The sequence below is a fragment of the Streptomyces sp. NPDC002619 genome, assembly GCF_042889305.1.
GTDB lineage: Bacteria > Actinomycetota > Actinomycetes > Streptomycetales > Streptomycetaceae > Streptomyces.
In genome coordinates this window covers 1-115343 of the sequence record NZ_JBIAQV010000017.1, presented here as the reverse complement: position 1 = coordinate 115343, position 115343 = coordinate 1, and the positions used below count along the sequence as shown (strand labels likewise).

At 70.4% G+C, this 115343-nt stretch carries 85 protein-coding genes, 1 rRNA gene, 1 other RNA gene and 1 pseudogene (1 of these 88 running past the window's edge); 32 read left to right on the top strand and 56 right to left on the bottom strand.

The annotated features are described in order from the left end of the window. Window positions 1-3142: the 5' portion of a S8 family serine peptidase gene (locus tag ACFYXB_RS25370; RefSeq protein WP_389586256.1), read on the bottom strand. Its footprint begins 782 nt before the window's first position; only the first 3142 of its 3924 coding nucleotides appear in the window; its start codon is at window positions 3140-3142; its stop codon lies off the left edge, out of view. A gap of 500 nt (window positions 3143-3642) precedes the next feature. Between ACFYXB_RS25370 and ACFYXB_RS25365 the strand changes: the two genes are divergently transcribed. Continuing rightward, window positions 3643-4641, top strand: coding sequence for a TrmB family transcriptional regulator (locus tag ACFYXB_RS25365; RefSeq protein WP_389586253.1), 999 nt, complete (start codon window positions 3643-3645; stop codon window positions 4639-4641). A gap of 160 nt (window positions 4642-4801) precedes the next feature. Here the strand turns inward: ACFYXB_RS25365 and ACFYXB_RS25360 are convergent, their stop codons facing one another. The 9 genes from ACFYXB_RS25360 to ACFYXB_RS25320 all read right to left on the bottom strand — a co-directional run bounded on the left by ACFYXB_RS25360 (window position 4802) and on the right by ACFYXB_RS25320 (window position 15265). Further along, complete coding sequence (locus ACFYXB_RS25360; protein ID WP_389586250.1) at window positions 4802-5476, bottom strand: HAD family hydrolase; 675 nt, start codon at window positions 5474-5476, stop codon at window positions 4802-4804. A 223-nt stretch (window positions 5477-5699) separates the two neighbouring features. Beyond that, on the bottom strand, window positions 5700-6860 hold the full coding sequence (locus ACFYXB_RS25355; RefSeq protein ID WP_389586247.1) for an SUKH-4 family immunity protein: 1161 nt from the start codon (window positions 6858-6860) through the stop codon (window positions 5700-5702). A 242-nt stretch (window positions 6861-7102) separates the two neighbouring features. Beyond that, window positions 7103-7237 (bottom strand): hypothetical protein, encoded by a 135-nt coding sequence (locus ACFYXB_RS25350; protein WP_351347868.1) that lies wholly within the window; start codon window positions 7235-7237, stop codon window positions 7103-7105. After that, on the bottom strand, window positions 7234-9546 hold the full coding sequence (locus ACFYXB_RS25345; RefSeq protein WP_389586244.1) for a xanthine dehydrogenase family protein molybdopterin-binding subunit: 2313 nt from the start codon (window positions 9544-9546) through the stop codon (window positions 7234-7236). The genes ACFYXB_RS25350 and ACFYXB_RS25345 overlap by 4 nt, the downstream gene beginning before the upstream one ends. Then, a complete protein-coding gene (locus tag ACFYXB_RS25340) occupies window positions 9543-11165 on the bottom strand; it encodes a 2Fe-2S iron-sulfur cluster-binding protein (RefSeq protein ID WP_389586241.1) in 1623 nt (540 codons plus the stop codon). Before ACFYXB_RS25340 ends, ACFYXB_RS25345 begins: the two co-directional genes overlap by 4 nt. Next, complete coding sequence (locus tag ACFYXB_RS25335) at window positions 11162-12055, bottom strand: FAD binding domain-containing protein (RefSeq protein WP_389586239.1); 894 nt, start codon at window positions 12053-12055, stop codon at window positions 11162-11164. Before ACFYXB_RS25335 ends, ACFYXB_RS25340 begins: the two co-directional genes overlap by 4 nt. 276 nt (window positions 12056-12331) lie before the next feature. Next, the gene (locus tag ACFYXB_RS25330) at window positions 12332-13948 is read right to left on the bottom strand and encodes a beta-N-acetylhexosaminidase (protein WP_389586237.1); all 1617 of its coding nucleotides are present in this window, start codon (window positions 13946-13948) and stop codon (window positions 12332-12334) included. Between the two features lie 430 nt (window positions 13949-14378). After that, complete coding sequence (locus tag ACFYXB_RS25325; protein WP_351347878.1) at window positions 14379-14663, bottom strand: DUF3039 domain-containing protein; 285 nt, start codon at window positions 14661-14663, stop codon at window positions 14379-14381. Between the two features lie 29 nt (window positions 14664-14692). Then, window positions 14693-15265, bottom strand: coding sequence for a YqgE/AlgH family protein (locus tag ACFYXB_RS25320; RefSeq protein ID WP_351347880.1), 573 nt, complete (start codon window positions 15263-15265; stop codon window positions 14693-14695). 307 nt (window positions 15266-15572) lie between these two features. Here ACFYXB_RS25320 and murA point away from each other — a divergent pair, with 307 nt between their 5' ends. After that, window positions 15573-16919, top strand: coding sequence for a UDP-N-acetylglucosamine 1-carboxyvinyltransferase (gene murA, locus ACFYXB_RS25315; RefSeq protein ID WP_351347882.1), 1347 nt, complete (start codon window positions 15573-15575; stop codon window positions 16917-16919). Between the two features lie 208 nt (window positions 16920-17127). Here murA and ACFYXB_RS25310 read toward each other — a convergent pair whose 3' ends face one another. The 10 genes from ACFYXB_RS25310 to ACFYXB_RS25265 form a co-directional block, all read right to left on the bottom strand. After that, a complete protein-coding gene (locus ACFYXB_RS25310) occupies window positions 17128-17409 on the bottom strand; it encodes an HU family DNA-binding protein (RefSeq protein WP_121893988.1) in 282 nt (93 codons plus the stop codon). Window positions 17410-17743: 334 nt separating this feature from the next. Further along, on the bottom strand, window positions 17744-19159 hold the full coding sequence (locus ACFYXB_RS25305) for an NAD-dependent malic enzyme (protein ID WP_389586232.1): 1416 nt from the start codon (window positions 19157-19159) through the stop codon (window positions 17744-17746). Between the two features lie 365 nt (window positions 19160-19524). After that, window positions 19525-21903: a HelD family protein gene (locus ACFYXB_RS25300; protein ID WP_389586230.1), complete on the bottom strand. Its 2379-nt coding sequence runs from the start codon at window positions 21901-21903 to the stop codon at window positions 19525-19527. Between the two features lie 93 nt (window positions 21904-21996). Next, on the bottom strand, window positions 21997-22818 hold the full coding sequence (locus tag ACFYXB_RS25295; RefSeq protein WP_389586227.1) for an anti-sigma factor family protein: 822 nt from the start codon (window positions 22816-22818) through the stop codon (window positions 21997-21999). Then, window positions 22818-23339 (bottom strand): sigma-70 family RNA polymerase sigma factor, encoded by a 522-nt coding sequence (locus ACFYXB_RS25290; RefSeq protein ID WP_010039908.1) that lies wholly within the window; start codon window positions 23337-23339, stop codon window positions 22818-22820. Before ACFYXB_RS25290 ends, ACFYXB_RS25295 begins: the two co-directional genes overlap by 1 nt. Window positions 23340-23698: 359 nt before the next feature. Next, window positions 23699-24292 (bottom strand): CGNR zinc finger domain-containing protein, encoded by a 594-nt coding sequence (locus ACFYXB_RS25285; protein ID WP_389586224.1) that lies wholly within the window; start codon window positions 24290-24292, stop codon window positions 23699-23701. A gap of 100 nt (window positions 24293-24392) precedes the next feature. After that, complete coding sequence (locus ACFYXB_RS25280) at window positions 24393-24623, bottom strand: hypothetical protein (protein WP_389586221.1); 231 nt, start codon at window positions 24621-24623, stop codon at window positions 24393-24395. A gap of 168 nt (window positions 24624-24791) precedes the next feature. After that, window positions 24792-25943, bottom strand: a complete 1152-nt coding sequence (locus ACFYXB_RS25275) for a uroporphyrinogen-III synthase (protein ID WP_389586219.1) — start codon at window positions 25941-25943, stop codon at window positions 24792-24794. A gap of 85 nt (window positions 25944-26028) precedes the next feature. Continuing rightward, a complete protein-coding gene (locus ACFYXB_RS25270; protein WP_389586217.1) occupies window positions 26029-27426 on the bottom strand; it encodes a nitrate/nitrite transporter in 1398 nt (465 codons plus the stop codon). Window positions 27427-27836: 410 nt separating this feature from the next. Continuing rightward, window positions 27837-28307: an ATP-binding protein gene (locus tag ACFYXB_RS25265; RefSeq protein ID WP_389586214.1), complete on the bottom strand. Its 471-nt coding sequence runs from the start codon at window positions 28305-28307 to the stop codon at window positions 27837-27839. A 221-nt stretch (window positions 28308-28528) separates the two neighbouring features. Between ACFYXB_RS25265 and ACFYXB_RS25260 the strand changes: the two genes are divergently transcribed. Next, window positions 28529-29380 carry a helix-turn-helix domain-containing protein gene (locus tag ACFYXB_RS25260; protein WP_389586212.1) on the top strand — a complete coding sequence of 284 codons (852 nt, stop codon included), beginning with the start codon at window positions 28529-28531 and terminating at the stop codon, window positions 29378-29380. Between the two features lie 12 nt (window positions 29381-29392). Next, window positions 29393-29587 (top strand): DUF397 domain-containing protein, encoded by a 195-nt coding sequence (locus ACFYXB_RS25255; protein ID WP_389586209.1) that lies wholly within the window; start codon window positions 29393-29395, stop codon window positions 29585-29587. Window positions 29588-29819: 232 nt separating this feature from the next. Here the strand turns inward: ACFYXB_RS25255 and ACFYXB_RS25250 are convergent, their stop codons facing one another. From ACFYXB_RS25250 to ACFYXB_RS25225, 6 genes are all read right to left on the bottom strand, one after another. After that, the gene (locus ACFYXB_RS25250) at window positions 29820-30851 is read right to left on the bottom strand and encodes a hypothetical protein (RefSeq protein ID WP_389586205.1); all 1032 of its coding nucleotides are present in this window, start codon (window positions 30849-30851) and stop codon (window positions 29820-29822) included. Continuing rightward, complete coding sequence (locus tag ACFYXB_RS25245) at window positions 30839-31495, bottom strand: hypothetical protein (protein WP_389586202.1); 657 nt, start codon at window positions 31493-31495, stop codon at window positions 30839-30841. Before ACFYXB_RS25245 ends, ACFYXB_RS25250 begins: the two co-directional genes overlap by 13 nt. Window positions 31496-31716: 221 nt before the next feature. Next, the gene (locus ACFYXB_RS25240) at window positions 31717-32958 is read right to left on the bottom strand and encodes an acyltransferase (protein ID WP_389586199.1); all 1242 of its coding nucleotides are present in this window, start codon (window positions 32956-32958) and stop codon (window positions 31717-31719) included. Then, on the bottom strand, window positions 32955-35153 hold the full coding sequence (locus ACFYXB_RS25235) for a glycosyltransferase (protein WP_389586197.1): 2199 nt from the start codon (window positions 35151-35153) through the stop codon (window positions 32955-32957). The genes ACFYXB_RS25240 and ACFYXB_RS25235 overlap by 4 nt, the downstream gene beginning before the upstream one ends. Continuing rightward, the gene (locus tag ACFYXB_RS25230; RefSeq protein ID WP_389586195.1) at window positions 35153-36205 is read right to left on the bottom strand and encodes a hypothetical protein; all 1053 of its coding nucleotides are present in this window, start codon (window positions 36203-36205) and stop codon (window positions 35153-35155) included. The genes ACFYXB_RS25235 and ACFYXB_RS25230 overlap by 1 nt, the downstream gene beginning before the upstream one ends. Before the next feature lie 225 nt (window positions 36206-36430). Further along, window positions 36431-37396 (bottom strand): LysR family transcriptional regulator, encoded by a 966-nt coding sequence (locus tag ACFYXB_RS25225; RefSeq protein ID WP_389586194.1) that lies wholly within the window; start codon window positions 37394-37396, stop codon window positions 36431-36433. Between the two features lie 104 nt (window positions 37397-37500). Between ACFYXB_RS25225 and ACFYXB_RS25220 the strand changes: the two genes are divergently transcribed. Then, window positions 37501-38733, top strand: a complete 1233-nt coding sequence (locus ACFYXB_RS25220) for an MFS transporter (RefSeq protein WP_389586191.1) — start codon at window positions 37501-37503, stop codon at window positions 38731-38733. Here ACFYXB_RS25220 and ACFYXB_RS25215 read toward each other — a convergent pair. The 7 genes from ACFYXB_RS25215 to ftsE all read right to left on the bottom strand — a co-directional run bounded on the left by ACFYXB_RS25215 (window position 38700) and on the right by ftsE (window position 44954). Next, a complete protein-coding gene (locus ACFYXB_RS25215; protein WP_351347919.1) occupies window positions 38700-39683 on the bottom strand; it encodes a PHB depolymerase family esterase in 984 nt (327 codons plus the stop codon). The genes ACFYXB_RS25220 and ACFYXB_RS25215 overlap by 34 nt on opposite strands. A gap of 95 nt (window positions 39684-39778) precedes the next feature. After that, complete coding sequence (locus ACFYXB_RS25210) at window positions 39779-40870, bottom strand: hypothetical protein (RefSeq protein WP_351347921.1); 1092 nt, start codon at window positions 40868-40870, stop codon at window positions 39779-39781. Between the two features lie 153 nt (window positions 40871-41023). Continuing rightward, window positions 41024-41392, bottom strand: a transfer-messenger RNA (tmRNA) gene (gene ssrA / locus ACFYXB_RS25205). A gap of 110 nt (window positions 41393-41502) precedes the next feature. Further along, a complete protein-coding gene (gene smpB, locus ACFYXB_RS25200) occupies window positions 41503-41982 on the bottom strand; it encodes an SsrA-binding protein SmpB (protein ID WP_351347923.1) in 480 nt (159 codons plus the stop codon). A 78-nt stretch (window positions 41983-42060) separates the two neighbouring features. Then, window positions 42061-43230 carry a S41 family peptidase gene (locus ACFYXB_RS25195; RefSeq protein WP_389586188.1) on the bottom strand — a complete coding sequence of 390 codons (1170 nt, stop codon included), beginning with the start codon at window positions 43228-43230 and terminating at the stop codon, window positions 42061-42063. Window positions 43231-43297: 67 nt separating this feature from the next. Beyond that, entirely contained in the window at window positions 43298-44215 is a 918-nt protein-coding gene (gene ftsX, locus ACFYXB_RS25190; RefSeq protein WP_351347927.1) for a permease-like cell division protein FtsX, read from the bottom strand. A gap of 49 nt (window positions 44216-44264) precedes the next feature. After that, window positions 44265-44954, bottom strand: coding sequence for a cell division ATP-binding protein FtsE (gene ftsE / locus ACFYXB_RS25185; protein ID WP_351347929.1), 690 nt, complete (start codon window positions 44952-44954; stop codon window positions 44265-44267). Between the two features lie 225 nt (window positions 44955-45179). Between ftsE and ACFYXB_RS25180 the strand changes: the two genes are divergently transcribed. Beyond that, window positions 45180-45371, top strand: a complete 192-nt coding sequence (locus ACFYXB_RS25180; RefSeq protein WP_189311818.1) for a hypothetical protein — start codon at window positions 45180-45182, stop codon at window positions 45369-45371. A gap of 102 nt (window positions 45372-45473) precedes the next feature. On the opposite strand, the gene ACFYXB_RS25175 is transcribed toward ACFYXB_RS25180, so the two are convergent. The 4 genes from ACFYXB_RS25175 to ACFYXB_RS25160 all read right to left on the bottom strand — a co-directional run bounded on the left by ACFYXB_RS25175 (window position 45474) and on the right by ACFYXB_RS25160 (window position 50642). Further along, window positions 45474-46103 carry a hypothetical protein gene (locus ACFYXB_RS25175; protein ID WP_389586184.1) on the bottom strand — a complete coding sequence of 210 codons (630 nt, stop codon included), beginning with the start codon at window positions 46101-46103 and terminating at the stop codon, window positions 45474-45476. Between the two features lie 294 nt (window positions 46104-46397). Continuing rightward, window positions 46398-47504: a peptide chain release factor 2 gene (prfB, locus tag ACFYXB_RS25170; RefSeq protein ID WP_351347932.1), complete on the bottom strand. Its 1107-nt coding sequence runs from the start codon at window positions 47502-47504 to the stop codon at window positions 46398-46400. A 67-nt stretch (window positions 47505-47571) separates the two neighbouring features. Further along, window positions 47572-48813, bottom strand: coding sequence for a serine/threonine-protein kinase (locus ACFYXB_RS25165; protein ID WP_389586182.1), 1242 nt, complete (start codon window positions 48811-48813; stop codon window positions 47572-47574). 185 nt (window positions 48814-48998) lie between these two features. Continuing rightward, a complete protein-coding gene (locus ACFYXB_RS25160; protein ID WP_389586180.1) occupies window positions 48999-50642 on the bottom strand; it encodes a serine/threonine-protein kinase in 1644 nt (547 codons plus the stop codon). Between the two features lie 328 nt (window positions 50643-50970). On the opposite strand from ACFYXB_RS25160, the gene ACFYXB_RS25155 reads away from it, so the two are divergent. The 8 genes from ACFYXB_RS25155 to ACFYXB_RS25120 all read left to right on the top strand — a co-directional run bounded on the left by ACFYXB_RS25155 (window position 50971) and on the right by ACFYXB_RS25120 (window position 66602). Next, window positions 50971-54417, top strand: coding sequence for an FHA domain-containing protein (locus ACFYXB_RS25155; protein WP_389586178.1), 3447 nt, complete (start codon window positions 50971-50973; stop codon window positions 54415-54417). 163 nt (window positions 54418-54580) lie between these two features. Next, on the top strand, window positions 54581-55963 hold the full coding sequence (locus ACFYXB_RS25150) for an ABC transporter substrate-binding protein (protein ID WP_389586175.1): 1383 nt from the start codon (window positions 54581-54583) through the stop codon (window positions 55961-55963). Between the two features lie 51 nt (window positions 55964-56014). Further along, window positions 56015-57358 (top strand): carbohydrate ABC transporter permease, encoded by a 1344-nt coding sequence (locus tag ACFYXB_RS25145; protein WP_389586172.1) that lies wholly within the window; start codon window positions 56015-56017, stop codon window positions 57356-57358. Beyond that, window positions 57355-58263, top strand: coding sequence for a carbohydrate ABC transporter permease (locus ACFYXB_RS25140; RefSeq protein ID WP_351347944.1), 909 nt, complete (start codon window positions 57355-57357; stop codon window positions 58261-58263). Before ACFYXB_RS25145 ends, ACFYXB_RS25140 begins: the two co-directional genes overlap by 4 nt. A 154-nt stretch (window positions 58264-58417) precedes the next feature. Further along, the gene (locus ACFYXB_RS25135) at window positions 58418-60688 is read left to right on the top strand and encodes a CDP-glycerol glycerophosphotransferase family protein (protein ID WP_389586170.1); all 2271 of its coding nucleotides are present in this window, start codon (window positions 58418-58420) and stop codon (window positions 60686-60688) included. Between the two features lie 205 nt (window positions 60689-60893). Next, window positions 60894-63098, top strand: a complete 2205-nt coding sequence (locus ACFYXB_RS25130; RefSeq protein ID WP_389586168.1) for a CDP-glycerol glycerophosphotransferase family protein — start codon at window positions 60894-60896, stop codon at window positions 63096-63098. Between the two features lie 7 nt (window positions 63099-63105). After that, a complete protein-coding gene (locus tag ACFYXB_RS25125; protein ID WP_389586166.1) occupies window positions 63106-65331 on the top strand; it encodes a CDP-glycerol glycerophosphotransferase family protein in 2226 nt (741 codons plus the stop codon). Beyond that, complete coding sequence (locus ACFYXB_RS25120; RefSeq protein ID WP_389586163.1) at window positions 65328-66602, top strand: hypothetical protein; 1275 nt, start codon at window positions 65328-65330, stop codon at window positions 66600-66602. Before ACFYXB_RS25125 ends, ACFYXB_RS25120 begins: the two co-directional genes overlap by 4 nt. 13 nt (window positions 66603-66615) lie before the next feature. Here ACFYXB_RS25120 and ACFYXB_RS25115 read toward each other — a convergent pair whose 3' ends face one another. Continuing rightward, window positions 66616-67029, bottom strand: coding sequence for an organic hydroperoxide resistance protein (locus ACFYXB_RS25115; protein WP_351347954.1), 414 nt, complete (start codon window positions 67027-67029; stop codon window positions 66616-66618). A 131-nt stretch (window positions 67030-67160) separates the two neighbouring features. On the opposite strand from ACFYXB_RS25115, the gene ACFYXB_RS25110 reads away from it, so the two are divergent. Beyond that, the gene (locus ACFYXB_RS25110; protein ID WP_389586161.1) at window positions 67161-67691 is read left to right on the top strand and encodes a MarR family winged helix-turn-helix transcriptional regulator; all 531 of its coding nucleotides are present in this window, start codon (window positions 67161-67163) and stop codon (window positions 67689-67691) included. On the opposite strand, the gene ACFYXB_RS25105 is transcribed toward ACFYXB_RS25110, so the two are convergent. Beyond that, window positions 67639-69249: a hypothetical protein gene (locus ACFYXB_RS25105; RefSeq protein ID WP_389586159.1), complete on the bottom strand. Its 1611-nt coding sequence runs from the start codon at window positions 69247-69249 to the stop codon at window positions 67639-67641. The two genes, ACFYXB_RS25110 and ACFYXB_RS25105, sit on opposite strands and share 53 nt — an antisense overlap. Before the next feature lie 189 nt (window positions 69250-69438). Between ACFYXB_RS25105 and ACFYXB_RS25100 the strand changes: the two genes are divergently transcribed. After that, window positions 69439-70704: a glycosyltransferase 87 family protein gene (locus tag ACFYXB_RS25100; protein ID WP_389586156.1), complete on the top strand. Its 1266-nt coding sequence runs from the start codon at window positions 69439-69441 to the stop codon at window positions 70702-70704. A gap of 196 nt (window positions 70705-70900) precedes the next feature. Continuing rightward, entirely contained in the window at window positions 70901-71881 is a 981-nt protein-coding gene (gene galE, locus ACFYXB_RS25095) for a UDP-glucose 4-epimerase GalE (RefSeq protein ID WP_351347959.1), read from the top strand. 16 nt (window positions 71882-71897) lie between these two features. Here the strand turns inward: galE and ACFYXB_RS25090 are convergent, their stop codons facing one another. Beyond that, window positions 71898-72524: a TetR/AcrR family transcriptional regulator gene (locus tag ACFYXB_RS25090; RefSeq protein ID WP_351347961.1), complete on the bottom strand. Its 627-nt coding sequence runs from the start codon at window positions 72522-72524 to the stop codon at window positions 71898-71900. A gap of 301 nt (window positions 72525-72825) precedes the next feature. Here ACFYXB_RS25090 and ACFYXB_RS25085 point away from each other — a divergent pair, with 301 nt between their 5' ends. The 4 genes from ACFYXB_RS25085 to ACFYXB_RS25070 all read left to right on the top strand — a co-directional run bounded on the left by ACFYXB_RS25085 (window position 72826) and on the right by ACFYXB_RS25070 (window position 78618). After that, complete coding sequence (locus tag ACFYXB_RS25085; protein WP_351347963.1) at window positions 72826-73740, top strand: ABC transporter permease; 915 nt, start codon at window positions 72826-72828, stop codon at window positions 73738-73740. Then, window positions 73733-74623, top strand: a complete 891-nt coding sequence (locus ACFYXB_RS25080) for an ABC transporter ATP-binding protein (RefSeq protein ID WP_389586151.1) — start codon at window positions 73733-73735, stop codon at window positions 74621-74623. The genes ACFYXB_RS25085 and ACFYXB_RS25080 overlap by 8 nt, the downstream gene beginning before the upstream one ends. A 126-nt stretch (window positions 74624-74749) precedes the next feature. Next, a complete protein-coding gene (locus ACFYXB_RS25075; RefSeq protein WP_389586149.1) occupies window positions 74750-76945 on the top strand; it encodes a CDP-glycerol glycerophosphotransferase family protein in 2196 nt (731 codons plus the stop codon). Next, on the top strand, window positions 76942-78618 hold the full coding sequence (locus ACFYXB_RS25070; protein ID WP_389586147.1) for a glycosyltransferase family 2 protein: 1677 nt from the start codon (window positions 76942-76944) through the stop codon (window positions 78616-78618). Before ACFYXB_RS25075 ends, ACFYXB_RS25070 begins: the two co-directional genes overlap by 4 nt. Window positions 78619-78718: 100 nt before the next feature. Here ACFYXB_RS25070 and ACFYXB_RS25065 read toward each other — a convergent pair whose 3' ends face one another. From ACFYXB_RS25065 to ACFYXB_RS25055, 3 genes are all read right to left on the bottom strand, one after another. Next, window positions 78719-80197 (bottom strand): hypothetical protein, encoded by a 1479-nt coding sequence (locus ACFYXB_RS25065; protein WP_389586144.1) that lies wholly within the window; start codon window positions 80195-80197, stop codon window positions 78719-78721. After that, on the bottom strand, window positions 80178-80645 hold the full coding sequence (locus ACFYXB_RS25060; RefSeq protein WP_389586142.1) for a GtrA family protein: 468 nt from the start codon (window positions 80643-80645) through the stop codon (window positions 80178-80180). The genes ACFYXB_RS25065 and ACFYXB_RS25060 overlap by 20 nt, the downstream gene beginning before the upstream one ends. A 193-nt stretch (window positions 80646-80838) precedes the next feature. Then, on the bottom strand, window positions 80839-85791 hold the full coding sequence (locus ACFYXB_RS25055; protein ID WP_389586140.1) for an NAD-glutamate dehydrogenase: 4953 nt from the start codon (window positions 85789-85791) through the stop codon (window positions 80839-80841). Window positions 85792-86417: 626 nt separating this feature from the next. On the opposite strand from ACFYXB_RS25055, the gene ACFYXB_RS25050 reads away from it, so the two are divergent. Next, window positions 86418-86984: a DJ-1/PfpI family protein gene (locus ACFYXB_RS25050; protein WP_351347976.1), complete on the top strand. Its 567-nt coding sequence runs from the start codon at window positions 86418-86420 to the stop codon at window positions 86982-86984. A 27-nt stretch (window positions 86985-87011) separates the two neighbouring features. Here ACFYXB_RS25050 and ACFYXB_RS25045 read toward each other — a convergent pair whose 3' ends face one another. Together ACFYXB_RS25045 and ACFYXB_RS25040 are read right to left on the bottom strand one after the other, a co-directional pair. Beyond that, a complete protein-coding gene (locus tag ACFYXB_RS25045) occupies window positions 87012-87677 on the bottom strand; it encodes an HAD family hydrolase (protein WP_389586137.1) in 666 nt (221 codons plus the stop codon). A gap of 99 nt (window positions 87678-87776) precedes the next feature. After that, complete coding sequence (locus tag ACFYXB_RS25040) at window positions 87777-88289, bottom strand: DUF6912 family protein (RefSeq protein WP_389586134.1); 513 nt, start codon at window positions 88287-88289, stop codon at window positions 87777-87779. A 330-nt stretch (window positions 88290-88619) separates the two neighbouring features. Between ACFYXB_RS25040 and ACFYXB_RS25035 the strand changes: the two genes are divergently transcribed. Continuing rightward, on the top strand, window positions 88620-89141 hold the full coding sequence (locus tag ACFYXB_RS25035; RefSeq protein ID WP_389586131.1) for an Rv3235 family protein: 522 nt from the start codon (window positions 88620-88622) through the stop codon (window positions 89139-89141). 335 nt (window positions 89142-89476) lie between these two features. Here the strand turns inward: ACFYXB_RS25035 and secA are convergent, their stop codons facing one another. After that, window positions 89477-92293: a preprotein translocase subunit SecA gene (gene secA, locus ACFYXB_RS25030; RefSeq protein WP_389586128.1), complete on the bottom strand. Its 2817-nt coding sequence runs from the start codon at window positions 92291-92293 to the stop codon at window positions 89477-89479. 327 nt (window positions 92294-92620) lie between these two features. On the opposite strand from secA, the gene ACFYXB_RS25025 reads away from it, so the two are divergent. Further along, window positions 92621-93202, top strand: coding sequence for a GNAT family N-acetyltransferase (locus ACFYXB_RS25025; protein ID WP_389586125.1), 582 nt, complete (start codon window positions 92621-92623; stop codon window positions 93200-93202). A gap of 225 nt (window positions 93203-93427) precedes the next feature. After that, window positions 93428-94600 carry a winged helix-turn-helix domain-containing protein gene (locus ACFYXB_RS25020; RefSeq protein ID WP_389586122.1) on the top strand — a complete coding sequence of 391 codons (1173 nt, stop codon included), beginning with the start codon at window positions 93428-93430 and terminating at the stop codon, window positions 94598-94600. Window positions 94601-94603: 3 nt separating this feature from the next. Here ACFYXB_RS25020 and ACFYXB_RS25015 read toward each other — a convergent pair whose 3' ends face one another. The 6 genes from ACFYXB_RS25015 to mtrA form a co-directional block, all read right to left on the bottom strand. Then, window positions 94604-95350, bottom strand: a complete 747-nt coding sequence (locus ACFYXB_RS25015) for a response regulator transcription factor (RefSeq protein WP_351347990.1) — start codon at window positions 95348-95350, stop codon at window positions 94604-94606. A gap of 204 nt (window positions 95351-95554) precedes the next feature. Next, window positions 95555-96247, bottom strand: coding sequence for a ribosome hibernation-promoting factor, HPF/YfiA family (hpf, locus tag ACFYXB_RS25010; RefSeq protein WP_388500973.1), 693 nt, complete (start codon window positions 96245-96247; stop codon window positions 95555-95557). Window positions 96248-96561: 314 nt separating this feature from the next. Beyond that, window positions 96562-97713, bottom strand: a complete 1152-nt coding sequence (locus ACFYXB_RS25005; protein ID WP_389586119.1) for a ComF family protein — start codon at window positions 97711-97713, stop codon at window positions 96562-96564. Window positions 97714-97863: 150 nt separating this feature from the next. After that, a complete protein-coding gene (locus ACFYXB_RS25000) occupies window positions 97864-99696 on the bottom strand; it encodes an LpqB family beta-propeller domain-containing protein (RefSeq protein ID WP_389586116.1) in 1833 nt (610 codons plus the stop codon). Beyond that, complete coding sequence (gene mtrB / locus ACFYXB_RS24995) at window positions 99686-101755, bottom strand: MtrAB system histidine kinase MtrB (protein ID WP_389586112.1); 2070 nt, start codon at window positions 101753-101755, stop codon at window positions 99686-99688. Before mtrB ends, ACFYXB_RS25000 begins: the two co-directional genes overlap by 11 nt. A gap of 1 nt (window position 101756) precedes the next feature. Beyond that, entirely contained in the window at window positions 101757-102446 is a 690-nt protein-coding gene (mtrA, locus tag ACFYXB_RS24990) for a two-component system response regulator MtrA (protein WP_015659998.1), read from the bottom strand. A 504-nt stretch (window positions 102447-102950) separates the two neighbouring features. Between mtrA and ACFYXB_RS24985 the strand changes: the two genes are divergently transcribed. Then, on the top strand, window positions 102951-104912 hold the full coding sequence (locus ACFYXB_RS24985; protein WP_389586109.1) for a SpoIIE family protein phosphatase: 1962 nt from the start codon (window positions 102951-102953) through the stop codon (window positions 104910-104912). A gap of 903 nt (window positions 104913-105815) precedes the next feature. On the opposite strand, the gene ACFYXB_RS24980 is transcribed toward ACFYXB_RS24985, so the two are convergent. After that, the gene (locus ACFYXB_RS24980; protein ID WP_389586105.1) at window positions 105816-106472 is read right to left on the bottom strand and encodes a class I SAM-dependent methyltransferase; all 657 of its coding nucleotides are present in this window, start codon (window positions 106470-106472) and stop codon (window positions 105816-105818) included. Between the two features lie 600 nt (window positions 106473-107072). Further along, entirely contained in the window at window positions 107073-107381 is a 309-nt protein-coding gene (locus ACFYXB_RS24975) for a hypothetical protein (RefSeq protein WP_389586102.1), read from the bottom strand. Between the two features lie 209 nt (window positions 107382-107590). On the opposite strand from ACFYXB_RS24975, the pseudogene ACFYXB_RS24970 reads away from it, so the two are divergent. Further along, a pseudogene (locus ACFYXB_RS24970) lies at window positions 107591-107848 on the top strand (transposase family protein); the annotation flags it as partial. 368 nt (window positions 107849-108216) lie between these two features. On the opposite strand, the gene mtnA reads toward ACFYXB_RS24970, so the two are convergent. Then, window positions 108217-109359: an S-methyl-5-thioribose-1-phosphate isomerase gene (gene mtnA / locus ACFYXB_RS24965; protein WP_389586099.1), complete on the bottom strand. Its 1143-nt coding sequence runs from the start codon at window positions 109357-109359 to the stop codon at window positions 108217-108219. A gap of 140 nt (window positions 109360-109499) precedes the next feature. Between mtnA and ACFYXB_RS24960 the strand changes: the two genes are divergently transcribed. Genes ACFYXB_RS24960 through ACFYXB_RS24940 form a run of 5 tightly spaced genes read left to right on the top strand, consistent with a single transcriptional unit; the run spans window position 109500 to window position 115137 of the window. Continuing rightward, on the top strand, window positions 109500-110858 hold the full coding sequence (locus tag ACFYXB_RS24960; protein ID WP_389586096.1) for a hypothetical protein: 1359 nt from the start codon (window positions 109500-109502) through the stop codon (window positions 110856-110858). A 4-nt stretch (window positions 110859-110862) separates the two neighbouring features. Continuing rightward, the gene (locus tag ACFYXB_RS24955; RefSeq protein ID WP_389586093.1) at window positions 110863-111645 is read left to right on the top strand and encodes a DUF4129 domain-containing protein; all 783 of its coding nucleotides are present in this window, start codon (window positions 110863-110865) and stop codon (window positions 111643-111645) included. Further along, entirely contained in the window at window positions 111642-112838 is a 1197-nt protein-coding gene (locus ACFYXB_RS24950) for a DUF4350 domain-containing protein (RefSeq protein ID WP_389586090.1), read from the top strand. Before ACFYXB_RS24955 ends, ACFYXB_RS24950 begins: the two co-directional genes overlap by 4 nt. Continuing rightward, complete coding sequence (locus ACFYXB_RS24945) at window positions 112838-113827, top strand: MoxR family ATPase (RefSeq protein ID WP_351348007.1); 990 nt, start codon at window positions 112838-112840, stop codon at window positions 113825-113827. The genes ACFYXB_RS24950 and ACFYXB_RS24945 overlap by 1 nt, the downstream gene beginning before the upstream one ends. After that, complete coding sequence (locus tag ACFYXB_RS24940) at window positions 113827-115137, top strand: DUF58 domain-containing protein (protein WP_389586086.1); 1311 nt, start codon at window positions 113827-113829, stop codon at window positions 115135-115137. Before ACFYXB_RS24945 ends, ACFYXB_RS24940 begins: the two co-directional genes overlap by 1 nt. Window positions 115138-115251: 114 nt before the next feature. Here the strand turns inward: ACFYXB_RS24940 and rrf are convergent. Next, a 5S ribosomal RNA gene (gene rrf / locus ACFYXB_RS24935) occupies window positions 115252-115343 on the bottom strand; the annotation flags it as partial.

The following is a 115343-nucleotide window of genomic DNA, read 5'->3' as shown; positions in this document are numbered from 1 at the left end:
GGACGGGGCTGCCGACCTCGTTGCCGGTGCTCGTGTCGTAGGTCTCGAGCCACTGTTCGCCGGTGGTGGTCTGCTTGTGCAGGACCAGCGTGTGGTTGGCGGAGTCGACGCCGAACACCTCGTAGATGGAGCCGTACGCGGGGTCGCTCGTCAACTTGCGCCCATAGGTTCCGGTGGTGGCGTTGTAGTCGTACACCGAGCCTTCACCGGTGGGGCTCTCGACCGCCGCGACGGACGTGCCGCCGGGGACGATCGCGAAGTTGGTCAGGTTGGTGCCGTCGGGGGCCAGTCCGTCGTCGTACGCCAGCAGCGACGTCGGCGAGGCCTGCCCCACTATCTTGCCTTGCCCGTCGACGGCGAACACCCGCAGGTCGTAGGCGGTCGATGCGAGCAACTTGAGTGCGGCGGCGTCGAGTTCCACCGTGCCTCGCGTGCCCTTCAGCGAGCGGTCGAGCGTGGCCGGGTTGTCCACCCCGTTGTGGTCGCGGGTGGTGCCGTTCTGGTTGCTGACCAGGTTGTACGAGCCGTACATGTTCGGCCCGGGCGCGGAGAACTCCAGCAGCGTGCCGGTGGCGCCCTTGACCCCCGATACGTCGTAGTGCACCGAGAACTTCGGTGCGGCTCGGTTGATCTCCAGCAGGTGACCGAACTCTCCGGATGCCTTCGCGGCCAGGGTCGGCGCTGCCGGGCGTTGCGAGGGGTTACCGCCGTTGACCCGGATCGAGGCGAACTCGCCGTACAGCGGGCCACCCTTGCGGTTGCCTGTGGGGTTCTCGAGGATGCCGATCCCGTAGATGCCGCCGCCGGCGGAGAAGGCGCTGGCCGGGACGGTGACCGTGCCGCGAAGTCCGGTCAGCGGGGCGGTGTAGGAGGCGGAGAAGATGGGTGCCAACGCGGGGTTCCAGTGGCCGACTCCCGACACGACCAACTTCGGCGAGCTGACGTTCCGCACTCCGGTGAGGTCGTAGCTGACCTGAACGGAGTGTCCCGTGCTGACGACGGGCTGGACCACCGGGGCGAGCGACTCGACGTAGCCGCCGTCGGTGGGGCCGAAGGTCAGCTCGTGGGCGGCCGAGGCCAGCACCTGCCGGCCGTGGCGCACCTCGAAGGTGAGCGCGACCTGACGGTCCGTCGTGGAGACGACCGGCAGTCCGGCCGCGGTCAGCATCTGCGTGGGGGTCAGCCGGATCGCCGGCACATCGGAGGTGAACTGGTGATGCCCGATGCGCAGCGCGTAGCTGACGCCTTGCCGGTCGGGCAGGCCGGTCACGTCGGCGCCGATGGTCACCGGTCCCACCAGGCCCTCCCCGGTGTCGCCGGGTCCGGCCAGGTCGATGCGTCCGGGGTCGGTGGCCTCCAGGTACGAGCTCCCGAGTCCGCCCTCGGTCTGGCGATGCGCCACGGAGAGCCGGACGATGCGGGGCGTGCCCGTGTCGGCCTGGCTGCCTTGCGCCTTGGCCAGGACCGCTTGCAGCGCGGCGGTGACGTCGAGTTGCGGGCCCACGTGCAGCGGCTGGTCGATCTGCGGCGGCGTGGGCACGGCCCGGCCGGTGCGCTCCAGCAGCGAACGGACGTCATCGGGCGACGGGTGCTGCCCGGTCAGCCGCGAGGCCTGCAGCACGACCGCGGCAGCGGCCGCGATCTCGGGCGCCGACGCCGACGTGCCTCCGCTGAGCACCTCCGCCACCGACTGCGCGGTCCCGCCCCTGGGGTCGTGCTCGAAGGCGGGGATGCCGTCACTGGGCGCCGAGACGTCCACGCGCGTGCCGAATCCCGAGGAGAAGACCCCGGAACCGTTGAGCCTGGTGGTCGCCCAGGTCCCGTTGGCCGACGCGGCTCCGCCGTTCTGCGGCGGCACGGACAGCGTGTCGTCGGTCGTGGTACCGCCCGCGGCGATCGCGCCGGAGTCCAGCACCTTGCTGGGCGTGGTCGACAGCTGGTCGTCGTCGATCCGGGTGGTGTCGGCGGCCTTGCGGGTCACGTTGGTCGCGGTGCTGCCGCCGTCGGGCCCGACGGCCGCGTTGGTGTACAGCCTGGTCCCGTCGTTCGACGAGACCACCACGGTGATGCCGTACTGCTGCACGATCGACGCGATCACGGCCTGCTGGACCGGGTCGTCCTCCAGGTAACGGCCGGGGATCCCCGCAGCGTCGGTGCCGTAACCGAGGCTGGCGGTGATTACGTCGGGCCGCGGCGTCTGCCGGGCCGCGGCCAGCAGCGCCACCGCGATCTGGCTGAACGTCGGCTGCTGCGGGACGACGAGCCGGTAGTTCGCGCCCGGGGCGATGCCCAGCAGGTCGGAGTACCCACTGCCCTGCATGCCCGGACGCTGCAGTTCGTGCGGAAGCGGCGCCATCACGGAGAAGTCCAGCAGGACCTCACCCAGATTGGGGTCCTGCCCCTGGGTCGACCCGGTCGGGTCGAGAGCGCCGGTCGCATCCGCGGTGTAGGTGGGGATCAAGGGCATCGTGGGGATGTCCAGGTACCGCTGGCCGTTCTGGACGACGGTCGTCGCCTTGCTGGCCGGGAGGTCGGGTTGCCCCGCGTCGACGAGGTCGCCGATCGAGACGTTGGTGATGGTCTCGCCCGTGCCGGGCAATTGGTCGAACTTCTGCTTCAACAGGCTGTAGGCGCCCGTCGCGTTCACGCCGCCCGCGTTGAGGAAGCTCTGCAGCGAGGTGCCGAGAGCCGCGTTGCCGGGCACTCCGTCGGAGCCGGTCGCAGCGCTGCCCCGCCCCTTCGCCGACGAGCCGGCCTTCCCCGCCGTGGCGCTCACCGAGGAGGGCATCGGCACGGAGCCGGTGTTCATGGGGGAGACGGTCTGGTCGGGCTCGGCGTAGACGACACCGGGTGTGGCGGCCAGCGCCCGGGCCGCCGCCGTGGCGTCGCCGCCGGCGAGTTGGACGACCTGGACCTTGGACAGGTCGATCGCCCCGGAGCCCAGCTTGGCCTGGGCGGCGGCGTGCAACTGCTTGGCCTGGGCGCCCGCGAGACCCGGCATCAGAGGCCGCATGGAGACCGCGCCGGCCCGGTGGAGTGCCGTGTTGACCACGGTGTTCGAGGTCAGCGGGGTACGGACCTGCAGATTGCGCTGCTTGCCCAGCGACGTGCCCGTCACCTGGGTGGCCGAGCCGAGTACCACAAGGACCTGGTGAGGACTGTTCTTCGCCGACTGCGCGGGCGTGGGCTTCAGGAACGAGCGCCACCGACCGAGCGCCGAGGATCCGGGTGTGGAGGGCAGCGCGGCCCCCGCCCCGGGCTGTGACGCTGATGAGCTGCTGCCAAGCGGGGTCCTGACGGCCGGCGACTGGCCGGAATCAGTGGCCGCAGAGCCGGACCCGGGGGAGCTTGAGGGAATCGCTGCCGCGGGTATCGTTACGGCCGCGGTGATGGCCACGAGCGCGACACCGACGGCACCAAGCCGTCTGCCGCGCGTGTGGGCATACGTCATGGGACACCTTTCTCAGGGAGCGAATCCGCGAGCACGGATCCGCACCGGAAGGCTCTGCCCGCTCGAACGTGCTCAGGACAGCGCCAACTTCAGCGTGAAAGATGTCAACCGCGACCAACGAAACACAAGATTACGAGGCTGGCGGATCTCTGCCAGGTGGCGGAAGCCGCCACAGAAATTGGCGGGGCGGTATGGAATTTGACGTGCTCGGGCTTGCGGAAGAAACAGAACACGTCTACGTGGCACTGGTCCGGCAGCCTCGCTGCACCTCTTCGGAGTTGGCCGACGTTTGCGGCATGCCCGCGACCACTGTGGGAAGACTGCTGTCCAAACTGGTCAAGATCGGGCTCGCCGTGCAGGACGCCGGACGCCCGCCACGCTTCACCGCCACTCCCCCGGATGTCGCCGTCACCGCGCTGATAGACCAGCGCGAGCACCAGCTCAAGGAAGCACGGGCCCTGGTACAGCGGTTGACCGAGACCCACCGGGAGGCGGCCCGGATCAGCCAACGCGACATGGCCGTCGAACTGCTCACCAGCCGTGAGCACATCAACGCCACCGTACTCCGACTGACTGTCGACGCCCGCCACGAGGTGCGTGTGTGCGACCGGCCGCCCTATTTCGACGGCCCCGGCAGCAACTTCGACAGCCAGCTCCAGCAGCAGCGGCGCGGCGTGATCTACCGGGTGATCTACGACCGCGAAGCGGTGGCCTGGCCCGGCAGGCTGAACAACGACATCGTGCCCAGCATGAAGGCAGGCGAGCAGGCACGGGTACACCCTGAGTTGCCCCTCAAACTCGTCATCAGCGACGACCGGGCGGCCATCATCCCCTTCAGCCTCGGACCTGGTGGCCAGTCAGTCGCCTACCTGGTCCACCGCTCCCCCGTGCTCGTAGCCCTGGAATCGCTCTTCGAGGCCCAATGGGAGCGCGCAGTGCCGCTGTCGGACGCCCCACTGCCACCCGGCGACGCCACCACCGCGGCGGAATCCGAGGACGCAGAGCCTGATGAGGAGACTCGGTCCCTGCTTGCTCTGCTCGCCTCCGGCCTCACCGACACGGCCATCGCGCGCGCCCAAGGCTGGAGCGAGCGGACTACCCAGCGTCGCGTCCACCAACTCATGTGCCAACTCGGCGCCTCCACCCGCTTCCAGGCCGGCCTCAATGCCACCCGACGCGGCTGGCTATGAAACGAGCACCAGCAAGCCTGACCCCAGTACTACAGCCTCACTTCCTGAGCGGCCGATCGCGTCCGGTCGGAAGCGGTCGCTGCCTCGGAGGCGTGATGCGGAACAGCGGCCTGCGGAGCATGCCTGACGCTGCCACCAAGCGCGAAACGATCAGGTTCTGTCACCAACTCGAAGATCTGCGGCTGCAGTACTGGGCTGCCGCCGCTCGCATTGCCTCGATGGCTTCTGTGACGCCCCATACCACGATGTCGGGACCACGGAGGCCATCGGTCCACGTCCGGCCGTTGGCCACCCAAGCCGTACGCAGTCCCGCCGCGCGACCCCCTTCGATATCCGTCTCAGAGCCGTCCCCCACCATCCACCCATCCGTGCTCAGCCGGGTGCCGCACAGTGAGGCGGCGACCTCGAAGTGGTCGTACGCCGGTTTCCGGGCGCCGGTCTCCTCTGAGACGCAGATCCCGTCAAAGAGTGACGTGAGTCCGGTCGCGGCGAGCTTGGCCCGTTGGATGTCCCCCGCGCCGTTCGTCGCGACACCGAGATTCCACCCTGCACCGCGCAACGCTTCGAGGCTCTCCCGAACCCCCGGGAAGCAACGGACCGACCAGGCGATACCTTCGACGTACCCACGCCAGAGGTCGTCTGGATCGTCGCTGAGCCCGAGTGTCTCCCGCAGGTGTACGAACTCTGCGGGGTAAGCCCGCGACCGGAGCCGATCGCAGAGGGCGGACTCCGCCTCACGGGGCAGGCGCCGCTGGCGCACAAAGCCGCGGGCCCAGTCCTCAAGGCCCCCACGGCGGTCGATCAAGGTGCTGTCCAGGTCGAGAAGTGCCAGCACACAGCGAAGCTACGCGACGGGCCGCCCGTCTCAGCTTCCGTCTCATTCACCGCCGTACGCGGCCGTCCGGAGCCGTTCCAGCTGCCCCATTGATCACAACGTCCGTACGAGATTGAACGCGCGCGAACGCCCTTGGATCATGCCCTGACCAGCCCGGACGAACCTGCAAAGCAAGTTACGTGGGTTCGATTCCCGCCACGGCCTCTTTCGCGGGCGGTGTGCTTCAGAGCACGCCGCCCGCCTCGTCCTGGAACAGTTCCGTCCAGTAGTGCCAGGGTGCGTCGGACGTGGTGGCCGTCGGGTCGATCGTGGTCAGGACCTCGATCATCGTGGCGGCCAGCTGGTCGTAGGCCTCCGTCGTGAGTTCGTGGCCCAGGTGCTCGTCGATCCTGCGTTCGTGGTGGAGGAGCCAGAGCGTGAAGGCGAGTGTGGAGACGTCCGTGTTGAGGGGCTCCAGTGTTGCCTCGGGCTCGCTGAAGTTGAGGACCGTGCCCGTCGTGCCGTCGACCACCAGGCTGTTGTCCTCGACCAGATAGCCGAGGCGTATCAGACGGTCCGCGTGGGCGGGGAGCACGTCCAGGGGATACTCACCGGCCCGCTCGTCCGTGTAGTACTCCGTCAGCGTCGGCAGCGGCACGTCCGTGTCGGTGTGGAACAGCCCCGCGTTCTCCGGTAGCCCCGTCTCCCGCAGGAAGCGCCGCGTCGGCTCGTGCGTGAGCCCGGCCGGAAAGTCGACGTCCTCGAAGCGGGCCACCCGACCGGAGCCGAACTCCTGGTCCAGGAGACGTGCAGGCAGGTCCAGGGTGAGGCCGGAGTCCGTGCCAGGGCCGGCGATCAGGGTCAGCGGACGGATCAGCGCGGCCGCCTTCCAGAACGGCGGGACCTGCCCACCCGTGCCCTCCTCGAACAGCGCGAGGAGCTGCCGGGACACCTCGGCCACCGTCTTCGCGCCGTACCGCCCCGCGAAGGAGGCGAACCGGCCGCGCAGACCGGCCAGTTCCTCCGTCACCGCGGCGAAGCGCAGCAGCACCTCCAGCGACGGCGCGAGCGGGCGACTGTGCGTCGGGAACAGGAGTGAGGTCGTTCTGATCTCGCCCGTGCTGCCGTCGAGCAGGATGGACTCGGCCCGCATGCCGGCGGGCGCCAGCAACTGCCCTATCACCAGCCGGTCCCGCAGCTCCTCCGCGAGGCGGGCGGGTCCCTCGGTGACGTCCGCGAGCGTGCGCAGTCCCGACGTGCGCAGCGGCGCGAACGTCAACAGGCCGCTGTCGCCGGGCAGTCCGGGCCCGGTCAGCAGTCCGCGCGTGGGCCCGTGCGTGACGTACGGACCGAGCTCGTCCTCGGTCAGCGTGATCGCCGCGACTGCGGCGTCGGTCGTGCTCATCGCTTCCCCCGCGATTTCAGTGGTACAGCAGTGCGTCGGTGAGTTCCGGGCAGTGATCGGTGCAGCAAACGGTCCCTGGAGGGCGTCGCTCCGACCCGTGTCGCGTCGGCAACGGCCGGTTCCCCCACTGACCGGAACACTACGCCGCCCCACTGACAACGCCCCGTGCCTGAAGACGCCGAGAACCCCGCAGCCGTTGCGCCGCGGCCAGAATCGCGTCTCCGTGACTCAGGAGACGTACCTCACGTGAAGTAGATGCCGCCCAGCACCACGACGACCGCGGCGAGCACGAACAGCAGGATCCACAGCAGCAACTTGCCTACGCCGGGCGCGGGTTCGTAGCGGTCCGGGTGGTCCGGCTCCTGCGGCGTGCTCACCAGTCCGTCACCACCGCCGCCTGCGGCCGGATCGGGAGCCGGTTGACCGGGCGGCCCGTCGCGGCCCGTACGGCCGAGGCGACGGCCGCCGGTGAGGTCACCACCGGTACCGCGCTGACCGACTTGGCGCCGAAGGGGGCGACCACGTCCCGTTCCTCGACCAGCTTCACGATCCGGATGTCCGGCGCGTCCAGGGCCGTCGGGAGCGAGTAACCCGTGAGGTCGGGGTGCCGGATCAGGCCGCGCGGGGTGCGCAGGTTCTCCGTGAGCGCGATGCCGACGCCCTGGGTGACGCCCGCCTCGATCCGGGCGGCGAGCTGGTCCGGGTTGAGGACCCGGCCGACGTCCTGGGCGACGGCCAGTTCCACGACCCGTACCGAACCCAGTTCGATGTCCACGTCCACGACCGCGCGGACCGCGCAGAACGCGAGGCCGACGAACGCGTCGCCCTGGCCGGAGTCGTCGAGCGGCTCGGTCGGATGCGGGCGGCACTGGGCCGTGGCCCACAGTTCCTTGCCGTCCATCGCCTCGGTCACGGTCGTCGACAGCACACCGTCGTACGACGTGATCTTGCCGTCGGTGATCTGCAGCAGCTCGGTGGACATGCCGAACTTGTGCGCCAGGGGCTGCAGGAGCTGTGTGCGGACCATCTTCGCCGCCCGCTCCACCGCACCGCCGGACACCCAGGTGTGGCGGCCACGGCAGCCCGCGCCGGCCGGCGGCTGGTCGGTGTCGACCGGGGCCACGTGGACCTCGTCGATACCGAGGGTCTCCTGGACGATCTGCCGGGCGAGCGTGGTGAAGCCCTGGCCGGTCTCCACGGCCGCGCACAGCACGGTCGCGACGCCGTCGTGGACCTTGACCGTCGCCGTCGAGACCTCGTCCGCGCCCTCCGCACCGAGCATGTGCACCATGCCCAGGCCGTAGCCCACACCCCGGCGCACCGCGCCCGGTTCGCCCGCTCCCTCGGGGCCGCCGGGCAGCAGCCACTCGTCCTCGGGGGTGTCCTTGGGCAGCGCCGGGAGCGGGAAGTCCCGTACGGCCGTCAGGAGTTCGGCGACCGGCGCCGGGCAGGTCACCGTCTGGCCGATCGGCAGGACGTCACCGGTGGCGAGCGCGTTGCGCAGGCGCAGTTCCGCCGGGTCGAGGCCTAGCTTCTTGGCGAGCTTGTCCATCTGCGCCTCGTAGGCGGCGCACACCTGCATGGCGCCCTCGCCGCGCACATGGCCGGAGGGCGGGTTGTTGGTGCGTACGGCCCAGCCCTCGATGAAGGCGTTCGGGACGACGTACGGCCCGCAGGCGAAGGAGACCGCGGCGGCCAGGGACTCGGCGGAGGTGTCGGCGTACGGGCCCGCGTCGAGGAGGATCTGCGCCTCGACCTTGACGAGCCTGCCCTCGGCGTCGGCGTGGTGACGGTAGCGCAGGAGGGTGGGGTGCCGGTGGGCGTGGCCGAGGAAGGACTCCTCGCGCGTGGCCGTCAGTTTCACCGGGCAACCGGTCTTGAGGGCGAGCAGTCCGAGCGGGAGCTGGAAGCCCTGGTCCTCACGGTCGGCCGTGGCGCCGGGCACACCGGTGACGACGATCTTCACCTGATCGGAGGACAGGCCGAAGCAGGCCGCGGCGGTGTTGCGGTCGGTGTGCGGGTCGGTGGACGCCGTGTAGAGCTCGACGCCGCCGTCGGGTCGCGGCACCGCAAGGCCCGCCTCGGCGCCGATGGGGGCGGGGTCCTGGCGGCCGATGCGGTACTGGCCCTCGACGACGATGTCACCGGCCGCGTCCGGGTCGCCGTGGCGCAGCGGGATGTGCCGGATCAGATTGCCGTCGGGGTGCAGGGGCTCGGCCTCGAAGGACTGCTCCGGGTCGGTCACCGGGTCGAGTACTTCGTACTCGACGATGACGGCGGCGGCGGCCATCCGCGCGGTGTCCGGGTGATCGGCGGCGACGGCGGCGATGGGCTCGCCGTGGTGGCGCACGACCTCGGACGCGAACACCGGCCGGTCGGGCGTGCCGCGGCCGTGGCGCGGGGTGCCGGGCACGTCCTCGTGCGTGACGACGGCCCGTACGCCGGGCATCTCGCGCGCGTGGGTGGTGTCGATGGAGACGATGCGCGCGTGCGGGTGCGGTGAGCGCAGGACGGCCGCCCACAGCAGGCCCTCGGCCCACAGGTCGGCCGCGTAGGGGAACGTGCCCTCGGTCTTGGCGCGGGCGTCGGCCGGCGGCAGGGAGGCGCCGAGGCCGTGCGGCAGCTGTTCGGGGGCGGGGGCGGCCTCCGGCGCGGTGGTGGTCGCGGTGGCGGTCTCGTTGCTCACGCCTGGCCTCCGTCCTGGCCGTAGGACTGGTCGTACGGCTGCTCGTGCGGGACCTGGTCGTGCCGCACCGGCGGGCCGGACGCCTCGAACGCCGAGGGGTTGACGCCGCCGGTGCCCGGGCCCGCCTGGTGAGGAATACGTGCCGCGTCCGCGTCCGACTCGACGTCGGCGGAGGCGTGTGCCTCACGTTCGGCGACGACCTCCTGGACGGCGTTCAGGACGCCCCGGTAGCCGGAGCAGCGGCACAGGTTGCCGCACAGGGCCTGGCGGGCCTCCAGTTCGGTCGGTGCCGGGTTGCCCTCCAGCAGGTCGTGCATGGTCATCGCCATGCCGGGCACGCAGAAACCGCACTGCACCGCCCCGCACTTGGCGAGGGCCCGCTGCACGTCCGAGGGCTGTCCGTCGACGGCGAGGCCCTCGACCGTACGGACCTCGCTGCCGGCCGCGGTGACCGCGGGCACCAGGCAGGAGGCGACGAGCCGGCCGTCGACCTGGATGTTGCAGGCGCCGCACTCGCCCTGCGAGCAGCCGTCCTTGGCCCCCGCGAGGCCGAGCCGCTCGCGCAGGACGTAGAGCAGCGACTCGCCGATCCACGCGTCGGAGACGGGGCGGTCGGCACCGTTGACGCGCAGGACGTAGGAGGCGAGGGGGTGGTCTTCGTGCAGGGCGGCGGCCGGTTGGGGTGAAGTCCCGGAGTCGTCACCCGTGGTGGCCGTCTCGGCGCCTTCCGGACCGCCGTCGGCATCAGTGGTCGCCTCGGGACCGGCGGGGGGGTCAGCGAGGCCCTCAGGGGCCTCAGCGGCACCATGCGCGGTCTCGGCGGCCTCCGCCGGACCAGCCGCCTCGGCCGGCGCGGAGGTCCCGTCCGCCTTGTGCGCGTACCGCGGTGCGGGGGCTTCCGGCGCGTCCGGCCGGGCGCCGTGCGCGACGCGCGGGTCCTGGCCGCCCGCGCCGGGGACCCCCGCGCCGTACGACTGCGGGCTGTCCGGATACGCCCCGGTCCGCGCGAAGTTCTCCCGTACGGCGTCCCGCGCGGGGCCCGCCGGGTGCTCCTCGGCGGGCGCGGGCGCCGTCGGCTGCCCGCCCCAGGACTGTCCCGCGGGCTCCGTCGCCCAGGGCGCGGCGGCGCCGCCGGGGAGGGTCGCCGGCGGGGTGCCGCCCCACTGCTCGACGAGGGACGACGTCGTGAACTCGCCCGATTCGTCCGGAAGGTCGCCGCCCGCCACAGGGATGGACCACTGACCGGTCACGTCGTGGCCGGGCGCCGGTACCGGCGGCTCCTCGTAGGCCCACTGCTGGGTGGCGGCCGGGTTGTACGTGAACCGGTCGTCCGCGCCCGCGTCCTGGGGCACACCGTTCGGGTCGGGCCACCGGGTGTTGCCGGTCGGCGGCATCGTCCAGCTGCCCGTGGCCGCCGGGTCCGTGCCGGCGGCGGTCGCGGGAGACACCGTTATCGGCGGCGGCACGTATCCGTGGCCGGGCGCGGCGAGGAGGGCGTCGATACCCCCTTCGGGGAGTTTCACGAACGCGGTCGCGCCGTCGTCGTAGTCGCCGTGGGGCAGCGGATCCCAGCGGCCGCCGCCCTGGGGCGCGCCCTCTCCGTGCTGGTCGTCGGTCACGACAGCGCCCTCCCCAGTGCTCGTCGGGCCAGCGCGGCGACGGTGCGCCGCAGGTGCAGTACGGCGGGCGGCAGCTGTGGCACCGAGCCGTCCGGCTCCGGGGCCAGGTCGGGGATGCAGGCCGCGGCGACGTACTCACCGAAGGCGTTCAGCGCCTCGGGGACGATCGCGCGGTCGTTGTCCCAGTCGATGAGCTGGGCGACCCACTGCTCGGCGTCCAGTGGCCTGAGCGGCATCGGCGCTATGGCTCCGACGGCGCACCGCACTCCGCGCCGGGCGGGGTCGAGGACGAGCGCCACGGAGGCGATCGAGCGGCCGGGACCGGTGCGTCCGGTGGCCTTCAGGAAGACCTGCGGGGCGTGCAGCAGCGGCACGCGCACGAAGCCGATGAGTTCGCCGCCGCGCAGCATGTCCACGCCCGCGAGCAGGTGCGACACCGGGATCTCCCGGCGGGCGTCGTCGGAGCCCGCGATGATCAGCGTCGCCTCCAGTGCGGCCAGCACGGGGAGCGCGTCGCCGGCGGGCGCGGCCGAGGCGATGTTGCCGCCCAGGGTGCCCGCGTTGCGGATGTGCGGCGGTCCCGCGGCGCGGGCGGCGGCGGCAAGCGCCGGGATCAGGGCCGCGAAGTCGGGGCGCCCCATGCGCGCGTGCGTGAGACCGGCACCGAGGAGCGCGTGCCCGTCCTGGTACTGCCAGCCGCGGATCTCGCTGATGCGCCCGAGGCCCACCAGGGCGGCGGGCCTGAGCTGTCCGGAGTTGACCGAGGCCATCAGGTCGGTGCCGCCCGCCACGGGGACAGCGGCGGGCATGGCGATGAGTGCCGCCACGGCCTCGTCCAGTGTCGTGGGCAGCGTGACGGCCTGCGCCGCCTGCGGTGCGTGCGTGGTCAAAACCGGCTGCCCCTTCCCGCTGCCCCACCTGGTCCCACCTGTTGCTGCCGTACGGTACGTGCTGACAGGGCGGACGTGGCAACTCTGGCACATCTTCGCAAGGGCTGAACGCGGGGGTCCGCTAGGAGGCATTCGCCCGCCTCACCAGGGAGATGGTCCGATTTCGTACGCCTTCACCGATGTGTACCGATTGACACTCGTCGGTGACGTTCGGAGCCTTTTTCCGGTACGTGCTCGGTCGGCACGCGCGCGAGGGGGGCAGCGGCTCGCGAGCGGTCAGCGGTTCGGGGGCGGCCCGTCGAGCGGGCGGCCGGGCACTCCCGGGCGGCGCTGCCAGGGCCGGGGCCCGGCGGGCGGGCGGTAGGCCACGCCCAGGGCGTCAAGTCGCCGGTAATGGACGGCCATCCTCGCCTCGAACTCCGCGAAGTCCCGTTCGGCGGGGGCGGGCAGGCGGCTCCAGGCCACCTCGGCGAACGCGGCCAGCCTGGGGAACGTCTGGTAGTCCACGCGCGCGTGATCCTCCATCACCTCGGTCCACACGTTGGCCTGCGCGCCCAGCACATGACGGGCCTGCGCCTCGTCCAGCTCGGACGGAACCGGTTCGAACCGGTACACGTCCTCCAGGGTGCGTACGAAAGCGATCGGTACGGGTTCGTCCTCGCCGGCGGCCTGCCGGTAGTCCAGGTAGACGTACTGCTCGGGGCACATGACGACGTCGTGCCCGGCCCGTGCGGCGGCGACCCCGCCCCCGTAGCCACGCCAGGACGACACAGCGGCGCCCTTGGCCAGCCCGCCCTCCAGGATCTCGTCCCAGCCGATGAGCCTGCGCCCGCGCGCGGTGAGCCACTGGTCGAAGTGCGCGATGAACCAGGACTGCAACTCGTCCTCGTCGGCCAGGCCGAGTTCGCGGATACGGGCCTGTGCCGTGGGCGACTGCTTCCACTGGTCCTTGAGGCATTCGTCACCGCCGACGTGAACGAACTCCGAGGGGAACAGGTCCAGTAGTTCCTCGAAGACCCCTTCGTAGAAGCGCAGGGTGTTGTCAGTGGGGGCGAGTACGTTCGGAGAGATCCCCCAGTTGTCCCAGACGGAGAGGGCGGTTGTGTCGATGACGTCGGTGTTGCCGAGTTCCGGATACGCGGCGATGGCGGCCTGCGAGTGTCCCGGTACGTCGATTTCGGGGACGACGGTGATATGCCGCTCGGCGGCGTAGGCGACGATCTCCCGGATGTCGTCCTGGGTGTAGAAGCCCCCGTGCGGCTTCTCCTCCCACAGCGGCGAGGCCCGGTGACCGAATTTCGTCCGCGCCCGCCAGGATCCGGTCTCGGTGAGCTTCGGGTACCGCTTGATCTCGACGCGCCAGCCCTGGTCGTCCGTCAGATGGAAGTGGAAGACGTTGAGTTTGTGCGCGGCCATCAGGTCCAGGTAACGCAGGACGCCGTCCTTGGGCATGAAGTGCCGCGCGACGTCGAGCATGAGGCCGCGCCAGCGGAAGCGGGGGCTGTCTTCGACGGTGATCTCGGGCAGGTCCCAGTCCTGCCCCTCGCGTACGGGAGCCCGCCGGAACGCGTCGGGTCCGAGCAGCTGCCGGAAGGTCTGCGCGCCCCAGAAGACGCCGGCCGCGCTGCCGCCCCGAATCAGGACGCCGGAGCCGTCGATGACGACGCGGTAGCCCTCCGAGGACAGTTCAGGCTCGATGCCCAGCACGATACGGAAGGGGGAGTCGCCGCTCTCCGGAAGCGGGAAACCGGTCGCCGCACCGACCGCCGCTCGCAGCCAGTGCGCGACGCCCTCGGTGCCGGGCCCCGTCTCCAATCGCGTCTTCTCGTCCAAGCGCCCGTAACCGGGCTGGTTCCAGTGGATGCGCTCGGGCGCGGGAATCAGTTCCACCACGTCAGTCCTTAACCGCTCCGCCCGGTCCGAAGACCAGTCGTCGCTGTACGAGTACGAAGAAGACTTGCCCGGGAAGACGAGCGAGAAAAGCGTCTGAACACCCGCGACATCGGGATCGTGAAGGGCAGCGAGAAGGCGATCCGGGGCCACCAGGAACGTGATCAGGAACGTGATCCGGGCCGTGAAAAGCCGCGCACAAGATTCACGAGGCGCACAGCTCCTCCCCCTCCCTCTGCCGACGCAGCAGGCCGTGCGTTGCAACATACGCAATGGTGATTTCGCTCTGCACAACACCATGGAGGCTATGGACCACAGGAACATGCTGACAAGAGGTCTCCACCACTCTGTGACCGGCGGACACACAAAGGCCCCCGGAACACGCCAAAGCGTGCTCGGGGGCCCTGCGAGTCTCGGCCGGGAAGGGAGGGGGTTACTTCTTGCCCTTGTCCTTGCCCTCGTCGCCACCGCTGCCCATGGACTCGTAGATCTCCTTGCACATGGGGCACACGGGGTACTTCTTCGGGTCGCGGCCGGGCACCCACACCTTGCCGCACAGCGCCACGACGGGGGTCCCGTCGAGGGCGCTCGCCATGATCTTGTCCTTCTGGACGTAGTGGGCGAAGCGCTCGTGATCGCCGTCGCCGTGGGACACCTGTGGCGCCGGCTCTACGAGGGTTCCCGTACCAGTCCCGCGCTCGGGCTCGAGAGTGCTCATACCGCCAAGGGTACTGAAGCTCACCGGTATCAGTTGAGCGAAGGGTCGTCCGGATACGTGGCCACCATCGCGAGCTCGTTGCGCTGACGGCGCAGCACCTCCCGCCACAACCGCTCCGGGGACGGCGACGAAACGTCCCCGGGCTCGGACTCGACGACATACCAGGCGCCGTCCACCAGCTCGTCCTCCAGCTGGCCGGGGCCCCAGCCGGCGTATCCGGCGAAGATTCTCAGGGAGCCGAGGGCCGAGGCGAGCAGTTCGGGCGGGGCCTCCAGGTCCACGAGGCCGATCGCGCCGTGCACCCGGCGCCAGCCGAGCGGGGCCCGGTCGCCGGACGTCCCGCCGGGGATGACCGCGACACCGAGCGCCGAGTCCAGTGACACCGGGCCGCCCTGGAAGACGACGCCGGGCTCGCCTGCGAGGTCGGCCCAGGCCTCCAGGATGTCGCTCACGTCCACCGGGGTCGGACGGTTGAGGACGACACCGAGGGAGCCCTCCTCGTCGTGGTCGAGAAGGAGCACCACCGCACGGTCGAAGTTCGGGTCCGCCAGGGCGGGCGTTGCCACGAGCAACCGCCCTGTGAGCGAGGACACCTCGGTCATGCCAGACATGATCCCGCATCTTCCCGCGGATGGGGGAGCCAATACGGGTACGCGAGTGAATGCAGCTTGATTTGAAGGGGCGGCCTGGTAAGGCCACGTATGAGAGTGGTGGCGGGAGACGGGAGGGCCCAAGAATGCGGTACCGGCGCACGGCGCGGGCAGTGACCCCATGTGCCCGAAACGGAACGGTTCGTGTTGTGACACAGCTATGACGTAGCTGGACCGCACTTGGGCTTACGGCAGGGGGGTCGGCGGCGATTACTCTGTCTCTCTCTGGTCCTGCCCCACTCCACGGAACGCGAGATTCATGACCGTCAACGGCTCTGACGACGTACTGCTTGTCCACGGCGGAACCCCGCTGGAGGGCGAGATCCGGGTCCGCGGTGCGAAGAACCTCGTACCGAAGGCCATGGTCGCCGCGCTGCTGGGCAGTGGGCCGAGCCGACTGCGCAACGTTCCGGACATTCGTGACGTCCGTGTCGTACGCGGCCTGCTGCAGCTGCACGGGGTGACGGTCCGTCCGGGCGAGGAGCCGGGCGAACTGGTCCTGGATCCCACGCACGTGGAGAGCGCGAACGTCGCTGACATCGATGCCCACGCGGGTTCGAGCCGGATCCCGATCCTGTTCTGCGGCCCTCTTCTGCACCGTCTCGGGCACGCGTTCATCCCGGGTCTGGGCGGCTGCGACATCGGCGGCCGGCCGATCGACTTCCACTTCGACGTGCTGCGGCAGTTCGGCGCGACCATCGAGAAGCGGGCCGACGGGCAGTACCTGGAGGCGCCGAAGGGCCTGCGGGGCACGAAGATCCGACTGCCGTACCCGTCCGTGGGCGCGACCGAGCAGGTGCTGCTGACGGCCGTACTGGCCGAGGGCGTCACGGAGTTGTCCAACGCGGCCGTCGAGCCGGAGATCGAGGACCTCATCTGCGTTCTGCAGAAGATGGGCGCGATCATCGCGATGGACACCGACCGCACGATCCGCATCACCGGCGTGGACAAGCTCGGCGGCTATGCCCACCGTGCCCTGCCGGACCGGTTGGAGGCCGCGTCCTGGGCGTCGGCGGCGCTGGCGACCGAGGGCAACATCTACGTCCGCGGCGCCCAGCAGCGCTCGATGATGACGTTCCTCAACACCTACCGGAAGGTGGGCGGCGCCTTCGAGATCGACGACGAGGGCATCCGCTTCTGGCACCCCGGCGGCCAGCTGAAGTCCATCGCGCTGGAGACGGACGTGCACCCCGGCTTCCAGACCGACTGGCAGCAGCCGCTGGTGGTCGCCCTGACCCAGGCGACGGGCCTGTCGATCATCCACGAGACGGTGTACGAGTCCCGTCTCGGCTTCACCTCCGCGCTCAACCAGATGGGCGCGCACATCCAGCTCTACCGCGAGTGCCTCGGCGGCTCCGACTGCCGCTTCGGCCAGCGCAACTTCCTGCACTCGGCGGTCGTCTCGGGCCCCACCCGCCTGCAGGGCGCCGACCTGGTCATCCCGGACCTCCGCGGCGGCTTCTCGTACCTCATCGCTGCCCTGGCGGCCCAGGGCACGTCCCGCGTCCACGGCATCGAACTGATCAACCGCGGCTACGAGAACTTCATGGAGAAGCTCGTGGAGCTGGGCGCGAAGGTGGAACTGCCGGGCAAGGCGCTCGGGTAGGTCGTCGGTACGCCGATGGGGCGGCCACCCGGACCCGGGTGACCGCCCCATCGGCTTTTCTTCACGCCCCTCGACGGCGGTACTTCTTCACGCCCTCGCTGGGCAGCGCCCCAAGGGGCACGGGGCAGTGTCAATCTGCGGCTCCGCCGCGTGGGCGCGACCAGCCACAAGGGACTGGCAGCTGCCCTCGACGCCCGAAGCGGAGCGCTTACTTACCCTTGGCCGATTCCTTCAGCTTCGAGCCCGCGGAGACCTTCACGCTGTAGCCGGCCGGGATGTTGATCGGCTCGCCGGTCTGCGGGTTGCGCGCGGTGCGAGCGGCACGGTGGGTGCGCTCGAAGGTCAGGAAGCCGGGGATGGTGACCTTCTCGTCGCCCTTGGAGACGATGTCGCCGACGACCTCGGCGAACGCGGCCAGCACGGCGTCGGCGTCCTTGCGGGTCACCTCGGCGCGGTCGGCCAGCGCGGCCACCAGCTCACTGCGGTTCATTTTGTTACTCCCGTGTTCTTCTTGCCGTTGAGGCGTGCCACGCGGCGGAGCCGCATGATGGGCACGGCCAAGCCGATGCTGCCAGGGTCCTCGGACAGTTCCCGGACCCGGGTCCCTCGTAGGACCTTTGCGCCCTGTCACGCATCCTGCCCCTACCTGCGGCGGGAAAGCCAATCCGGCACCCGCAGCAGTCGTGAGAACACCCTTGGGAGTCACACGAAAGGCCTGAGCCTGGCCGTCACCATAGAGGGTGCCCGGCGGCGCGCGGTTCCACGACGCGCCGGTGCGGGGGCTGCCGTGTCGATCCTCACAGCCCCTGCACAGTCCGTGACGGCTAGGACGCCGCCCCGGCCGCCTTGGCGGCCTCGCGCACCGCACCCGCGACCGCTCCGGCGACCTTGTCGTTGAAGACGCTCGGCACGATGTAGTTCGGGTTCAGCTCGTCCTCGCTCACCACGTCGGCCAGGGCCTGCGCGGCGGCGAGCATCATCTCCGTGTTGACCGTACGGGACTGGGCGTCGAGAAGGCCGCGGAAGACGCCCGGGAACACCAGTACGTTATTGATCTGGTTGGGGAAGTCGGAGCGGCCGGTGGCCACAACCGCCGCCGTCTGACGGGCGATTGCCGGGTCGACCTCGGGGTCCGGGTTCGCGAGCGCGAACACGATGGCGTCCTCGGCCATGGCGGCCACGTCGTCGCCGTCGAGGACGTTCGGCGCCGAGACGCCGATGAAGACGTCCGCTCCGCGCACGGCTTCCTTGAGCGTGCCGGTCAGGCCCTCGTGGTTGGTGTTGCCGGCGATCCAGCGCAGCGGCGAGTCGGCGGCGGCGCCCACCAGGTCCTCGCGGCCGGCGTGCACGACGCCGTGGATGTCGGCGACGACGGCGTTCTTGACGCCCGCGGCGAGCAGCAGCCTGAGGATGGCCGTACCGGCCGCGCCGGCGCCGGACATCACGACCCGGATGTTCTCAATTGCCTTGCCCGTGACGCGAAGTGCGTTCTTCAGGGCGGCGAGGACGACGATCGCGGTGCCGTGCTGGTCGTCGTGGAAGACGGGGATGTCGAGGGCCTCGCGCAGCCGCGCCTCGATCTCGAAGCAGCGGGGCGCGGAGATGTCCTCGAGGTTGATACCGGCGAACCCGGGGGCGATCGCCTTGACGATCTCGACGATCGCGTCGGTGTCCTGGGTGTCGAGGCAGAGCGGCCAGGCGTCGATGCCGGCGAACCGCTTGAAGAGGGCCGCCTTGCCCTCCATGACGGGCAGCGCGGCCTTGGGGCCGATGTTGCCGAGGCCCAGAACCGCGGAGCCGTCCGTCACGACCGCAACGGAGTTGCGCTTGATCGTGAGGCGGCGGGCGTCCTCGGGGTTCTCGGCGATCGCCATGCAGACGCGGGCCACACCCGGCGTGTAGACCATGGACAGGTCGTCACGGTTGCGGATGGGATGCTTGGATTGCATCTCGATCTTGCCGCCGAGGTGCATGAGGAACGTACGGTCGGAGACCTTGCCGAGGGTGACGCCCTCGATGCCGCGGAGCTTGCTCACGATCTCGTCGGCGTGGGCGGTCGAGGTGGCCGCGATCGTGACGTCGATTCGGAGCTTCTCGTGACCGGACGCGGTGACGTCGAGGCCGGTCACCGAGCCTCCGGAGGACTCCACGGCGGTGGTGAGCTGCGAGACGGCGGTTCCGCTCGCGGGCACCTCCAGCCGGATGGTCATCGAGTAGGAGACGCTGGGCGCCGTTGCCATGGCCGACTTCCTCTGCTTTCACCGTGTCGCGAGTTGTGCCGTCCGATCGTCGCACCTACCCCCGAGTACGTGGTAGCCGCCCCGGATTGCGGACGTTTTGTTCACGAACAGGTACGCACAGGTACAGTTTTCGGAAAACTGTTTCCACCATACGAGAGTGGATCAGGCAAGGAAAGAGGCCCACATCACACATGACGTGGGCCTCTCCCCTGTGTTCAAGACACCGACCCGCCATGCTCGCCTCGCGGCAAGTGGTCGCTCGCAGCGACTAAGGTTGGGCCCGGGGGCTTGGATCGAGCCGGTGTCACAGCCAGGCTAACAAACGGATCCCGTAAGGCCATTCCCGTACGGCCGGTTCACTTGAATCAATCCCTCAGCAGATCCGGCACTCCGGCGGCGTCCGGCTCGTCCCGCTCGCCCGACACGACCGTCAGCTGCTGCGTCGCCCGGGTCAGCGCGACGTACAGCACCCGCAGGCCGGCCGGTGACTCGTCGGCGATCTCCGCGGGCGAGACGACGACCGTCGCGTCGTACTCCAGACCCTTCGCCTCCAGGCTGCCGAGCGCCACCACCCGGTCGCCGAGCCCGGCGAGCCAGCGGGCGGCCTCCGCGCGCCGGTTCATGGCGACGACCACGCCGACCGTGCCGTCGACCAGGTCGAGCAGTCGCTCGGCCTCCGCGCGCACGGTCTTCTCCAGCGACTCCCGAACGGCGCTGAAGTGCGGCTCGACCCCGGTGGAGCGTACGGCCGACGGGGACTTCGAGCCGGGCATGGCGAGGGCGAGCACCTTGGCGGCCAGCTCGGCGATCTCGGCCGGGTTGCGGTAGTTCACGGTGAGCTGGAAGCGGCGGCGCGGTCGCGTGCCCAGGGCCTCGTCCCTCGCCTCGGCCGCCTCGTCCGGGTCGGACCAGGAGGACTGGGCCGGGTCGCCGACGACCGTCCATGTGGCGTGCCGGCCGCGACGGCCGACCATGCGCCACTGCATCGGCGTGAGGTCCTGCGCCTCGTCGACGATGACGTGCGCGTACTCGGTGCGTTCCTGCGCGAGCCGCTCGGCCCGCTCGCGCTGCGACTCCTCGCGGACCGGCATCAGCTCCTCGAGGCCGGTGAGCTGGTCCAGCGGGTCCAGCTCGCGCTTCTTCTTCGGGCGGGCCGGGGAGCCGAGGATCGCCTCGAGTTCGTCCAGCATGGCGATGTCGTGCACGGAGTGTCCGTCCCGGCGAAGCGACCGCGCGACCCTGCGCACCTCGCCGGGGTTCAGGATCCGGCGGGCCCAGCGGCCGAGGCGGCGTTCGTCGGCCATCGCCGAGAGCACGGCCTTCGGGGTCAGCTCGGGCCACCAGGCGTCGAGGAACTCGATGAAGGAGTCCTCCAAGGTGATGTCCTCGTCGAACGACGACCTGAGCTCGGCGGCCAGCTCCGGGTCCGAGTGCCGGCCGGCCGCGCCGGACTGCGCCCACAGGGCGTCCAGGAGCAGCTTGCGGGCCCGGGGACGCAGCAGATTGACGGGCGCGGTGCCGCCGAGGGCGCTGCGCCGGATGCGCTCCAGCTCGGCCGACTCCAGCTCGATACGGCGCCCGAAGGCGACGACGCGGAGACGGGTGGGCGGGCCGGCGGGGGCCTGCGGCGTCGCGTCGGTGCCGCCGAGGGCGAGCTGCCCGGCACCGGACGCGCCCCGACGACCGGACGGGCCGAGTTCCAGCGCGCCCCGGGCCGCCTTCCGCAGCACCTTGAGCATGCGGTACGACCCCTTGGCGCGGGCCACCGACGGGGAGTCGTACAACCTGGCCTCGACGCCGTCGACGAGCGAGCCGATCGCCCGGATGGCGACCTGGCCCTCCTCGCCGAGGGAGGGCAGCACGCCCTCGGTGTACGCCACGAGCAGCGGGGTCGGCGAGACGATCAGGATGCCGCCCGAGTACCGCCGCCGGTCCTGGTAGAGGAGGTAGGCGGCCCGGTGCAGCGCCACGGCCGTCTTGCCCGTGCCCGGCCCGCCCTCGACGTACGTCACGGAGGCGGCGGGGGCGCGGATGACCAGGTCCTGCTCGGCCTGGATGGAGGCGACGATGTCCCGCATGGTGTGCGTGCGGGCCTGGCCGAGGGCGGCCATCAGGGCGCCGTCGCCGATGACGGGCAACTCGTCGCCGTCGAGGCGGGCGGTCAGCTCGGGGCGCATCAGGTCGTCCTCGACACCGAGGACGCGGCGCCCCTTGGAGCGGATGACCCGGCGGCGTACGACCCGGCCCGGATCGACCGGAGTGGACCGGTAGAACGGCGCGGCGGCGGGCGCCCGCCAGTCGATGACCAGCGGTGCGTAGTCCTCGTCGAGGACACCGATGCGGCCGATGTGCAGGGTCTCGGCGATGTCGGCGGTGTTGTCGGCGCGCACGGCACCGTCCGCGGGCTCTACGGCCGTGTAGGCGCCGTCGGGCCCCTTCTTCCCGTCCTTGCCGAGGAGCAGGTCGATCCGCCCGAAGAGGAAGTCCTCGAACTCGTTGTTGAGCCGGTTGAGGTGGACACCGGCCCGGAAGACCTGCGCGTCCCGCTCGGCGAGCGCACCGGGCGTGCCGACGTGGCCGCGCTGGGCCGCGTCGTTCATGAGGAACTCGGCCTCGTGGATCTTCTCCTCGAGCCGCCGGTACACCCGGTCCAGGTGTTCCTGTTCGACGCTGATCTCTCGGTCCCGTACGGAATCGTGGACGTGAACCGAGCCGACCGCAGATTGTTGAGCCTGAGCGGCCACCGGGCCCCCTTCTGACGTGCTGGGCAGCCGTCAACCGTACGCGAAGGGGGGCCACGGAGGCTACGGGCCTGCCCGAGGGACAGGCCCGTTTGTCTACGCGTCGACGTCCACGAGCTTCTTGCCGTCGAAGGTCATGACCTCGAAGTGGTCGATCTGGTTGGGGGTGAAGGCGGCGCCGCCGTGGACGTAGAGAGGGTTCTTGGCCTCGTCCGACTTGGCGTTCGCGATGCCGTAGCCCCAGTCCGGGACGGACCAGGAGGTCACCGTCTCGCGTTCGCCGTTCTTGCCGACGGCGATGAGCGAACACTTCTTCGGGCCGGTGACGTTCTTGAGCTGGAGGACCGCGTGGGTGCCCCAGGCCTTCTTCTCCACGGCGACCGTGGCGGTGACATGGGTCGCCGGGTCCGTCGCCGTCGTCTTGTCCGTCATGGTCTGGAAGGCCGCCTGCGCGGGTCCCGTCGCCATGGTGTCGTTGCCGTTGTCCGAGCCTCCGGTGGCCGCGACGACGGCGAGCGGACCGGCGATGATCAGCGCGGCCGCGGCGGCGATCATGTAGAAGCTGCGGCGGCGCTTGAGCGCGCGGCGCTCCGAGACCTCGTCGACCAGCTTCTCCACCAGCCGCGGACTGGGCTTCGCGGACAGCGACTCCCCGATCGCGGGCGTACTGCCGGCACCCGGCAGGTCCGCGAGCGCGGCCAGCATCGGCTCCATCCCGGCGAGCTCGTCGAGCTGCTGGGCGCACCACTCGCAGCCGGCGAGATGGGCCTCGAATGCGGTCGCCTCGGCGTCGTCGAGAATGCCGAGCGCGTAGGCGCCGACGGTCTCGTGCTCGTTCGCGCCAGGAGATCCCTGCATGGGTCCAGTGTCACCCGGACCACCCGCACCAAATCCTCGCATTCCCCCGTACACACTCATCACGCCGTCACCCCCCGCTCCTCCAGTGCCAGCTTCATCGATCGAAGGGCGTAGAACACCCGGGAACGGACAGTGCCGCTGGGTATTCCGAGCGTCTCGGCCGCCTCATTGACGGTACGCCCCTTGAAATACGTCTCGACGAGCACCTCCCGGTGGGCCGGGGTCAGGTCGTCGAGCGCGTCAGACAGCGTCATCAGCCACAGCGCCTTGTCGATCTCGTCCTCCGCGGGGATGACCTCCAGCGGCGACGGATCGACCTCCTGCGGCCGGGCCTGCCGGCTGCGGTGGCCGTCGATGACGATGCGCCGTGCGACCGTCACCAGCCAGGGGCGTACCGATCCGGTCGCCCGATTGAGCTGACCGGCGTTCTTCCAGGCACGGATGAGCGTCTCCTGCACAACGTCCTCTGCTCGCTGGCGATCACCGGCGACCAGCCGCAGGACATACGCGAGGAGGGGTCCGGCGTGCTCGCGGTACAGGGCACGCATCAGCTCCTCGTCAGGCTCCGAGGGCTGGGACATGCGATGCCGGGCCCTCGATCCACGTTCATTGGCCACGACGGAATCCTTGCGCACGCCCACCTCCGATGTCCGGGGGTTCCCCCAGTCGGTCGCTCGTCCACGGGTACGGGCGCAGGGCGCATCGTGTTCAAACCTGGGTGACAGTTTTCTCTTGCGTGCCATGGCGAGAGGGACATGGCAGCACATTCCCACCGTGCGATCTTTGCATTTCCGACACATCGCCGGAGGCGCCTGGGTGCCCGTGTGACGCCAGAGACAAACACGGTGTTGCCGAAATCACTTCGAGCGGGCTTCAGAAATCACGGAACGGAAGGTGCGCACCGGACACTAGCAGGCCCTTCAGGGTCCTTCATGGCCGTTCAGGCTCGGGCGAGGGCGGCCCGTCGGCGATGCCGGGCGACCCGCTCCCGGTTGCCGCAGACCTCACTGGAGCACCAGCGCCTCCGGCGTCCCCGGGACGTGTCCAGGTACACGATCGGGCAGGAGTCACCCTCGCACTGCCGGATGGCGGCCCGCGCGACGGGATCGGTCAGCAGTTCCACCGCGTCCCGGGCGACGGCCGCTAGCAGCGCCTCGCACGCGGGCGGACCGGCCAGCTCCCGTACGAGGGTGCCGTCCTCGCCGCATACGGCGCGCGGGGCGGGCGGCGGGGTACGGGCGATCTCGTTGACGCGGGCGAGCGCCAGGTCGTACGGCCGTCCGTCCGCCGCGAACCCGACCCTCACCAACTGCCCGATCTGGCCCCGCAGTTCACGAAAGTCCACCAGCCAGGCGGCGTCGGCGTGGGCCAGCGGGGTGCCCGCCGGGACGAGCCCGCAGCCCACGATCCAGGCGCGCAGCGGCTCCAGGGAGTCGAGCCGTTCCTCGGGGTGGGTGGTGGCCAGGAGATCCAGACAGATCCGCCCGGCGTCGAACCGCAGCTCGTAGGGGGCCGTGGCCGTACCCAGTGCCATGTGCCTGTCACCGCCTAGGACAGGGGAACCGTTCCCTCTCCCACAGTGCCTGCCCGCTCGCGCGGCCGGAACCCCTCGTACCGCCGTTGTGCTCAGCGGCTCAGTCGGGGCAGCCGGCCTCCATCCAGGCGTGGAATCCCTGCACCTGTTCGGCCGGCCAGGCTCCGTCGCAGGGCATCTCGCCCTCCGAGAGCGCCTGGTAGATCTTGTCGGCGTTGGCGCGCACGTCCTGATAGGAGGACAGATCGAAAGCCGCCGACATCGATTCGATGTCCTTCGGCCGGAACAGGGGTCGGATGTCGCGTTCGAAACTCGGCTGCTGCTGGCTCACGGTTCGCTCTCCTTCGGCTGCCGCCCCCGGTGGGACACAGTCGCCAACGATCGTGTCCTCCTGGCCCGCCCGCGGCCGGAGCCACGACCACGGCACCGGCATGAAAGACCACTGCTTCCCACCAATGGAGCACGACCGTCGCTGAAGCTGCCGCGAACTCCGTGACCGTCACGCGTCGGCATACTTGGCGTCGGCCGCCGGATCCAGCGCCAGGCGGTACCCCCGCTTGACCACGGTCTGGATCAACTTCGGCGCCCCGAGCGCCGTACGCAACCGGGCCATCGCAGTCTCCACAGCGTGCTCATCACGCCCGGCACCCGGCAACGCCCGCAGCAGTTCGGCCCGCGCCACCACCCACCCCGGCCGCCGCGACAGCGCCCGCAGCAGCGACATGCCCGCCGGCGGCACCGGCTTCAGGTCCCCGTCCACCAGCACCGCATGCCCCCGGATCTCCACCCGGTGCCCGGCGATCGGCAACGCCCGGGCCCGCCCCGGCAGTTCCTGGCACAGCAGCTGTACGAGCGGCCCGAGCCGGAAGCGCTCGGGCTGCACCGTGTCGACGCCCTGCGCCTGCAACGGCAGCGCGGTGACCGGCCCGACGCACGCGGGCAGCACGTCATGATGGAGCGCGGCGAGCAACTCGCCCAGCAACCCCCGCACTTCGGCCCGCGACAGCAGCGACGCCGCGGCGGGCGCGCTGGTGAAGGTGAGCGCGTCAAGCCCGCGCGAGACGGTCGCGTCGAGCAGCCGGTCCACGGGCCCGATGTCCTCCGGTGGCATCCACCGGTACACCGGCACCGGAACCACCTCGGCTCCCCCGGCCCGCAACGACTCCACGAACCCTGGCAGCGGCTCCCCGTGCAGCTGTACGGCGATACGGCGCCCGTCGACACCTTCCTCCAGCAACCGGTCGAGCACCTCGGCCATGGACTCGCTCGACGGCGACCACTCCTCGGTCAGCCCCGCGGCCCGGATCGCCCCCTTGACCTTGGGCCCACGAGCGAGCAGTTCCACCCCACGCAACCGCCCGAGCAACTGCTCCCCGACCCCCCACCCGTCGGCGGCCTCGACCCACCCCCGGAACCCGATGGCGGTCGTGGCCACGACCACGTCGGGCACCTGGCCGATGATCTCCTTGGTGGCGGCGAGCAGTTCACCGTCGTCGGCCAGCGGCACGATGCGCAGAGCGGGCGCGTGGAGCACGGTGGCGCCGCGCCGCTGAAGGAGAGCCCCGAGTTCGTCGGCGCGGCGCGCGGCCGTGACACCCACGGTGAATCCCGCCAGGGGTCCGTGTTCCGGTCGCTGCTGTTCGTCGTACATGGCTCTCCTAGCTGGGCCGCATGACGAACGAGCCTGTCAACGGTGCGTGACAGGCTCGGTTCGGCTTGATGTCGCCGGTGTTACGTCACACCTCGGCATAGCTGAGCTGCGGCTTCGCCTCTGTGGCAACCTTCGCGGGGGCCTGTGTGGCCGACCGGCGAAGGTATACGGCCCAGGTGACCACGAAGCAGGCGGCGTAGAAGGCGAGGAAGGCGACGAACGCGCCCGTGCCGGAGCCGTAGGAGAGGAAGGACTGCCGGAAGGCGAGGTTGATGCCGACGCCACCGAGCGCGCCGACCGCCCCGATGAGCCCCATGGAGGCGCCGGAAAGCCGCCGCCCGTAGCTCGCGGCCTCGTCCCCCGCCATCCCCTTGGCCAGGGCCTTCGCCTGGAAGATCCCGGGGATCATCTTGTACGTCGACCCGTTGCCGAGCCCGGTGAGCACGAACAGCACGACGAAGACGGAGACGAACAGCGGCAGCGACTTCTGCATGCTGGCGACGACGAGGACGGCGGTGGCCACGGCCATGCCGATGTAGTTGTAGAGGGTGATCTTCGCGCCGCCGTACCGGTCGGCGAGCCAGCCGCCGACGGGCCGGATGAGGGAGCCGAGCAGCGGCCCGATGAAGGTGAGGTAGGCGGCCTGGAGCGGCGTACGCCCGAACTGGTTGGTCAGCACCTGCCCGAAGGCGAAGCTGTACCCGATGAACGACCCGAAGGTGCCGACGTAGAGGAAGGACATGATCCAGGTGTGGGCGTCCTTCGCGGCGTCCTTGGCGGCGCCGGTGTCGTTGCGGACGGAGGCGATGTTGTCCATGAACAGAGCGGCGAGTACGGCGGCGACGACGATCAGCGGAATGTAGACGCCGAGCAGCACACGCGGCCCGCCACCGGCCCCGATGATCGCGAGGGCGACGAGCTGGATGACGGGCACGCCGATGTTGCCACCGCCGGCGTTGAGCCCGAGGGCCCACCCCTTCTTCCTGAGCGGAAAGAAGGCGTTGATGTTGGTCATGCTCGACGCGAAGTTCCCGCCACCGATGCCGGCGAGCAGCCCGACCCACAGGAAGGTTTCGAAGGACGTCCCCGGCTCCATGACGAGGAAGGCGGCGACGGTGGGGATGAGCAGGAGGCCCGCCGAGATGATCGTCCAGTTCCGCCCGCCGAACACGGCGACGGCGAAGGTGTACGGCACCCGGACGACGGCCCCGACGAGCGTGACCATCGACGTCAGCAGGAACTTGTCGGCGGGGGTGAGCCCGTACTCCGGCCCCATGAAGAGAACGAGCACGGACCACAGGGTCCACACGGAGAACCCGATGTGCTCGGACAGCACGGAGAAGAGCAGATTCCGCCGGGCGATCTTCTCCCCGGTCTCCTTCCAGAAGGTCTCGTCCTCGGGTTCCCACTGCTGGATCCAACGTCCACCCCGGGGAGGGGGCGCGGGGACTGCGGCGGCCGTACTGGGACTAGGGGCTGTCATGACGCCTCCACGGACTCCGGGCTCGGGCGGTTCGGGGGGATGAGCGGTGATGAGTCCCGAAGGTAGGGAGGACGCGTTTCCGGTCTGTGGCTGTGGGTGACTGGAAGGGAACGTTGCTCTCACCCTGAGGTGTGGGGGCTTGAGAGGTGGTGCGGCGGCCGTTGCCGGGGGACCCCGAACCTCGAGCGCGGCAAAACGGCCTGGACGTCGGCAATCAGCCCCTCCCCCCTTGGCCTGACGAGGGACCAGGAGTCCTTCGCCTGCCTCTTCGGAGTCCGCGACTTCAGCGGCCTGTGGCGTCCGGTGACGGCGTTCCGGGGCCTTCCCCCGGACGCGTCGGCGACACGCTCAACTTGATCCACCGCTCGTCCTGGACCACAGCCTTCGCCCGAGCGAGCGGCATAGAACAGTCAACCCGCCGACGCCGTGCCAGCGGACGCTCCACCCACTTCGAACCACAACAACTTTCCCGCCCCTCGCCCGAGCAGATCGTCCCCGAGCGGCCAGCCGCCCCACGAATCGGCGTACTGCTGTACGAGGCACAGCCCGCGTCCGCTGCCGGCGTCGACCGGGGCAGGCGGAAGGCGCTCACCGGGAGGCCTGTCGAAGGGAGCGGGAATGTGGGGGTGAGAATCCCACACCCCGACTCGCAGCCGCCCTCCCTCGAGCGCGGTCAAGCGCAGTGAGGCCGGCCCTTTGGCGTGCAGGTAGGCATTGGTGACGAGCTCGGAGGTCAACAACTCGACCACGTCGAGCACTTCATGCCGCCCATGCCCACCGAGAGCGGCCCGCACGGTCATACGTGCGACACGTGCGGCGCGGGGGTCATGGGGCAGTCGGAGGGCGTACACCCAGGTGTCGGGCAGGGTTACGGTGACCATGAACGGCTCCTACGAGGGGGGACTTGAATTCGCGCAACGACTCCGTCCAGCGGTGGCAGTGCCTGGGCTGGTGCGCTTCCGGCTTAGGGACGAGGCCAGTTGGGCGACGAGGAACCATCATAGGCAAAGCGATGTAATAATTGACATTGATCGAGAGAAAGTCTTGCCAGTTCCCTCGTGTGGGTGACCCACGGGAAACGCCGCTGACGAGAGAGGCCTCAGTGCCACCCAGCACCACCCCCACGCTGCGCCAGCAACGCCTCGGTGCCGAGTTGCGCAAGCTCCGGGAGCATTCAGGACTGACATCTACTGTGGCCGCCGAGCAACTCGGCCTCAAGCAGGCGCAGATCAGCAACATCGAGTCGGGCCGCTACGCCGTGAGTGCTGATCGCGTACGCACCTTCGCCCGCACGTACAGCTGCGCCGACACCGCGCTGATCGACGCTTTGGCCGCGATGACGGGCGGGCGTACACGCGGCTGGTGGGACGAATACCGGGAGCACCTGCCAGCAGGGCTGATCGATCTGGCCGAACTGGAACACTACGCGGCCGAGTTGCGCGTAGCCCTGGTCATCCACATCCCAGCCCTGCTTCAGACCACCGACCACGCCCGTGCCCTCTTCCGTACGGTCTTCCCACCACTCCAGCAATACGAGATCGAGCACCGCCTTACCCATCGCATCAAGCGACAAGGCATCCTTCACCGGGACAATCCCACTCCCTACACGGCGACCATTCACGAGGCGGCGCTCAGAATGGGATTCGGCGGCCGAGACGTCGCAGCCGCGCAGCTAAAGCACCTCGTCGACATGAGTGAACTCGCCAATGTCACGGTCCGGGCCATCCCTTTTGGTAACGCGAGCTTCCACGGCACCGGGCAAGGAATCGACTACGTCAGGGGAGCGGTTCCACAACTTGACACTGTGCAGCTGGACACCCATCACGGCTGCGAATTCCTGGACGGTGAAGCGCAGTTGAGCAAATACCGATCAGTGGTCGACCGCATGGAGGCAAGCGCCCTGAGCCCCGAAGCATCCCGCGACCTCATCCACCGCATCGCGCACCATCTCTGAGAGGTACAGGAAATGTCCATGCACCACTGGCAGAAGTCCTCGTACAGCGGCGACGCCTCCAACTGCGTCGAGATAGCCGCGGCCCCGACCACCATCCAAATCCGGGACTCGAAGAACACCACCGGCCCCCACCTCACCGTCGCACCCTCCACCTGGGCGAGCTTCGTCTCGTACGCAGGCGCTCTTCGGTCTTCACCGTGTCGCTGACCTCGCGCAGGTGATCGAGCGGCTGCATCTGCGTGCCCACGCAGCCGTGCCCACGGGAGCGGCGCACGGTGGCCGCCTCAGACAGGCGATTCTGAGGGTGTGACACCACGGATGCCCGTTCCCCTCTCCCACGTGCATGGATACGGAACGAAGCTATCCGCTTATGGCCGGACCTGGCCAGTCGCATCCGCGTCACATGGCCAGGTCCGCCTAGCGCCGTATCAGGCCCATCTCACCGGTTGACGGCCTGAATCTCCTGCACCACCACATCCTGGTTGGCCCCGAACATGCCGTCGTCCAGGCGTCCGCCCGCGCCACCCGTGCCGGTCCAGGTGATCTTCCAGGTGACCGTGGCCTTGAGCGGGTACGAGCCGTTCCCGGACGAACGCAGGTATTTCACCCCACAGGGTGGCGTCCGGTCCGCCTTGCCCTTGGCGTACGGCTCGCCGATGCTGCTGCCGTTGAGCCCGCAGACGCCCGACGCCGGATAGGTCACCGCATCCGAGGTACCCGGGTCAATCTTGAGCGAGATCGGTTCCGCCGTCGCGGTCGCCGAGATGCCGATGGCCGGCACGGACGCGGTGACCGACACCGGCTTGAAGTCCGCGGCGTCCAGCCAGGCCCAGGTCGGGAGGTTGACCTTGGTGGTGTTGGCGGGAGCCAGAGTCACCTTGGTACCAGGTACGCGAATCTCGTTGTACGCGAGTTCGGCCAGGATCTCTGGCGTGACGGCATTCTTGATGTTCGCCGGCGGCGGGTCACCCTTGTCCACCCAGAAGATGGGCTTGTCGCACTTGTCCCAACCGGGCGGGAAGCTCTCGTCGACGTACGAGTCCCACCAGTAGCCGTCGTCGGCCTTGTCCTTGTTGAAGTCCTTGTAGGGCTGCCCGTTGACGTACCTGTTGCGCTGCTCCAGGTCCCACTGGTCGCCGGTCGAGCCGGCCTGCCAGATCGGTTCCAGGTAGTTCTTCAGCTGATCGGGGGTGTATTTCGGCGCATACCAACAGGCGGGCGGTGTCCAGGACGTGGTCGGCGTCAGTGCGCCCGTGGAGTTTCCGCTGCCATTCTTGGAGCGGTCGAAGACGACACCCCCGACCGTCACGGAGACGGTGCCGTCGTCGCTGCTGTTCGCGTTCTGTTCTGTCTCACCGCGGCTTCCGTCCTCACCGCGTCCGCCCGCGTAGGCCGGCTGAAGTACGAACAAGGGAACACAAACTATCGATACAACCGCTGCGATCCGCGCCAACTTTCCTACGGCTGGCATTCCTTGGCCCCCCGGTTAGACACAACATTGGTGGTCTGCCAGACGCCGGCGGCGTTCTGGGCAAGCGTGGTGTGGTAAAGCACGTAGCTGTCCGCGGTCGTCGGCGTGTTCTTGACCTTGCCGGTCTTCTTCACCTTGATGAAGGACTTGCTCTCGTCAGAGCAGTAGGTGACGTATGCCTCTTTGGCTCCGGAGAGCGTGACCTTGCGGTCGAAGTAGCGGGTCTCACCGACCCAGGTGTCACCGTCGTCGATGTACCCCTGCACATAGGTGATCGACGAGCTCAGAGCCTTACCGGCGTTGTAGAAGCCGAGCGCCTCTGTGCTGGTGCTCCCCTTGAAAATCGCCTCGTCCACGGAGTTGACGCTCAGAGCACTGTCCGCGAGAACCGCGTCCTTCGTCGCGTCTCCGGACTTCGTGTCCTCGAAGACGTTCTTGACCCCGGATGGGAAGGTGATCTTCGGGCGACCGCTGGACGAGGACGCCGAAGCACTCGGCGAAGCCGACGCCGTCTCCCCCGTGTCCGCCCCCGCAATCTTGTCCTTGGCCTTGGAATCACCGTCACCCCCGCCACATCCGGCAAGCAGAAGTGCGGCCGTCGCGCCGGCGGCGGCTGTCGTGAGCAGGCGGGAACGGCGGGTCACGGTGGGCTCCTGGTGGGGCGGTTGGGGGGCCGAGAAACAGCCGATACGGTATCCGGATCCGGCATGGGCACACCAGGGCGATAAGCGACGCCCCGCCATGCCGGAGTGCGCATAGCGGGGCGATTCGGTGCCTATCCCTGGGTCAGAGCGCGGCGGTAGTTGTCATTCCGTGACAATGCAACAGCCGTGCGTTGCCGGGGTGTTGCGGGGAGCAGGTGCGCTCAGACCCTCCTCCGGCCCCCGCCCCGCTTCACCCCGTTCGGCCAAAGCCTCGGGCTGCGCTTCGCCGCGATGTCCTCGATCCAGCCGAACGCCACGATCGTGAGGCCTATCAGGGGCCAGACCAGGAAGAACATCCAGAGCATGTAGGTGGAGTCGAGGGCCGCCGTCGCTCGGTCGTTCTCCATGAACGGGAGGTTGTACGCCTGGTCGATGATCGGGACCGTGGCCATGATCAGGAGGTTGTGCCAGAGGTAGATCGTCACCGCTCGGTTGTTGGAGAGCGTCACCAACTTGTCCCAGCGGGCCAGTCTGCCCGGGAGTTCCTGCCACGACGGGGAGTACTGCAACAGGATGACCACAAAACCGAAGGACCACATCGCCTGCGCCAGCGGGATGTCGTTCAGGTCCCAGCCGTCGGGGCCCAGATGGCCCGACGCCCACCACAGGGCGAACGCCATCACCAGCGCCGAGCAGGACACCGCGACATAGCGGGGGACGCGGGCCAGTACGCCCTCGTGGTGGGCGAAGCCCAGGACCCAGCAGCCGCCGTACACCGCGAAGTCCGTGATCGCGTTGCCCGTCTCGCCGGGGATCGACACCAGACCCGTGCCTACGATCGCCGTCAGGCCCAGCGGGGCCAGCAGCGTCGGCCACGGGGCCTTGCGGAACGCCCACAGCAAAAGCGGAGACGCGACCACAAACCAGAGGTACGCCCGCAGGTACCACAGCGGGCCCGCCGCCTGTACCGCCCAAGTGTCCTCCAGCAGGCCCGACTTGGAGCCGACGTGCCAGGGGAACGGCGGGGCGCCGATCGGGATGATGTAGTCGATCAGCTTGACGAGGCCCCAGGTGCCGCCGTTGTCCGGGTCCTTCACCGGGTTCCAGCCGCCGGCGAACATCAGCGCCAGCGCCACCGCGCTGAACGCCCAGAGCGGAGGCAGCAGCCTTCGCACCCTGCTCTTGATCACGCTCAGGGGCGGTCGGCTCAGAGACCGTGCCATCAGGGAGCCCGCCAGCGCGAACATCACGCCCATGGAGGGGAACAGCACCGTCAGCCACGCCCAGCCGAAGAGGTGGTAGACCACGACCCGGACCAGGGCTATCGAGCGGAGGAGGTCCAAGTAGCGGTCTCGGCCCGAGGGTTTGACAGGAGTGGGGGTCGAGAGGCTCGGTCCAGCGTCAGCGACCGGCGCCATATGTTCTAGCGGGCCCACAGGCCCCGTCGTGTATCCCTGCGTCATCCCACCGGCCTCCGATCACCACTGTCATGCGTCCGCCGGCGCGGCACCGGGCCGCCCGGCGCCTCGACCACACCCGTGCGGCGCAGTTTCTGCCAGCGCAGGCGGCCGCCGGTCAGGGCCGTGATCCAGGACTGGAGCAGGACGACGTACATGAGTTGGCGGTAGAGGATCTGTTGCAGGGGGAGCGAGATCAGGTGGGTCATGCGTTCGCGGTCCAGGCGGAAGGCGTACGCCGCGCAGATCGCCTGGATGGCCAGCACGCCGAGCCAGGCCACGATCGTCTTCTGCGTCGGGCCGAACACCACGCCGTACAGGAGGAATACGTCGATCAGTGGGGCCAGTAGCGGGGCCACCACCATGAAGAGTGATACCAGCGGCAGGCCTACACGGCCGAAGCGGCCCGACGGGCCCTTGTCCACCAAGGCGCGGCGGTGTTTCCAGATCGCCTGCATGGTGCCGTACGACCAGCGGTAGCGCTGGGACCAGAGCTGCTGGACCGTCTCGGGGGCCTCCGTCCAGGCCCGTGCGTTCTCGGCGTAGACCACACGCCAGCCGTCGCGGTGCAGGGCCATCGTGATGTCCGTGTCCTCGGCCAGCGTGTCGTCGCTCATGCCGCCGACCCGTTCCAGGGCGGAGCGGCGGAATGCGCCCACCGCGCCGGGGATCGTGGGCATGCAGCGCAGGATGTCGTACATGCGGCGGTCGAGGTTGAAGCCCATCACGTACTCGATGTGCTGCCAGGCGCCGATGAGGGAATCGCGGTTGCCGACCTTGGCGTTGCCCGCGACCGCGCCCACGCGCGGGTCGCCGAAGGGCTGCACCAGTTCGCGGACCGTGGGCGGTTCGAAGACCGTGTCGCCGTCCATCATCACGATCAGGTCGTGACTCGCGTTCGCCAGGCCCCGGTTGAGGGCCGCCGGTTTGCCCGCGTTCATCTGTCGTACGACCCGGACGTTCGGCAGGGCCATCGCCTCTACGATCCGTGCCGTGCCGTCCGTCGAACCGTCGTCGACGACGATGATCTCGATGGGGTGTTCGCTCGCCATCAGCGAACGGACCGTGTTCTCGATGCACTTGGCCTCGTTGTACGCCGGGACGAGCACCGACACCGGCTCGGTGATCGGCGGTCCCCAGCTGAAGCCCTTGCGGCGCACCCGGCGTGCGTGGATGCCCGAGAGCAGGAGCATCAGGACGAAGCGGGAGATGACCAGGGCGCCGACCACCGCGAGGCAGACGACCAGCACGCCCGTGATGTCGTCGGAGGCCTGGACCAGGAAGATCCACGCCTTGCCCTTCCACAGGTCGACACCGGTGACCGGGGTGAGCGCGCTGGGTGCGCCGAGTGCCTCGGTCAGGTTCTGGAACTGGTAGCCCTGCGCCTGGAGTTCGGGCAGGAATTTGTCCAGGGCCTGCACGGTCTGGTGGCGGTCGCCGCCGGAGTCGTGCATCAGGACGATCGCGCCCTTGCCGTCGTGCGGGGTGGCCCGGCGGATGATCTCGTCGACTCCGGGCTTCTTCCAGTCCTCGCTGTCCGTGTTGTTGACGACGGTGATGTAGCCGCGGGTGCCGATGTACTCGGTCACCGGCCAGGACTTGTCGTCCATGGCGTCGGCGAAGGAGGAGTACGGGGGGCGGAAGAGGGAGGTACGGATACCGGCCGCGCCGGTGATCGCCAGCTGGTTCTGGGACAGCTCCCAGTCGATGCGGCCCTTGGACTGGTAGGACAGGTCGGGGTGGTTGAAGGTGTGCAGGCCGACCTCGTGCCCCTCATCCACCATGCGCTTGACCAGGTCCGGGTAGCGGGAGGTCATGGTGCCGGTGACGAAGAAGACCGCGTGCGCGTGGTGCTTCTTCAGCACGTCCAGGACCTTCGGGGTCCAGGTCGGGTCGGGGCCGTCGTCGAAGGTGAGGACGAGTCGGCGGTCGGGGACGCCCATGCTGGTCGTACGGCCGCTGCGGGTGTCGATGACCGGGCCGCCGTCGAGGATCTTCTCCGGCACCTTGTCGGTGGCGGCCTCGGGCTGGATGCGGTGGTCGGCGAGGATCTCGCTGTGGACGTAGCCGCGCAGCATCAGCATCGCCATCAGGGCGGTGAGGACGAGCAGCGGCAGCGTCAGGCGCATGGGCAGGCGGCGGCGCCGGGAGCCGTCGGGGGCTGCGGTCGCGGCCCCTTGACGGCGGGTGCGGGTTGCCATCAGAGGGTGTGCTCCGGGGACAGGTAGGTCGCGGACGAGGCCGGGGCGCCGGGCTCCTCGGCGATGGGCATCGGGGTGGACGGGCCGTGGGCCAGGGAGCCGTTTCCGCTGACGGCGCCGGCGCCGCCTGTGGCCGAGGACTCGGACGGGTCGGGCGAGGGGTCGGTGTCCACGGGCGGGCTCGGGTCGGGCGAGGCCGGGGAGGACGGGTCCGAGGAGGGCGGCTTGGGCTTCGTGGACGTACCGCCGCCCCCGGTGGTGCTCGACGCGGTCTTCGTCGCCGTCGGCTCGGGGTCGCCGGCGGTGCCGGGCTTGCCGGAGCTGCTGCCGGTGCCGGGTGTGGTCCCGCCGACGCCAGGCGACGGGGGCGCGCCGTCGCTCGCGGTCGGGGAGACCCCGGGCGAGGCGCTGCCGCTGCCGGAGGGCTGCATGGACTCGGCGGGGAGCGGGGGGGTGTCGACCTGGCCGGCGGGCTTGTCCACGTTCTGGCCCGGTACGGGCAGCCAGGGCGCGTCGGAGCTGCCGGACATCAGGGTGGCGACGATGACGACGGCGTAGACGGCGCAGGCCACGCCGACGAGCATGCCGAGCCGGCGGAACCGGCGACTGCGCCGCCCCGACGCGTCCACGAACACCGGGCCGTCGGAACCGTCCTGGCCGCCGCCGACCGGTGAGCCGGTGGCCGGGCGCAGGCGCGTGTCGCCCAGTTGTACGGCGTCGAGCTGGATCGTGACCTCGTGCGGGTCGTGGGTCGCGTCGTCGCCGCCGGGGACGGTGGCCGCGAGGGAGTCGCCCCAAGGGTCACGGAGAGAGCCGGACGGCCCGGCTGTACCCGAGGCACTCAGCACCGCGGTCGGATCGGCAGCGGTACCGGTACGGCCGTCCCGCGCCTCCCGCGCTCTCGACAGTACGGCGGTCTCGTCGGCGCCGGCCGGCGTCCTGCCGGCCTTCCCGGAACCCGGCGGCACTGCGCCGCCTCGTTCCTCCCGGCCGCCCCCGAAGACGCCCGTCCTTCCGGTCTCCGGGAACGCCTGGGTGTCGCCCCCCGTCATCGGTATGTCCCGGGTCGCCGATGCAACTTCGGGCCATTCCGGTTGGGCGTCTTCTCGCCACTCTTTCACGTGCGCACATCCCCCCACGGGACAGTTCCGGGTGCGCCTACGACGCCGAGCACCCGTCGATCGAACCAGTCCCCCACCCGGTCCGAGCGCCCCCTTTACCACACCGTGCTCAGGCCATGAATGTAGCGCACGCGGAGGAGCCGTGGACGCCGCGTCTCAGTTGTGGACACTCATCACATTTACATCACTAGCTGGAATCCACCCCTCAGCAGGCCTGTGCAGCCACTTCTCGGCCACGGCGACCTCGGTGGCCGCCCGGCGCAGCGCGCCAAGTCCGGGATGGACCAGCCCCTTTCGCCACACGAGCGACACCGACGAGAGAGGGACGGGATCGACCAGGGGGCGCAGAACCGTGCGCGGCATGGCCGGAAAGTCCACCACGGCGAGGATCGGGTGCCGCGTCTTCGCCATGATCCGCTCGAACTCCTCGTCCCCGACGGCCAGCGGAAGGGGTGGCGCGATCCGGATCCCGCGCCCCTCGAACAGCTGACGCGCGAGGCCGGTCCACTCGGGGGTGCGCGGATTCCCGGCCCCGGCGTACACCGTCTCCCCCGCCAGCGAAGACAGCGGCACCGTCTTCCGCGCGGCGAGCGGGTGGTCGTCGGGGAGGACGACGGCCATGGGCTCGTAGCGCACGGGCTGTTGTTCGAGGCCGGTCCGCAGCGCCGGGTCCAGGCCCGCGAAGCGGCCGAACGACGCGTCCAGGCGGCCCGCGAGCAGTTCGGCCGCCGCTCCGGTCAGCCCGCTCTCGTAGCGGGCCATCAGCTCGCAGTCGGGGGCGAGTTCACGGGCCCGGTGCAGCACCCGGCGACCGGTGACCAGGCCCGGAGAGTTGAGGTCGACCAGCAGGGGCCGGGCCTGTCCGAAGGCGGCGAGGAGGTCGTCCTGGGCGGCGAGGACCCTGCGGGCGAACGGCACCAGGCGCTCACCGTCCGCGGTCAGGGTCACCTGGCGGGTGGTCCGTACGAACAGCTCGCTGCCCAGCTCGCGCTCCAGGCGCCGTACGTCCCGGCTCAGCGCCTGCTGCGCGACGTACAGCCGGGCCGCGGCGCGGGTGAAGTGCAGTTCCTCGGCGACGGTGACGAAGGCGCTGAGCAGACGGGGGTCCAGGTGGGCGGGCATCCGGCGAACCTACGTGGGCCCAAGCCCCATTCACAACGTCGATGCGTCAATCGGCACCGAGAAGGTGTTGGACCCCTTGATCCACTCCGAGTGACGGTGGAGCCATGCCTCAGTCCCCGACCGGCGCGTACCGCCGGCTGTTCCGCCTGCCCGGTGCCCGGGCCTTCACCGCCGGCAACCTGATCGCCCGGCTCCCCATAGGCATGTTCAGCGTGAGCGCGGTCGTCATGATCGCGGGGTCCAGGGGCTCGTACGCCCTCGCCGGCGCCGTCACCGCGACCGGCCTCGCGGCGACCGCCGTCGCCGGGCCGTGGCTCGCGCGGCTCGTCGACCGGCGCGGGCAGGCCCGGGTCGCCGTACCTGCCACGGTCGCCGCGGTGCTGGGCAGCCTCGCATTGTTGCTGTGCGTCCGCTACGACGCCCCGGACTGGACCCTCTTCGCCGCGTACGCCGCGACCGCGTCCACCCCCAACATCGGCGGCCTCTCCCGCGCCCGCTGGGCCCATCTGCTGCGGGACGACCCCGGCGCCCTGCACACCGCGAACGCGTTCGAGCAGGCTGCGGACGAGCTGTGCTTCATGCTCGGGCCGGTCCTCGCGTCCTTCCTGACCGGGACGTTCTTCCCGGAGGCGGGCACGCTCGTCGGCGCGTGCCTGCTGCTCGCCGGGATGCTGCTGTTCACCGCCCAGCGCGCGACCGAGCCTCCGCCGCGGGCGCTCACCCGGGCCGCGTCACCGATCCGCACCCCCGGCTTTCCTCCGCTCCTGGCCTGTTTCGTCGCCACGGGTGCGGTGTTCGGGTCGATGGAAGTCGTCACGATCGCGTACGCGGACGGGCAGGGGCACCGCTCGGCGGCCGGGCTTGTGCTGGCGCTCCAGGCGGCCGGGTCGTGCGCGGCGGGCCTGCTGTACGGCGCCCGGAAACCGGCGGCGCCGCACCTGACCCGCTGCCTGGGCGCGATGACCGTGCTGATGTCCCTGCCGCTGCTCGCCGCCACCACGGCGGGATCCCTCTGGGCCCTTGCACCGGCGCTGTTGGCGGCGGGCATGGCAACCGCCCCGACCATGGTGACCGCGATGACGCTGGTCCAGCGGCGCACCCCTGAGGACCGTCTGAACGAGGGCATGAGCCTCGTCGTCACAGGCCTGCTCACTGGCATAGCCTGCGGCTCGGCACTCGGCGGCTGGGCCACGGAACACACCTCGGCCGCCGCCTTCGCCGTACCGGTCGTGGCGGCGGCCGGTGCCCTGCTGATCAACTCATCGGCGGGTGCGCTGAGTTCGAGACGCCGAATCTCAGCCCCTCAGCCCAGACCCCACGCCCGGCCGAGCCGGTAGGCGGCGCACAGGTTCACGTCCAGGATGTAGGCCCCGGCCGTCCCGCACTGCTCGCTGCCGGTACCGGGGTCGACGGGCTGACCATGTCCCATGCCGGTGATGCTGTACGTCTCCACGACCGCGTTCCCGGCCGGGTTCCGGAAGACCTGGTGCGGGTACCCGGCGACGGTGTCGCTGACGTCGGCGGTCTGGTCGGCGCCCTGCACATCGGTCCACTGCTTCATCAGGTCGGTCATGTTGACGGGCTTCACGGTGTAGTCGGCGCTGCCCTGGAAGACGGTGAGCACCGGCCAGGGCCCGGTGTACCCGGGGCGGGCGGCGCGCACCCGGTCGCCCCACTGCTTCGCGGTCTGCGTGGCGCCGACGTACATGCACACGTACGGCGATCCGGCCGCCTGCGCACAGCCGTACGGCAGCCCGGCGACGACGCCTCCGCCGGCGAACTTCTCGGGGTACGTGGCCATCATGACGGAGGTCATCCCGCCGCCGGCGGACAGCCCGGTGACGTACACCCGTGAGGCGTCCCCGGAGACGTCGGCGAGTTGCCGGTCCACCATCTGCGCGACGCTGGCGGCCTCGCCCTGGCCGCGTTCGATGTCGCCGGTCTGGAACCAGTTGAAGCAGGAGGAGAGGTTGTTGGCGGAGGTCTGCTGGGGCAGGACGACGGAGAAGCCCCAGCGGTCGGCGAGTTGGAGCCAGCCGCTGCCGGTGCCGTACCCGGAGGCGTTCTGGGTGCAGCCGTGCAGGGCGACGACGACGGGCCGTCCGGCGGGCAGGCCGTCCGGGACGTACCGGAACATGCGCAGGGCCCCGGGGTTGGTTCCGAAGCCGGTGACCTCCTGGAGGGAGGCGGCGGAGGCGCGGCCCGGGGTGAGGAGGGCGGCGAGCAGGGCGACGAGGAGGGTCGCGAGGACGGTGAGGTGGTGACGTGCGGCTCTGGTCTGTGTCATGGGGAGGGACCGTAGGAGCGCGTACCGCCTCCCGATATGGCCCGGGACACCACAACTGGGCGTCCCGGGCTGGGTGTTGGCGCTGTGCGACGGGCTCAGCCCTGGCGCAGGGCGGGCATCGGCAGCGGGATGTTGTACGCGGTCGCGCCCGCGCCGACGCCGCCCTCGCAGGTGTTCGGCGGTGCGGTGCCGGTGCCGCGCGTGGAGGGGCGTTCGGCAGCCCAGAACATGTAGCCGAGCAGACCGGAGCTGGTGCCGGCCCCGTTCGGCGCGACGGTCTGGGTGAACGAACCCGTGGAGTTCTGCAGCGAGTTGGCGAAGTCGGTGCACTCGGGCAGGGACTTGGACTGGTCGCTGATGTAGACGGCGCCGGTGAACTTGGCGGGCGCGAGCGGCGGGACCTTCGGCGAGTACGTCGGCTTGCCGTCCACATGCTCCTGCCAGTTGGCGATCGCCGAACTGGTGGAGGGCTGCCGGGCGGGCACCATGGCGTTGGCGTAGTCGAGGACGGGGGTGTCGGTGCGCAGCCAGTCGGCGGTGGCCTTGCGGTTGATGTCGATGAGCCAGCGGTCGCCGGCGGCGGTGTCGAGGGTGAGCCGGGCGGCCGGGTCGGATCCCGAGGCGTCGTACGGGTGCGCGGCCCGGTAGGCGTCGATGAAGGCCTGGAGTCCGGTGAGGTCCGGGTTGGTGTTCTGCTCGTAGTCGATCTCGATGCCGACGCCGAGGTCGCTCGCGAGGGCCGCGGCCCGCTGGCCGAGGAGGGTCGCGTTCTCGGCGAGCGCGGAGTCCCAGGCGTCGGTGTAGGTGATCCCGCCGATGGAGAGCATCACGCGGATCCCGTGTGCCGTGAAGTACTGCACGATGTCGCGGGTCATGCCCTTGGGCACGCCGTTCACGGTTGTCGCGTCGTTCGTGCCGTGCAGCAGCTTGAGCGGTTCGACGAAGCTGAGCACGACGAGGTTGACAGAGGGGCGGCCGTCGCCGCGGTCGATCAGCCAGTGGTTCTGCGAGTCGAACTCGGCGACGGTGCGGACGGTGCCCCAGGTGCAGGCGTCGTTCGAGCAGTGCCAGGCGCCGTAGATCTGCGGTGGGGTGCCGGTGGCGGCCGAGGCGGTGGAGACGGACGGGGCGTACGGGACGAGCAGGGCGGTGAGCAGCCCGAGCACGGCGAGCAGTCTGCGGCGCATACGTACCTTCCGGGGAGGGAGCGGCTACGGGATGCGGGAGGTGGCGCGGGCAGCGTGGCAGGTCCAGACCAATCCGGCAAGGGTGTGCGAGGCAGAGGGCAGACACGACGAAGGCCCGGTGGTCTATGACCACCGGGCCCTCAACATGGGAAATCGTGGAGATGGCGGGAATCGAACCCGCGTCCAACGGTGCGGAATCAGGGCTTCTCCGTGTGCAGTTCGCTTCGCTTTTCTCGGCCCCGGAGATCACGCGAACAAGTCTCCGACGGGCTCAGTCACTGTTTGGTTTCCCTCTTCACCCCGTGACCGGGATCAAGGTTTAGTTCCCTAGCTGATGCCAGGATCCGGGTCGGGAACAGCCCCGGGCTGACACTTCGCAAGTCGCTACTTAGGCAGCGAGGGCGAAGGAATCGCGCTTGGTATTGGCGATTATTTTTTTCGGCCTGTGGTTTACGAGATCATGGCCGCTTCCTCGACACGCTTCCCCTGCTTCGACAGCCGCTGTCGAAACCGATCATCCCCATGTTGTTTTTTCAAACCCTCCGGAGAGGGTCACGCGCACCCGCTGTGGAGTGCAGATCCATCCTACGTGACCAACGCGGGTGGGTGCCAGCGTATTCCTGGCGACACATCTACCCACGCTGCTTGCGCCGCACCGCCGACATCGCACGGTCCGCCTCACGCCGGTCCTGCTGCTCACGCAGGGTCTGCCGCTTGTCGTACTCCTTCTTGCCCTTCGCCAGCGCGATCTCGACCTTGGCACGGCCGTCCTTGAAGTACAGGGCGAGGGGCACGATCGTGTGACCCGTCTCCTGCGACTTGGACTCCAGCTTGTCGATCTCGTCGCGGTGCAGCAGCAGCTTCCGCTTGCGGCGGGCGCTGTGGTTGGTCCAGGTGCCCTGGCTGTACTCGGGCACGTGCACGTTGTGCAGCCACGCCTCGTGGCCGTCCAGCTGGACGAAGCCGTCCACGAGCGAGGCCCTTCCCTGGCGCAGCGACTTCACCTCGGTGCCCATGAGGACCAGTCCGGCCTCGTAGGTGTCGAGGATGTGGTAGTCGTGCCGCGCCTTCTTGTTCTGCGCGATCAGCTTGCGCCCTTTTTCCTTAGCCATAGTGCCGACCATTTTCGCACCACACAGGGGGTGCGCGGGAAGTGCATTAACGGAGGTGGCTCGCGGCGGTCGTAGCGCCTACGACGGATCGCCCAGGCCGCTGAGGACGGTTTCCGCCCGCTCCAGCGCCCGCTGCTCGACCTCCAGGTCGGGCGTGATGCCCCGGCCGTCGACGGTGTGTCCGGAGGGAGTGCGGTAGTGGCCGACGGTCAGCTCGGCGACGGAGCCGTCGGGCAGCCGGCTGGGCATCTGCACCGAGCCCTTGCCGAAGGTGCGCGTGCCGACGACGACCGCGCGGCCGCGGTCCTGGAGGGCGCCGGTGAGCATCTCGGCCGCGCTCATCGTGCCGCCGTCGACGAGCGCGACCAGCGGGCGGGTGGTGTCACCGCCCGCCGCGGCGTGCAGGACACGCTGGGCGCCGTCGACGTCGTACGTCGCGACGAGGCCGCCGTCGAGGAAGGCGGAGGCGGCGGTGACGGCCTCGGTGACCAGGCCGCCGGAGTTGCCGCGCAGGTCGAGGATGATCCCGGCGCCGGCCGGGGCCTGCCTGACGGCCGTGCGGACGACGTCGCCCGAGCCCTTGGTGAAGGCACCGATCTTGATGACGGTCGCATCGGCGGGGAGCCTGCGGACGGTCACGGAGTCGGTGGACAGCCGGGCCCGGCGCAGTGTCTCGCTCCACGCTCGTGTGCCGCGCTCCAGGCCGAGGCGGACGCTGGTGCCCGCGGGGGCGTCGTCGGCGTCGCCGCGCAGGAGGGCGACGACCTCGGTGACGGGGCGGCCGTCGACCTTGGTGCTGTCGATGCTGCGCAGCCGGTCGCCAGGGTGGATGCCGGCGGCGGCCGCGGGCGACCCGGACTGCACCTTGGTCACCTCGATCCGGCCGTCGCGCTCGCGCCGCGTCCACAGGCCGACGCCGGTGTACTCGCCGTCGAGGGCCTCCTCGAACTCCTGGTACTCGCCCTCGGAGTAGACCGCGCTCCAGCGGTCCCCGCTGCGACTGACCGCCCGTTCGGCCGCCTCCATGGGGGACTTGCCGTCGGCCAGGGCCTCGGCGGCGGCCTTCTGGACGTCGTCGTGGCGGATGTCGGCACCGACCGCGCCCTGTGCGGCCCGGCGGCCGGAGGCGTCGGAGAAGGAGAAGGAGCCGGTCGCGGCGCCGGTGACGAGGACGCCGGCGAAGACCAAAGTCAGGGCCGCCCCGCGGCGGATGCGGCGGGGCTGACAGAACGGGTCGCGGCCTGACATGCCGGTGAGTCTAGGACAAGCCGGAGGGCCGTACGGCCGGTTGACCGTACGGCCCTCTTGGCATGCGTCACACCTTCAGGTACTTGCGCAGCGCGAAGAAAGCGGCCAACGCGGGCATGAGAAGGCTCGTCGCCAGGATGAGCGGCAGCTTGGTCAACACCGCGTCCCAGCCGATGAAGTTGATCAGATTGAGCTTCTGGGACAGGGCCAGACCGTGGTCGATGATGAAGTACCGTGCCACGACGAGGAATCCACAGGCGACGGTGCCGCCGATGAGCCCGGCGACCGCGGCCTCGGCGATGAACGGCGCCTGGATGTAGAAGCCGGAGGCACCGACCAGCCGCATGATCCCGGTCTCACGGCGACGGCTGAACGCGGACACGCGCACGGTGTTGACGATCAGCATCAGCGCGACGACCAGCATCAGCGCCATGACCATCCGTGCGGCCCAGTTCATGCCGTTCAGCAGCCCGAACAAGTTATCCAGAATGCCCTTTTGGTCCTGAACCGACTGCACGCCGTCCCGCCCGTCGAAGGCGGTCGCGATGACCTGGTATTTCTCCGGGTCCTTCAGCTTGATGCGGTACGACTCCTGCATCTGGTCCGGCGTGAGGGAGCTTGCCAGCGGGGAGTCCCCGAACTGCTCCTTGTAGTGCTTGTAGGCCTGGTCCTGCGACTCGTAGCTGACCTTCTCGACCACGGACATCTTGCCGAGGTCGGACATGATCTGCTTCTTCTGGTCGTCCGTGACCGCGCCCTTGGCGCAGTTGGGGTCCGACTCGGCGTCGCTCTTGTTGCAGAGGAAGACCGAGACGTTGACCTTGTCGTACCAGTAGCCCTTCATGGTGGTGACCTGGTCGCTCATCAGCAGCGAACCGCCGAAGAGGGCCAGGGACAGGGCGACGGAGACGATCACCGCGAAGGTCATCGTCAGATTGCGGCGGAGACCGACTCCGATCTCCGACAGTACGAACTGGGCGCGCATGACGTCGGGTTAAGCCTTTCCGTGGAACTGCTGCGGATCGGTCGCGGTCTCAGTGCTGGTAGCCGTACACACCGCGTGCCTGGTCGCGGACGAGGCGGCCCTTCTCCAGCTCGATGACGCGCTTACGCATCTGGTCCACGATGTTCTGGTCGTGCGTCGCCATCACGACAGTCGTACCGGTCCTGTTGATCCGGTCGAGCAACTTCATGATGCCGACGGAGGTCTGCGGGTCGAGGTTGCCGGTGGGCTCGTCGGCGATCAGCAGCTTGGGCCGGTTCACGAAGGCCCGCGCGATGGCGACGCGCTGCTGCTCACCACCGGACAGCTCGCCCGGCATCCGGTCGTCCTTGCCGCCGAGCCCGACAAGGTCGAGCACCTGCGGCACGGACTTGCGGATCTCGCCGCGTGACTTGCCGATGACCTCCTGCGCGAAGGCCACGTTCTCGGCGACCGTCTTGTTGGGTAGGAGACGGAAGTCCTGGAACACCGTCCCCAGCTGGCGGCGCATCTGCGGCACCTTCCAGTTGGAGAGGCGCGCGAGGTCCTTGCCCAGAACGTGCACCTGGCCGTGACTGCACCGCTCCTCGCGGAGGATCAGCCGCAGGAAGGTGGACTTTCCGGAGCCGGAGGACCCCACGAGGAACACGAACTCGCCCTTCTCGACCTCGAGGGTGACATCCCTGAGGGCGGGGCGGGTCTGCTTGGGGTAGACCTTGGAGACATTGTCGAATCGGATCACGGATGCACCACGGGTCGCCGGGGGTAGATGAGCGTGACCATACGCGAACCGGGTGGGCGAGCGCAGTCGCCGGTCACGGTTGGGTGGGCTTGTCTGTATTTGTGCGGGGCGGGGCTTTCCGAGCGACCGCGCTCTTTCCAGGGGAACCTGGCACAGTGGAGGGGGGAACGTTCTCGTTCCCGGATGCGTTGTATGTGTGATGGCCGGTGCAAGGAGGGCGAGCGCATGACGTACGACCGGTTGGTGTGCGCGAACTGCGCGGCGCCCGTGAGCGAGGGCCGGTGCCCGGTGTGCCGTGCCAACCGCGAGCGGCTGCAGCAGGAGAGCTTCTTCGCGGGACTGAACCCGGTGGCACTCATCGCGCTGCTGGCGGTGCTCATCGCCACGGTGGCGCTGCTGGCGCACCAGACCGCGTAGACGGCGTCCAGAGCGACCGAAGGGCCCGGAGCGACAAGCTCCGGGCCCTTCGCCGTACGACGTGCGCACAGTCCGTGCGCGTACGACTACCGAGGGCTGACCTCAGGCGGCCGCGCCACCCCGGCCGCCCATGAGGCGCGGCAGGATACGGAAGCCGATGCCACCGGCGATCATGGTGGCGGCACCGATGACGAGGAACGTGGTCTGCGCGGCACCGGTCTCGGCGAGCTGGTCGCCGTTGCCCTGGGCCTGGGCGGCCGAGTCGGAACCGGTGTCGGTGAGGGCCGAGGAGCCCTCCTCCTGGGCGGAGGTGCCGGAGCCGCCGTCGGGGTCGGTGTTGTTGTTGCCGCCACCGCTGTCGTTGTTGCCGCCACCGCTGTCGTTGTTGCCACCGCCGTTGCCGTTCCCGTCGGTCGGGTCCTCGGTGGGCTCGTCGGTGGGCTCGGTGGGCTCCTCCGTGGGCTCGGTCGGGTCCAGGGTGCTCGGCGGCTCCTCGGTCGGGGTGGCCGGCGGCGTGCTCGCCGGGTCGGTCGGGATCCCGGTGTCGGTCGGGCCCGGCGCCGGAGTGGTCTCCTCGTCGCCGAGGTTGACGTGTGCGGAGACACCGCTGTCGTCCGCGCTCACGCCGATGTCGAGGGCGGAAGCCGCACCCGCGGCGGTGAGCGAGGCGCCCGCGGCGATCACGGTGCCGGCCGCTATCCGCGCGATCCGGATCCGCGTCTTCTTGGTCATGTGGTTGCTACCCCCAGTAGCTGATGGTCAACGTGCGGCGCATGGGGCTGGCCGTGCTCGACGGAGGGCAGCTGACGTCTTGCAAAGTCCCCCGGTTCACATGCGCCCCAGAAATTCGCATGCCACGCTTCACCCTTCCCATTTTTCAAAGCATCGTCAAGGCCGTTGCGCGCGCATTGTCCGCTTGCGGGACGTATGACGGGAGTTGAAGCGTGTGAGTGTGATGTAAAACCCAGACAAATGCCAACTGCCGCCTCGGGGGCGGCAGTTGGCGAGTCGATGAATCTACTGCGGTTACTTCTCCTGCTGCTTGCGCCAGCGAATGCCGGCCTCCAGGAAGCCGTCGATCTCCCCGTTGAACACGGCCTCGGGGTTGCCGACCTCGTAGTCCGTGCGCAGGTCCTTGACCATCTGATAGGGGTGCAGCACGTACGAACGCATCTGGTTGCCCCAGGAGTTGCCGCCGTCGCCCTTGAGGGCGTCCATCTTGGCCTGCTCCTCCTGCCGGCGGCGCTCCAGCAGCTTGGCCTGGAGCACGTTCATCGCGCTGGCCCGGTTCTGGATCTGCGATCGCTCGTTCTGGCAGGAGACCACGATGCCGGTGGGCAGGTGTGTGATGCGCACGGCGGAGTCGGTGGTGTTGACGCCCTGGCCGCCGGGCCCGGAGGACCGGTAGACGTCGACCCTCAGCTCGGACTCGTCGATCTCGACGTGGTCGGACTTCTCGACGACCGGGAGCACCTCGACGCCCGCGAAGGAGGTCTGGCGCCGCCCCTGGTTGTCGAAGGGCGAGATGCGCACCAGCCGGTGCGTGCCCTGCTCGACGGAGAGCGTGCCGTAGGCGTACGGGATCTCGACGGCGAAGGTGGTCGACTTGATGCCGGCCTCTTCCGCGTACGACGTCTCGTAGATCTCGGTCTTGTAGCCGTGCTGCTCGGCCCAGCGCAGATACATGCGCTGGAGCTTCTCGGCGAAGTCGGCGGCGTCGACGCCACCGGCCTCGGCGCGGATGTTGACGAGCGCCTCGCGGGCGTCGTACTCACCGCTGAGCAGCGTCCGGACCTCCATCTCGTCCAGCGCCTTCTTCACGGAGGCGAGCTCGGACTCGGCCTCGGCGCGGGTGTCCGGGTCGTCCTCCTCGTCGGCCATCTCGAAGAGCACGGCGAGATCGTCGATCCGCCCGCGCAGCGCCTCCGCCTTCCTGACCTCGGCCTGGAGGTGGGAGAGCTGGCTGGTGATCTTCTGCGCCTCGTCCGGGTTGTCCCACAGGGCCGGCGCGGCCGCCTGCTCCTCGAGCACGGCGATGTCTGCCCTCAGCTTGTCGAGGTCCAGAACGGCCTCGATCGACTCCATGGTCGAGGAGAGGGACTTGAGCTCTTCGGATACATCGAGGACTGCCACGCCTTCAAGCGTAACGGCTCCGCCCACAGGCGGTGGCCACGCACCGGGACCACGGTGAAACGCGAGGTCACGGGGTCGACGAGGTATGTGTCTCCTGGGGTGTCGCCCCCGCGTCGTCGCCCGACGCGGCCCAATACGCTCCCGCGCCGATGGCCGCGGCGAGCACCACGCCCGCCACTCCCAGCGTCACCCTGCGTCGCCGTGCCGCCGCGCGGTGCCGGGCCGAACCGGGGCGGCGGGAGCCCGGCGCCCTGGGCGCCCGTGCCGTACCGCGTGCTCCGCCGGCCAGCTCGTCGGGGCCCGGCACCCGCATCGACGTGTGCGTGTCCCGGTTGGAGTCCGGCTTGGCGCCCGGAACCAGCGACACCGCGCCCCGCCGCCGTACGGCATCCCCCTCAGCGGAACCGGCCGGAGGCGCGGGCTCCTCCTCCATCGTCTCCTCGCCGGGCTCCGTGTCCGGCTCGTCCACGTCCAGCGGCGGCATCCCGGCCAGCGTCGGCAGCTGCTCCCGCAGCCGCGCCGCCAGCTCGGACGCCCTGAGGCGCGACGCCGGTGCCTTCGCGAGGCACTGCACGATCAGCTGCCACAGCTCGTCGGGGATGCCGGGGAGGGGGACGACCGTCTCGGTCACGTGGCGGCGCAGAACCGCGCCGGGGTGTCCGCCGCCGAACGGCGTGAACCCGGCCAGCAGCTCGTACAGCACCGTCGCGAGGGCGTAGATGTCGACCGAGGCCCGCGGGGGCAGCCCCTCCACGATCTCCGGTGCCAGATAGTCCGGCGTCCCGATGATCTTCGTGGCGCGGGACCGCTTCGGGGAGTCGATCAGCTTCGCGATCCCGAAGTCCGTCAGCAGGGCCGGGTGCGCGCCGCCGGGGCCCAGCGGCCCCTGCATGTCCAGGAGCACGTTCTCCGGCTTCACGTCCCGGTGCACCACACCGGACGCGTGCGCCGCCGCGAGCCCGTCCGCGACGTCGGCCACGATGGCCACCGCCGCCTCGGGCGCCAGCCGCCGCTCCCGCTCGAGCCGGGTGCGCAGGTCCGTGCCACGGACCAGGTCCATGACGAGCGCCAGGTCGTTTCCGTCGACCACCAGGTCGCGCACCGACACTACGTGCGGGTGCTCGAGCCCGAGCAGCGCCGTGCGCTCCTGCACGAAGCGCCCGACGAGCTCCTGGTCGGACGCGAGATCCTCGCGCAGCAGCTTGATCGCGACGGGCCCTTCGGGACCCTCGCCCAGCCACACCGTGCCGGCGCTGCCCCGCCCCAGGATCTGGTTCGCGGTGTACCGGCTGCCGATCTTCCGTGCCAAGACTGCTCCTACAGACGCGTGTTGTCGCCAAAACTACGCGCCTGAAGAGCCAACCTTCACCACGGGGACGGAAATCACCCGCCAGGTGTCGACAAATCCCCAGACCGATGCCCGATCGAGCGGCATGTCGCTGCCCTGACCGGTTATTCGGTGTCGGTGGGCGGCTAGTTGGTGCCGGTGGGCGGCTAATTGCCGCCGGAACCGCCCGAACTGCCGCCCAGATCCTTGATCCACCCGGTCACGGTCCCGGCGAGGTCGCTCAGCTCGGCCCAGTAGCTCTTGCCCGTGCCGATCCAGTCCTGCAGCGGGCTCAGCTCCCACACCAGCCAGCCCGCGACGAACAGGATGACGACCGTGAACAGGCACCCCTTGAGGCAGCCGAGCCCGGGGATCTTCATCGGGTTGGCGCTGCGCTGCCGCGGCTCGCGAGCCGGGCGGCGGGGCTCCGCCGGGGCGGGCGGCGGCGAGTAGCGCTGCGGCTGCCGCTGGGGGGCCTGCGGGGCGTACTGCTGCGGCTGGTGCTGCTGCGGATGGCCGTACCCCTGCGGCGGGCGCTGCTGCTGTGCCGGCCTCGGCTGCTGCTGCGGCCGGGCCACCTGGCGCTGGGGGCGACGGCGCAGCGGGTCCTGATCGGGGTCGATGTACTGGACCTGCGTCTGCTCGTTGCGGTCGCGGGCCGCGCGCAGCTGCGTCTGCCAGGGGTGCGGCTGATCGGGCTGCACCCCCTGCTGCCCTTGCTGACCCTGCTGGCCGTACTGGCCCTGCGGCACGGGCGGCATGACCGCGGTCGGGTCGGCCGCGCCGGTGTTCGGCAGGACGCTGGTGGCCGCGTTCGGGTCGTACGCCCCGGCCGCCGAGCCCGTCGGCAGCACCTGCGTCGGGTCGGCGGCCCCCGGCATGCTCGGCACGGTGGCCGGCGACGGGTCGGGGGCGAGCAGGGCGCCCACGCCCTCGGCGGCGGCGATCTGCGCGGCGTTCGCGTGCACGCCGATGCCCTCGGAGACGACACGCAGGCCGCGCGCGAGGTTCTCGGCGCTGGGCCGGTCGTCGGGGTTCTTGCGCAGGCAGCGCTCTATGACCGTCCACAGCGGGTCGGGGACGGTGGAGGGGCGGCGCGGCTCGGCGTTCAGGTGCTGGTGCAGGACCTCGAGGGCGGAGCCCCCGGAGAACGGCGGGCGTCCGGTGACCAGCTCGTACAGCAGGATTCCGGCGCCGTAGATGTCGACGGCGGAGGTCTGCGGACGGCCCTCGGCGGACTCCGGCGCGACGTACGCGGGCGTGCCGACGAACTCCTGGGTGCGGGTGAGGCCCGGGGAGTCGGCGAGACGGGCGATGCCGAAGTCGGTCAGCATCGGGTGCATCTGGCCGCCCTGCTGCTCAAGCAGCACGTTGGCCGGCTTCAGATCGCGGTGCACGACGCCGTCGGCGTGGCTGGCCGCGAGCGCGTCGGCGATCTGGGCGCTGAGCAGGGCCGCGGCGACGGGCGTGAAGGGGCCGTTCTCGCGCAGATAGCGGTGCAGGTCGGGGCCGTCGACGAGGTCCATGACCAGGGCCAGCAGATCGCCCTCGACCACCAGGTCGCGGACCCGGACGATGTTGGGGTGGGTCAGCCGGAGCAGGACGGAGCGCTCCCGCAAAAACCGCATGACGATGTCCGCGTCGCTCGCGAGCTCCTCCTTGAGGACCTTGATCGCGACGGTCTCACCGGGCTGGCCGGGCACGGCCGCCTCGGCGCCCGCGGTCTCTCGCTGGCGGGCTCGCCAGACGGTCCCCGTGGCACCGCGTCCGAGCGGCTCCTCGAGGAAGTACTTGCTGCCTACCGGCCGCACGTCATGCGCTCCCTGCTGCTTGCTGGTGATCCGACCCGTGTTTCGAACCACTGTAGTGCCCGGTACGTACGGCTTCCCGAGCATGTTCGAAGGAAAGACGCTCACCTCGGTCTCCTGGTTGCCGAAGCCTGACATGACCGATCTCAAGTGGTCGTCAGTACGGTCCTGGTCAGGCATTTTTAGGGGCAGAGCCGACCAATCAAGATCACTTACCACCGGGCCGCGGGCGTGTTGTCAGTGACAGGTGCGAGGATGCCTGCAGTACTGGCCGACGTGCTCGTGGGGTGGGGGGAAGTCCGCGCCCGCGCAGAAGGGACCGCTGACGCCGATGCAGATCCGGCTGACCGTCGTAGACCCGCTGGGCCCGCCCCCGCAGCGGGGTCGCGTCGCGAGCCGCGACGTGCTGGTCACGGCGCCCACCGGCACGGCCCTGGCGGCGGTGGCCTCGGGGCTCGCCTCGGCGGTCGCCGGGAGCCCGGAAGCAGGCCGGGAGGGCGGCTCCCCGGTCGTGCTCTACGCGGGCACGGAGCGCCTGGACGCCCGCCACTGCACGCTCGGCGAGCCCCCGCTGGTCGACGGCGCCGTGCTGTCCCTGGGCGCGCCCGCCGCGCCGGAGCCGCATCCCGAGCTGGACGACGCCCCGACCCGGCTGCACGTGGTCGCGGGCCCGGACGCGGGCGGGGTCCACCTGCTGCACGGCGGCAGCATCACCATCGGCCGGTCCGCCGACGCCGACGTCCCGCTCGACGACCCGGACGTCTCCCGGCTGCACTGCGCGGTCACGGTGGCCGCCGACGGCCGCGTCTCGGTCGCCGACCTCGGCTCCACGAACGGCACGGCGCTGGACGGCACACGCGTGGGCGACCGCCCGATCCGCTTCACTCCGGGCGCGCTGCTGCGCATCGGTGAATCGGCCCTGCGGCTTACGCCGTCCGGGGGTCCGGGGGCCCGGGTGAAGACGACGCCCGACGGCGAGGGGTGCGTGCGCGTGACGCCGGGGGGCGGGGACAGCGACGATGCCGGGAGTGCGGACGGCGCCCTGGGCGACGGGTCCGGGGCCGAAGGTGCGTACGGCGGAGGTGGCGCGGCCGGGTCGGGCCCGGGTACGGCGGGGCACGCGCGCGTGGACGCGTCAGCCGGGCCCACGCACCATGCGTACGGCACGGGGAACTGGGCGGCGCAGGCGCAGGAGCACGGGCCGATGGAACCGCCCGTCGTACCGGGCCAGGGCGGCGCACCGCGGATCGAGAGCCGGGGCGGGATGCCGGGCGGGATCCCGGGACCGCGCGGAGCCACGACGACGACCACGGGCATCGGCGGGAACAGCGGGGACACCCACGGAGGCCGCTTCGGCTCCGGCACCTCGGCGTCCAGTACGGCAGCACACGACACCGCACCGGACGGCGGCCCGTACGGCACGCACGCGTACGGCGATCACCACGGCGCGGACGCAGGCAGCGACACCGGCACCGGCAGCACCCGCAAAGGCACCCCCCTCCGAGGCACCGACATCCCTCCGGGCGTGCGCAGGCGCGGCGGGATCGGGGCCTGGGCGCGGCGGCTGGCCGGAGGACGCGGGGAAGCGTCGGCGCCCGGCCGCCACGCGTACGGCGCGGACGGTGTCAACGGCACCGGCATGCCCGCAGCGGGCGGCCCGCAGCTGCCCGAGACCTGGCCGGACCCGGCGGCGCTGCTGCTGACGGCGCTGGGACCGGGCCCCCGGTTGTGGGAGCGCGGGCCGGATCACCCGGAGACGCTCACGGTCCGGCTGGGTACGGCGGACCGGACGGCCCCGGACGGCTCGGGCCTGCTGCCCGCCGTCCCGGTCACCGCCGATCTGCGCGAGGCCGGGTCGTTGGGCCTGGCCGGGCCCCGCGCGCGGCTGTCCGGCCTGGCGCACGCGGTGCTGGCGCAGCTCGCCGCGCTGCACTCCCCCGACGCGCTGGAGATCGTGCTGATCAGCGCGGACCGCGCCCGCCCGCTCGAGGAGCGCACCGCAGAGTGGTCCTGGCTCGGCTGGCTGCCGCATCTGCGTCCAAGCCACGGCCAGGACTGCCGACTGCTGCTCGCCTACGACCGCGAGCAGGCCGCGGCCCGCACGGAGGAGCTGCTGCGCCGCGTTGAGGACCAGGCGGCGGAGGGGACCGCGCTACGGCACAGCGCACCCGGCGAGAAACAACGCCCTCGCGCCGATGCCGGTGCGGACGCCACGGGCGGCTTCCCCGGGCCGTACACGGTCGTCGTGGTGGACGGCGACCCGGGCGGCGCCTCCCTGCGGGACGAGGTGGCGCGGCTCGCGGTCGAGGGGCCGCGGGCCGGGGTGCACGTCCTGTGCCTCGCCGAGACGGCGCCCGCCTCCCCGTCGTCGCCGGTGACGGAGACGTACGAGGCGGCGTGCGCGGTGGCGCCGACGTTCCGCGCGTGCGGAGCCGTGGCGCTGCTCGGCGGGGACGTCGCTACCGCGCTGCACCTGATGCGCGTCGCGCCCGCCGGCCCGATCGGTCCGGGTACGGTCGCGGCCGTCGACGCCGTCTCCCCCGCCTGGGCCGAGCGATTCGCGCGGGCGATGGCACCCCTGCGCACGGACGGCACCGGCGGCGAGCGACACCCGCGTGTGGCCACGCCGCTGCCCCAGTCGGCGCGTCTGCTGGACGAGTTGGGGCTCGCGCGGGCCACTCCGGCCTCGCTGATGGCGCGCTGGGCGGACGCGGCCGACGACGGGGAGTCGCTCGGCGGGCGGGCCTGGGCCGTGCTGGGCGCCGGGCCGCGCGGCCCGCTCTGTGCCGACCTGGTGGCCGAGGGGCCGCATCTGCTGATCGAGGGGCCGCCCGGCAGCGGCCGTACGGAGCTGCTGCGGGCCCTGGTCGCCTCGCTGGCTGCGGCCGAGCGCCCCGACCGCCTGGGCGTCGTCCTGATCGACGGCCGGGACGGCGTCGGTACGGTCGGCGGGCACGGCGAAGGGCTGCGGGTCTGCACGGACATACCGCATGTCACCACCCACCTGACCGCCAACGACCCCGTGCGGATGCGGGAGTTCGCGCAGTCCCTGAGCGCCGAGCTGAAGCGGCGCGCGGAACTGCTCGGGCGGACCGGCTTCGCCGAGTGGCACGCGCACCGCGAGCTGTCGGGCCGGTTCGTCGTGCCACGCACGGCGACGGGCCGGCCGGCCGCGGGCGGCAGCGGGGACATCGAGTCACCGCCCAGTTCGACGCTGCGGCTGCGGCCGTCGGCGAGCGCCCCTCAGCGGACGGAGGCGGCGCCGCCGCTGCCCCGGCTCGTGGTGGTCGTGGACGACCTGGACGCGCTGGTCTCCCCCGCGCTCGGTTCGCCGGGCCGGCCGGCCGCGGGTTCCGTGATGCGGGCCCTGGAGGCGGTGGCCAAGGAGGGCGACCGGCTGGGCGTCCACCTGGTCGCGGCGGCCGGCGTCGGCGGCCGTACGGCGGAGACGGAACCGGCACGACAGGCCACCCTCCGCGTCGCCCTGGACGCCCCGACCCCCGGACCGGAGGAACCGGCGCCCGGGCGTGGGCGGTTGACCTCGGCGGACGGACGCGTCACCGCGTTCCAGGGGGGCCGCGTGACGAGCCGTATCCCACGCACGGCGACCCAGCGCCCCACGGTCGTCCCCCTGGACTGGCACCGCATGGGCGACCCCCCGACCCGCCGCCCGGTACGCGAACTGGGCAACGGCCCCACGGACCTGGCACTCCTGGCGAGCGCGGTGGAACGAGCGGCGAGAGAGGTGTCGGCGACCCACATACCCTCGCTCCTCTGAAACTTCTCCGTGTGTCCGGCGTTTGAGGCCACTGATCACGAGCCGGTCACGATCTCCCGGTAACTCGCGCAGGCGCTCTTGCCGCAGTCAAGTCACCGGGCATACACCGGACCGCACGGGACAGCGCTCGGACGTTCGACGAAGAACGAAGAACGGGGCAGTGATGCGGAGCAACAGCAGCACCATCCGGACAAACAGGGCCGTCACCACCTGCGTGGCCCTCCTCGCGGGAGCGCTCGTGCTCACCGCCTGCGGGGGCAGCAACGACAACAAGAAGGACAACGGGGGCGGCAGCACCGCCACCGAATCGGGCAGCACCGTCACCCTCCCCAAGCTGAACGGGGCGAACCTGGAGGTCGCCGCCGTCTGGACCGGCGGCGAGCAGGCCAACTTCAAGAAGGTTCTCGCGGAGTTCGAGAAGCGGACCGGCGCCAAGGTCACCTTCGTGCCGGCGCAGGACCCGATCATCAACTTCCTCGGTTCGAAGATCGCGGGCGGCCAGCCGCCGGACGTCGCGCTGCTCCCGCAGCCCGGCGCGATCAAACAGGCCGTGGAGAAGAACTGGGCGAAGCCGCTGGGCGCCGAGGCGCAGGCGGAGCTGGCCAAGAACTACTCGCAGGGCTGGCAGGACATCGGCAAGGTCGACGGCAAGCAGTACGGCGTCTACTACAAGGCCGCCAACAAGTCGCTGGTCTGGTACAACGCGCAGGCCTTCGAGAACGCGGGCGCCAAGGAGCCGAAGACCTGGCAGGAGTTGCTGACGGCGGCGCAGGCGGTCTACGACTCCGGTGTCACCCCGTTCTCCGTCGGCGGCGCCGACGGCTGGACCCTGACCGACTGGTTCGAGAACGTCTACCTCTCCCAGGCCGGCCCGGAGAAGTACGACCAGCTCGCCCAGCACAAGATCAAGTGGACGGACCCCTCCGTGAAGGAGGCGCTCACCACGCTCGCCCAGGTCTGGGGCAAGAAGGACTATGTCGCGGGCGGCGCGGACGGCGCGCTGCAGACGGAGTTCCCGGCCTCGGTCACCCAGACCTTCACCGGCGGCGACCAGCCCAAGGCGGCCATGGTCTACGAGGGCGACTTCGTGCAGGTCAACATCGGTGAGACCAAGGCGAAGGTGGGCACCGACGCGAAGGCGTTCCCGTTCCCGACGGTGGGTTCGACCGCGCCGGTCGTCTCCGGCGGCGACGCGGCCGTGATCCTGAAGGACTCCAAGGCGGCCCAGGCGCTGGCCACCTTCCTGGCCTCCCCGGACGCGGCGACGATCCAGGCGAAGCTGGGCGGCTACCTCTCGCCGAACAAGAACGTGCCGAACTCGGCGTACCCGAACGAGGTGCAGCGCACGATCGCCAAGGCGCTGATCGCCTCCGGCGACGACTTCCGCTTCGACATGTCGGACCAGGCCCCGCAGGCCTTCGGCGGCACGCCCGGCAAGGGCGAGTGGAAGGACCTCCAGGACTTCCTGAAGAACCCGAAGGACGTCGCGGGCACCCAGGCGAAGCTGGAGAAGGACGCGGCGGCGGCGTACGGCAGCGGGAGCTGATCCCCGGATGACCGCACGCACCGCACTCCACGGACGAGGGGCGGTCCGGCGATGACGTCGGCCGCGGCGGCGGGCGCCTCACCCGCGCCCGTCGCGCCCCGCAAGCGCAAGAGCGTGACCGGCACCCGCAGGACCGTGGCAGCGCTCTTCCTGCTGCCCGCCCTCGTGCTGCTGGGCGCGCTCGTGGTCTACCCGATCGGGTACTCGATCGTCCGCAGCTTCTACAACGCCTCGGGCGACGGATTCTCCGGAGTCGACAACTACAAGGCCCTCTTCACGGACGACGGCATCCGTACGGCCCTGAAGAACAACATCATCTGGGTGGTGTTCGCGCCGACGGTCTCCACCGCCCTCGGTCTGATCTTCGCGGTGCTGACCGAACGGGTGCGCTGGGGAACGGCGTTCAAACTGGTCGTCTTCATGCCGATGGCGATCTCGATGCTGGCGGCCGGGATCATCTTCCGGCTCGTCTACGACCAGGACCCGGACAAGGGCGTCGCGAACGCCGTGTGGGTGGGCGTCCACGACACGTTCGCCCAGTCGTCGGCGTTCCCGAAGGCGCACCCGGGCCGCGAGTCGCCGCTGAAGCCGGACTCGGGCGGGTTCATCACGTCGGCCGCGGTCCACACCGGGCAGACCGTCACCCTGCCGCTCGTGGGCGTCGCCCCCGACCAGATGCCGTCCGGCGCGAAGCCGGCCGCGGCGGCGAAGGCCGACCCGGGGAAGATCACCGGTACGACCTGGCAGGACTTCACGCGCGGCAAGGGCGTGGGCAGGCTCGGCGCCCCCGACCCGTCCGAGCTCGGCTACCCCGGCATGAAGATCGAGGCGGTGAAGGACGGCAAGGTGGTGGCCTCGGCGAAGGCGGCCGCCGACGGCACGTTCACCCTGCCGGCCTCAGCCGACGGGGCCCAGCTCCGGCTCCCGGCAAGCAACTTCAAGGCGCCGTACAACGGCGTCGACTGGCTCGGCCCCTCGCTGGTCACGCCGGCCATCATCGGATCGTACGTCTGGATGTGGGCGGGCTTCGCGATGGTGCTGATCGCGGCCGGTCTCGCGGGCGTGCCCCGGGAGCTCCTGGAGGCGGCGCGGGTCGACGGGGCGAACGAATGGCAGGTGTTCCGCAAGGTCACGGTGCCGCTGCTGGCACCGGTCCTCGCGGTCGTCACCGTCACGCTGATGATCAACGTGCTCAAGGTCTTCGACCTGGTCTTCATCATCGCGCCCGGCTCCTCGCAGGACGACGCGAACGTGCTGGCCCTGGAGCTGTACCGCAAGGGCTTCGCGGAGAGCCAGCCCGGCATCGCGAGCGCGATCGCGGTGTTCCTGCTGCTGCTGGTGATCCCGGTGATGGCGTTCAACATTCGTCGGCTGAGGCGGGAGGGGCGGCGATGACGACGCACGCCGAAGGCATCGGCAAGGTGGCCCCCGTCGAGGTCGTGAAGGCGAGGCAGTCGCTCGGCTCGCGGATCGCGGAGAAGCTCAGCGGCGGACTGGTCCGCGTCTTCCTGATCGTCGTCGGCCTGTTCTGGCTGGTGCCGACCATCGGGTTGTTCATCTCGTCCCTGCGCGCACCCGAGGACATGAGCGCCAGCGGCTGGTGGAAGGTGTTCGCCCAGCCGTCCCAACTCACCTTCGACAGCTACCAGAAGCTGCTGGAGAACAGCGACATCACCAACTCCCTGGTGAACACGGTGCTGATCACGGTCCCGGCGACGGTCCTGGTGGTCGTCATCGGCTCCCTCGCGGGCTACGCGTTCGCGTGGATGGAGTTCCCGGGCCGCGACTGGTGGTTCCTCGCCGTGGTGAGCCTGCTGGTCGTGCCGGTGCAGGTCGCGCTGATCCCGATCGCCGAACTGTTCGGCAACATCGGCCTGTTCGGGACGATCTTCGGGGTGATCCTGTTCCACGTGGGCTTCGGCCTGCCCTTCGCGGTGTTCCTGCTGCGGAACTTCTTCGCGGAGATCCCGCGCGAGCTGCTGGAGGCGGCCCGGCTGGACGGGGCGGGTGAACTGCGTCTGTTCGCCCGTGTGGTGATGCCGCTGGGCGGGCCCGCGATCGCGAGCCTGGGCATCTTCCAGTTCCTGTGGGTGTGGAACGACATGCTGGTCGCGCTGGTGTTCACCAAGTCGGGCACCCAGCCGATCACGGTGGCGCTGCAGACGCAGGTGCGCCAGTTCGGCAACAACATCGACGTGCTGGCACCCGGCGCGTTCATCTCGATGGTGATCCCGCTGGCCGTGTTCTTCGCGTTCCAGCGGCAGTTCGTGTCCGGGGTGATGGCGGGCGCGGTCAAGTAGTCGTACGAAGAACAGCAGTTGAAGGGCGGGCCGACACCGGCCCGCCCTTCGGTGTTCACCCGGCGTCCCCCATTTGCCGGACGAACCGTAACCAAAGCACTCCATCGGCCGTTCCCGGGCAGAACGCCCGCGTCGACCGACCCATGGATGTCCCTTGCCCAGGTTCAGTGTCATTGTCCCCGCGTACAAGGTCCAGGCGTATCTGCACGAGTGTCTGGACTCGGTGCTCTCGCAGTCGTATCCCGATCTCGAAGTGATCGTCGTGGACGACTGCTCACCGGACGCGAGCGGGGCGATCATCGACGAGTACGCGGCCCGCGACGCGCGCGTCCGGGCCGTACATCTGCCTCGGAACGAGGGCCTGGGCGGCGCCCGCAACGCGGGGCTGGCGCAGGCCAGGGGCGACTATCTGGTCTTCCTGGACAGCGACGACACCCTCACCCCGGACGCCCTGCGCGCGATCGCGGACCGCATCAAGGAGACCGGCGAGCCGGACGTCCTGGTCTACGACCATGCGCGTACCTACTGGACGGGCGAGGTGGTGCGCGACAAATCCACGCCCCTGCTCACCGAACAGGGCCCGGCCCCCTTCCGCCTCGCGGACCGCCCCGGACTGCTGCGGGTCCTGATGGTGGCCTGGAACAAGGCGTACCGCAGGGAGTTCGTCGAGCGCGCGGAGTTCGCGTTCCCGTCGGGCTACTACGAGGACACCCCCTGGACCTACCCGGTCCTGATGGCGGCGGAGACCATCGCGACGCTGGACCGGGTGTGCGTGCACTACCGGCAGCGCCGCCGAGGCAGCATCCTCGGCACGACCAGCCGCAAGCACTTCGACATCTTCGAGCAGTACGACCGGGTCTTCGCCTACGTCGACGCACGGCCCGAGCTCGCCCGGTGGCGGCCGGTGTTGTTCCGCCGCATGATCGACCACTTCTCGACGGTGTTCACCAAGCGCGACCGGCTGCCGCGCGGCACCCGCGCCGAGTTCCTGCGCCGGGCCCGCGCCCACTGCCGCCGCTACCGCACGCCGGGCGCCCCCGTCACCCTGCGCACCCGCCTGCGGCACTCCCTGGTCCAACGCGGCCTGCACCGCACCTACCGCACGCTGCTGCTGGCCCGCACCGCCCGCGGCCGTACGCTCAAGGCCGCAGCCGGTCTCACCCGGGCCCTCAAGGCAGCCGCCCTCCAGCTGCACTACCGGATCCAGCTGTGCCTCCCCGTACGGGCCGACCGCGCCGTCTTCTCCGCGTACTGGGGCCGCGGCCACGGCTGCAATCCGGGTGCGCTGGAGGCCGCGTTCCGCACCCACGCCCAGCACATCCGCACGGCCTGGATCGCCGGCCCGCAATACCACCACACCGTCCCGCCGGGCACGCGCCGGCTGCGTCCCGGCACGGCCGCCTACTGGACGGCGCTGGCCCGCTCCAAGTACCTCGTCAACAACGTCAACTTCGACCGCCGCCTGCGCAAGCGCCCGGGCCAGGTCTTCGTGCAGACTCAGCACGGCACCCCGCTCAAGCACATGGGCCTCGACCTCCAGGAACGCCCGGCGGCGGCCCGCGGCACGGACTTCGCCGAGCTGCTGCGCGGCGTCGACAAGTGGGACTACGTCCTGTCCGCCAACCGTCACACGACCCTGACCTGGGAGCGTGTCTACCCCGGCCGCTACACGACGCTGGAGTACGGCTATCCGCGCAACGACGTCTTCCAGCGCGCCACCTCGGCGGACGTGACCCGGCTGCGCGAGCAGCTCGGCATCCCCGAGGGCACGGTGGCGATCCTGTACGCCCCCACCCACCGGGACCACCACCGCACCCAGCGCCCCCTCCTCGACCTGGACCGGGTCCTGCGCCGCCTCGGCCCGCGCTTCGTGATCCTGGCCCGCGCCCACTACTGGCACGACGGCCCGCTGACCGAGAGCACGCAGAGCGCCCGCGTCATCGACGTCAGCGCGCACCCGAGCGTCGAGTCCCTGTGCCTCGCCTCGGACGTGCTGGTCACCGACTACTCGTCGATCATGTTCGACTACGCCAATCTCGACCGGCCGATCGTCGTCCACATCGAGGACCGCGAGGCGTACGAGGCGTCCCGCGGCAGCTACTTCGACCTGCGCACCTTCCCGCCCGGCGCGGTCGCGCGCAGCGAGGACGAGCTGATCGACATCTTCGCGACCGGCCACTGGCGCGGCTCGCGCTCGGCTCAGCTGCGGGCGGCGTTCCGGGAGCGCTTCTGTCCGTACGACGACGGGCGCGCCGCCAAGCGGGTCGTACGGCACGTGGTGCTGGGCGAGTCGGAGCGTCTCGCGGCGTTCACCCCGCTCGGCGAGCGGCACCCGGTGCCCTCGGCCGCCTCGACGCTCGCACGCTCTCCGCTGGCCACCATTCCGCACCCTTCCAGCCCTCCCCCCGTCACCGAGAGCCACTGAACACCGTTCCCCCTACCGGGAGGTCCGATGCCCTCCAGCCCCTCACGGCCCACGCCGACCCGGCCGTCCACCTGGCGGCCGGCCGGGCGGCCCGGCCGTGTCCGTGCTACGTGAGCACGACGCGTGCCGCGTGAGAACGCTGCGTGCCGCGTGAGAACGACGCGCGCCCCGTGAGAAAGATCCGTACCACCCGAGAAAGAGCAGAATGCCCCGCTTCAGCATCATCGTCCCGTCCCATGGGGTCGCGGGCCGGCTGTCCCAGGCGCTGGACTCCGTCCTCACGCAGTCCTTCGGCGACCTGGAGCTGATCCCCGTCTGCGACGCGCCCGACTCCCCGGCGGCCCTGGTCGCCGCCGGTCACGCCGAGCGGGACCCCCGGGTGACCGCGGTGCACTCACCGCCGTCCGCCGGTCTGAGCGAGGCGCGCAACATGGGGATGCGGGCGGCGACCGGTGCGTATCTGCTGTTCCTCGACGGCGACGACCTCCTCCTGCCCGGGGCGCTGGCGGCGCTCGACGCACGGCTCACCGAGACCGGCGACCCGGACGTTCTCTATTACGAGCACGAGCGGCTGCCCTGGTGGGAGGGTGAGGCGACCAACCCCGTCGCCGCGCTGCTGACCAAAGCTCCGCAGGAGGCGTTCTCCCCCGGTCGGGCGCCCCAGCTCACCGGTGTGCCGTTCCCGGCGTGGAGCGCCGCCCACCGCCGCTCCTTCGTCACCGAGCACGAACTGGCCTTCCCCGACGGCAACTTCACGGACCTCGGCTGGGCCGGCCTGACCACGCTCGCCGCCGAGCGGGTCGCCGTACTGCGCTCGGTCCTGGTACGGCACCGACTGCGGCGACAGGGCAGCCGGCTGAACCTGCCGGGGGCGCATCACCACGAACTTCTCGACCAGGTGGCCCGTGTGCTGACCCGGGCCGCCGAACAGGGCATCTCCGTCGAGCGGTCGCGGGCGCTGTTCGAGCAGCTCTTCGCCGTCGTGCTGAAGACGGCCTCGCGGCCCGATCGGCTGGCCCCCGGGCACCGTCGTGCCTTCTTCCGCCTGGCGAGCCGGCTCTACCGGCGCCACCGGCCGAACGGCTACCCGGTGCCGGGCGGCCGTCTGGGCGTGCAGCACCTGCTGCTGGCCGCGGGGGCGTACACGGCGTTCCGCGCGCTGCGGGGCGCCAACCAGTGGGCGACCAGTGCGGCCGAACGCCTGCAAGGCACCCGCATGCTGCGCACCCGCTTCCTCTACCGGCGCGAGCTGCGCCGCCCCCTCGACCCCGACCTGGCCGTGTACTGCGCCTACTGGGGTCGCGGCTACGCCTGCAACCCCGCCGCGATCCACGCCAAGGCCCGTGAACTCGCCCCCCACATCCGCTCGGTGTTCCTCGTCGAGGCGGACCAGGCGCACGCGATGCCGGACGGCGTCGAGTACGCGGTGATCGGCAGCCGCCGCTACTGGGAGGTGCTCGCGCGGGCCACGTACCTGATCAACAACGCCAACTTCGCCGAGGACGTCGTCAAGCGGCCGGGCAGCGTGCACGTACAGACCCAGCACGGCACCCCGCTGAAGACGATGGGCGTGGACCAGTCGACGTACCCCGTGGTGGCCGCCCAGACGGGCAGTTTCACCAAGCTGCTGGGCCGCGTCGACCGCTGGGACTTCAACCTCTCCGCCAACCGCCACTCCACCCAGATGTGGGAACGCGCGTTCCCCGGCCGGTACGAGGCGCTGGAGTACGGCTATCCGCGCAACGACGTGTACTACACGGCGACCGCCGACGACGTGGCCCGCATCCGTCGCGAACTCGGCGTCCCCGAGGGCCGTACGGCCGTCCTGTACGCCCCCACCCACCGCGACCACCACACCGGTTTCGAGCCGGGCCTCGATCTGGAGGCCTTCTGCGCGGCGGCCGGCGAGGACATCGTCGTCCTGCTGCGCGCCCACTACTTCTACGACCTCGGGCGCGCGAAGAGCAGCGGCCGGATCATCGACGTCACCGCGCATCGCTCCTCCGAGGACGTGTGCCTGGCCGCGGACGCGCTGATCACGGACTACTCGTCGATCATGTTCGACTACGCCAACCTCGACCGGCCGATCATCGTGTACGCCGACGACTGGGAGGTCTACCGGGAGACCCGGGGCGTCTACTTCGACCTGCCGGCCGAGCCGCCGGGGCCGGTGGCGCGCACGCCGGCAGAGCTGGCGCGCGTGTTCCGCGACGGCTCGTACGCGGGAGCGGAGTCCACGGCGCTGCGGGCCGCGTTCCGGGAGCGGTTCTGCGAGTTCGACGACGGGCGCGCCGCCGAGCGCGTCGTACGGCGGGTGCTGCTCGGCGAGCCGCCGGAGGCGCTGCCACCCGTGCTCCCGCTCGCGGAGCGCGTCCCCGCCCCCGCCGCAGCGACCCTCGTGAGGAGCTGACCGAGCCGTGCCCCGCTTCAGCGTCATCGTCCCCTGTTTCAAGGTGCAGGGCTTCCTGCGCGAGTGCCTCGACTCCGTTCTGGCGCAGTCCTTCGGCGACTTCGAGCTGATCGCCGTGGACGACTGTTCGCCGGACGGCAGCGGCGCGATCCTCGACGAGTACGCGGACCGCGACCCGCGCGTGAAGGTGCTGCACCTGCCGGAGAACGTCGGCCTGGGCCGCGCCCGCAACGCCGGGCTGCCGCACGCCGGCGGCGACTACCTCTTCTTCCTCGACAGCGACGACACCCTCACCCCGGGCGCGCTGGGCGCCATCGCCGACCGGCTGGAGGAGTCCAGCGACCCCGACGTGCTGGTCTTCGACTACGCCCGCACCTACTGGTGGGGCGGAACGCGCCGCAACGTGCTCGCACACGTGCTGACCGAGGCCGGCGAGGGCACCTTCACGGTCGCCGAACAACCGCAGATCCTCGACCTGTTGATGGTGGTGTGGAACAAGGTCTACAGCCGTGAGTTCGTGGAGCTGAACGGCTTCCGCTTCCCGCCCGGCTACTACGAGGACACGCCCTGGACGTTCCCGGTGCTGCTCAGCGCCCGGCGCATCGCCGCCCTGGACCGGATCTGCCTGAACTACCGCCAGCGCCGCCAGGGCAACATCCTGTCCACCACCAGCCGCAAGCACTTCGACATCCACAAGCAGTACGAGCGGGTCTTCGCGTTCGTCGACGACCACCCCGAGCTGTGGACCTGGCGGCCCCATCTGCACCGCAAGATGGGCGAGCACTGCCTCGACATCCTCTCCAAGCCGGGCCGGCTGCCGCCCTCCGACAAGGGCGAGTTCTTCCGGCGTACGACGGAGATGTTCCGCAGGCACCGACCCGAGGGAGCCGACGTGTCCGGCGAGGTCGCGGTGCTGACCGGCTCGTACGCGGTGTACCAGGTCAGACGGCAGACGGCACGGGCGGGCCGGGAGGCCGAGCGGCGGGCCCTCCAGGTGCGCACGGCAGCCGCGGGCCGGGGCAGGCGGGGCCGATCCTGGCTGTACGCGCGCCGCCCGCTGGATCCGGAGCTCGCCGTGTACTCGGCGTTCTCGCACCGCGGGGTGCTCGGTGACCCGGCGGCCGTGTACCGCGCGGCGCGGGAGCTGGCGCCGCACTTCCGGGGGGTGTGGGTGGTGCGGGACCCGGAGGAGGCGGCGGAGGCGGGACTGCTGCCGGACGGCGTCGAGTACGTGCTGCCCGACACCCCGCGCGCTCTGGAGGTCACCGCGCGGGCGACGTTCCTCGTGAACAACGTCAACTGGCCCGCCACGCCGGGCAAACGCCCCGGCAGTGTGCACATCCAGACCCATCAGGGCACCCCGCTGAAGTACATGGGCGCCGATCTGCTGGGCAAGCCCGGCGCCCGGTACGGCGTCGACGTGCCGGGCATGCTGCGCCGGGCCGACCGCTGGGACTACAGCCTGGTCGCCAACCGCCACTCCGAGCTGGTGTGGGAGCGGGCCTACCCCTGCCATTTCACCTCGCTGCGCACCGGCAGCCCGCGCAACGACGTGCTGGTGGAGCCGCCGGCGGAGGCGGGCACGGCCTTCCGTCTCCGGCACGGGATTCCCGAGGACCACACGGTCGTGCTGTACGCGCCGACCCGCCGCGACTACCGCCGGGGCGGCCATGTGGACCGTCTGGACGTGGCCCGGTTCGCCGCGGACCTGGGCGAGGGCCGCACCCTTGTCGTACGGCTGCACCCCACCCTGGCGACCGGTCCGGCACGCGGCCTCGGCCTGGCCGAGCTCCACCGGCGCGGGGTCCTGGTGGACGCGACGGACGAGCCGCACGTCGAGGAGGTGATGCTGGCCAGCGATGCACTGGTCACCGACTACTCGGCCCTGATGTTCGACTACGCCAACCTCGACCGGCCGATCGTCGTCCACGCCGACGACTGGGCGGCGTACTCCGCGAGCCGGGGCGCCTACTTCGACATCACGGCCGAGGCACCGGGCCATGTGTCGTGCTCCCTGCGGGAGTTGGCGTGGCTGTTCGCCTCCGGGACGTGGCGGGACGAGGAGTCGGCACGGCTGCGGGCCGCGTTCCGGGCCCGGTTCTGCGAGTTCGACGACGGGCGGGCCGCCGAGCGGGTCGTACGAACGCTGCTGCTGGGCGAGCCGATGCCGGAGCCGGAGGCCGCCGGCGTGGCGGATCCGGTCGCCGGCCGCGACCTGCTGGCGTCGACATGAGGCCGCGCACCTGGGTGCTGGTCCTGGCCGCCGTGTTCGCACTGTTCCAGCTCGCGGGCGTCACCGGCCGGGACACGCCCGACTCCAAGAACTACGTGTCGTACGCGCTGAGTCTGGGCGGCGCGAGCAAGCGGGAGGCCGCGGCCGCCACCATCGACTGGGCGTGCTCGGGCGAGGCCTCGATCGCGCGCCGCAACCAGAGCGTCGACGTGAAGCACTTCCACGGCGCCGACCCGACCCGCCGGGTGACGAAGCGGTGCCGGGACTTCGAGTGGGGCGTGGTCGAGCGGCGCCTCGCGGCCGGGCAGACCGGCGGACACACCGTGCCGTTCATGCCGGCGCGCTTCATGCGGATCTTCGAGGTACGGCCCGGCTATCCGGTGTTCCTGCTGCCGTTCGTCACGGTGCTCGGCGTGACCTGGGGCGTGTGGCTGGCGAGCGTGCTCGTCTCGGTGGCGGGCGGGATCCTCGTGTTCCTGATCCTGCGCACCCTGTCCGTGCCGGTGCCGCTCGCGCTGACCGGCCAGGCCCTGTACTACGTCCTGCCGTGCGGCACGACCGCCATGCGCCCGATGACCGAGGGCCTGATGCTGGCACTGACCCTGGCGGTGGTGTGGGGCTGTGCGCTGGCCCTCACCAGGCAGGCGAGGGCCGGGGCGGTGCTGGTCGCCGGCTCGCTGCTCGCCCTGTTCACGGTCAAGCACTCCCAGTCCCTGTTCCTCGGCCTGTGCGTGGCCGCCGCGGGCACGGCGGTAGCCGTACGGCGACGGTGGCGCGGGCGGGCTCCGGGGCGCGGGGTCGTGACGGTCACAGCCGTGGGCTGCTGCGCGGCTCTGGGGACGGTGCTGCTGGCCCGGCTGCTGCACTACCCGTCCGAGAGCGAGAGCCTCCAGGACCTGCTCACCAGCCACTTCTCCGGCCCCGACCGCGCCCACCCGTGGTCCGAACTGCTGCACTTGGAGAGCAACTTCTGGCTGGAGTGGGCACGACGTCAGCTGTGGGAGCCGTTGTTCGTGGCGGCGCTGGCGGCGGGGGCGTGGGGCGCGCTGCGGCGGCCGGCGTTCGGGGCTTTCCTGCTGGCGGCCGCGTTCACCGGGATCCTCACCCAGGCCGGGCACCCCGACATCAACATCTGGGGCAACCGGCTGATCGTGCTGGCCTGGCTGCTGCCGGTGGTCGGGGTGCCGCTGCTCCTGGAACCGGTCGTCCGCCGTCGCCTGCCCCTGCCCGCGCAGGGACATGGCGAACGGCAGGCTCACTCGATGAGGTGAGCGACGGTTGTGGTCACTCGATGACGAGGTCGACCTCGATGTTGCCGCGGGTGGCGTTGGAGTAGGGGCACACCTGGTGGGCCTGCTCGACCAGCTTGCGGCCGGCCTCCTGGTCCACGGTGTCGGGCAGTTCCACGCGCAGGGTGACCTTCAGACCGAAGCCCTCGCCCTGCTTGCCGATGCCGACCTCGGCGGTCACCGCGGCGTCGGAGACGTCCACCTTCGCCTGGCGGCCGACCACGCCCAGGGCGCTGCCGAAACAGGCGGCGTACCCGGCGGCGAAGAGCTGCTCCGGGTTGGTGCCCTCGCCGTTGCCGCCCAGCTCCACCGGCGGGGCCAGCTTGACGTCGACCTTGCCGTCGGAGGAGACGGCGCGACCCTCACGGCCGTGCGTGGCGGTGGCGACTGCGGTGTAGAGCGCGTCCATGGAAGACCATCCCTCTCGAAAACAACGTATCGCGTTCCGGCGGCTCCTGTTCGGCCGCCCTCACGACGACAAGTAGAGCACACAATTAAGTTGTGTACAACTTAGTGACCCACAAGAGCTATCCTTGAGTCATGACCGCCACTCCGACCCCCGCGGCCCCGGCTCCCGCCGCTGCTGCCTCCGCGACTCCCGCCTCCGCCGGCGAGGCGGACTGGCTCCGCCTGGACGGCCAGATCTGCTTCTCCCTGCACGCCGCGTCCCGCGCCTTCAACGGCGTCTACCGCGTGGTCCTCAAGGACCTCGGCCTCACCTACCCGCAGTACCTGGTGATGCTCGTGCTGTGGGAGCGGGGCGACCTGCCGGTCAAGAAGCTGGGCGAACATCTGCGCCTCGACTCCGGCACGCTCTCGCCGCTGGTCAAGCGGCTGGAGGCGGCCGGACTCGTCCGGCGGGAACGCAGCACGCGCGACGAGCGGTCCGTGGAGGTACGGCTGACCGAGGAGGGCACGGCGCTGCGCGAGCGGGCGCTGCAGGTGCCGCGCCGCATCGCCGCCGCGACCGGCCTCGACCTGGAGGAGATCGGCGCGCTGCGCGAGCGCCTCGACGCGCTCACGACCGCGCTGGACGCGGAGGCCCTGCGGGCAGCACCGGAGTGTCTGTAGCGAGCGTCCGGCGGACGTAGAGGCGCAGGATCACGCCGCGCCGCACCGACTGCTCGCTGAGCGCGAACTCCTCGTTCAGGACGGCGAGTTTGAGCCGCTCGACGGGATTGCGCGGGCCGGGCGGCTCGACGGCGTACCGCTCGGCGACCACCCACACCCGGTCAAGACCGGCGAGCCTGCGCCGCAGGACGTCCCGGTCCACCTCGGTGCCGTACAGCGTCCCGGACACCGACGCCCGCGCCGCCAGCGCCACGTCCCGCGTCCCGCGGAACCCCGCCGGATACGCCAGCGCCGTGCCACGCGCGTGTGAGGGCAGGAACAGCACCGGGTCACCCGGCCGCAGTTCACGGGCGGCGACCGTGGAGACGGCGGCCAGGTTGTCGGGACGGTGGTCGGGGGAGCGGTCGTCGCGGAGGAGGGGGAGCTGGTGGGCGAAGGCGAACGTGATGGCGAGGGTGCCGGTGAGGGTGAAGAGGGGGGCGGAGAAGCGTGCGGGAAGCGGTGCGCGGGCAGGCGTGCGGGAACCCGCCCACCGTAGGCGCCCCAGCAACTCGGCCACCCGGTCCGCGCCGGCCGCGACCGTCAACGGCGCTCCCGCCAGCGCGTACAGCACATACCGGTCGACATACAGCGGCGCGACCTGCGAGATGAGCATCAACGTCACCGGCGGCACCACGGCCAACGGCACGGCGACTCCCGCGCACGTCAGCTCCCCGCGCCGCCCCACCACCCGGGTCAGCCCGATCGCCGCGAACGCGAGGCAGGTCCAGTACACCCCCGACGTCGGCCCCACGAACGCCCGCAGCAGTTCCTGAGCTCGATCCATGTCGGGCGCCCGCAGCCAGGCGAGCTGTGCCGACTGGGACTGCGAGACGGCCACCATCGGCAGCAGCAGCACGACGACGCCCCCGGCCGCCCGGCCCCACCCCCACCACACGCGGCCCGGCACGCGCGCGAGGGCGAGCGACGCCGCGTGGGCGAGCAGCACCAGAACCGCGAACTCGTGCAGCAGACAGGTGACGCCGAGAACAGCGCCGTACGCCCACCAGCACCGGCCACCGGCCCCCACAGCGGAGCCTGTCGCCCGCACGAGCAGCAGCGTCGCCCCCGCCGCGCCGGCCGCGACCAGTGCGTACGAGCGGCCCTCCTGCGCGTAGTGGCCGACCATCGGTGTGACCGCGTACAGCAGTCCGGCCCACAGCCCCACCCGCGGCCGTGCCAGCCGGGTGCCGAGCGCGGCGACCAGGCCCGCCGTGGCCGCCGCCCCGCACACCGAGGGGAGCCGGAGGAGGACCTCGCCCGGGTGGACGGCCAGGACCACGTGTATGAACAGGTAATAGAGGCCATGCACGGCGTCCACGCCGTGCAGCAGCCGCCAGATCTGCGGCACCGTGCGCCGCGCGACCTGGAACGTGACGGCCTCGTCGCGCCATATGCCGCCGCGGTCGACCCCCCACAGCCCGAGCACGGACATCACTCCCACGGGGACGGCCACAACTGCCGTACGACGGAAACCTGCCGGGACGGCGACGGTCGCGCTACGACCGACACGGCTCATCCCGAGGACAGCCACGACCGCCGTACGACGAAGATGTCTCGACGGTCGGTTCAGCAGAGACCCGATGTTCACCACGGCCCGATCCTTCGGTTCACCACGGCCCGATCTTTTGCGATTAGCCAACCTTTGCCGGGTAATGACGGCGTATCAGCATGGATACACCATCCGGGCGGCTTACCCTCCGTGGTGATGAACCGCCGTCAGCTCTCCCTCGCGTCCATGACAGCCACCTGGGTGGCCGGCCGCGCCCTGATGCTGTGGCTGCTCGCGCACGACACCGCGCCGGTCCTGGGCCGGGGCGCGGTGGCGCGCGAGGTGTGGCGGCTGTACTTCCACTGGTACGGCGTCCTGTCCCACGGAAGCTTCCCGGCACACGACACGCTGTGGCAGTACCCGCCGGGCGCCGGCGCGGTGCTGCTGGCGCCGGCGCTGCTGCCGGGCCTGACGTACTTCCAGGCGTTCGTGGCCCTCACCCTCGCCGCCGACGCGTTGATCGCGGTGGCACTCGTACGGGCGGGCACACGGCCCGGGCGCAGCCTGCTCGGAGCGGCGCTGTGGACCGGCGGCCTGCCGCTGCTGCTGCACATCCCGCTCGCCCGGTACGACGTGGAGGTCACAGCCCTCGCCGTCGTCTCCCTGCTGACGCTGTCGCGCTCCACGCGCGCGTGCGGGGCGTTCGCGGCGCTGGGCGCACTGGTGAAGGTGTGGCCGGCGCTGGTGCTGCTGGGCACGCCGCGGGGGCGTCTCACGCGCTCGTCGTGGACGTGGGCGGCGGTGACAGGGGCAGCGTGCTTCGCACTCTTCGCGGCATTGTTCAACAATCCTCTGGCTTTCCTTCGACAGCAGGGGAATCGAGGCGTCCAGATCGAGTCCCTGGGCGGCACGGCGCTCAGCCTGGCGCGGCACGCCGGCTGGCCAGGGAGGGTGCGGTATCGGTACGGCGCGATGGAGTTCACCGGCCCGTACGTCTCCGCGGTCGCGCACGCCTCCCTCGCGCTCACGGTGGTCGCCTTCGCGCTCCTGCTGCTGTGGCGGGTACGGGCCCGGCGCTGGAGCGAGGCGACGCCGTTCGACGCCGCGCTGTGCGCCGTCCTGCTGTTCACCGTCACCAGCCGGGTCATCAGCCCGCAGTACATGGTCTGGCTGCTGGGCCTGGCCGCCGTGTGCCTCACCTCCCGGCACACCGCGCAGCGACCGGTCGCCGTGCTGGTGCTCGCGGCCACTGCGGTCAGCGCCGTCGTCTACCCGACGATGTACGCCGAGGTCACGCGCTGCACCTGGCAGGGCTCCCTCCTGATGCTGCTCCGCAACGGGCTGCTGGCGTCCGCCGCCGTGCTCTCCTACACGCGGCTGTGGCGCTCCACACGGCCGACGCCCGCGCAGTCCGCGCCGCCCGTGACCGAACCCCGCTCCGACACCGGCCTCCTTCCGCACCGAGCGCTCAGCGCCCCCTGACGGGAGACCGCGACCAGGCCCCAGGCCCCGGACACCCCTTCCCCCACCCCCTCGGTGAGCGTCAAGCCCCGAGCGCCCGGCGTACGGGGAGTCCTGTCGGTCGCCCGCGGAAGACTGCGCCGCCTGCGCCGCCTGCGCCGCTGAACCTGTTTGACTGAAGGGGACTGCGGACCAACCGACGAGGGGACGGCCGTCCATGACCTGGCTGATCACCGGCGGCGCCGGCTACATCGGGGCGCACGTCGTACGGGCGATGACCGAGGCGGGCGAGCGGGCGGTGGTGTACGACGACCTGTCCACCGGCATCGCCGAGCGCGTGCCGGAGGGCGTATCCCTGGTGATGGGCTCGACGCTGGACGGCGGCCGCGTGGCGCGCACGCTCGCCGAGCACTCCGTCACCGGCGTCGTCCACCTGGCGGCGAAGAAGCAGGTCGGGGAGTCGGTGGACCACCCGTTGCACTACTACCGGGAGAACGTGGAGGGCCTGCGCGTCCTGCTGGAGGCGGTGACGGCGGCGCAGGTGCCGTCCTTCGTGTTCTCGTCGTCGGCGGCGGTGTACGGCATGCCGGACGTCGACCTGGTGAGGGAGGAGACGCCGTGCGTGCCCATGTCGCCGTACGGCGAGACGAAGCTCGCGGGCGAGTGGCTGGTCCGCGCGACGGGCCGGGCGACCGGACTGTCCACGGCGTCGCTGCGCTACTTCAACGTGGCGGGCGCCGCCACCCCCGAGCTGGCGGACACCGGCGTCTTCAACCTCATCCCGATGGTCTTCGAGAAGCTCACCGAGAACGCGCCCCCGCGCATCTTCGGCGACGACTACCCCACCCCGGACGGCACCTGCGTCCGCGACTACATCCATGTGGTGGACCTGGCGGAGGCCCATGTGACCGCGGCCCGCGCCCTCCGGTCCTCGCCCGGCCTGAGCCTGACGCTCAACATCGGCCGCGGGGAAGGCGTCTCGGTCCGCGAGATGATCGACCGCATCAACGCGATCACCGGCTACAACACCCCACCGACAGTCACCCCACGCCGCCCCGGCGACCCGGCCCGGGTCGTCGCCTCGGCCGACCGCATCGCCACCGAACTCGGCTGGAAGACGAAGCACGACGTCGAGGACATGATCACCTCAGCCTGGGCAGGCTGGATCCGACTGCACCCGGAGGCGGCGCGTTCCTGACTGCTGGGCGACCGCCTCACAGCGCCTTGAGCGCCTCCGCCGTCGCGTGGGTCAGTCTCTCCAGGTAGCCCTTGGGGAGCTTGGGGCTGCGGATGACGACCGAGCGCCAGTACAGCGGGCCGGAGATGAGGTCCAGGGCGAGGTCGGCGTTGATGCCGGATCGGACCTCGCCGCGGTGTTCGGCCGCCGCGAGGATCTTGCTGGCCACGCCCTCCTGGCCCTCGCGCAGCGCCTTCTGCATGGCCTCGGCGATCTCGGGATTGCGGGCCGCCTCGGCCTGCAGGTCCGGGATGATCTGCGAGGCGACGGGGTGGCGCAGCGCGCGGGACGTCACCTCGTAGAGCAGGCGCAGGTCGCCCTCGAGGGAGCCCGTGTCCGGGGTGGGCAGGCCCATCACGGCGACCGCCGAGACCACGTCGAGGACCAGGTGCAGCTTGGAGCGCCAGCGGCGGTAGACGGCGGTCTTGCCGACGCCCGCGCGGCGCGCGATGCCCTCGATGGACATCCGGGCGTACCCGACGGACGCGAGCTCCTCGAAGACGGCCGCGCGGATGGCCTCGGTCACGTCCTCCCGCAGCACGGCAGCCCCGGCGGGGGCCCGTCGGGTCGCACGCGTCTGGGACTCGCCGGCGTTCGTCGTCATACGCTCCAGCATAGGGCGTTACGACGAAACGGTTGCGTCCTGACGCCGGTCACGTTGCGCCGCGACGGTGGCGTCGCAACGTCTGCCCGCGATCACCGCAACGAAACGGTTTCGTCCCCACATCGGATCCGTCACGACGAAACGGTTGCGTTCCGACGCCGACTCGGCCTACGCTCCCGTTGCGACGATACGGTCCCGTCCCGACGTAAGAAAACGTGAAGTGAAGCATGAGGAAACACCGGATGACGGACCCGCCGACCGGACGCGCGCACCCCCACTCCCCCGAGCGAAAGCAGCGGATGTGAGCCAGGTCCTCCACACACCGCCCCCGACACCGGCCGCGGCCGATGACGACCTCGCGGCGCTCGCCGCACGGCACGGGCTCGCCGTCAGCGGCGCACGCCCCTCTCTGCCCGAGTACGTCCGGCAGTTGTGGGCCCGGCGTCACTTCATCGCCGCGTTCTCCACCGCCAAGCTCACCGCGCAGTACAGCCAGGCGAAGCTCGGCCAGGTGTGGCAGGTCATGACCCCGCTGCTCAACGCGGCGGTCTACTACTTCATCTTCGGTGTCCTGCTCGGCACCAAGCGCAACGTGCCGGACTACATCCCGTTCCTGGTCACGGGCGTGTTCATCTGGACGTTCACGTCGAGCTCGATCATGACCGGCACCCGGGCGATCTCCGGCAACCTCGGCCTCGTCCGGGCGCTGCACTTCCCGCGGGCCGCGCTGCCGATCTCCTTCGCGCTCCAGCAGCTCCAGCAGTTGCTGTTCTCGATGGCCGCGCTGGTGGTGATCCTGCTCTGCTTCGGCGTGCCGATCGCCTTCTCCTGGCTGCTGGCGGTGCCCGCGCTGGTCCTGCAGTTCACGTTCAACGCCGGCGTCTCGATGATCATGGCGCGGATGGGCGCGAAGACCCCGGACATCGCGCAGCTGATGCCGTTCGTGCTGCGGACCTGGATGTACCTCTCCGGCGTGATGTGGAGCATCGACAAACTCACCAGCAAGGACCACCTGCCGCACATCGTGACGGTGATGCTGAAGCTCAACCCGCCCGCCGTCTATATCGACCTCATGCGGTACGCGCTGATCGACAGCTTCCACGCCAACCAGCTGCCTCCGCACGTGTGGGCGGCGGCCACGGGCTGGGCCCTGGTCGCCGGAGTCGGCGGCTTCATCTACTTCTGGAAGGCTGAGGAGACGTACGGCCGTGGCTGACACCACCAACTTCGTGAACGACGGGATCCCCACCGTCATCGCCGACGACGTCGACATCGTCTACCGGGTCAACGGCACCGGCGCCGGCCGCGGTAGCGCCACCGCCGCCCTCAACCGCATGCTGCGCCGCAAGCAGACCGAGAAGGCGGCAGGCGTACGCAAGGTGCACGCGGTCAAGAAGGTCTCCTTCGTCGCGTACAGGGGCGAGGCGATCGGGCTGATCGGCACCAACGGCTCCGGCAAGTCGACGCTGCTCAAGGCGGTCGCCGGACTGCTCCCCGTGGAGAACGGCCACATCTACACCGACGGCCAGCCCTCCCTGCTCGGCGTCAACGCGGCCCTGATGAACGACCTCACCGGCGAGCGCAACGTGTTCCTCGGCGGCCTCGCCATGGGCATGTCCCGCGAGCAGGTCAAGGAGCGTTACGACGAGATCGTCGACTTCTCCGGCATCAACGAGAAGGGCGACTTCATCACCCTCCCGATGCGCACCTACTCCTCCGGCATGGCGGCCCGGCTGCGCTTCTCCATCGCCGCCGCCAAGGACCACGACGTGCTGCTCATCGACGAGGCGCTGGCCACCGGTGACGCGGCCTTCCGCCGGCGTTCCGAGGCCCGGATCCGCGAGCTGCGCGAGAGCGCGGGCACGGTGTTCCTGGTCAGCCACAACAACAAGTCGATCCGCGACACCTGCGACCGGGTCCTGTGGCTGGAGCGGGGCGAACTGCGCATGGACGGGCCGACGGAGGACGTACTGAAGGAGTACGAGGCGTTCACCGGCGACAAGGCGCCCAAGCCCAAGCCGAAGCCGAAGGCCGCCCCCAAGCCGCCCCAGCAGGGCCGGCCGGAACCCGAGGACGCGAAGATCTCTCTTCCCTCCTGACCGACGCCCGGCGCCCCGGCCACGACCGGCGCAACCCCGTCAGCTCCTTTCTCCCGATTGCTGTCACTATGGCCTGAATGGTCCGTCCCGGTGGCGAAGAGACGACGAGGCGAAGGAGTCCCCGTGATGCCCGAGCTCAGCGTCATCGTCCACGGGCCGAACACCCAGGGCCAATTGACCGAACTGCTCGACTCCCTGGACGCCCGCCCGCTCCTCGACGCCGAGGTGATCGTGGCCGCGGTGGGCGACTGGGCGCGGGAGGCGGCCGAGGGGCACACCCCGGAGACGGTGGTGCTGCCCCTGCCGGACGGTACGGACGACGCGGCGGCGCGGGCGGCGGGGGCCGCGCGGGCGTCCGGCCGATGGCTGCACTTCGTCCACGCCAAGGACGGCCTGCCCGCCGGCGCCGTACGCCTGATCGCCGAGCGGGTCGCGGAGCTGCCGGACACCGTGGACGTCCTCCTGTTCGACCACGTCGTCAGCACCTGGAAGACATCCGGCACCCGCTCCCGGGACGGCGCTCTCCTGGCCCGGGCCGGCCGCACCGACCTCGCCCTCGACGAGGCCCCCAGCCTGCTGCGCCTCACTCCCCTCCTCGGCAACCGCGCCGTGCGCACCGGCTTCTGGCGCGCGCACGAGGAGCGGTTCACCACCGACGACGAGCCGTACGCCGCATACGCCGCCCTGCTGCACGCGCACCGCGTGGCCTGCCTCAACCAAGTCGCCTACGACGACCGCAGGTTGCGCCCGCAGAGCCTCCCGCCGGTCACCGCCGAGCAGCGCTACTCCCTCGTCGGCCGCTACGAGATGCTCCTCTCCCTCGCCAAGGACCGCCCGGCCGCCCGCGCGGTCCTGTACGACGTCATGGTCCGCGACCTGCTGCGCACCTTCGCCCGCGAGGACCTGCCCGACCCGGTGGCCCGGGAGTTCTTCCGCCGCTCCTCCCTGGCCGCGGTGCGCTGGCGCCCCGCCGACCACCGCCGCCCGGCCGGTTTCGAAGGCATCCGCCGCGGCCTCCTCGAGGAGGAGGCCTACACCAAGTACCGCGCCTTCCAGGCCGCCAACCGCACGAGCCGCGCGGCCAGATCGGCGCTGCGAACACGCAAGCGCGGGCTGGGCACGAAGCTCCGCGAGCACCAGTACCGCCGGGGACTGGGCCGCCCGGTCGACTGCGACCTGGCTGTCTTCTCCGCCTACTGGGACCGCGGAGTCGCCTGCAACCCGGCCGCGATCGCCGCGAAGCTCGCCGAACTCGCCCCGCACATCCACCCGGTGTGGGTGGTCAAGCAGCGCAACACGCAGCTTCTGCCGCCCGGCACGGACCATGTCGTCCCCGGCACCCGCCGCTACTGGGAGGTGCTGGCCACGGCCAAGTACCTGACCAGCAATGTCAACTTCCCCAACGCGGTGGTCAAACGCCCCGAGGCGATCCACCTCCAGACCCACCACGGCACGCCCCTCAAGCGCATGGGCCTGGACCAGATGGACCACCCCACCACCGCCAAGGGCCTGGACTTCGCCGCACTGCTGGCCCGGATCGACAAGTGGGACTACAGCATCTCCGCCAACAGCCACTCCACCCGCATGTGGCAGCGCGCCTATCCCGCCCGCTACACCTCCCTCGACCACGGCTATCCGCGCAACGACGTCTACTCCTCGGCGACCGCCGCCGACGTCCGCTCCATCCGCGACCGCTTGGGCATCGCCCCCGGCCGCACGGCGATCCTCTACGCCCCCACCCACCGCGACTACGAGGCCGGTTGGACCCCCCGCCTCGACCTCGCCGCCCTCTCCGACCGCCTCGGCGAGAACACCGTCCTCCTGGTCCGCGGCCACTACTTCTACGGCGGCTCGGCCTCCCCGCTGACCGGTCTGCGCCGCACGGGCCGGATCGTCGACGTCTCCTCGTACGACCCCGTCGAGGAACTGGCCCTCGCCGCCGATGCACTGATCACGGATTACTCCTCCATCATGTTCGACTACGCCAACCTCGACCGCCCGATCGTCATCTACGCCGACGACTGGGAGACGTACGCGACGACCCGCGGCGTCTACTTCGACCTGACGGCCGAGGCGCCGGGCCAGGTGGCCCGCACCCAGGAGGAACTGGCGGAGATCTTCACGACCGGCGCCTGGCGGGACGAAGGCGCGGCGAAGGCGCGAGCCGCGTTCCGGCGCCGGTTCTGCGAGTACGACGACGGACGCGCCGCCGAACGGGTCGTACGCCGGGTGTTCCTGGGCGAGAGCGACGCGTCGCTGCCCCCGGTGATCCCGGTGGAGGACCGCACCCCGGCGCCGAGCCCGGAGGAGGCGACAGCATGACCCCCACCCCCGCGCCCGACGTCACGGTGACAGTGATCGTCTACAACGACGCGGCACGCCTTCCCCGGGCGGTCGCCTCCCTGCGCAGGCAGACGCACGCGAACATCGAGGTCGTCATCAGCGACGACCACTCGACGGACGAAACCCCTGACGTGGCCAGGGAGTTGATGGCCCAGGACTCCCGCATCCGCTATCTCCGGCTGCCCGAGAACAGCGGCGGCTGCAGCGTCCCGCGCAACCGGGCCCTGGAGACGGCCCGCGCGCCGTATCTGATGTTCCTGGACAGCGACGACGAACTCCCTCCGCGCGCGGTCGAGTTGCTGCTGGCCGCCCACCGCGAGCGCGAGGTCGACTTCACGATGGGCGCGGTGCGGCGAATACGGGTGGACAGCGGCCGTCGCTCGACGTGGATGCCGCATCTGGTCGCCGAACGCCGCACGCTGGAGGGCATCGAGGACGACCCCCGTCTGCTCTTCGAACACTTGTCGACGAGCAAGATGTACGCCAAGGCCTTCCTCGACCGGCACGGACTGCGCTTCCCCGAGGGCATCCACTACGAGGACCAGCTGTTCTCGGCGCGGGCATACTGCCTGGCCAGGGCGTTCACCATCATCCCGGAGCCGGTGTACGACTGGTACATAGCGCCGTACGCGACGGCCGACGCGGCATCGATCTCCAATCAGCGGCACAAGCTCACGAACGTCCGCGACCGCGTCCATGTCCAGCGCCTGATAGACGACTTCCTCGTCACGAGCGGGCACGGGTCGCTGCGCGAGGACAAGGACTACAAGTTCCTCAAGCACGATTTCCGGATGTACGCCGGGGACCTGCCGTACCGCGACGATCACTGGTTGGCCTCCTTCGCCGACATCATGAACCCCTACCTGGCGACACTCGCCCCCGGCGCCTACGCCCGCCTGCCCCGCCCGGAACGGGTGGTCCTCCAACTCGTTCGCGACCACCGGCTGTCCGAGGCCCGGCTGGCGGCGCGCGGCCTGGGTCACGGGGTCGCACCGCGGCAGGTGACCACCGACCCGGCGGACGGCGTGGCCTACTGGGGCGACCGGGTCCCCGACTCGGCGCAGTCCCGCCGTGAGCTGGACGTGACGGACCTGGAACTGGACACACACCCGTTCCCCAGCGCCCAGTTCCGGCACGAGATCACGGAGTTGACCCCGAGCCCGGGTGCCTCCCTTGCCCTGAAGATCCGCACCTACGATCCCGGTCTGCGGCTCCCCGTCGGCCCCCAGCGCACCGCGCTCCTCCTGGCTCCCGGCCGGCAGCGCCTCACGGTTCCCTTCCGGCTGCTCCCGGTCCGCCCCGGCGTCTTCGAAGGCGAGGTCCACCTGGACCTGGCGAAAGCCCCGCTCCCTCTGCACGGCTTCGCGGGCACCCGGCACCCGTTGCTCCGCATCGAGCATCAGGGCCTGTCCCACACGGGTCTGCTGCTGGCACCGCTCTCCTTCCCCACACTCACGACACGGATCGACCACCACTCCGGCGCCGCCCCCCATCACGTCACCGTGGAACCCGAGGGCCGGGCCGCCGGCCGCCTCCAGATCCGCTGGCGTCCGGCGGGCATGACGGCCCGGGTCATACGCCCCGTGGCCCGGCGGATCGCCCGCCCGAAGGTCCGCAGGGCGGCACGACTGGTGGCGAGCGTGCTGAAGTAGAAGCCGCCCCCGCACCGCCGACGGCGCTCACACCGTCAGGGCATGAGCTTTGACGGCACGGCACGGTCCGTCATGGCACACCCCTTCGTGGCACAACCCCTCACGGCACCCGGTACAGCACCTGCCCGCCCGGCCCGTGTGCCACCACCCGCAGCCCCGCACCCGGCGCCGCGCTCCCGCTGTCCACCACCCACCGCACCCCGTAAGCCCGCACGATCCCCTGCCGCACGCCCCCGGAGGTCCCCGTCGCGAAGTACTCCCGCACGGCCGCCTCCCGCCGCCCCGCGTCCGGCAGGAACACATCCGGATACCCGGGCGCGACCGTGTACGCGCCGTACGCCGGAATCTGCCGGGCTGGAAACGTCCGTGCCATGACGACGTCCCCGTACTTCACCCACGGTGTGATCCACCGGTAACCCACCCAAGGCGCCCGGTACTTCACCGCAACCGCCGAAGGCAACACCCCCTTCCCCACCACGTATCCCACAGTCCCCACCTGTGCCCAGGCCCCCACGGCCAGCGCGGCACCCAGCAGACAGGCCCAACCGGTCCGAAACGCCCGCCGCCCGCCGGTGAACACCTCCAGCGCGGCCGCGAGCTGCGCCGGGATCAGCACGGCCGGCAGGACCCGCCCCCAGGAGTAGTGCCCGCCGCCCCCGCCCGCCGCGAACACGACCGCCCCGAGGACGAAGAACAGCACCAGCGGATCCCACCGGTCCCGCCGCCACCGCAAGGCCAGCGCCACCACTCCGATGAGCACCAGTCCGAAGCGTCCGGCCAGTCGCTCGTACAACGGCCGGTGGATGGCCTCGAGTTCCGCTCCGGAGGAGAAAAGTGAGAAAAAGTCGTAGTACGGCCAGGCCCACAGCACCAGAACCCCGAGCACCAACCCCGCGCCGAGCCGTAACAGCACGCCCCGCACCGGCCTGACGGCGAGGACCGTCGCGAGCGCCCCCAACGAGGCCACGACCCCAGTGAACTGGTGGACCAACAGAATCACGGCCCACAGCACGCCGAGCCCTAGCCACACTCCCCACCCGGCCCCGCGGCGCACCGAGCCCGGGAGCCACGCCCAGAGGTGGAAGGACAGACCGAGGGCGAACACGCTCGGGTACGACACCGTCAGCGCCAGGGAGTTCAGCCCGAGGAAACCGCTCCAGTCGAACAGCGCCGGGCCCCACAGAAAGAGCAGGCACAGCAGCGCGAGCGCCGGCGCGGCCCGATGCGCGCTGAGCGTACGGACGTACCGCCACACGCCCGTGACCAGCAGCCCGAGCCCGACGAGCGCGCCGATGCGCAGCACGACGAACACCGACAGCCCACTGATCCGGGCGACGGTGCCCAGCACGAGCATCCATGGCGAGTAGTAGGGGCTCGGTGTGTCCGCGTCGACCAGCGGATTGCCGGGGTGCAGCAGGCTGTGCCGCAGACGTTCGATCGTCGCCGCATGCATGCCGAGATCGCCCATCCAGGGAAGGCGGACGATCACCAGGAGCAGGAGCACCAGGACGAGCGCGACGACGGCCTGGGGAAGCGCTCTGCCGACGGTCGCCGCCGGGCTATGCGCCGCGGCGCGCATTCTGCTGGAACACCCAGGTGCGGTAGACGAGGAAGCGGAAGGCGGAGGCGAGGACGATCGACAGCGCCTTGACGACATTCGATTCGAACGGCCCGTGCAGACCGAGGCCGTGATATCCGGCGTAGAACAGGCCGCTTTCCATCACGACGCCCAGGCCGCTGAACACGAAGAACAGCACCATCTGGCGCCGGGTGCGGGAGTCCCGGTCACGATAGGCAAAATAGCGGAAGCCGAGGTAATTCGTGGCCATGGCAATACAGCTGGCGAGCACGGTCGCGACCATCGCCTGCCGGCCCAGGCCGTGCAGCAGCAGGTTGAAGACCACGAAATTGACGAGGACTCCGCTGCCGCCGACGAGCCCGAATTTCACGACTTCGAGGACGACACGGGCACGCGGCGGCGCGGCGGGAGCCGTAAGGCTCTGGGTCACGGACACATTCACAGTCACCCGGCAAGCCTAGCCGAAATGCCCCGATTAGCAGGAAACGGTAAATTCACCTCCCTTTTTTCCTTAAGAGTCGGCAAGAAGAGAAACAGAAGACAGAAGAGCGGACAGAACAGGGGCGCCCCGAGCCTCACCGGCTCGGGGCGCCCCCAGGGACGTACGCGCTGTCCTTGTGGAACAGACGTACGCGGTGTCCTTATGAATGCGTGCGCAGCAGCGTCCGCATCGTCCGCATCGCCACCGACAGGTTGGCGAGGTCGAACGCGTCCGAGCTGCGGATCTCCTCCAGGGTCGTCCAGGCCCGGCTCAGGATCGCCGTGTTCTTCTCCTCCCAGGCCTTGAAGCGCTGCTCGGGAGTCGAGGTGCCGTTGCCGACTGCGAGGACGTCCGCGGTGAGGGCCGCGTGCGCCGCGTACAGGTCCTCGCGGATCGAGGCGCGGGCCATGGACTGCCAGCGGTCGGCGCGGGGCAGCTCGATGATGCGGTCCATGAGCTGGGTGATGGTGAGCCGGTCGGCGAGGTCGTAGTAGACCTCCGCGACGTCCAGCGGCCCCCGGCCCATGCGGTCGGCCACCGAGACAATGTCCAGCGTCGGGAAGGCCGAGGAGAACCCGGCCACCCGCGTCGCCAGCTCCTCGGGGACACCGGCGGCGGACAGCTCGTCGTAGATCTGCTCGTACCACTCCAGGTCCGCGCCGCGCAGCAGCTTCGGCAGCTGCTGCCAGACCTGCTCGACCCGCTCCGAGAAGAACGCGACGGTCTCGGCGAGCTGCAGCGGCTGCGGCCGGTTGTTGAGCAGCCAGCGCGTGCCGCGCTCGACCAGACGGCGCGAGTGCAGCCTGATCCGGGTCTGGACGGCGGCGTCGACCTTGTTGTCCAGGGCCTCCACCGCGTCCCACACGGGCGCCGAGCGGAAGATGACACGGGCCGCGGTCTGCGCCCGCACGATCTCCTCGAGCGACGCGCCGGTCTCCTCGCGCAGCCGGTGCAGATACGTCGTACCGCCCGTGTTGACCGTGTCGTTGACCAGCACGGTCGTGGTGATCTCGCGGCGCAGCGGGTGGCTGTCGATCCCGTCCGGGAACCGCTCGCGCAGCGCCGTCGGGAAGTACGCGTGCAGCAGGCACCGCAGGTAGGCGTCATCCGGCAGCGAGGTCTGCAGCAGTTCCTCGGCGACCGTGATCTTCGTGTACGCGAGCAGGACGGCCGTCTCCGGGCTGGTCAGGCCGTGCCCCGTGTTGAGGCGTTCGCGGATCTGACGGTCGGTGGGCAGGAACTCCAGGGCCCGGTCGAGGTGGCCCTCGCGCACCAGGTGGCGGATGAACCGCTGCTGGGCGTGGAGCATGTCCTTGGACTGGGCGAGCGCGTTGGCGATGGCCGTGTTCTGCGCGTAGTTGTTGCGCAGGACCAGGGCGCCGACCTCGTCGGTCATCTCGGCGAGCAGCTTGTTGCGCTGCTTGACGGTCATGTCGCCGTCCGAGACCAGGCCGTTGAGCAGGATCTTGATGTTCACCTCGTGGTCGGAGGTGTCCACGCCGGCGCTGTTGTCGATCGCGTCGGTGTTGATCTTGCCACCGTGCGCCGCGAACTCGATGCGGCCGAGCTGGGTCAGGCCCAGGTTGCCGCCCTCGCCGACGACCGCGGCGCTCAGGTCCCCGCCGTCCACGCGGATCGCGTCGTTGGCCTTGTCGCCGACGTCGGCGTTGGACTCCGTCGACGCCTTGACGTACGTACCGATGCCGCCGTTCCACAGCAGGTCCACCGGCGCCTTGAGGATCGCCTTCATCAGGTCGGCCGGGGTCAGCTTGGTGATGCCCGCCTGGATGCCGAGGGCCTCGCGGATGTGCCCGTTGACCGTGATCGCCTTGGCCGTGCGGGGGAAGATCCCGCCGCCCGCCGACAGCAGGTCGGTGTTGTAGTCGGCCCAGCTGGAGCGGGGCAGTTCGAACAGCCGGCGGCGCTCGGCGTAGGAGGTGGCCGCGTCCGGGGTCGGGTCGATGAAGATGTGCCGGTGGTCGAAGGCGGCGACCAGCCGGATGTGCTCGCTCAGCAGCATGCCGTTGCCGAACACGTCGCCGGACATGTCGCCGATGCCGACGACCGTGAAGTCCTCGGTCTGCGTGTCCACGCCCAGCTCGCGGAAGTGCCGCTTGACGGACTCCCAGGCGCCGCGGGCGGTGATGCCCATGCCCTTGTGGTCGTAGCCCGCGGAGCCGCCGGAGGCGAAGGCGTCGCCCAGCCAGAAGTTGTACGACTCGGCGACCTGGTTGGCGATGTCGGAGAACGTCGCCGTGCCCTTGTCGGCCGCGACCACCAGATAGGTGTCGTCCTCGTCGTGCCGCACGACGTCCTGCGGCGGCACGACCTCGCCCGCGACCATGTTGTCGGTGATGTCGAGCAGGGCCGAGATGAACGTCTTGTAGCTGGCGATGCCCTCGGCCAGCCACGCGTCCCGGTCCACGCTCGGGTCGGGCAGCTGCTTGGCGACGAAGCCGCCCTTGGCTCCGACCGGCACGATGACGGTGTTCTTCACCATCTGCGCCTTGACCAGGCCGAGGATCTCGGTGCGGAAGTCCTCACGCCGGTCGGACCAGCGCAGACCGCCACGCGCGACCTTGCCGAAGCGCAGGTGCACGCCCTCGACGCGCGGGGAGTACACCCAGATCTCGTACGCCGGTCGCGGCGCCGGCAGGTCGGGGATCGCCTGCGGGTCGAACTTCATGGAGACGTAGTCGTGCGACTTGCCGCCGAGCGCCTCCTGGAAGAAGTTCGTGCGCAGCGTCGCCTTGATGACGGTCAGGAAGGAGCGCAGGATGCGGTCCTCGTCGAGGCTCGCGACCTGGTCGAGGGCGGCATCGAGCTCTTCGAGCAGAGCGTCGACGATCTCGCGCCCGGCGCTCTGGCGCTCCGGCGACATCCGCGCCTCGAAGAGCGAGATGAGCAGCCGGGTGGTGTGGACGTTCGTACGGAGGGTGTCCTCCATGTAGTCCTGGCTGAAGGTGGAGCCGGCCTGGCGCAGGTACTTGGCGTACGCCCGCAGCACCGTCGCCTGCCGCCAGGTCAGACCGGCGCCCAGGACGAGGGCGTTGAAGCCGTCGTTCTCCGCCTTGCCGGTCCAGGTCGCGGCGAAGGCCTCCTGGAACCGCTCACGGCCGTCGTCGCCGAGGTAGTCGCCGTTGCCGTGGCCCAGCGACTTGGGGATGCGCAGACCGAAGTCGTAGATCCAGGCGGTGGTGCGGTCCGAGCAGCGCAGCTCGTACGGCCGCTCGTCGATCACCTCGACGCCGAGCCGGTTGAGGACCGGCAGCACGGCGGAGAGGGAGATCGCGCCGCCCTTGCGGTAGATCTTGAAGCGGCGCTCGTCGGGGCCGGCACCCACCGGCTCGTAGAGGCTGAGTGCGAAGTCGTTGCCCTCCTCCTCGCTGAGCCGCTCGAGGTGGACCAGGTCGGCGACCGCGGCGCGCGGGGTGTGGTCGGCCTTGTAGCCCTCGGGGAAGGCGTTGTTGTAACGGCGCAGCAGCTCGGCCGCGCGCTCCTCGCCGCACTCCGAGTTCAGGGCCTCCGCGAAGCCGTCGGCCCAGGAGCGGGCGGCCTCGACAAGACGGGCCTCGATGCGCTCCTTGTCGGCGTCGGACAGCTGGGGCAGCTCGGTGCCCTGCGGGACGCGCACGACGAAGTGCAGCCGGGACAGGATCGACTCGGTGTTCCAGGCGGTGAAGTCGACGCTGGTGCCGTCGAGTTCCTCTTTGAGGATGTCGATGATCCGCAGTCGGACACCGGTGGTGTAGCGGTCGCGGGGCAGGTAGACGAGGGCCGAGTAGTAGCGGCCGTATTCGTCCTGGCGCAGGTAGAGGCGCAGTCGGCGGCGTTCCTGCAGGTAGAGGACCGAGGTGACGATGGTGCGCAGCTCGTCGACGGGCGTCTGGAAGAGCTCGTCGCGCGGGTAGGTCTCCAGGATCTGCAGCAGGTCGCGCCCGTCGTGGCTGTTGGGCGAGAAGCCGGCGCCCCTGAGCACCTCGTCGACCTTGCGCCGGATGACGGGCACCCGGCGGACGGACTCGGTGTACGCGGCGGACGAGAACAGGCCCAGGAAGCGGCGCTCCCCGACGACGCTGCCGTCCTTGTCGAACTTCTTCACGCCTACGTAGTCGAGGTACGACGGCCGGTGCACGGTGGACCGGCTGTTGGCCTTGGTGAGGACCAGGAGCTTGTGCTCGCGCGCCTTGGCGCGGGCGTCCGCCGGGAGCCGCTCGAAGGAGGGGCTGACCGGGTGGCTCTCGTCGGCGGCGTGGTGCGGGTCCGAGCGCAGTATGCCGAGCCCGGTGCCCGGCACGGCGGCCAGCGAGTCGTCTCCACGCAGCTCATACTCGCGGTAGCCGAGGAAGGTGAAGTGGTCGGCGCCGAGCCAGCGCAGCAGCTCGCGGGCCTCCTCGACCTCCGGCCGGGGCAGGTCGGCGGGCACGGGCTCTTCGTCGAGTCCCTCTGCGATGCGCAGGGCCGCGTCCCGCATCTTCTCCCAGTCCTCGACGGCCTCACGCGCGTCGGACAGGACGCGCAGCAGGTCGGCGGTGATCTGCTTCAGATCGGCGCGGTCGGTCTCGCGGTCGATCTCCACGTGGATCCACGACTCGATGTGCGCGTCGTGCGGAAGGTCGCCACCGGTGGGCGGGGTGGGCAGCACCTCGATGAGCTTGCCGGTGAGGTCGCGCCGGATGACGAACTGCGGGTGGATGACGACGTGGATGCCACGCCCCTGCCGGGTCAGCTCATTGGTGACGGAGTCGACGAGGAAGGGCATGTCGTCGGTGACGACCTCCACGACGGTGTGGCTGCAGGTCCACCCGTTCTCCTCGACGGTCGGGGTGTGGACCCTGACGTTGGCGGTGCCCTGCGGCCTGGTCTCGGCGAGGCGGTAGTGCGAGACCGCGGCTCCGAAGACGTCGACCGGGTCGCGGTCGGAGAGGTCCTCCGGGGCGGTGTGCAGGTAGTAGCGCTGGAGGAACGCGAACACGGATTCCTGGTCCGGGGTGTCCGGAGTGTCCTCGCCCGTCGTCCCAGTCGGTAGGTGCCCCCCGACCGGGCTGTTCTCAGCTACCCGGGCAGCCCTCTCGAGCAGCTCGGCCTTTGCTTCGTCCAGCTTGGTCTGCATTGTCCTCTGGCTCCTGTCGCGCGCCGTTGCGTGACGTAGAAGGAAGTACGGTCTCTTCCCCTGCGACTCGACGCCACGGCCCGGGATGTCCGGTCCGTTCCGACGCTATGCCGCGAGGTGAGATGAGCGGGGGGAATTCGGCCAATGTCAACGCGCCCGACGGGTGTGACGCTGCTCTCCGCGACGCCGTTGCCCGGGATGTGCGCGGCGCCTCGGGGGCCGTGTCTGCTCCCCCGTCCCGCCCGCGAGGACCAGCGACCGCCGCCCGGACACGGATGTCGTCCGTGCTCTCCGGGCGCAGGGCAGGGGCAACATCGCCCCCGCGAGATATCGCGCTGATCACGCCACAAGGCTATCGCTCCTCCCCGGGGGCCCGTCATGAGCCGTATGTGTACAAAACCGAGGGTCGAACTTTGACGTTCTGCACAGCGCGGATCCGGCCACCTCAGACGTATCCGCAGGCCGGAATCAGCACCGGGAACGTACGCCGTGATTCCCCCGAAAGTGGCGGACCCCCTTGGCAGCGCGGCACGCTGGAGGCACGTTGCCCACACACCGGCGCAGCGCCCGACGGACAGCGCACCGCCCGAGGGCCGACGCACACCGCCCGAGAGGAGCCGTCCCCCATGACCGCGAAGATCCTCATCGTCACCGGCGACGCAGCGGAGTCGCTCGAAGTCCTGTACCCCTACCAGCGCCTGCGCGAAGAGGGCTACGAGGTGGACATCGCCGCCCCCACCCGCAAGAAGCTCCAGTTCGTCGTCCACGACTTCGAACCCGGCTTCGACACCTACACCGAGAAGGCCGGCTACACCTGGCCCGCCGACCTCGCCTTCTCCGAGGTCGATCCCGGCCAGTACGTCGCCCTGGTCATCCCCGGCGGCCGCGCCCCCGAGTACCTGCGCAATGACCCCGAACTCCGCAAGATCCTCAAGTCGTTCTTCGACACGGACAAGCCGGTCGCCCAGATCTGCCACGGCCCGCTGCTCACCGCCGCGATCGACAGCCTGCGCGGCCGCCGGGTCACCGCCTATCCCGCGCTGGAACTCGACATGCAGGCCGCCGGTGCCACCTTCCAGGACACCGAGGCGGTCGTGGACGGCACCCTCGTCTCCTCGCGTGCCTGGCCGGACCATCCCGCCTGGATGCGCGAATTCCTCACCGTGCTGCGCGCGAAGGCCCCGGTGACCTGAGCCGCCGCCGGCCTCGCGCCGGTACGGTCACGCCGCCAGCCGGCCGGCCTCCGCGACGGCCTCCGCCAGGGTGTCCACCACCGGCACCCCGACCTCCTCGAGGCTGGCCCGGCTGTGCGACCCGCCGGTGTACAGCACGGCCTGCGCGCCCACGTGCCGCGCCGCCACCGCGTCGTCGGCGGCGTCACCGATCACCACCGTGCGCCCCGGCTGCACGCCGGCGAGCGCCTCGAGGTGGCGCACCATGTGCTCGGCCTTGCTGCCCCCGGACGGCCCGGTGCGCCCCTCGACCCGTATGAAGTGCGCCTCGATCCCGAACCCGCGCACCAGGGGTACGAGGTCCTCGTGCCCGTACATGCTGAGCAGCGACTGGCTGTGGCCCGCCGACCGCCAACCCGCCAGCAGGTCGGTCGCCCCGTCGGTGAGCCCGCAGGCGAGGCGGTGCTCGGTGTAGTACCGGTGGAAGACGCCGTCCATCAGCTCCCACTCGGCCTGCGTCGGCAGCCGCCCCATCAGCCGCTCGTAGAACTTCGGCACCGGCACGCAGTACAGCGCCCGGTACTGCTCCAGCGTGATCGGCTCCAGCCCCAGCTCGGCCGACGCCGCGTTCGTCGCCCCGATGATCGCGTCATTGTCGTGGAACAGCGTCCCGTTCCAGTCCCAGACGATGTGCGCGCTTCCGTGCTTCCCCATGCCAAAGAACGTACCCGCCGTCACTGACAATCAAGGAAAACGGCAGGTGAAAGGCCATACGGGTGGCAGACGAGGGGTAGATGGACGGCAGCTGGGCGGCTACGCGAGCCCCACCAGGCCGGGGATCTCCTGCGTCGCGTACCAGAGCAGTTCGTGGTCCTCAGCCCCGTCCACGACGAACTGCGCGTCGTCGTCCCCGCGGTCCGCCGCGTCCAGCGCCTCGGCCGCGGCGGCCACGTCACGCACCGCGTCCTCCAGGTCGACGTGCACCGCGGCCGCCTTGGCGAGCCGTACGGTGCCGGACACCCGCACCTCGCCGAGGGCCACCGGGTCGAGCCCGCGGTCCGGGTCGGCCGCGGCGGTGCCGTCGGGCACGTCGACGGCGACCACGACGCGGCGCCGCGTCGCCTCCGGATCCGCCGCCAGCAGGCGCAGCGAGGCGAGCGCGGCCCGGTTCAGCGCGGCGTACTCCAGCTCCTCGATGTCGTCGGAGAGGTACCACTCACGCAGGGCGGGCGTGACGGCGTAGGCGAGGAACGGGCCGGCCCCCAGCTCGCCCGTCTTGTACGCCTCGGCGAGACCGGGGAGGGTCAGGGGGACGTAGACGCGCATGGCTGGCCGCTCTTTTCGTGATCAAGGCTCCGCTGAGGCCCGGGGAGAGCGGTGCGCCGCCTCCCGGACGGCCTTCAGGATACGTGCGGCCGTCCCCTTTCGGGTCCCCGTCCGCAACCCCGGAGGCGTCCACCTGGCGCCTCGGAAGTCACCCGGTGCCGCCCAGTCTCCACGGGATTCCTGCCGCCCCAGCCACTCTGATAGGTGAACATTTCGGGGTCCTCGACGCGTGCCGCCGCTTCCTTGCCGACGTCACCCGCGGCCCCGTACAAGATCCCCATCAGCAAGTTACCGCCCGGTATCGACCGGGCCCGCCGAACGGGGACCTCCATGAACAAGGTCATGACCAGGACCGCCCAGCTCCGCCCGCTCACTCGCCCACCGGGCCGCCGCGACCCCCGCCGCCCCAGCGGCACCCCACCACGCACGCCCGCCTCGGGTACGGCCCGCACAGTGCCCGCTTCGGGTACGGCCCGTACGGCCCGCTCCGCTCCGGTCGCGGTGGCGCCCCGCCCACGCCCCACCGACCTCTTCGCCGACCGTCTCCTGGCCGTCCTGAGCGGGCACCGCCCCGTCCACTGGATGCTCCGGCACACCGCCGGCCGCGCCTACGACGAACTCGCCCGCCTCGCCGAACGCGGCCCCCTGCGTACCCGCGGCACCCGCCCCGTCGTCCGCGACATCGGCTACTACGTCCCCCGCACCGGCGCCATCGAGGCCTTCGCCCGCATCGCCGCCGGTGACCAGCTCCGCGCCATGGCCTTCCGCCTGGAACAGGGCCCGGACCTGCGCTGGCGCTGCACGGCGGTGGAACTGGGCGGCCCCAGGGGAGCACGGACGGAGGACGACTAGCGGCATGGGCACCGGCTGACTCAGAAGACGTAACGGCACCCGGTAGCGCGGAACGCCATGGGACGTGCACGTGGGGTGCTGGGCCGCTGTCTGCCGCAGGCGACGCGTCGGGTGCCGGGGCCCCGGCTGCTGCGGGCGTACGCGTGGGCCGGCCGACCGCGTGGGCCACCTCGGGCGGGCGCGCACTGTGCCTGACCGCCGGACCGCCACTGCCGTGCGTGCACGGCACCCGGCCGCACGAACCACGGCTGGCGCGCACGTATGCGGAAGGGCCGGGCCCCCTCTCGAGTGGCCCGGCCCTGTACACCGCTAAGGCGCCGCAGGCGCCCGCGTCGTCACTTCCTGCGGCGGCGGCCGCTCTTCGCCTGCTTGCGGCGCTCCGCGCGCGTGAGGCCGTCGGCCTCCGAGCGCACCGGCTCCTCGTCGTCATAGGTGAAGTCACCCTCGACGATGCCGCCCTCACCGTCCACGGTCGCCGCGGAGAAGTGCAGGCCCCTCCGCTGCGGCGCGTCCAGGCCCTTCGCCCGGATCTCCGGACGGGAGCCCGCCTGCGCCGGCACCGCGTCCTGGACGCCGTCCGCCACCGGCTGCGCGTCCTCGACCGGAACCTCCTCGACCTGCTGCTCGACCTGGACCTCCAGGTTGAACAGGTAGCCGACGGACTCCTCCTTGATGCCGTCCATCATCGCGGTGAACATGTCGAAGCCCTCGCGCTGGTACTCGACCAGCGGGTCCTTCTGCGCCATCGCGCGCAGGCCGATGCCCTCCTGGAGGTAGTCCATCTCGTAGAGGTGCTCGCGCCACTTGCGGTCGAGGACCGACAGCACGACCCGGCGCTCCAGCTCACGCATGATCTCGGAGCCGAGCTGCGCCTCACGCGACTCGTACTGCTCGTGGATGTCGTCCTTGATGGACTCGGAGATGTACTCGGCGGTCAGACCGGCGCGGTCGCCGGCCGCCTCCTCCAGCTCTTCGACGGTCACCTTCACCGGGTAGAGCTGCTTGAACGCGCCCCACAGCCGGTCCAGGTCCCAGTCCTCGGGGAAGCCCTCGGCTGTCTCCGCGCCGACGTACGCGTCGATCGTGTCGTCCATGAAGTGCTGCAGCTGCTCCTGCAGGTCCTCACCCTCCAGGACGCGGCGCCGCTCGCCGTAGATGACCTCGCGCTGACGGTTGAGCACCTCGTCGTACTTCAGGACGTTCTTACGGGTCTCGAAGTTCTGCTGCTCGACCTGCGACTGCGCGGACGCGATCGCGCGCGTGACCATCTTGTTCTCGATCGGCACGTCGTCCGGCACGTTCGCCATGGACATCACACGCTCGACCATCTGGGCCTTGAACAGACGCATCAGGTCGTCGCCCAGCGACAGGTAGAAGCGGGACTCGCCAGGGTCGCCCTGACGGCCGGACCGACCGCGCAGCTGGTTGTCGATACGGCGCGACTCGTGCCGCTCGGTGCCGAGGACGTAGAGCCCACCGAGGTCCTTGACCTCCTCGAACTCCGCCTTCACGGCCTTTTCGGCCCTCTCCAGAGCGGCGGGCAGTGCGGCGGCCCATTCCTCGATGTGCTCGTCGGCGTCGAGGCCGCGCTGACGCAGCTCCGCCTCGGCGAGGTCGTCGGGGTTGCCGCCGAGCTTGATGTCCGTGCCACGCCCGGCCATGTTCGTCGCCACGGTCACGGCGCCCTTGCGGCCGGCCTGGGCGACGATCGTCGCCTCACGGTCGTGCTGCTTGGCGTTCAGCACTTCGTGCTGGATGCCGCGCTTGGAGAGCTGCTGCGAGAGGTATTCGGACTTTTCGACCGAAGTCGTACCGACGAGGATCGGCTGACCCTTCTCGTGCTTCTCCGCGATGTCGTCGACGACCGCCTCGAACTTGGCGACCTCGGTGCGGTAGATCAGGTCCGACTGGTCGTTGCGGATCATCGGCTTGTTGGTCGGGATCGGGACGACGCCGAGCTTGTAGATCTGGTGGAACTCGGCGGCCTCGGTCATCGCCGTACCGGTCATGCCGGAGAGCTTCGAGTAGAGGCGGAAGAAGTTCTGCAGGGTGATCGTCGCGAGCGTCTGGTTCTCGTCCTTGATGTCCACCCCTTCCTTCGCCTCGATCGCCTGGTGCATGCCCTCGTTGTAACGGCGGCCGGCGAGGATACGGCCGGTGTGCTCGTCGACGATCATGACCTCGCCGTCGATGACGACGTAGTCCTTGTCCTTCTTGAAGAGCTCCTTGGCCTTGATGGCGTTGTTGAGGTAGCCCACCAGCGGGGTGTTCACCGACTCGTAGAGGTTGTCGATGCCCAGCCAGTCCTCGACCTTGGAGACGCCGTTCTCGTGGATGGCGACGGTGCGCTTCTTCTCGTCGACGTCGTAGTCCCCGGTCTCCTCGAGGCCCTTGAGCGGGTTGCCCGCCTCGCCGCGCTTGAGGCGCGTGACCAGCTTGGCGAAGTCGCCGTACCACTTGGTGGCCTGGTCGGCCGGGCCGGAGATGATCAGCGGCGTACGGGCCTCGTCGACGAGGATCGAGTCGACCTCGTCGACGATGGCGAAGTTGTGGCCGCGCTGGACGAGCTCATCCTTGGCCCACGCCATGTTGTCGCGCAGGTAGTCGAAGCCGAACTCGTTGTTCGTGCCGTACGTGATGTCGCACTCGTACTGCTCGCGGCGCTGGGCCGGCGTCATGTTGGCGAGGATGCAGCCGACACTCAGGCCGAGGAACTTGTGGACACGGCCCATCATCTCGGAGTCGCGCTCGGCCAGATAGTCGTTGACCGTGATGAGGTGGACGCCGCCTCCGGAGAGGGCGTTGAGATACGCGGGCAGCGTGCCGACGAGCGTCTTGCCCTCACCGGTCTTCATCTCGGCGACGTAGCCGAGGTGGAGGGCTGCGCCGCCCATCATCTGCACGTCGTAGTGCCGCTGACCGAGGACGCGCTTGGCGGCCTCGCGCACGGTGGCGAACGCCTCGGGGAGCAGGTCGTCGAGGCTCTCACCGTCGGCGTACCGCTGCTTGTACTCATCGGTGAGGGCCCGCAGCTCGGCGTCGGAGAGGTCGACGAAATCCTCTTCGATGGAGTTGACCTGGTCCGCGATGCGGTGCAGCTTGCGCAGGATTTTGCCTTCGCCTGCACGCATGATCTTCGAGAGGACGGACACGGGGGCTGGTCTCCTTGCCGGTCGGGCCTGGGACGGTCGGTTTCCATTGGACGTACTGAGCAACGGCCATCGTATGCGAGGACCCGGCCGTGCCGGGAGGCCTGGCGTTCCGACGGCCGCGCACCGCTGGTTCAGGGGTCGCTTCCATCCGGTCGCTTCCATAGAAACAACGGGCGGGATGCGCGGATAGTGCCGCATCGGCATGAGGAATTGCGCGAAATGTGATCACCTGCTCACGCAACGCACAGGGGTGCTCTCTTGGGGAACGGAGAGGCACGCTCCGCAAAAAGGATGGCGCACTCCCCTGCGCCCGAGCAGAATCGCCCGATGGAACCCGTCACCCTCACCACCGGCCGGCTCCTCCTGCGCGCCCCCGGTCCGCAGGACACCGAGGCCGTGCTCGCCGCGGCCCAGGACCCCGACCTCCAGCGCTGGATCTCGCAGTTCCCCTCTCCCTACCTGCGCGAGCACGCCGAGAGCTTCACCGAGCACGTGGTGCCCGACGGCTGGACGAACAACTCCATGTTCACCTTCGGTCTCTTCCTCCCCGAAGGGGAGAAGCTGGCGGGCATGCTCGCCCTCACCATGCGCGCCCTGGGCGTCGCCGAGATCGGCTTCTGGGCCACCAAGGAGCACCGCGGCAGGGGTTACGTCACCGAGGCCACCCTCGCCGCCGCCCGCTGGTCCTTCACCCACCTCTCCATAGACCGCGTGGAGTGGCGGGCGGAAGTCGGCAACCGCCCCTCTCGCGCGGTGGCCGAACGCGCGGGCTTCACGATCGAGGGCACGCTACGCGCCGCGACGAACAACAAGGGAGTACGCCGAGACTGCTGGGTTGGCTCCCTACTCCCGTCGGACCTGGGCCTCCCATCAACGGCGCCCTACCTGCCGGCACGACCCCCCGCCTAGCTGCGGGAAGTCGTGTCGCAGGGGCGGCGCCCACCCGGCAGCGGCGCACGCACCTGCGGCAGCTGCGGGCAGTCGTGCCTCCCCCGCTCGAGCGAAGCCGAGAGTGGGGGAGGCCCACCCCGCAAGCTCGGGCAAGCGAAACCCTCCCGGCCCCAACATCGTGCCCCCATCAACAAACCCCCGGCCCACCCCCACTGTCAGTGCCACCACCTATCGTGCGGATGCATGACGACCCCGCGCCCCACCACCACCCTCTCCGCGGACGAGGCCCGCCGCATCGCCCTGCGCGCACAAGGCTTCCTCGGCACCCCCAACCGCCGCGCAGGCGTCCGCGGCGTCCTCCGTCACCTCGGCGCGGTCCAGCTCGACACGATCTCCGTCCTCGCCCGCTCCCACGAACTCATCCCGTACGCCCGCCTCGGCGCCGTCGGCCGCAAGACCGTCGAGAGCGCGTACTGGACGGACACGCACGCCTTCGAGTACTGGTCCCACGCCGCCTGCATCCTCCCCGTCGAGGAGTGGCCCCACTTCGCCTTCCGCCGCCGCGCGTACCGGAACCGCCCGCACTGGAACCACGAGCTCCCCGACGGCGCCTACGACCAGGTCATCAAGCAGCTCAAGACCGAAGGCCCGCTCACGGCCACGGAGTTGGGCGGCGCGAAGCGCACGAGCGAGTGGTGGGACTGGTCCGGTTCGAAGGTCGCCGTGGAGCGCGCGCTGATGCACGGCGAGGTGGTCTGTGTGGCGCGCCGCGGCTGGAAGCGGGTGTACGACCTCGCCGAGCGCGCGATCCCGGACGCGCTGCTGCACGACGAGCTGGACGACGCCGAGTGCCTGCGCCGCCTGGTCCGCCTGGCGGGCCAGTCCCTCGGCGTCGGCACGCGCGCGGACATCGCCGACTACCACCGGCTCAAGGGCGAGCAGGTCGAGGCGGTGATCGCGGACTCGGGCCTGGTCCCGGTCACGGTGGAGGGCTGGGGCAAACCGGCCTGGGCGGACCCGGAGGCCCTGGACACACCGCCGCGCGGCCGCCATCGCACCACCCTGCTGTCCCCGTTCGACTCCCTGGTCTGGGAACGGGCCCGCACGGAGCGGATCTTCGGCTTCACCCACCGCCTGGAGGCCTACGTCCCCAAGCCGAAGCGCATGTACGGCTACTTCGCGATGCCGGTCCTGGCCGGCGGCCACCTGGTCGGCCGTGTGGACCCGGCCCGCGAGGGCCGCACCCTGGTGGCCAGGCAGGTCACCCTGGACGGCGCGAAGGCGGTCCCGGCGGTGGCGCAGGCCCTGGTCGAGGCGGCGAGCTGGGTGGACTGCACGGACGTACGCGTGGAACGCGTGGACGCGCCCGAACTCCGCGAATCCCTCAGTAGAGAGCTCGTCCGCCTTCTCGCCTGAGCTTCACCGGATCTCGAGGATCTTCTCCCGCATCGCGTAGACCACGGCTTCCATCCTGGAGTGCAGCTGCAGCTTCTCCAGGATGTTGCGCACATGGTTCTTCACGGTGTTCTCGGAGATGAACAACTCCTTGGCTATATCACGGTTGTTCATCCCCGTGGCGACAAGTTTGAGCACTTCGAGTTCGCGATCCGTGAGCCGCGGCGCCGGCACCAGTCGGCGCTCGTCGGTGCGCTGGATCATCGACTTGAACTCGGTGAGGAGTTTCGACGCCATGGAGGGGCTGATCTGCGACTGCCCGTCGGCCACCGCGCGAATGGCGGTGGCCACCTCGTCCGTGGAAATCTCCTTGAGGAGATAACCGGTCGCACCCGCCTTGATCGCGTCGTAGAGATCCGCCTCTTCGTCGCTGATGGTCAGCATGATGATCTTCGCGCTGGGGGCGACCTCCTTGATCGAGGTGCACGCCTCGATCCCCCCGCGCTTGGGCATCCGTACGTCCATCAGCACGATGTCGGGCAGCAGGTCGGCGGCCTTGTCGACGGCCTCGGCTCCGTCGCCCGCCTCACCGACGACCTGGATGTCCTCCTCGGCGGCGAGCACGATCTCCAGGCCACGGCGGAAAAGGGCGTGGTCGTCCACGACAAGAACCCTGATCGGCTCCTCACGTGGAGTGCCCGCGTCCGGGCCCATGCCGACAACGCCGCCGTCGGCATCCGCGTCCCGCATCGGTCCGAAGCTGTCCGCCATCGTTCCTCCCCCTGAAGGCTGTGGCCTGTGGTCCTGTGCCATCGCCAACCCAAGGCACCGGCCCACCGGTTGGGCCGGTGCGGCCATGATTTCATGCCCGGACGACACCGCGGTGACAAGCGGGGCGCGAATGGGCCGCACACCGGTGCCCCTGGGGGCGCACGGGCGCTCCAGGGGCACCTGCTCAGCTGTCAGCCGGGTGACTCAGCCGCCCAGCGTGCCGCCTGCCGCGGGCGGTTGCGCCTGGGCGACCATCGGGTCCGTGCTGAGGTGGATGACACCGTAGTCGTAGGCGTGCCGCCGGTAGACGACGCTTGGTTCCTTGGTCTCGGAGTCGACGAACAGATAGAAGTCGTGTCCGACCAGTTCCATCTCGTAGAGAGCCTGGTCGAGGGTCATCGGGGAGGCGACGTGGGTCTTCTCGCGGACGACGAGGGGGCCTTCGCCCTTCACTTCCAGCGAGCCGATCTTCTTCGTGGGCACACCGTCCGCCTCTTCCTCCTGGACGGGATGACCGTTCCCGTTGAGCGTGGCCGCGCCTGGGACGTGGTCGGGGACCTCGGCCGCCGAGATCCGGCGCGCGCCTCGGCGCGAGAACCGCTTGTCGTGCTGCTTACGCAGCCGGGCATCCAACTTCTCCGCCGCCAGGTCGAGTGCCGCGTACGGATCGTTGGCCGCTGCCTCCGCCCGGATCACCGGACCGCGGGAGCGGAGCGTGATCTCCACTCGGTCGCAACGGTCGGCCTGTCGGGGGTTGGGCTCCTTGGACACCTCGACGTCGAGGCTGATCACCTTGCCATCGAGCTTCTGGATCTTCTCCAGCTTCAGCTTCTCGGCCACGTGCTTGCGGAACCGCTCGGGCACCTCGGTCTTGCGGCCCTTGACGACGATGTCCACGCAGAACTCCGTTCCCGGATTGCTCCGCTCCATCGGCGGAGCATCTCCCTTTTGCACCAAGTTCCGGCCGACGCCGGAACCTCGGACTCGGTGACTTCCACCTCCTCCTCCCCCATGGGCAAGATCTCCACCCCACCGGCGCGGGTGAATACCGAATACCCGCGGCACGGCATTCGGAATGAGAGGTATGGCCTGCGGCTTTCCCTCACAACCGAACATATCTCGCCCAGCCGGATGTCGTCACCCTCTACTGCGGCGTACCTCCGTTCAGGTGATTAGGTCCTCTCGCTACCTGCAACGATGCAAGTTCGCAGTCAGTTCCGGTTTATTTCGAAGGAATCCGGTGGTGCCGCGATCACCGCGGCGCGGATCAACTGGACCACTCCGTCCACCTCCGCCATTCCGTCCCTGTCAGGTGTCGGGTTCTCCCTCACCTCCCTTGAACCGGGCGTCCGTTCTCTCCTTCCTTCCCGAGTTGCGCCCGCATACACGGCCGTTGTCCCGCCGCCGTACCCGACCGCCTCCCGTACGGCTCGCGCCGCCTCCGTCAGCGAGGCACCGGTGGTCATCAGGTCGTCGACCAGCACTACGTGACCGCCGGCGAGCAGCCGTGCACCGTCCGCTGCCACCTCCAGCGCACCCTCGAGATTGGCCAGCCGCTGCCGTGAGTTGAGCCCCGACTGGTCGACCACCGCACGCCGCTGCCGCAGCACCGCGACCACCCGGACGGCCATCCCGGCCCGCCGCAGCTCACCGGCCGCCGCGAGCGCGATCCGCCGCACCGGATCGTGCCCCCGCGCCCGCACCGCCCGCACGGCAGAGGGCACCGGCACCAGCAGCACCGGCACGTCACCGCGCCGACGCGGCTCCCCACCATGCACAGCCGCACCGACCCGGCGCCGGCCCGCCACACCATCCGTCTCGAAGGACACGCCCTCACCCCACGACGACACCACGTGCACGCGACGGCCACCACCCGAAGCCCGAGCCGCTGCGCCGTCGGCAGTGACACCCGATGCCGCACGCACACCGGCTTCCGCCGGGAAGCCCGGTTCCCCACCGCTCCCCGCCCAGGCACCCCGTGCCGCATACCCTCCTACGACTGTTCCGTGAGCCCCACCGCCCTCCGCACACGCACCCGCACGCCATGCCCCGTCGCCCCCTGCCACGGCCTCCAGCAGCCCCGCCCGCACAGCGCCCGCCAGAGCCGCGCCCAGAGGCCGCGCAAGGGCCAATGCGCCCCGTTCCTTATGGGCGAGGAGCATGGCCCGCACCTCGTCCGCATACGGAGCCGCCGCGTGCACCGAGGGGAGCCCGGGCGGCTCCGGCACCGGTCGCACTCGGCTCGGTGCGGCCCTGTTCAGGGCGGCACGGCACTCAGGGCAGAGCACTGTGCGAGGCGTCCCACAGCCTCCGCACTCGGCCGGTAGCACCAAGTCGGTGAGGTCCTGCCACCACCCCCGCATGCCCACCACTGTGTCAAGGCCCGGACCGGCCTGCCAGCCCTGTGGACAACTCCTTGTGGATAACTCCACACACACCGTGACGACCATCACTCATTCGAGTGCGGAGCCAGAGCCGCACGGCTCAGACCAGCGCACCGGATCCTCGAAGCCTCACCCCGGATAAACCGGCGCCGACCCGTCCTTGACAACCTTCTGCCACTGCGCCCCGGTCGGCAGCCGTACGATTCCGTCCTCCGAGTACGCCACCAGCGGCACCTGCTCGTCCTCGGACGCGGCGATCTTCTTCACCCCGGTGAGGGCGTCGGGCGCCGGTGCCTCCGGCGTGGAGCCGTCGACCTGGACGTACCGCATCTGCTGCACGCCCCCCTGCTCGCGCCCGACCACCACGAGTCGGCTGTCCCCAGCCCATGACATGGCGGTGACTTGCTCCAACTCGGGGGCCGCGGAACGCAGTTCGACGACCGCCGGACCCTCGCCCGACTTGTCGTCGCGCTCGATCCGCCCGATGAGCAGGGACTGCTTGCCGTCCTTCTCCACGACGAGAGCCATCCGCGCCCCGTCGGCGGCCACCCGCACGTCCTTGATACGCCCGGGCAGCCCGGTCGTCCGCACCACCACCGGCGGGCCCTCCCCGTGTTCCAGCAGGATGAGCCGGGAGTCACGGGGGTCGCGGTCGGCCACCCACAGGTCGCCGCGGGCGTCCCAGGTAGGCGTCGTCAGCCGGTCGGCGTCGGTGGCGCCATGGCTGGTCACGAAGGCGCCGCCGAGCGGGCGTCCCGACGCCATCGAGGCGACGTAGAGCGACCTGCCGTCGACGCTGACCCCGGCTGCGGTGCGCTCGTCGTGCGACACCGCCACCGACTGCAGCTGTTTCCCGCTCTCACCGAGCGCGCCCGGCACCGAGACCGCACTGGTGCTCGTGCTGGTGCCCGCGATGCGCACCAGCTGGTGCTTGTTGTCGAGAAAGTAGAGATATTCGGGGCGGTTCCCGGAACCGTGCCAGGCGACGGACTCTGCCCGCCGCTCGGTGAGGTCGCACATCGTCTCGCCGTTGGCGCCCTGCAGTTCGACCGCGTCCACCGTCGGCGTCAGGTTCTGCAGCGTGTAAAGGAGCTGGGTCGCCATCTCGGTGCACTTCGTCGCTCCGACCTGGGAGGCCTTGCCGTTGAGCGGCACGGTCAGCTTGTTCTGATCGTCGGGCGTCAGCGAGGTGACGCCCTTCCTGAGCGCCGTACCGGTCGGAAAACTCGACCTGACCACGGGTCCGAGCCAGTTCGTCGGCCCGCTGAGCAGCGAACGCACCATCTGCGTCATCGGGTCCACGCGCTTGCGCACGAAGACGGGATCGGCGACCGCCACCGGCTGTCCGCTCGCCCCGATGGAGGTGTTCGAGGCGAAGTAGTACTTGTTGACCGACGTGTAGTTGCGCTGGAAGTCCGACTTGCCCATGACGACGCCCTGGGGCAGCGCGTCGATGCGCCACTGCCCGCTCTTGGCGTCCCGTGTGAGGTGCAGGCTCTTGCTGTACAGCCCTGCGGCGGGCGCGTACGCCTGCTGCCCGTCCACGGTGGCGACCCTGGCCCCGGTCAGCGTGTAGGTGACGTCGGCGGCGTCGTCCCGGCCGCCCGACTGACGGTCGGCCTCGGTGCTCGGCCCGTTCGCGAGCACGGTGGTCGACTGCTCGGGCCGCCACGTCCGCGCAGCGGGCGGGGTCAGATATTTGCGGGCCGTGTCGTAGTGCGGATCGTCGCTGGTCAGCGCCTCCAGGAAGCCCTGCACGATCTCCCCGGCCTGGGCGTCCTCGCTGGGCGGCATGGCGAAGACCCGCACCTGCGTGTCCTGCCGCGGCGTGGACTCGACGTCCCGCAGGTCACCGCTGTCGGGCATCGAGGCACACCCGACCAGCAGTACGACGCCACACGCGGCGTACGCCACTGCGCGCACCGGCAGGCGCGCCGCGCCCCCCTCGCGGTCAGCGCCCACGAAATGCCTCCCCTGCGTTGTTCGAGTCCCCTCGTACGGCGGCCGGGTCCGGATCCTCGGCCCGCGCCGCGTCGGCGGCGGGCGCGTCGTCCTGGCGCCGTACGCTCCCGGTGGGCCGGGGCACCACGCGCGCGCCGCTGCCGGGCAGCGCCGTCGGGTCGGCCGTGGGCGACACGGCGGCCAGCCGCTGTGCGACCGGCATGCGCGGCGGCAACACCTGTCCGCTCGTCGGCTGCGCAGGCACCGTGGCCCGCTTGTCCTCGCCTCCGCGCGGCAGCCCGGCGTCGTTGAGTCCGCGGTTGCGCCGCGAGTCCTTGGGCTCCAGCGGTATCGGCGAGCCACGCAGCGGCTCGTCCGCGGTCCGCGGCAGCGTCAGCCGGAACTGCGAACCGCCTCCCGGTTCGCCCCAGGCCTGCAGCCAGCCGCCGTGCAGCCGGGCGTCCTCCAGGGCGATGGACAGGCCCAGACCCGTGCCACCGGTGGTACGCGCGCGTGCCGGGTCCGCCCGCCAGAAGCGGCTGAAGACCCGGGTCGCCTCGCCGGGCTTGAGCCCGACGCCGTAGTCGCGCACCGCGACCGCGACCGCCCCGCCCGCCGCGGCGAGCTTGACGACGACGTCCTTGCCCTCGCCGTGCTCCACGGCGTTGACGACGAGATTGCGCAGCACCCGCTCCACGCGCCGGGCGTCCGCCTCGGCGACGACGGGCTGCTGGTCGCCGACCACACGTATCCGCGTGCCCTTGCGCTCGGCGAGCGGCTCGGCCCCGCCGACGACCCGCCGTACGACCTCGCGGAGGTCTATCGGCTCGGCCTCCAGCGCCGCCGCTCCGGCGTCGAAGCGGCTGATCTCCAGCAGGTCCGCGAGCAGCGACTCGAACCGGTCGAGCTGGTCGGCGAGCAGTTCCGCGGACCGCGCGGTCACCGGGTCGAAGTCCTCGCGGGCCTCGTGGATGACGTCGGCGGCCATCCGTACGGTGGTCAACGGCGTGCGCAACTCGTGCGACACGTCCGACACGAACCGCCGCTGCATCCGCGAGAGGTCCTCCAGCTGCTGGATCTTCAGCTGCAGGTTCTGCGCCATCTTGTTGAAGGCTTCGCCGAGGCGCGCGATGTCGTCCTCGCCGGTGACCTTCATCCGCTCCTGCAGCCGCCCGGCGGACAGCCGCTCGGCGATCCCGGCCGCCATCCGCACAGGTGTGACGACCTGCCGCACCACGAGCCAGGCAATGGCCCCCAGCAGTACGACGACGAAGAGTCCGGCGGTCGCGAGCGTGCCCTTGACCAGGCTGAGGGACTTCTCCTCCTGGGTGAGCGGGAAGAGGTAGTACAGCTCGTACAGGTCGCCGTTGGGGTCGTTGACCTGCTTGCCGATGACCAGCGCGGGCTGGGAGTCCTTGCCGTTGCTGTAGACAATGCGGGTGTAGCTCTGGGCTGCCGTGGTGCTGCCGTTGACCCGCACACGCAGATCCTCGGGCACGCTGGCGGACGGGTCGACGTACCCGGAACCACGCGGGCTGCGGCCGCCGCCGCTGTCGTCGCCGGCCGGGAGCGTGACCACGTCGAAGGCGCCCTGACCGCCGCTGGAGAGCGACTCGACGAGGTCGCTCATCCACTGGATGACGTTCTGCGACTGCCGTCCGTCGACCGCCGAGGCCTCGTCACCGGTGCCGCTGGCGGCCTCGTCGGCCTTCTGCTTGGCGACCGCGAACCCGCCGGTGGCCTGGCTCTGCGAGGCCTTCACCTTGGCGTCCAGCAGGCCGTTGCGCACCTGCCCGATCACGACGAAGCCCAGCAGCAGCACGACGCCGAGCGACATCAGCAGTGTCGTGACGACGACCTTGAGCTGGATGTTCCGCCGCCACAGCCGCATGACCGGCAGCAGCGGCCGGCGTACCCAGCGCATGAGCAGCCGGAAGACCGGGCTGCCCTGGACTCCGCCTTGGAGCAGCCCGCCCTCGAAGAACCGTCCCCAGCGCGAACCCGCCGCCTTCCGGCCGACAGGCCGCCCCGGTCGGGCCCCGGACCGGCCGGGGGCCGAAGCGGCGCTGTCCCCGGACACGTCAGCTGGGTCCGGCCTTGTAACCGACGCCACGGACGGTCACCACGATCTCCGGCCGCTCGGGGTCCTTCTCGACCTTGGAACGCAGCCGCTGCACATGCACGTTCACCAGACGGGTGTCGGCGGCGTGCCGGTAGCCCCATACCTGCTCCAGGAGCACCTCACGCGTGAACACCTGCCACGGCTTACGGGCCAGCGCGACCAGCAGGTCGAACTCCAGCGGCGTGAGCGCGATCGACTGACCGTCCCGCTTCACGGAGTGCCCGGCCACGTCGATGACGAGGTCACCTATGGCGAGCTGCTCCGGCGCCGGCTCCTCAGACCTCCGCAGCCGCGCCCGGATGCGGGCGACCAGCTCCTTCGGCTTGAACGGCTTCACGATGTAGTCGTCGGCGCCCGACTCCAGACCGACCACGACGTCGACGGTGTCGCTCTTGGCCGTGAGCATCACGATCGGCACCCCGGACTCGGCCCGGATCAGCCGGCACACCTCGATGCCGTCCCTGCCGGGCAGCATCAGGTCGAGCAGCACCAGATCGGGCTTGGTCTCACGGAAAGCGGCCAGCGCCTTGTCACCGTCGGCTACGAAAGACGGCTCGAAACCTTCACCACGCAGCACGATGCCGAGCATCTCGGCCAGTGCGGTGTCGTCGTCGACGACAAGGACTCGTCCCTTCATAAACGACATCATCCCATTCTCATAACGGTGAAGGTGACACAGGTGAGCAGGGTCACCGGCCAGTGACGATAGTCGCACGGGACCGTCACTGTCTGCCCTCATCTGCCGACGTTGATGTCAGCGACAGATGTCAACTGTCGATCACTCATTGAACGCCGATGCCTCCTGGCGATGCGTCGGAACAGTGCTGCCCGCGTCCGTCCGCCACAGATACCCCAGGCTCGGTGCGTCGTCGTCGGTCGGCGGCGCCGGGGCGTGGAACCGCTGGGTGCGCGGGAGTGGCGGGCACCGGAGTTCACCGCGACCGGTCTGGCCCCGGGCAGCTGTACTCCGCTGCTGTGCCGCGACCGCTCGCCGTCGACCCCTCTTCACGGGCGGCCGTCCACTGTTCCAGGGGGTTCCCTGCCGTCGTCACTCGACGCAGCCGGTCAAACACACCCTTCACCCAAGACGTCGCGGCACAAATGAGCAAAAATTGCTTAATCGGCTGTTTTGGTAGGTGCTAGGGAGCCACAAATGGACGCGTCGGACGAACTCCTTCGAAGGGCTGACCCGGCGGCACTTCTGACGCTGGACGGTGTCATCAGCGGTCTCAACGCTGCGATGGCCACGGCGCTGGGCAGGCCGGCGGAGCAGTGCCTGGGACGTGATTTCGGTGATCTGTGTCCCGCAAGCCAGCGGATGTTGGCCGAGAGCCTCGTGGTCCACGCCGCCAGGACGGTCGCGATGCGGGTGCTGGAGTTCCCCGGGCGAGGCGGAGCACCCGTTGCCTGCTTGATCGAGGCCCGGCCGGTCAAGGATCCCGCCGGTGACGGGCAGCTGGTCTGGGTGCACGCCCTGGATGCGCGGAACGACCTGGCGAGCCTGCTGATCCCGTTCCGGACGGCCACCACGGCAGCCGACCTCGGCCTGTGGATGTATTCATCCCAGGGGAACCAGCTCGAGTGGCTCGGTGGCGCGCCCGCCCTAGCCGCGACCTTCCCGGATCCCACTACGTACCTTTCCACAGTGATCTCGGCAGTGCACCCTGACGACCAGGAGGCCTTGCAGCAGCTCCTGCGCTCGACCTCCGCCCAGTCCTCCTGGGTGGGGTTGCGGTACCTCACCCAGCACGACGGCTGGCACCAACTGGCCGTTCAGACCGGTCGGATCCAGTTGGGCTATGACGGACCCGAGCGGATCTTCGGAATGGTCCGCGACGACACCAAGCAGGAGAAGCACAAGGAGAAGGCGCAGGCCGCGCTTACTGCCGAGCGACAGCGCGCCAAAGACATCGCCGAGTTCTCCTCCGCCTTGATCACTGCGGCCACGGAGCAGGAACTGCAGCAGGTCGTCCTGACCCGGCTCGCCGCAACCTTCGGCGCCAGCGGCGCCCTGCTCGCGCTCGTCGACGAAGGCCGCCTGCGCGTCTCCACCGATGCCGGGATAGCCATGTGGGAAGTCGACGTCATGCACGGCATGTCGCTGGAACATCCGAGCCCGCTGCCCGAGGCGATCCGCACCGGCAAGTCGCACTTCATCCCCGACCGGGAGGATTACATCCGCCGCTGGCCACACGCGGCCCAATATCCGCGGCTCGGCCGACTCGGCTCCGACTACGCCTCCTCCATCATGCCCCTCAGTGAGACCGGCAATCAGCCCCTCGGGGCGTGGCTGGTGACCTACGGCAGCGGATACCGGCCGTCCCTGGACAAGCGGACCCTCATGGGTACGCTGGCCGACCTGGCAGGCCAGGCACTGAGGCGCATCAGGCTTCAGCAGGCACGAATCGAGCTGGCCACGGCGCTGCAGCAGACCATGCTCCCCACGCTGCCCGAGCACCTCGCGGGCCTGGAGGTCGCCGCCCGCTACCGACCCAGCCGCGACGGGCTGGACATCGGCGGAGACTGGTACGACGCCTTCATGATGCCCGACGGCACGATCGCACTGGAGATCGGCGACGCCCAAGGGCACGACGTCGACGCCGCCGCAGCCATGGGACAAGTGCGCTCGTTCATGCGCGGGATCGCCGCCCACGAGGCGCATCCGGGAGCCGTGCTGACGCGCACCAACGAGCTGCTCGTCACGATGGGCGCGGCACGATTCGCCAGCTGCACCATGCTGCATATCGACCCGAGCGACGGACGGGTCACCGGCACCAGCGCCGGCCACGTGCCGTTGCTGTGCGCGCACAAGGACGGCAGCCACAGCATCCGCGAGCTGCCGGGCGGGCCGGTCCTGGGAGTCGTGCCCGACACCGACTACCGCGAGGAGACCTTCACCCTGGACGAAGACAGCACGCTGGTCATGGTCACCGACGGCGTGGTCGAAGGACCGGGCCTGACGTTGGAAGCCGGACTGGAGCGGGCCGGAACGCTGGCCGCCCAAGCCCTCCACTACGGGCTGCATGCCGAGGAGATCGCCGACCGCGTCCTCGACGCCGCGGTCGCGGTGGACCACCTCGACGACGTGGCCGTGCTGGTCATCCGACGCACATGACGGCGCCCGCGTCCTCAACCCTCTCCATACGGACCCCCAAGCCGGCCGCGGAAGGACCCTCCGGCCCCAGTCACCCAGAGCCCCAGTTTGGAAGACGGCGTATGTGGATGGCGGCTGACCTGGGAAGTCTCTGACCTGGGCTGGAGCGCGAGTGGCACCGCGGTTCCCCGTGAGGCCCCGGGAGATCCCGCCGGATCGGGCACGGCTGGCACTCGCCTCGAGCGGTAGATGGCTGGGGGTGCGCGGTCTCAAGCGCGCCAGCGGTCCCAGAGTAGCCACTTCGTGTGCCGGGGCAGGTGATGACGCCAGAGCCAGAGAGGCAAGCGCCGGTGCGGGACAAACGTCCAGAGATCGTCGTCGGCTTCGTTGCCCCTGGGGCGGGTTCGCAAGAGGGCTAGGCACTCGGTATCGACCGTGTGGTGAAGACGTGCAACGTGCGCTAGCGCGACCGTGCCCTGCCGGCGCAATTCTTCCGAGTCCGAGCGGAGAGCGCGGGCGATCCGGGGAAAGATGGCCACGGGATCGGAGTAATTGAGGGCAAGGCCAATCACGGCCACTCCGACGTGCGGCTCCCCTCGGTCAAATGCCACGTCGATTTCCTCTGGCTGGTCCATTCCGAGCAGGCCTGTACCGTCTGCCCAGTTGTAGGCCCAGTCAGGAGAACCTGTGCCTGCACGCTCGTCTGTCACGCGCCGACCTTACGACTGGCCGTGTACCGCCGCGAGATCAGTTCTTCTGGAAGTGGCGCAGCCGATCTCTCACCTGGGCATCTCTCCTGGCCGACCACTGTGACCTGCGGGAACGCCGTCAGCCTCTGTCGTCGTCTGTCAACGTTGGTCTGCCTCGGACGGCCCAGGGACGGCCCAGGTCACGTCCAGCTCCTGCCCATGGCGCGGCAACCGTTCAGTGCTGGTGCCAGACCAGGGTGTAGCGCCAGAACAGACGCCGGCGCAGCCGTGCGCCGGGTAGTGCGTGATGGGCGTCGCGAACGATGTCCGGGAAGGCCATGGTCGCTGGTTGGGTCGGGGCGGTCATCGAAGCGGGCCGCGGTGCCTTGTGGCCCTTGTTCTTGATCCAGGCCATGGCGACATTCGACGGAATGGCGACGGCGTCGAGCAGGAAATCGCTCCGAGACTGCTGGCGCGCAAGGCCGACGACGACCAGGGTTCCGCCAGGCGCAAGGTGCTTACGGAAGCGCGTGAGGGCATCGCTGAACGGCATATGGTGGATGGTGGCGACACATGTGATGACGTCGTAGGGGCCAGGCGGTATCTCATTCAGCGCATCTCCGACGCTGAAGGTCACCGGAGCTGCCGGGGCCGTGAGTTCCCGAGCGCGAGCGACGATAGTGGGGTCGACGTCGATACCGTGCACTGCTCTCGCCCGTGAGGTCAGGAGCCTGGCCAGGTCACCGCTGCCCGATCCGACGTCCAAGGCGCTGTCGAAGCGGCTGGGGAGCTGCCGCAGGATCCACCGGTGGTAGTGGGCATTGTGGTCCCAGGGGTGGGCGGCATGGAACTGCTCAAGCGCTCGAAAAATGCGGGGCAACGGTGTCCTCATGGCCTGAGTCCATCAGCCCCTGGTCATCTGCGAAACCCCGTCGAATGGCAGCCGGACGAGACTGTTGTCGTAACTGATGAACAAGGCCAACCAGCCCACCACTCACCCCGGCTTCCATCCCGTCTGCCGTCGACCCACACGTCTGTGGAGCGGGCGTGGTTCAGGGCGTCAAGGTGGAGCGCGCCACTGTACGAACGACTGTGAGGATTGATCACGGCACTGCTCGGCGGCCTGACCCACCGAACGATTGACGCTTCGGGCTGTCCTTTCCAGGAATCGTCGGCCGGCTGGGCGGTGCCGCTATGCACGTGGCCGGTCGAGCGCCTGTGACCTCATAGGAGCCCGGCCAAAGGTCCCATCACAGTCTTGTCCTGACGCCCGACCGGCCCGTGCGATCCCTCGCGCATCGCACGGAAGGACAGCGTTCCCAGCATGGCAGATCAGATCGCGGTGGTCGGCGGCGTGGACACCCACACCGACTTCCACCAGGCAGCGGTGATTGACCGATCAGCCCAGCTCAACCGACCCCAAGCGAAACAGGGAGGTTAGTGTGCCCTGGGAAACGGAGTGTCCCAGGGTATGCAGTTCTCGGTCAGAGTCCTAGTCCAGGGCAACGAGTACGGGGCCGCCGATGAAGAGCAGGTACTGAAGGGCCACGAGCCAGGGCCGTATCTTCTGCATCCTCTTGTCCGGGGTGAATGTCACGGCGAGGGTGAGAAGGACTCCGAGCGCAAGGGCAGGGGCCCCGGCCTCTGCGAGCGGACCGCTCCGGCCGTCTTCGCGGTGGTCCGCGCCCAGCAACCAGAGATAGGCGATCAGCGCGGGCCAGAAGGCGAGTGTCCCCAGTGCGCCGATGAGCCGCGAGAGACTCGTGTCATCCGACGACGGTCTGTTCACTATGTCACTCATGGGAGCGTCCTATCAGATTCGCTGGTCAGCCACCTTGGAAACCGAGTTCAGGTAACTGCGGACCTCGGTCCGAGCCTGCACCCCTCACCCTCGCCGCTTAGCGGCCCGGCGTGCTCGCGAGGCGCGAGCGCGCCCCCTCAGTCACCCGGCAACCGGCCGAAGGGACCCGGGACCCCGGCCACCCGTCCTTCCGGGCTCTCGGCACCGTCGGCGTCCTGTGCTGGGCCGACAAGGGATACCGCGGAGCCGGCGGCACGGTCCGCGCCCCCTGCTGGGGACGATGGGAGACCCTGTCCACAGGCCAGCGGGCGGTCAACCGCTCTCACGCCAAGATCCGGGCCCTCGTCGAACAGGCCATCGCCACCCTCAAGTCCTGGCGGCTCCTGCGCAAGCTCCGATGCTCGACCACCCGCATCACGAGCCTCGTCCAGGCCATCCTCTGCCTGCATCACGCCAGCTCAGACTGAAGATGGAAAAGGCTCCTTGTGTACTAACCTCGCGAAAGCGCGAGGCTAGAGGCCTCATCGGGCCTGGAAACCGCCGCTTGATGTAGCCATTGGATGTCACGGCCCCTCGCCTCGCGCGTCGTCGCAGGTAGAGGGGCCGATTCCGTTGATCAGGCTGGGAGCATCCCATTCTCATAACGGTGAAGGTGACACAGGTGAGCAGGGTCACCGGCCAGTGACGATAGTCGTACGGGAGGGTTACTGTCTGCCCTCGCCCTGCTGAAGCCCCTGACAGCCCGCCACCCGGACCTGGAATCACGGCACCGCCATCCGGCTCGGAAGAGGCCCTACCCCGTCGTACGGACCGGGATCAGCCCAGCCTCCGGCCGTCAGTCGGCCGCCGCCCGGCGCGAGCGCTCGCACAGCTCTGCGAGGCCCTCCGCCGTCACCGGTGACACGGCGCCCTCCTCGGTGACGATGGCCGTCACCAGCTCGGGCGGCGTCACGTCGAACGCCGGGTTGTACGCCTGTGTGCCCAGCGGCGCCACCGGAACCCCGCCCCCGGCTCCCGCACCCGGCCCCTGCGGCACGCTGACCTCGGTCACCTCGAACCCGGGGCGCTGCTCGATCTCGATCGACGCCCCGTTCGGCGTGTCCGGATCGACCGTCGTCAGCGGCGCCACCACGATGAACGGCACATGGTGGTACCGCGCCAGCACGGCGAGCGGATAACTCCCCACCTTGTTCGCCACCGAACCGTCGACCGCGATACGGTCCGCGCCGATCAGCACCGCGTCCACCTCCCCCGCCGCGAACAGCGAACCGGCCGCGTTGTCGGTGAGCAGGGTGTACGACATACCGCTGCGTGCCGCCTCGTACGCCGTGAGCCGCGCGCCCTGCAACAACGGACGCGTCTCGTCCACCCACAGCCGCCGCAGCCGCCCGGCCCGGTGCGCGTGGAGCGCGACCGCGAACGCCGTGCCCTCCCCGCCCGACACCAGCGATCCGGTGTTGCAGTGGGTGAGGATCCGATGCCCGCCTCCGGGCAGCAGCTCCTCGAGGAGCGCGAGCCCGTGCCCGGCCATGCGCGTACTGGCCTCGGCGTCCTCCCGGTGCAGCGCCCGCGCCGCGTCGAGCGCCGCCACGGCCGCCTGCTGCGGTTCCCCGCCCTGGGCCAGCGCGGCCCGGTACGCGGTCTGCGCCCTGCGCACGCCGACGGAGAGGTTCACCGCGGTGGGCCGGGCGCCCTGGAGCGCCTTCGCGGCCTCGTCAACGTCGAAGCCCCGCGCGGCGGCGAGCGCGACGCCGTACGCCCCCGCGATGCCGAGCAGCGGCGCCCCGCGCACGGCGAGCGAACAGATCGCCTCGACCAGCGCCGACGCGTCCGTGCACACCAGCTCAACTTCCTCCGCCGGCAGTCTCGTCTGGTCGAGAAGGACCACAACGGGGCCTTCGGGAGGTTGCTCCCAGCGGATCGCGGGGATGTCGGTGGGCCGTATGTCCTCGCCGGATTGCGCCTGCTGATCAGCCATGCGGTCAGTGTGCCCCCTATCCGTCGGACAATTGAAGGTGTGCAGCCCATACCGCGGCCGGTCCCCCGGTGACCACCCCATGGCACGATGGCTGCCAACCTGCAGCCGCGACCGCGGACGGGCACTGTGAAGGAGCTTCGATGAAAGACACTCCGGGCTGGGCCTCGCCCGGATCCGCCCCGTCCGACGGGCAGGACCCCGGCGCGTCCGGACCTGCCGAGCCGGCCGACCGGCCCGGCCCCGCACAGCCCGCCGAGCAGCCGGGCGCGGGTCCGCAGGACCCCGGTTCGAAGTGGTCCCAGGAGCAGCCGCCGCCCGGCCAGTGGTCCGCGCCCACAGGCGCCCCGGGCCAGGGCCAGGCACCGCCGCCCCCACCACCCGGCCCGGGTTGGGGCGGCCAGAACCCCGGTGGTGGTTACGGGGGTTACGGAGGCCCCGGCGGTTACGGCGGCGGTGGATACGGCGCTCCCGGTGGATACGGAGCCCGGGGCGGCGGCTGGGGCGGTCCTCCGCCCGCGGCCAAGCCCGGCGTGATCCCGCTCCGCCCGCTCGGCGTGGGCGAGATACTGGACGGCGCCGTCTCCACCATGCGCACCTACTGGCGCACGGTCCTGGGCATCTCCCTGACCGTCGCGGTCGTCACAGAGTTCGTCACCATCCTCTTCCAGGGCCTCGTCCTGAACGACACCGCCACCACTGAGTCGCTCAACGACCCCAGCGCCTCGCTCAGCGAAGTGGCCCGCGCCATGGGCGAAGCCCTGCTCGGCTCCGCCGCCGTCCTCCTGATCACCACGATCGGCACGATCATCGCCACCGCACTGCTGACGACGGTGACCAGCCGCGCCGTGCTCGGCAAGTCCGTGACCATAGGCGAGGCCTGGAGCGACGCCCGCCCGCAGGTCCTCAAGCTGTTCGGGCTGGTCCTGCTGCTGCCGCTCATCGCCTTCGGCGTGCTGCTCGTCGGCGCGCTGCCCGCGATCATCGTGGCGGTCGCCGGCGGACCGGGCGCGGCCATCGCCGTGCTCGCCGTCCTCGGCATCCTCGCCGCAGCTGTCGTCGCCGCCTGGCTCACGGTCCGCTTCTCGCTCGCCTCGCCCGCGCTGATGCTGGAACGTCAGGGCATCCTCAAGTCGATGAGCCGCTCCGCCAAGCTGGTCCGCGGCTCCTGGTGGCGGGTCTTCGGCATCCAACTGCTCGCCGGGCTCATCGCCAACATCATGGCGTCGATCATCGTCGTCCCCTTCGCCGTGCTCGCGGCCGCGCTCAGCGGCGACGGCTTCTCCACCTTCCTCAACGGAACCGGCAACGTCGGCTGGACGTTCCTCATCATCAGCGGCATCGGCTCGGTGATCGGCTCCACGATCACGTTCCCGATCAACGCGGGCGTCACCGTGCTCCTCTACATCGACCAGCGCATCCGCCGCGAGGCCCTCGACCTCGAACTGGCCCGCGCCGCCGGCGTCCAGGACTACGGCACCGGCGCCACCCCGGGGAGCTGATGCGGTGAACCTGGCGGGGGGAGTTCTCACCACGGCGCCGGCGCTGCCGCACGCCGCCGGTTCGGCCGTACGAATCCTGTTGCGTGCCGGCGACACGGCCGTACTGTCGCTGGCACGCAGCGGCGACGAACCACCGGTCACCATCCCGCGCGACCCCGCGCGGGAGGCGGCACGGCGCGAGCTGTCCAAGCGGATGTACCACGAGAACGACCCCGGCCTGGTCCAGCGTGCCCTGAACGCCTTCTGGGACTGGCTCGACAGGGTGCTCGGCGCCGCCGCCTCAGCGACGCCCGGCGGCATGCTCGGGCTGGTCGTCGTGGTCCTGGCCGTCGTCGCCGTCCTGGCCGCACTGTGGTGGCGCCTGGGTACCCCGCGCCGCCAGCCCTCCTCCGCGCCCGCCCTGTTCGACGACCGCCCCCACAGCGCCGCCGAACATCGCGCAGCCGCCGAGGCACACGCCGCCCAGGCCCACTGGAACCAGGCCGTACAGGAACGCATGCGGGCCATCGTCCGTGCCCTCGAGGAGCGCGCCCTGCTCGACGTCCGCCCCGGACGCACCGCCGACGAGGCGGCGGCCGAAGCCGGCACCGCCCTGCCGGCGCACACGGACCGACTGCGGGCCGCGGCCCGGGAGTTCGACGACGTGACATACGGCGGACGCAGGGCGAGCGAGCAGTCGTACCACCGCATCGCCGAACTCGACCGCGACCTGGAACGCACCAGGCCGGTCCTCGCGAGCAACACCCACAGCACGGCCCACAACACCCGCCAGGGGGCCGCCGAATGACCGCCGGGACCACGCTCCCGTCCACCTCGGTCTCGCCCACCGTCCGTCAGGTGTGGACCCGCGCGCGAGGCATCGTCCTCGCCCTCGTGCTCCTTGTGGTGGGCGGCGTCGCCATCGCCGTCGTCCACTCCGACGCCCGGCACGGCGCCCTCGACCCGCGCTCCGCCGACCTCCACGGCAGCCGCGCCGTCGCTGAACTCCTCGCCGACCGCGGGGTGTCCACACGCGTGGTCACCACCCTGGACGAGGTCCGCACCGCGGCCGGCCCGCACACCACGGTGCTGGTGGCCGCGCCCGACCTGCTGACGCACCGCCGACAGTCCGCACTGCACGCCGCGACCGCCCGCTCCGGTGGACGCACCATCCTCGTGGCCGCCAGCAACTGGTCCGTCGAACGGCTCGCCCCCGGCGTCACCGCCGACCCCGCCACCAGCTACAGCTCGACACTGTCCCCCGACTGCACCCTGCCGGCCGCACAACGCGCGGGCCGCGCCGACACCGGCGGCATCCGCTACACCACCAGTCACCTCGACGCGGACTCCTGCTACCCCAGCGAGCGCCTGGCCACCTTGGTGCGCGTCCCCGCGGCCTCCGGTGGCGGCGACACCATCGTCCTCGGCGCGCCCGACATCCTCTACAACAACCGCCTCGACAAGCAGGGCAACGCCTCGCTCGCCCTCCAACTCCTCGGCTCCCGCCCGCATCTGGTCTGGTACCTCCCCTCGCTCTCCGACAACTCGGTCCCCGATACCAATGGCCAGAAGGGCTTCTTCGACCTGCTTCCCTCCGGCTGGCTGTGGGGCACGCTGCAGCTCTTCATCGCGGCAGCCGTCGCCGCCTTCTGGCGGGCACGCCGACTGGGCCCTCTCGTGCCCGAGAAACTCCCCGTTGCGATCCGCGCCTCCGAAACCGTCGAAGGCCGCGCACGCCTCTACCGCAAAGCCAACGCCCGAGATCGCGCCGCCCCCGCTCTTCGCTCCACCACGCGCACCCGCCTCGCCCCCCTCGTAGGCGTCCCCGTCTCCCAGGCGCACGCGCCCGAGGCCCTGCTCCCCGCCCTGTCCACACACCTCCACGGCGACGGACAGAACCTGCACTCCCTCCTCTTCGGACCGCCGCCCGGCGACGACGCGGCCCTCATCGCACTCACCGACCAACTCGACGCCCTCGAAAGAGAGGTACGCCGTTCATGATGGACCCGACCACTGACAACGCCGGGTACGCCGGGGATCCGGGCAATGCCCGAGCCTCCTTGGAGGCCTTGCGCGCCGAGATCGCCAAAGCCGTGGTCGGCCAGGACCCCGCTGTGACCGGCCTCGTCGTCGCCCTCCTCTGCCGCGGACACGTACTACTGGAAGGAGTCCCCGGAGTCGCCAAAACGTTGCTCGTCCGCGCGCTCGCCTCGGCGCTCGAACTCGACACCAAGCGCGTCCAGTTCACCCCCGACCTCATGCCGAGCGACGTGACGGGCTCGCTCGTCTACGACACCCGCAGCGCCGAGTTCTCCTTCCAGCCCGGGCCGGTCTTCACCAACCTCCTCCTCGCCGACGAGATCAACCGCACCCCGCCCAAGACCCAATCGTCCCTCCTCGAGGCCATGGAAGAACGCCAGGTCACGGTCGACGGCACACCCCGTCCCCTCCCCGAGCCGTTCCTGGTCGCCGCGACCCAGAACCCGGTCGAGTACGAGGGCACGTACCCCCTCCCCGAGGCCCAACTCGACCGCTTCCTCCTCAAACTGACCATCCCCCTGCCCTCCCGCGAGGACGAGATCGACGTCCTCACCCGCCACGCCGAAGGCTTCAACCCACGCGACCTGCGAGCCGCCGGCCTACGCCCCGTCGCGGGCCCCGCCGACCTCGAAGCCGCCCGCGCCTCGGTCGCCAAGACCGCCGTCTCGCCGGAGATCACCGCCTACGTGGTCGACATCTGCCGTGCCACGCGCGAGTCTCCTTCCCTCACCCTGGGCGTGTCCCCGCGCGGCGCCACCGCCCTCCTGGCCACCGCACGCGCATGGGCCTGGCTGACCGGCCGCGACTACGTGATCCCCGACGACGTGAAGGCCCTGGCCCTACCCGCCCTCCGCCATCGCGTGCAACTACGCCCCGAGGCCGAGATGGAGGGCGTGACGGCCGACTCCGTCATCAACGCGATCCTCGCGCACGTCCCGGTCCCGCGCTGATGGCCCTCACCGGACGCGCCGCACTCCTCGCGGCCCTCGGTTCGATCCCCGTCGGCATCTGGGAACCCGGCTGGACGGGCATCCTCGCGGTCAACGCCCCGCTGGCCGTCGCCTGTGCCTGCGACTTCGCGCTCGCGGCACCCGTACGACGCCTCGTGCTGACCCGCTCCGGAGACACCTCCGCACGCCTCGGCGAAACCGCCGACGTCACGCTCACCGTCACCAACCCGTCCCGCCGCCTGCTCCGCGCCAGGCTGCGGGACGCCTGGCCACCGAGCAGCTGGCAACCCGGCACGGAGGTCGCTGCCTCTCGTCACCGACTCACGGTGCCGCCAGGCGAACGCCGACGCGTGACGACACGTCTACGTCCCACACGTCGCGGCGACCGCCAGGCCGATCGGGTGACCGTCCGCTCATACGGCCCCCTCGGCCTCTTCACCCGCCAGGGCACGCACAAAGTGCCCTGGACAGTACGAGTTCTGCCCCCCTTCACCAGCCGCAAGCACCTCCCGTCGAAACTCGCTCGTTTGCGTGAACTCGACGGCCGTACCAGCGTGCTGACCCGAGGCGAAGGCACCGAGTTCGACAGCTTGCGCGAATACGTCCCCGGCGACGACACCCGCTCCATCGACTGGCGTGCCACAGCCCGCCAGACCACGGTCGCCGTGCGCACCTGGCGTCCAGAACGCGACCGCCACATCCTTCTGGTCCTCGACACCGGCCGTACTTCGGCGGGCCGCGTCGGCGACGCCCCGCGCCTGGACGCTTCCATGGACGCGGCGCTGCTCCTCGCAGCGCTCGCGTCCCGCGCCGGCGACCGCGTGGACCTGCTCGCATACGACCGCCGCGTACGCACCCTGGTCCAGGGCCGCTCAGCGCGCGACGCCCTCCCGGCCCTGGTCAATGCGATGGCCACACTGGAGCCGGAACTCCTCGAGACAGACGCACGCGGCCTCACGGCCACAGCCCTTCGTACGGCCCCTCGCCGATCCCTGATCGTCCTGCTCACGACCCTCGACGCCGCTCCGGTCGAAGAGGGACTGCTTCCCGTGCTCTCGCAGCTCACCCAGCGCCACACGGTTCTGCTCGCATCGGTGGCCGATCCGCACATTGCCCGCATGGCAACCGCTCGAGGAAACTCCGAAGCGGTGTACGAGGCCGCTGCGGCCGCTCAGGCGCAGGCAGAACGTCAGCGCACTGCGGAGCAACTTCGCCGGCACGGTGTGACCGTCGTCGACGCAACGCCGGACGATCTGGCGCCGGCGTTGGCAGACGCATATTTGGCATTGAAGGCGGCGGGGCGGCTGTGAATCCGGGCTGTGATTCCGCCCGCCTTTAATTTTGAGAGGAGGGCGGGGCAAGTCCAGAGCCCCGGAACGCAGAAAAGCCCCGCACCAGAAGGTGCGGGGCTTTTCCCACAATTTGTTCGGCGGTGTCCTACTCTCCCACAGGGTCCCCCCTGCAGTACCATCGGCGCTGTAAGGCTTAGCTTCCGGGTTCGAAATGTAACCGGGCG

Bases quoted from the DNA above. Each gene is read 5' to 3' on its own strand.
- ACFYXB_RS25365 (WP_389586253.1), top strand. From the start codon at position 3,643: ATGGAATTTGACGTGCTCGGGCTTGCGGAAGAAACAGAACACGTCTAC.
- ACFYXB_RS25355 (WP_389586247.1), bottom strand. From the start codon at position 6,860: ATGAGCACGACCGACGCCGCAGTCGCGGCGATCACGCTGACCGAGGAC.
- ACFYXB_RS25325 (WP_351347878.1), bottom strand. From the start codon at position 14,663: ATGAGCACTCTCGAGCCCGAGCGCGGGACTGGTACGGGAACCCTCGTA.
- ACFYXB_RS25320 (WP_351347880.1), bottom strand. From the start codon at position 15,265: ATGACCGAGGTGTCCTCGCTCACAGGGCGGTTGCTCGTGGCAACGCCC.
- murA (WP_351347882.1), top strand. From the start codon at position 15,573: ATGACCGTCAACGGCTCTGACGACGTACTGCTTGTCCACGGCGGAACC.
- ACFYXB_RS25310 (WP_121893988.1), bottom strand. From the start codon at position 17,409: ATGAACCGCAGTGAGCTGGTGGCCGCGCTGGCCGACCGCGCCGAGGTG.
- ACFYXB_RS25305 (WP_389586232.1), bottom strand. From the start codon at position 19,159: ATGGCAACGGCGCCCAGCGTCTCCTACTCGATGACCATCCGGCTGGAG.
- ACFYXB_RS25295 (WP_389586227.1), bottom strand. From the start codon at position 22,818: ATGAGTGTGTACGGGGGAATGCGAGGATTTGGTGCGGGTGGTCCGGGT.
- ACFYXB_RS25290 (WP_010039908.1), bottom strand. From the start codon at position 23,339: ATGTCCCAGCCCTCGGAGCCTGACGAGGAGCTGATGCGTGCCCTGTAC.
- ACFYXB_RS25285 (WP_389586224.1), bottom strand. From the start codon at position 24,292: ATGGCACTGGGTACGGCCACGGCCCCCTACGAGCTGCGGTTCGACGCC.
- ACFYXB_RS25275 (WP_389586219.1), bottom strand. From the start codon at position 25,943: ATGTACGACGAACAGCAGCGACCGGAACACGGACCCCTGGCGGGATTC.
- ACFYXB_RS25270 (WP_389586217.1), bottom strand. From the start codon at position 27,426: ATGACAGCCCCTAGTCCCAGTACGGCCGCCGCAGTCCCCGCGCCCCCT.
- ACFYXB_RS25265 (WP_389586214.1), bottom strand. From the start codon at position 28,307: ATGGTCACCGTAACCCTGCCCGACACCTGGGTGTACGCCCTCCGACTG.
- ACFYXB_RS25255 (WP_389586209.1), top strand. From the start codon at position 29,393: ATGTCCATGCACCACTGGCAGAAGTCCTCGTACAGCGGCGACGCCTCC.
- ACFYXB_RS25250 (WP_389586205.1), bottom strand. From the start codon at position 30,851: ATGCCAGCCGTAGGAAAGTTGGCGCGGATCGCAGCGGTTGTATCGATA.
- ACFYXB_RS25240 (WP_389586199.1), bottom strand. From the start codon at position 32,958: ATGACGCAGGGATACACGACGGGGCCTGTGGGCCCGCTAGAACATATG.
- ACFYXB_RS25235 (WP_389586197.1), bottom strand. From the start codon at position 35,153: ATGGCAACCCGCACCCGCCGTCAAGGGGCCGCGACCGCAGCCCCCGAC.
- ACFYXB_RS25230 (WP_389586195.1), bottom strand. From the start codon at position 36,205: ATGACGGGGGGCGACACCCAGGCGTTCCCGGAGACCGGAAGGACGGGC.
- ACFYXB_RS25225 (WP_389586194.1), bottom strand. From the start codon at position 37,396: ATGCCCGCCCACCTGGACCCCCGTCTGCTCAGCGCCTTCGTCACCGTC.
- ACFYXB_RS25220 (WP_389586191.1), top strand. From the start codon at position 37,501: ATGCCTCAGTCCCCGACCGGCGCGTACCGCCGGCTGTTCCGCCTGCCC.
- ACFYXB_RS25215 (WP_351347919.1), bottom strand. From the start codon at position 39,683: ATGACACAGACCAGAGCCGCACGTCACCACCTCACCGTCCTCGCGACC.
- ACFYXB_RS25210 (WP_351347921.1), bottom strand. From the start codon at position 40,870: ATGCGCCGCAGACTGCTCGCCGTGCTCGGGCTGCTCACCGCCCTGCTC.
- smpB (WP_351347923.1), bottom strand. From the start codon at position 41,982: ATGGCTAAGGAAAAAGGGCGCAAGCTGATCGCGCAGAACAAGAAGGCG.
- ACFYXB_RS25195 (WP_389586188.1), bottom strand. From the start codon at position 43,230: ATGTCAGGCCGCGACCCGTTCTGTCAGCCCCGCCGCATCCGCCGCGGG.
- ftsX (WP_351347927.1), bottom strand. From the start codon at position 44,215: ATGCGCGCCCAGTTCGTACTGTCGGAGATCGGAGTCGGTCTCCGCCGC.
- ACFYXB_RS25180 (WP_189311818.1), top strand. From the start codon at position 45,180: ATGACGTACGACCGGTTGGTGTGCGCGAACTGCGCGGCGCCCGTGAGC.
- ACFYXB_RS25175 (WP_389586184.1), bottom strand. From the start codon at position 46,103: ATGACCAAGAAGACGCGGATCCGGATCGCGCGGATAGCGGCCGGCACC.
- ACFYXB_RS25155 (WP_389586178.1), top strand. From the start codon at position 50,971: ATGCAGATCCGGCTGACCGTCGTAGACCCGCTGGGCCCGCCCCCGCAG.
- ACFYXB_RS25150 (WP_389586175.1), top strand. From the start codon at position 54,581: ATGCGGAGCAACAGCAGCACCATCCGGACAAACAGGGCCGTCACCACC.
- ACFYXB_RS25145 (WP_389586172.1), top strand. From the start codon at position 56,015: ATGACGTCGGCCGCGGCGGCGGGCGCCTCACCCGCGCCCGTCGCGCCC.
- ACFYXB_RS25140 (WP_351347944.1), top strand. From the start codon at position 57,355: ATGACGACGCACGCCGAAGGCATCGGCAAGGTGGCCCCCGTCGAGGTC.
- ACFYXB_RS25130 (WP_389586168.1), top strand. From the start codon at position 60,894: ATGCCCCGCTTCAGCATCATCGTCCCGTCCCATGGGGTCGCGGGCCGG.
- ACFYXB_RS25120 (WP_389586163.1), top strand. From the start codon at position 65,328: ATGAGGCCGCGCACCTGGGTGCTGGTCCTGGCCGCCGTGTTCGCACTG.
- ACFYXB_RS25115 (WP_351347954.1), bottom strand. From the start codon at position 67,029: ATGGACGCGCTCTACACCGCAGTCGCCACCGCCACGCACGGCCGTGAG.
- ACFYXB_RS25110 (WP_389586161.1), top strand. From the start codon at position 67,161: ATGACCGCCACTCCGACCCCCGCGGCCCCGGCTCCCGCCGCTGCTGCC.
- ACFYXB_RS25105 (WP_389586159.1), bottom strand. From the start codon at position 69,249: ATGAGCCGTGTCGGTCGTAGCGCGACCGTCGCCGTCCCGGCAGGTTTC.
- ACFYXB_RS25100 (WP_389586156.1), top strand. From the start codon at position 69,439: ATGAACCGCCGTCAGCTCTCCCTCGCGTCCATGACAGCCACCTGGGTG.
- galE (WP_351347959.1), top strand. From the start codon at position 70,901: ATGACCTGGCTGATCACCGGCGGCGCCGGCTACATCGGGGCGCACGTC.
- ACFYXB_RS25090 (WP_351347961.1), bottom strand. From the start codon at position 72,524: ATGACGACGAACGCCGGCGAGTCCCAGACGCGTGCGACCCGACGGGCC.
- ACFYXB_RS25075 (WP_389586149.1), top strand. From the start codon at position 74,750: ATGCCCGAGCTCAGCGTCATCGTCCACGGGCCGAACACCCAGGGCCAA.
- ACFYXB_RS25070 (WP_389586147.1), top strand. From the start codon at position 76,942: ATGACCCCCACCCCCGCGCCCGACGTCACGGTGACAGTGATCGTCTAC.
- ACFYXB_RS25065 (WP_389586144.1), bottom strand. From the start codon at position 80,197: ATGCGCGCCGCGGCGCATAGCCCGGCGGCGACCGTCGGCAGAGCGCTT.
- ACFYXB_RS25055 (WP_389586140.1), bottom strand. From the start codon at position 85,791: ATGCAGACCAAGCTGGACGAAGCAAAGGCCGAGCTGCTCGAGAGGGCT.
- ACFYXB_RS25050 (WP_351347976.1), top strand. From the start codon at position 86,418: ATGACCGCGAAGATCCTCATCGTCACCGGCGACGCAGCGGAGTCGCTC.
- ACFYXB_RS25045 (WP_389586137.1), bottom strand. From the start codon at position 87,677: ATGGGGAAGCACGGAAGCGCGCACATCGTCTGGGACTGGAACGGGACG.
- ACFYXB_RS25040 (WP_389586134.1), bottom strand. From the start codon at position 88,289: ATGCGCGTCTACGTCCCCCTGACCCTCCCCGGTCTCGCCGAGGCGTAC.
- ACFYXB_RS25035 (WP_389586131.1), top strand. From the start codon at position 88,620: ATGAACAAGGTCATGACCAGGACCGCCCAGCTCCGCCCGCTCACTCGC.
- ACFYXB_RS25025 (WP_389586125.1), top strand. From the start codon at position 92,621: ATGGAACCCGTCACCCTCACCACCGGCCGGCTCCTCCTGCGCGCCCCC.
- ACFYXB_RS25020 (WP_389586122.1), top strand. From the start codon at position 93,428: ATGACGACCCCGCGCCCCACCACCACCCTCTCCGCGGACGAGGCCCGC.
- ACFYXB_RS25015 (WP_351347990.1), bottom strand. From the start codon at position 95,350: ATGGCGGACAGCTTCGGACCGATGCGGGACGCGGATGCCGACGGCGGC.
- ACFYXB_RS25005 (WP_389586119.1), bottom strand. From the start codon at position 97,713: ATGCGGGGGTGGTGGCAGGACCTCACCGACTTGGTGCTACCGGCCGAG.
- mtrA (WP_015659998.1), bottom strand. From the start codon at position 102,446: ATGATGTCGTTTATGAAGGGACGAGTCCTTGTCGTCGACGACGACACC.
- ACFYXB_RS24985 (WP_389586109.1), top strand. From the start codon at position 102,951: ATGGACGCGTCGGACGAACTCCTTCGAAGGGCTGACCCGGCGGCACTT.
- ACFYXB_RS24980 (WP_389586105.1), bottom strand. From the start codon at position 106,472: ATGAGGACACCGTTGCCCCGCATTTTTCGAGCGCTTGAGCAGTTCCAT.
- ACFYXB_RS24975 (WP_389586102.1), bottom strand. From the start codon at position 107,381: ATGAGTGACATAGTGAACAGACCGTCGTCGGATGACACGAGTCTCTCG.
- mtnA (WP_389586099.1), bottom strand. From the start codon at position 109,359: ATGGCTGATCAGCAGGCGCAATCCGGCGAGGACATACGGCCCACCGAC.
- ACFYXB_RS24960 (WP_389586096.1), top strand. From the start codon at position 109,500: ATGAAAGACACTCCGGGCTGGGCCTCGCCCGGATCCGCCCCGTCCGAC.
- ACFYXB_RS24950 (WP_389586090.1), top strand. From the start codon at position 111,642: ATGACCGCCGGGACCACGCTCCCGTCCACCTCGGTCTCGCCCACCGTC.
- ACFYXB_RS24945 (WP_351348007.1), top strand. From the start codon at position 112,838: ATGGACCCGACCACTGACAACGCCGGGTACGCCGGGGATCCGGGCAAT.
- ACFYXB_RS24940 (WP_389586086.1), top strand. From the start codon at position 113,827: ATGGCCCTCACCGGACGCGCCGCACTCCTCGCGGCCCTCGGTTCGATC.